At 61.4% G+C, this 113,762-nt stretch carries 102 protein-coding genes and 2 pseudogenes (1 of these 104 running past the window's edge); 54 read left to right on the forward strand and 50 right to left on the reverse strand.

The features are described from left to right. Positions 1–64: 64 nt before the first annotated feature. On the reverse strand, positions 65–1,198 hold the full coding sequence (locus AB4N47_RS00005) for a Fic family protein (RefSeq protein ID WP_460154382.1): 1,134 nt from the start codon (positions 1,196–1,198) through the stop codon (positions 65–67). 278 nt (positions 1,199–1,476) lie between these two features. Here AB4N47_RS00005 and AB4N47_RS00010 point away from each other — a divergent pair, with 278 nt between their 5' ends. The 6 genes from AB4N47_RS00010 to AB4N47_RS00035 are packed head-to-tail and all read left to right on the forward strand — an operon-like array spanning position 1,477 to position 11,659. After that, positions 1,477–2,268: a YfaP family protein gene (locus AB4N47_RS00010; RefSeq protein WP_262136416.1), complete on the forward strand. Its 792-nt coding sequence runs from the start codon at positions 1,477–1,479 to the stop codon at positions 2,266–2,268. Positions 2,269–2,303: 35 nt separating this feature from the next. Continuing rightward, positions 2,304–4,016 (forward strand): DUF2138 domain-containing protein, encoded by a 1,713-nt coding sequence (locus AB4N47_RS00015; protein WP_341639268.1) that lies wholly within the window; start codon positions 2,304–2,306, stop codon positions 4,014–4,016. After that, positions 4,001–4,651, forward strand: coding sequence for a DUF1175 domain-containing protein (locus AB4N47_RS00020; RefSeq protein ID WP_125918223.1), 651 nt, complete (start codon positions 4,001–4,003; stop codon positions 4,649–4,651). Before AB4N47_RS00015 ends, AB4N47_RS00020 begins: the two co-directional genes overlap by 16 nt. Then, positions 4,648–9,222 carry an alpha-2-macroglobulin family protein gene (locus AB4N47_RS00025; RefSeq protein ID WP_341639267.1) on the forward strand — a complete coding sequence of 1,525 codons (4,575 nt, stop codon included), beginning with the start codon at positions 4,648–4,650 and terminating at the stop codon, positions 9,220–9,222. The genes AB4N47_RS00020 and AB4N47_RS00025 overlap by 4 nt, the downstream gene beginning before the upstream one ends. Before the next feature lies 1 nt (position 9,223). Beyond that, positions 9,224–10,843, forward strand: a complete 1,620-nt coding sequence (locus tag AB4N47_RS00030; RefSeq protein ID WP_341639266.1) for a DUF2300 domain-containing protein — start codon at positions 9,224–9,226, stop codon at positions 10,841–10,843. A gap of 3 nt (positions 10,844–10,846) precedes the next feature. Next, positions 10,847–11,659, forward strand: coding sequence for a YfaP family protein (locus AB4N47_RS00035; RefSeq protein ID WP_110602926.1), 813 nt, complete (start codon positions 10,847–10,849; stop codon positions 11,657–11,659). Between the two features lie 62 nt (positions 11,660–11,721). Here AB4N47_RS00035 and AB4N47_RS00040 read toward each other — a convergent pair whose 3' ends face one another. The 10 genes from AB4N47_RS00040 to exaC form a co-directional block, all read right to left on the reverse strand. Then, positions 11,722–11,892: a hypothetical protein gene (locus tag AB4N47_RS00040; RefSeq protein WP_341639265.1), complete on the reverse strand. Its 171-nt coding sequence runs from the start codon at positions 11,890–11,892 to the stop codon at positions 11,722–11,724. A 419-nt stretch (positions 11,893–12,311) separates the two neighbouring features. Then, positions 12,312–13,058, reverse strand: a complete 747-nt coding sequence (locus AB4N47_RS00045) for a S24 family peptidase (RefSeq protein WP_073475694.1) — start codon at positions 13,056–13,058, stop codon at positions 12,312–12,314. Positions 13,059–13,275: 217 nt separating this feature from the next. Next, positions 13,276–13,803, reverse strand: coding sequence for an inorganic diphosphatase (gene ppa / locus AB4N47_RS00050; RefSeq protein WP_003205933.1), 528 nt, complete (start codon positions 13,801–13,803; stop codon positions 13,276–13,278). A gap of 112 nt (positions 13,804–13,915) precedes the next feature. Continuing rightward, a complete protein-coding gene (locus tag AB4N47_RS00055; protein WP_341639264.1) occupies positions 13,916–14,728 on the reverse strand; it encodes a M90 family metallopeptidase in 813 nt (270 codons plus the stop codon). Positions 14,729–14,732: 4 nt separating this feature from the next. Further along, positions 14,733–15,383 (reverse strand): DedA family protein, encoded by a 651-nt coding sequence (locus tag AB4N47_RS00060; protein WP_016773001.1) that lies wholly within the window; start codon positions 15,381–15,383, stop codon positions 14,733–14,735. Positions 15,384–15,611: 228 nt separating this feature from the next. Beyond that, positions 15,612–16,073 carry a GNAT family N-acetyltransferase gene (locus tag AB4N47_RS00065; protein WP_341639263.1) on the reverse strand — a complete coding sequence of 154 codons (462 nt, stop codon included), beginning with the start codon at positions 16,071–16,073 and terminating at the stop codon, positions 15,612–15,614. Between the two features lie 115 nt (positions 16,074–16,188). Beyond that, a complete protein-coding gene (gene eutC / locus AB4N47_RS00070; protein ID WP_341639262.1) occupies positions 16,189–17,013 on the reverse strand; it encodes an ethanolamine ammonia-lyase subunit EutC in 825 nt (274 codons plus the stop codon). Positions 17,014–17,018: 5 nt separating this feature from the next. Further along, positions 17,019–18,413, reverse strand: coding sequence for an ethanolamine ammonia-lyase subunit EutB (locus AB4N47_RS00075; RefSeq protein WP_039761855.1), 1,395 nt, complete (start codon positions 18,411–18,413; stop codon positions 17,019–17,021). Between the two features lie 52 nt (positions 18,414–18,465). Next, on the reverse strand, positions 18,466–19,917 hold the full coding sequence (gene eat / locus AB4N47_RS00080) for an ethanolamine permease (RefSeq protein WP_016773005.1): 1,452 nt from the start codon (positions 19,915–19,917) through the stop codon (positions 18,466–18,468). Positions 19,918–20,010: 93 nt separating this feature from the next. After that, the gene (gene exaC / locus AB4N47_RS00085) at positions 20,011–21,531 is read right to left on the reverse strand and encodes an acetaldehyde dehydrogenase ExaC (RefSeq protein WP_123448265.1); all 1,521 of its coding nucleotides are present in this window, start codon (positions 21,529–21,531) and stop codon (positions 20,011–20,013) included. Between the two features lie 302 nt (positions 21,532–21,833). Here exaC and AB4N47_RS00090 point away from each other — a divergent pair, with 302 nt between their 5' ends. The 4 genes from AB4N47_RS00090 to AB4N47_RS00105 all read left to right on the forward strand — a co-directional run bounded on the left by AB4N47_RS00090 (position 21,834) and on the right by AB4N47_RS00105 (position 26,213). Next, positions 21,834–23,744, forward strand: coding sequence for a sigma-54-dependent Fis family transcriptional regulator (locus AB4N47_RS00090; protein ID WP_341639261.1), 1,911 nt, complete (start codon positions 21,834–21,836; stop codon positions 23,742–23,744). A gap of 198 nt (positions 23,745–23,942) precedes the next feature. Continuing rightward, entirely contained in the window at positions 23,943–25,292 is a 1,350-nt protein-coding gene (gene mpl, locus AB4N47_RS00095) for a UDP-N-acetylmuramate:L-alanyl-gamma-D-glutamyl-meso-diaminopimelate ligase (protein WP_016773007.1), read from the forward strand. Continuing rightward, a complete protein-coding gene (ubiX, locus tag AB4N47_RS00100) occupies positions 25,289–25,936 on the forward strand; it encodes a flavin prenyltransferase UbiX (RefSeq protein ID WP_071173708.1) in 648 nt (215 codons plus the stop codon). The genes mpl and ubiX overlap by 4 nt, the downstream gene beginning before the upstream one ends. Then, complete coding sequence (locus AB4N47_RS00105; protein WP_024014461.1) at positions 25,929–26,213, forward strand: YceK/YidQ family lipoprotein; 285 nt, start codon at positions 25,929–25,931, stop codon at positions 26,211–26,213. The genes ubiX and AB4N47_RS00105 overlap by 8 nt, the downstream gene beginning before the upstream one ends. A gap of 133 nt (positions 26,214–26,346) precedes the next feature. On the opposite strand, the gene AB4N47_RS00110 is transcribed toward AB4N47_RS00105, so the two are convergent. The 3 genes from AB4N47_RS00110 to AB4N47_RS00120 all read right to left on the reverse strand — a co-directional run bounded on the left by AB4N47_RS00110 (position 26,347) and on the right by AB4N47_RS00120 (position 29,301). Further along, positions 26,347–26,988, reverse strand: coding sequence for an oxidoreductase (locus AB4N47_RS00110; protein WP_341639260.1), 642 nt, complete (start codon positions 26,986–26,988; stop codon positions 26,347–26,349). Positions 26,989–27,015: 27 nt separating this feature from the next. Beyond that, on the reverse strand, positions 27,016–28,743 hold the full coding sequence (locus tag AB4N47_RS00115; RefSeq protein ID WP_071173707.1) for a C13 family peptidase: 1,728 nt from the start codon (positions 28,741–28,743) through the stop codon (positions 27,016–27,018). Positions 28,744–28,845: 102 nt separating this feature from the next. Next, positions 28,846–29,301 (reverse strand): MaoC family dehydratase, encoded by a 456-nt coding sequence (locus tag AB4N47_RS00120; protein ID WP_016773011.1) that lies wholly within the window; start codon positions 29,299–29,301, stop codon positions 28,846–28,848. A 194-nt stretch (positions 29,302–29,495) separates the two neighbouring features. Between AB4N47_RS00120 and AB4N47_RS00125 the strand changes: the two genes are divergently transcribed. The 3 genes from AB4N47_RS00125 to AB4N47_RS00135 are packed head-to-tail and all read left to right on the forward strand — an operon-like array spanning position 29,496 to position 31,175. After that, positions 29,496–29,858, forward strand: a complete 363-nt coding sequence (locus AB4N47_RS00125; RefSeq protein WP_341639259.1) for a CidA/LrgA family protein — start codon at positions 29,496–29,498, stop codon at positions 29,856–29,858. Then, on the forward strand, positions 29,858–30,574 hold the full coding sequence (locus tag AB4N47_RS00130; RefSeq protein WP_016773013.1) for an LrgB family protein: 717 nt from the start codon (positions 29,858–29,860) through the stop codon (positions 30,572–30,574). The genes AB4N47_RS00125 and AB4N47_RS00130 overlap by 1 nt, the downstream gene beginning before the upstream one ends. 10 nt (positions 30,575–30,584) lie before the next feature. Next, entirely contained in the window at positions 30,585–31,175 is a 591-nt protein-coding gene (locus AB4N47_RS00135; protein WP_016773014.1) for an LON peptidase substrate-binding domain-containing protein, read from the forward strand. An 87-nt stretch (positions 31,176–31,262) separates the two neighbouring features. Here the strand turns inward: AB4N47_RS00135 and AB4N47_RS00140 are convergent, their stop codons facing one another. The 4 genes from AB4N47_RS00140 to AB4N47_RS00155 form a co-directional block, all read right to left on the reverse strand. Continuing rightward, positions 31,263–34,613, reverse strand: a complete 3,351-nt coding sequence (locus AB4N47_RS00140; protein ID WP_460154383.1) for a calcium-binding protein — start codon at positions 34,611–34,613, stop codon at positions 31,263–31,265. A 181-nt stretch (positions 34,614–34,794) separates the two neighbouring features. Next, complete coding sequence (locus AB4N47_RS00145) at positions 34,795–36,687, reverse strand: hypothetical protein (RefSeq protein WP_341639257.1); 1,893 nt, start codon at positions 36,685–36,687, stop codon at positions 34,795–34,797. Positions 36,688–37,089: 402 nt separating this feature from the next. Beyond that, positions 37,090–38,406, reverse strand: coding sequence for a bifunctional DedA family/phosphatase PAP2 family protein (locus tag AB4N47_RS00150; RefSeq protein ID WP_336342521.1), 1,317 nt, complete (start codon positions 38,404–38,406; stop codon positions 37,090–37,092). Positions 38,407–38,532: 126 nt separating this feature from the next. Continuing rightward, complete coding sequence (locus AB4N47_RS00155; protein ID WP_341639296.1) at positions 38,533–39,228, reverse strand: DNA-3-methyladenine glycosylase; 696 nt, start codon at positions 39,226–39,228, stop codon at positions 38,533–38,535. A gap of 177 nt (positions 39,229–39,405) precedes the next feature. On the opposite strand from AB4N47_RS00155, the gene AB4N47_RS00160 reads away from it, so the two are divergent. From AB4N47_RS00160 to AB4N47_RS00220, 13 genes and pseudogenes are all read left to right on the forward strand, one after another. Beyond that, complete coding sequence (locus AB4N47_RS00160) at positions 39,406–40,677, forward strand: glutamate-5-semialdehyde dehydrogenase (RefSeq protein ID WP_341639256.1); 1,272 nt, start codon at positions 39,406–39,408, stop codon at positions 40,675–40,677. Beyond that, on the forward strand, positions 40,646–41,368 hold the full coding sequence (gene nadD / locus AB4N47_RS00165) for a nicotinate-nucleotide adenylyltransferase (protein WP_122506627.1): 723 nt from the start codon (positions 40,646–40,648) through the stop codon (positions 41,366–41,368). Before AB4N47_RS00160 ends, nadD begins: the two co-directional genes overlap by 32 nt. 72 nt (positions 41,369–41,440) lie before the next feature. Then, on the forward strand, positions 41,441–41,935 hold the full coding sequence (rsfS, locus tag AB4N47_RS00170; RefSeq protein WP_016773024.1) for a ribosome silencing factor: 495 nt from the start codon (positions 41,441–41,443) through the stop codon (positions 41,933–41,935). A gap of 9 nt (positions 41,936–41,944) precedes the next feature. Further along, on the forward strand, positions 41,945–42,412 hold the full coding sequence (gene rlmH / locus AB4N47_RS00175) for a 23S rRNA (pseudouridine(1915)-N(3))-methyltransferase RlmH (RefSeq protein WP_011063671.1): 468 nt from the start codon (positions 41,945–41,947) through the stop codon (positions 42,410–42,412). 10 nt (positions 42,413–42,422) lie between these two features. Beyond that, on the forward strand, positions 42,423–44,318 hold the full coding sequence (mrdA, locus tag AB4N47_RS00180) for a penicillin-binding protein 2 (RefSeq protein WP_071173699.1): 1,896 nt from the start codon (positions 42,423–42,425) through the stop codon (positions 44,316–44,318). Between the two features lie 31 nt (positions 44,319–44,349). After that, positions 44,350–45,453 carry a rod shape-determining protein RodA gene (gene rodA, locus AB4N47_RS00185; RefSeq protein ID WP_051600793.1) on the forward strand — a complete coding sequence of 368 codons (1,104 nt, stop codon included), beginning with the start codon at positions 44,350–44,352 and terminating at the stop codon, positions 45,451–45,453. 17 nt (positions 45,454–45,470) lie between these two features. Beyond that, positions 45,471–46,481, forward strand: coding sequence for a lytic murein transglycosylase B (gene mltB / locus AB4N47_RS00190; RefSeq protein ID WP_110602899.1), 1,011 nt, complete (start codon positions 45,471–45,473; stop codon positions 46,479–46,481). After that, a pseudogene (locus AB4N47_RS00195) lies at positions 46,481–47,489 on the forward strand (septal ring lytic transglycosylase RlpA family protein). The gene mltB and the pseudogene AB4N47_RS00195 overlap by 1 nt, the downstream one beginning before the upstream one ends. 187 nt (positions 47,490–47,676) lie before the next feature. Beyond that, entirely contained in the window at positions 47,677–48,834 is a 1,158-nt protein-coding gene (locus AB4N47_RS00200) for a D-alanyl-D-alanine carboxypeptidase family protein (protein WP_016773028.1), read from the forward strand. A gap of 86 nt (positions 48,835–48,920) precedes the next feature. Then, on the forward strand, positions 48,921–49,196 hold the full coding sequence (locus AB4N47_RS00205; RefSeq protein WP_076564274.1) for a DUF493 domain-containing protein: 276 nt from the start codon (positions 48,921–48,923) through the stop codon (positions 49,194–49,196). Beyond that, positions 49,196–49,843, forward strand: coding sequence for a lipoyl(octanoyl) transferase LipB (lipB, locus tag AB4N47_RS00210; protein ID WP_024014445.1), 648 nt, complete (start codon positions 49,196–49,198; stop codon positions 49,841–49,843). Before AB4N47_RS00205 ends, lipB begins: the two co-directional genes overlap by 1 nt. Positions 49,844–49,868: 25 nt before the next feature. After that, positions 49,869–50,867 (forward strand): lipoyl synthase, encoded by a 999-nt coding sequence (lipA, locus tag AB4N47_RS00215; RefSeq protein WP_160768663.1) that lies wholly within the window; start codon positions 49,869–49,871, stop codon positions 50,865–50,867. A gap of 132 nt (positions 50,868–50,999) precedes the next feature. Beyond that, a complete protein-coding gene (locus AB4N47_RS00220; protein ID WP_341639255.1) occupies positions 51,000–51,950 on the forward strand; it encodes a S66 peptidase family protein in 951 nt (316 codons plus the stop codon). 118 nt (positions 51,951–52,068) lie between these two features. Here AB4N47_RS00220 and AB4N47_RS00225 read toward each other — a convergent pair whose 3' ends face one another. The 5 genes from AB4N47_RS00225 to leuS form a co-directional block, all read right to left on the reverse strand. After that, positions 52,069–53,391, reverse strand: coding sequence for a lytic murein transglycosylase (locus AB4N47_RS00225; RefSeq protein WP_016773034.1), 1,323 nt, complete (start codon positions 53,389–53,391; stop codon positions 52,069–52,071). 60 nt (positions 53,392–53,451) lie between these two features. Continuing rightward, positions 53,452–53,616, reverse strand: coding sequence for an alternative ribosome rescue factor ArfA (gene arfA, locus AB4N47_RS00230; RefSeq protein ID WP_341639254.1), 165 nt, complete (start codon positions 53,614–53,616; stop codon positions 53,452–53,454). 181 nt (positions 53,617–53,797) lie between these two features. Beyond that, on the reverse strand, positions 53,798–54,835 hold the full coding sequence (gene holA / locus AB4N47_RS00235; RefSeq protein WP_041477726.1) for a DNA polymerase III subunit delta: 1,038 nt from the start codon (positions 54,833–54,835) through the stop codon (positions 53,798–53,800). 39 nt (positions 54,836–54,874) lie between these two features. Further along, positions 54,875–55,480 (reverse strand): LPS-assembly lipoprotein LptE, encoded by a 606-nt coding sequence (locus AB4N47_RS00240; RefSeq protein WP_341639253.1) that lies wholly within the window; start codon positions 55,478–55,480, stop codon positions 54,875–54,877. 88 nt (positions 55,481–55,568) lie between these two features. Continuing rightward, a complete protein-coding gene (gene leuS, locus AB4N47_RS00245; protein ID WP_341639252.1) occupies positions 55,569–58,175 on the reverse strand; it encodes a leucine--tRNA ligase in 2,607 nt (868 codons plus the stop codon). A 255-nt stretch (positions 58,176–58,430) separates the two neighbouring features. Here leuS and AB4N47_RS00250 point away from each other — a divergent pair, with 255 nt between their 5' ends. Both AB4N47_RS00250 and AB4N47_RS00255 read left to right on the forward strand, forming a co-directional pair. Beyond that, complete coding sequence (locus tag AB4N47_RS00250) at positions 58,431–58,754, forward strand: hypothetical protein (protein ID WP_024014441.1); 324 nt, start codon at positions 58,431–58,433, stop codon at positions 58,752–58,754. A 104-nt stretch (positions 58,755–58,858) separates the two neighbouring features. Then, on the forward strand, positions 58,859–59,620 hold the full coding sequence (locus AB4N47_RS00255) for a YdcF family protein (protein ID WP_122610972.1): 762 nt from the start codon (positions 58,859–58,861) through the stop codon (positions 59,618–59,620). A 116-nt stretch (positions 59,621–59,736) separates the two neighbouring features. Here AB4N47_RS00255 and lnt read toward each other — a convergent pair whose 3' ends face one another. The 5 genes from lnt to miaB all read right to left on the reverse strand — a co-directional run bounded on the left by lnt (position 59,737) and on the right by miaB (position 65,109). Next, entirely contained in the window at positions 59,737–61,260 is a 1,524-nt protein-coding gene (gene lnt / locus AB4N47_RS00260) for an apolipoprotein N-acyltransferase (RefSeq protein ID WP_341639251.1), read from the reverse strand. Positions 61,261–61,274: 14 nt separating this feature from the next. Then, positions 61,275–62,114 (reverse strand): HlyC/CorC family transporter, encoded by an 840-nt coding sequence (locus AB4N47_RS00265; protein ID WP_007909641.1) that lies wholly within the window; start codon positions 62,112–62,114, stop codon positions 61,275–61,277. A gap of 5 nt (positions 62,115–62,119) precedes the next feature. Next, complete coding sequence (gene ybeY / locus AB4N47_RS00270) at positions 62,120–62,614, reverse strand: rRNA maturation RNase YbeY (RefSeq protein ID WP_016773042.1); 495 nt, start codon at positions 62,612–62,614, stop codon at positions 62,120–62,122. Beyond that, complete coding sequence (locus AB4N47_RS00275; RefSeq protein WP_341639250.1) at positions 62,607–63,599, reverse strand: PhoH family protein; 993 nt, start codon at positions 63,597–63,599, stop codon at positions 62,607–62,609. Before AB4N47_RS00275 ends, ybeY begins: the two co-directional genes overlap by 8 nt. A gap of 181 nt (positions 63,600–63,780) precedes the next feature. Further along, the gene (gene miaB / locus AB4N47_RS00280; protein ID WP_041477732.1) at positions 63,781–65,109 is read right to left on the reverse strand and encodes a tRNA (N6-isopentenyl adenosine(37)-C2)-methylthiotransferase MiaB; all 1,329 of its coding nucleotides are present in this window, start codon (positions 65,107–65,109) and stop codon (positions 63,781–63,783) included. A 132-nt stretch (positions 65,110–65,241) separates the two neighbouring features. Between miaB and AB4N47_RS00285 the strand changes: the two genes are divergently transcribed. Continuing rightward, a complete protein-coding gene (locus tag AB4N47_RS00285; RefSeq protein WP_016773045.1) occupies positions 65,242–65,571 on the forward strand; it encodes a DUF1820 family protein in 330 nt (109 codons plus the stop codon). Between the two features lie 190 nt (positions 65,572–65,761). On the opposite strand, the gene AB4N47_RS00290 is transcribed toward AB4N47_RS00285, so the two are convergent. From AB4N47_RS00290 to AB4N47_RS00305, 4 genes are all read right to left on the reverse strand, one after another. Continuing rightward, positions 65,762–66,316, reverse strand: coding sequence for a tetratricopeptide repeat protein (locus tag AB4N47_RS00290; RefSeq protein ID WP_016773046.1), 555 nt, complete (start codon positions 66,314–66,316; stop codon positions 65,762–65,764). A gap of 224 nt (positions 66,317–66,540) precedes the next feature. Continuing rightward, the gene (gene hemL, locus AB4N47_RS00295) at positions 66,541–67,824 is read right to left on the reverse strand and encodes a glutamate-1-semialdehyde 2,1-aminomutase (protein WP_341639249.1); all 1,284 of its coding nucleotides are present in this window, start codon (positions 67,822–67,824) and stop codon (positions 66,541–66,543) included. Positions 67,825–67,839: 15 nt separating this feature from the next. Then, entirely contained in the window at positions 67,840–68,463 is a 624-nt protein-coding gene (thiE, locus tag AB4N47_RS00300; protein WP_024014437.1) for a thiamine phosphate synthase, read from the reverse strand. 18 nt (positions 68,464–68,481) lie between these two features. Then, entirely contained in the window at positions 68,482–69,279 is a 798-nt protein-coding gene (locus AB4N47_RS00305) for a hydroxymethylpyrimidine/phosphomethylpyrimidine kinase (protein WP_007909650.1), read from the reverse strand. A 301-nt stretch (positions 69,280–69,580) separates the two neighbouring features. Between AB4N47_RS00305 and AB4N47_RS00310 the strand changes: the two genes are divergently transcribed. The 4 genes from AB4N47_RS00310 to AB4N47_RS00325 all read left to right on the forward strand — a co-directional run bounded on the left by AB4N47_RS00310 (position 69,581) and on the right by AB4N47_RS00325 (position 76,067). Then, the gene (locus AB4N47_RS00310) at positions 69,581–71,932 is read left to right on the forward strand and encodes a 7TM diverse intracellular signaling domain-containing protein (protein ID WP_341639248.1); all 2,352 of its coding nucleotides are present in this window, start codon (positions 69,581–69,583) and stop codon (positions 71,930–71,932) included. Between the two features lie 95 nt (positions 71,933–72,027). Then, complete coding sequence (locus AB4N47_RS00315) at positions 72,028–73,677, forward strand: acyl-CoA dehydrogenase family protein (protein ID WP_341639247.1); 1,650 nt, start codon at positions 72,028–72,030, stop codon at positions 73,675–73,677. A 182-nt stretch (positions 73,678–73,859) separates the two neighbouring features. After that, complete coding sequence (gene amn, locus AB4N47_RS00320) at positions 73,860–75,359, forward strand: AMP nucleosidase (RefSeq protein ID WP_016773051.1); 1,500 nt, start codon at positions 73,860–73,862, stop codon at positions 75,357–75,359. 111 nt (positions 75,360–75,470) lie between these two features. Next, positions 75,471–76,067 carry a pseudouridine synthase gene (locus tag AB4N47_RS00325; RefSeq protein WP_177180910.1) on the forward strand — a complete coding sequence of 199 codons (597 nt, stop codon included), beginning with the start codon at positions 75,471–75,473 and terminating at the stop codon, positions 76,065–76,067. Here AB4N47_RS00325 and AB4N47_RS00330 read toward each other — a convergent pair. Together AB4N47_RS00330 and AB4N47_RS00335 are read right to left on the reverse strand one after the other, a co-directional pair. Beyond that, positions 76,062–76,271, reverse strand: coding sequence for a DUF2788 domain-containing protein (locus tag AB4N47_RS00330; protein ID WP_341639246.1), 210 nt, complete (start codon positions 76,269–76,271; stop codon positions 76,062–76,064). The genes AB4N47_RS00325 and AB4N47_RS00330 overlap by 6 nt on opposite strands. A 170-nt stretch (positions 76,272–76,441) precedes the next feature. Then, positions 76,442–76,921 (reverse strand): Lrp/AsnC family transcriptional regulator, encoded by a 480-nt coding sequence (locus tag AB4N47_RS00335; protein ID WP_007909658.1) that lies wholly within the window; start codon positions 76,919–76,921, stop codon positions 76,442–76,444. 450 nt (positions 76,922–77,371) lie between these two features. Between AB4N47_RS00335 and AB4N47_RS00340 the strand changes: the two genes are divergently transcribed. Next, complete coding sequence (locus AB4N47_RS00340) at positions 77,372–78,307, forward strand: DUF6515 family protein (RefSeq protein WP_341639245.1); 936 nt, start codon at positions 77,372–77,374, stop codon at positions 78,305–78,307. 41 nt (positions 78,308–78,348) lie between these two features. Here AB4N47_RS00340 and AB4N47_RS00345 read toward each other — a convergent pair whose 3' ends face one another. Both AB4N47_RS00345 and AB4N47_RS00350 read right to left on the reverse strand, forming a co-directional pair. After that, positions 78,349–79,257 carry a cation diffusion facilitator family transporter gene (locus tag AB4N47_RS00345; RefSeq protein WP_341639244.1) on the reverse strand — a complete coding sequence of 303 codons (909 nt, stop codon included), beginning with the start codon at positions 79,255–79,257 and terminating at the stop codon, positions 78,349–78,351. Between the two features lie 13 nt (positions 79,258–79,270). Beyond that, positions 79,271–79,690, reverse strand: a complete 420-nt coding sequence (locus AB4N47_RS00350; protein WP_016773056.1) for a hypothetical protein — start codon at positions 79,688–79,690, stop codon at positions 79,271–79,273. Between the two features lie 110 nt (positions 79,691–79,800). Here AB4N47_RS00350 and hrpB point away from each other — a divergent pair, with 110 nt between their 5' ends. From hrpB to AB4N47_RS00365, 3 genes are all read left to right on the forward strand, one after another. Next, a complete protein-coding gene (gene hrpB / locus AB4N47_RS00355; RefSeq protein ID WP_341639243.1) occupies positions 79,801–82,320 on the forward strand; it encodes an ATP-dependent helicase HrpB in 2,520 nt (839 codons plus the stop codon). A gap of 130 nt (positions 82,321–82,450) precedes the next feature. Continuing rightward, positions 82,451–83,023: a hypothetical protein gene (locus tag AB4N47_RS00360; RefSeq protein WP_130911847.1), complete on the forward strand. Its 573-nt coding sequence runs from the start codon at positions 82,451–82,453 to the stop codon at positions 83,021–83,023. Between the two features lie 13 nt (positions 83,024–83,036). Then, positions 83,037–83,462 carry a hypothetical protein gene (locus tag AB4N47_RS00365; RefSeq protein ID WP_217865156.1) on the forward strand — a complete coding sequence of 142 codons (426 nt, stop codon included), beginning with the start codon at positions 83,037–83,039 and terminating at the stop codon, positions 83,460–83,462. An 11-nt stretch (positions 83,463–83,473) separates the two neighbouring features. Here AB4N47_RS00365 and AB4N47_RS00370 read toward each other — a convergent pair whose 3' ends face one another. Both AB4N47_RS00370 and AB4N47_RS00375 read right to left on the reverse strand, forming a co-directional pair. Then, positions 83,474–84,553: an endonuclease/exonuclease/phosphatase family protein gene (locus tag AB4N47_RS00370; RefSeq protein ID WP_341639242.1), complete on the reverse strand. Its 1,080-nt coding sequence runs from the start codon at positions 84,551–84,553 to the stop codon at positions 83,474–83,476. A gap of 75 nt (positions 84,554–84,628) precedes the next feature. Next, positions 84,629–85,303 carry a YciC family protein gene (locus tag AB4N47_RS00375; protein WP_016773061.1) on the reverse strand — a complete coding sequence of 225 codons (675 nt, stop codon included), beginning with the start codon at positions 85,301–85,303 and terminating at the stop codon, positions 84,629–84,631. Between the two features lie 177 nt (positions 85,304–85,480). Between AB4N47_RS00375 and AB4N47_RS00380 the strand changes: the two genes are divergently transcribed. The 5 genes from AB4N47_RS00380 (at position 85,481) to AB4N47_RS00400 (ending at position 90,312) form a co-directional block, all read left to right on the forward strand. Continuing rightward, the gene (locus AB4N47_RS00380) at positions 85,481–86,242 is read left to right on the forward strand and encodes a DUF2076 domain-containing protein (RefSeq protein ID WP_130911843.1); all 762 of its coding nucleotides are present in this window, start codon (positions 85,481–85,483) and stop codon (positions 86,240–86,242) included. 310 nt (positions 86,243–86,552) lie between these two features. Then, positions 86,553–87,032: a LabA-like NYN domain-containing protein gene (locus AB4N47_RS00385; protein ID WP_056790604.1), complete on the forward strand. Its 480-nt coding sequence runs from the start codon at positions 86,553–86,555 to the stop codon at positions 87,030–87,032. 35 nt (positions 87,033–87,067) lie between these two features. After that, positions 87,068–87,673 (forward strand): 3'-5' exonuclease, encoded by a 606-nt coding sequence (locus tag AB4N47_RS00390; protein ID WP_460154384.1) that lies wholly within the window; start codon positions 87,068–87,070, stop codon positions 87,671–87,673. Between the two features lie 310 nt (positions 87,674–87,983). After that, a complete protein-coding gene (gene yedA, locus AB4N47_RS00395; protein ID WP_341639241.1) occupies positions 87,984–88,919 on the forward strand; it encodes a drug/metabolite exporter YedA in 936 nt (311 codons plus the stop codon). 52 nt (positions 88,920–88,971) lie between these two features. Then, positions 88,972–90,312, forward strand: a complete 1,341-nt coding sequence (locus AB4N47_RS00400) for a DEAD/DEAH box helicase (RefSeq protein ID WP_039761769.1) — start codon at positions 88,972–88,974, stop codon at positions 90,310–90,312. 149 nt (positions 90,313–90,461) lie between these two features. Here AB4N47_RS00400 and AB4N47_RS00405 read toward each other — a convergent pair whose 3' ends face one another. Then, a complete protein-coding gene (locus AB4N47_RS00405; protein ID WP_341639240.1) occupies positions 90,462–91,706 on the reverse strand; it encodes a TIGR03862 family flavoprotein in 1,245 nt (414 codons plus the stop codon). A 293-nt stretch (positions 91,707–91,999) separates the two neighbouring features. Further along, a complete protein-coding gene (locus AB4N47_RS00410) occupies positions 92,000–92,920 on the reverse strand; it encodes a histone deacetylase family protein (RefSeq protein WP_264365807.1) in 921 nt (306 codons plus the stop codon). An 83-nt stretch (positions 92,921–93,003) separates the two neighbouring features. On the opposite strand from AB4N47_RS00410, the gene AB4N47_RS00415 reads away from it, so the two are divergent. The 3 genes from AB4N47_RS00415 (at position 93,004) to AB4N47_RS00425 (ending at position 95,144) form a co-directional block, all read left to right on the forward strand. Then, positions 93,004–93,573, forward strand: a complete 570-nt coding sequence (locus AB4N47_RS00415; protein WP_341639239.1) for a GNAT family N-acetyltransferase — start codon at positions 93,004–93,006, stop codon at positions 93,571–93,573. Between the two features lie 111 nt (positions 93,574–93,684). After that, complete coding sequence (tesB, locus tag AB4N47_RS00420; RefSeq protein ID WP_016773073.1) at positions 93,685–94,554, forward strand: acyl-CoA thioesterase II; 870 nt, start codon at positions 93,685–93,687, stop codon at positions 94,552–94,554. Next, the gene (locus AB4N47_RS00425) at positions 94,551–95,144 is read left to right on the forward strand and encodes an HAD family hydrolase (protein ID WP_056790576.1); all 594 of its coding nucleotides are present in this window, start codon (positions 94,551–94,553) and stop codon (positions 95,142–95,144) included. The genes tesB and AB4N47_RS00425 overlap by 4 nt, the downstream gene beginning before the upstream one ends. 133 nt (positions 95,145–95,277) lie before the next feature. Here the strand turns inward: AB4N47_RS00425 and AB4N47_RS00430 are convergent, their stop codons facing one another. Together AB4N47_RS00430 and ypfJ are read right to left on the reverse strand one after the other, a co-directional pair. Further along, entirely contained in the window at positions 95,278–96,231 is a 954-nt protein-coding gene (locus tag AB4N47_RS00430; RefSeq protein ID WP_125925955.1) for an alpha/beta fold hydrolase, read from the reverse strand. After that, positions 96,232–97,116, reverse strand: a complete 885-nt coding sequence (ypfJ, locus tag AB4N47_RS00435; protein WP_341639238.1) for a KPN_02809 family neutral zinc metallopeptidase — start codon at positions 97,114–97,116, stop codon at positions 96,232–96,234. Between the two features lie 390 nt (positions 97,117–97,506). On the opposite strand from ypfJ, the gene AB4N47_RS00440 reads away from it, so the two are divergent. Next, positions 97,507–98,385, forward strand: coding sequence for a DMT family transporter (locus AB4N47_RS00440; protein WP_016773077.1), 879 nt, complete (start codon positions 97,507–97,509; stop codon positions 98,383–98,385). A gap of 121 nt (positions 98,386–98,506) precedes the next feature. Here AB4N47_RS00440 and AB4N47_RS00445 read toward each other — a convergent pair whose 3' ends face one another. Then, complete coding sequence (locus AB4N47_RS00445; RefSeq protein WP_041477757.1) at positions 98,507–99,841, reverse strand: MFS transporter; 1,335 nt, start codon at positions 99,839–99,841, stop codon at positions 98,507–98,509. Positions 99,842–100,115: 274 nt separating this feature from the next. Between AB4N47_RS00445 and quiC the strand changes: the two genes are divergently transcribed. Together quiC and AB4N47_RS00455 are read left to right on the forward strand one after the other, a co-directional pair. Then, positions 100,116–102,017, forward strand: coding sequence for a 3-dehydroshikimate dehydratase QuiC (gene quiC, locus AB4N47_RS00450; RefSeq protein ID WP_024014416.1), 1,902 nt, complete (start codon positions 100,116–100,118; stop codon positions 102,015–102,017). A 102-nt stretch (positions 102,018–102,119) separates the two neighbouring features. Continuing rightward, a complete protein-coding gene (locus tag AB4N47_RS00455) occupies positions 102,120–102,797 on the forward strand; it encodes a TetR/AcrR family transcriptional regulator (protein ID WP_024014415.1) in 678 nt (225 codons plus the stop codon). Positions 102,798–102,914: 117 nt separating this feature from the next. Here AB4N47_RS00455 and AB4N47_RS00460 read toward each other — a convergent pair whose 3' ends face one another. Both AB4N47_RS00460 and aroQ read right to left on the reverse strand, forming a co-directional pair. Then, positions 102,915–103,769 carry a shikimate dehydrogenase gene (locus tag AB4N47_RS00460; RefSeq protein ID WP_460154385.1) on the reverse strand — a complete coding sequence of 285 codons (855 nt, stop codon included), beginning with the start codon at positions 103,767–103,769 and terminating at the stop codon, positions 102,915–102,917. A gap of 5 nt (positions 103,770–103,774) precedes the next feature. Then, positions 103,775–104,215 (reverse strand): type II 3-dehydroquinate dehydratase, encoded by a 441-nt coding sequence (gene aroQ, locus AB4N47_RS00465; RefSeq protein WP_341639236.1) that lies wholly within the window; start codon positions 104,213–104,215, stop codon positions 103,775–103,777. Between the two features lie 293 nt (positions 104,216–104,508). Here aroQ and AB4N47_RS00470 point away from each other — a divergent pair. Then, positions 104,509–104,954, forward strand: a pseudogene (locus AB4N47_RS00470) (DUF2442 domain-containing protein). A gap of 54 nt (positions 104,955–105,008) precedes the next feature. On the opposite strand, the gene trmA reads toward AB4N47_RS00470, so the two are convergent. Together trmA and AB4N47_RS00480 are read right to left on the reverse strand one after the other, a co-directional pair. After that, entirely contained in the window at positions 105,009–106,088 is a 1,080-nt protein-coding gene (gene trmA / locus AB4N47_RS00475) for a tRNA (uridine(54)-C5)-methyltransferase TrmA (protein ID WP_263217720.1), read from the reverse strand. After that, entirely contained in the window at positions 106,085–107,380 is a 1,296-nt protein-coding gene (locus tag AB4N47_RS00480; protein WP_071173664.1) for an NCS2 family permease, read from the reverse strand. The genes trmA and AB4N47_RS00480 overlap by 4 nt, the downstream gene beginning before the upstream one ends. 220 nt (positions 107,381–107,600) lie before the next feature. Here AB4N47_RS00480 and AB4N47_RS00485 point away from each other — a divergent pair, with 220 nt between their 5' ends. Together AB4N47_RS00485 and AB4N47_RS00490 are read left to right on the forward strand one after the other, a co-directional pair. Next, a complete protein-coding gene (locus AB4N47_RS00485; protein WP_341639295.1) occupies positions 107,601–108,047 on the forward strand; it encodes a DUF4879 domain-containing protein in 447 nt (148 codons plus the stop codon). Between the two features lie 67 nt (positions 108,048–108,114). Further along, positions 108,115–108,666, forward strand: coding sequence for a DJ-1 family glyoxalase III (locus AB4N47_RS00490; RefSeq protein WP_341639235.1), 552 nt, complete (start codon positions 108,115–108,117; stop codon positions 108,664–108,666). Between the two features lie 4 nt (positions 108,667–108,670). Here AB4N47_RS00490 and AB4N47_RS00495 read toward each other — a convergent pair whose 3' ends face one another. From AB4N47_RS00495 to AB4N47_RS00505, 3 genes are all read right to left on the reverse strand, one after another. Then, entirely contained in the window at positions 108,671–108,958 is a 288-nt protein-coding gene (locus AB4N47_RS00495) for a HigA family addiction module antitoxin (RefSeq protein WP_016773085.1), read from the reverse strand. Between the two features lie 14 nt (positions 108,959–108,972). After that, positions 108,973–109,251: a type II toxin-antitoxin system RelE/ParE family toxin gene (locus tag AB4N47_RS00500; protein WP_038861219.1), complete on the reverse strand. Its 279-nt coding sequence runs from the start codon at positions 109,249–109,251 to the stop codon at positions 108,973–108,975. Between the two features lie 100 nt (positions 109,252–109,351). Next, positions 109,352–110,587, reverse strand: a complete 1,236-nt coding sequence (locus tag AB4N47_RS00505) for an MFS transporter (protein ID WP_206421530.1) — start codon at positions 110,585–110,587, stop codon at positions 109,352–109,354. Between the two features lie 470 nt (positions 110,588–111,057). On the opposite strand from AB4N47_RS00505, the gene AB4N47_RS00510 reads away from it, so the two are divergent. The 3 genes from AB4N47_RS00510 to AB4N47_RS00520 all read left to right on the forward strand — a co-directional run. Further along, positions 111,058–112,503: a cytochrome ubiquinol oxidase subunit I gene (locus tag AB4N47_RS00510; protein WP_024014409.1), complete on the forward strand. Its 1,446-nt coding sequence runs from the start codon at positions 111,058–111,060 to the stop codon at positions 112,501–112,503. Positions 112,504–112,506: 3 nt separating this feature from the next. After that, entirely contained in the window at positions 112,507–113,514 is a 1,008-nt protein-coding gene (cydB, locus tag AB4N47_RS00515) for a cytochrome d ubiquinol oxidase subunit II (RefSeq protein ID WP_016773089.1), read from the forward strand. A gap of 85 nt (positions 113,515–113,599) precedes the next feature. After that, positions 113,600–113,762, forward strand: partial view of a DUF2474 domain-containing protein gene (locus tag AB4N47_RS00520; protein ID WP_341639234.1) — the 5' portion only. 5 nt of this gene lie beyond the right edge of the window; 163 of the gene's 168 nt are visible here — the first part of the coding sequence; its start codon is at positions 113,600–113,602; its stop codon lies beyond the right edge, outside the window.

The raw sequence follows: 113,762 nt of genomic DNA on the forward strand, positions 1-113,762 counted from the left end.
AGCAGATAGGGGGTATGGGCAAATGAGCGGGCCGTCGCCAAGCCTCTCCATAACGGTCGGCGAGTCAATCCGGATAGTTGATTTTGTAACGCGTACTGCGTCCGCCGCCCGGCAGGCGTTGCAGGCAGCCCTTGTCCAGCAACTCCGCCAGATGCCGCGTCGCGGTGGCTTTGGAAACTTTCGCAACCGCTTGATATTGCCCTGCGCTGAGGCCCTGTTCGAAACCGCGCTCACCGCCATCGAGCAAGCGATTGAGTACTTTGATCTGCTCCGCTGAAAGGTCGGATTCGCGGTGCGCCTGCCAGAAGCGAGTCTTGCCCAACACCGAATCTATCCGGGTGATGGCTTGCTGCAGGCTGCGCAGCAGTGTCTGCAAAAACCAGGTCAGCCATTCGGTGATATCGAGCGTGGCCTTTTGGCTCGACTCTAGAATCCGGTAATAACCGGCGCGATCCTCAAGAATGCTTGCGGACATTGCGTAGAAGCGGATCGCCTGCGCTTCGCCTTGAGCCAGCGCCAGATCGGTGATGGTGCGGGTCAGACGACCGTTGCCGTCGTCGAAAGGGTGCAGAGTGACAAACCAGAAATGCGCGATGCCAGCGCGTAACAGCGGATCCAGCGAAACCTGATCGCGGCTGGCTTCGAACCAGCTCAAAAAACGCTCAATTTGCTGTTCCAGCCCTGGGCGCGGTGGCGCCTCAAAGTGAACCGTTTGCCGGTCGAGTCGTCCGGACACCACCTGCATCGGTTCTTCGCCGCGCAAGGTACCGACGAGTATTGGCCGCGCGCTGAACATCGCTTCCTCGGCGGGGAATAGCCAGGTGTACCATTCCAGCAGTCGGGCCAGGGTCAGCGGCTCGTCGAAGCCATGGGTGGCATCGAGCATCAATTGCGCCAAGCCCTCGCTACGCTGGCTGACGCTATCGCGATCAATCCATTCCAGACCCAGGCGCCGGGCCAGAGAAGAACGCACGGAGCCGACATTCAGTTGCTCACCTTCGATGGCGGAGGAGGTGACGATGTTCTGAAGCAACGCATCGAGCTCGCTCTGTGCGCTCATCGAATCGCCCACTGAGCCGGCCATTCCCAAGAGTCGGCCCTGCATCTGCACGCACTCGCGCAGCAGCGGGGCGAGGCGCTCTGCTTGCCAGTTGAAGTCGGGCCAATCCGGTTGTTGCCAGATCCAATGTGCGGTCATTGATCACCTGTCGTAGAAGCGTGAGCCGAATGAAAACGTTATTCGGCTCATTTAGTGAGCCGAATATGCCGGCTATTCGGCTCATCGTCTACCCGGATGGCGAGATTCCTACAGCAATCACACATGTATCCGATTGTTAAAAAACTGCCGAATCGCTAATCTTCGCCGCTTCTACGGCCCCGACAATTGCGGGGCATTCAGACGAAACGCAGTTCACCGCTGTGAAGTACCGAGGATCGGGTGCAAGGTTTCGTTCAAGGCATGGCAGGAGGCGTCACATGCGTTCATTTCTTTTGCTGCTGATCGGCCTCGCCTGCGCGCCTGCGCTGTGGGCCGCGCCGACTGCGCAATTGTCCGAGCCAGTCGGCGGCTGGCGTTATCACGGCTTGCTCGATCGTTCGGAAAATCCGCAGGTCGCCTACCCGACGCCGCCGATCGATCGCGGCATTCAGCGCAATCGCACGATGATCCAGGGCCAGCTCAAAGCCCTCGGGCACATGCGTCCGCCGCACAGCCTCGCCGTCAACGGCAATCCATTGAATCTGTACACCGATGATCAGGGGCGTTTTGCCCGGCCTTACGCCTTCGGCGCCGGCTCCAACAGCGTTGAAGTGATCAGCGCCGAGGGCCAGTCGCTCAAGCGCGTGCAATTTTATGAAGCAAATAATCTGCGCACGCCGGCGAAGATTCGTCTTGTCTTGGGATGGGACGACCCGAAAGCCGAGCTGGATCTGCATATTGTCACCCCCGACGGTCAGCATGCCTTTTGGGCACGGCCGGCGCTGAGCAATGGCGGCGGCCTCGACCCGGATGGTGTCGACGGCCCCGGCCCGGAAATGTTCACCATGACCGCGCCGCTGCACGGCACGTATCTGGTCTACGTCAACTATTGGGGCAACTACGGCGATGGTGGCTATAACTTCGAGGAGGCCAGCAATCAGAACGAGGTGATCACCTCGCAGATCACCCTGGTGCTCAACGAAAACACCGTCGACGAAAAACGCGAAACTTTCATCGTGCCCCTGCGGGCGATCGGTGATCTGCTGCTGGTCAAGACTTTCAACTATTAAGCATCCCGCCACGGATGAACTCGGATGTTGTGAACATGAGCGATAACACTGTGACTCCAGCTGCCGCGACACCGGCGGCCAAACCTTCGCGGCGCTGGCCGCTGGTCGTGCTCGGCCTGTGCCTGGTGGCCGGTGTGGCGGGCGGTTTCGGCTGGCTGCTGCTCAAGCCCAAAGCGCCGCCGGCGACACTTGCCAGTGACAAGCTCGGCCTCGGCCGTCCAGACGCCTTGCTCGAAACCCGTTCACTGAGCCAATTGCCCAAGGACCTGCTGACAGTGCCGTTTCTCAAGGCCACGCTCACCGAGGATTTCGTCTTCTATTACGAAACTCACGCCGACCGCCTCGGCCTGATCGGCAGCCTGCGGCGGATCATCTACGAGCATGACCTCAAATTGCAGGACAGCCTGATCGAGCAGCTTTTTGATCAACCGGCCGATGTCGCGCTGTGGCGTGGCGCCGATGGTCGTTTGAAGGATTTTCTCTTGGTGATGGATCGCGGCGGCTTGGCCAAGCTGCTCGAGCCGTTGGCGAAAGTGGCGCTGGATGACACCCAGCTCAGCGTGTTCGGCACTCTCAAAGTCGGCGGCGATGACGTGCCGCTGTATCAACTCAGCTACAACGCCAGCAAATCACTGCTGTTCGCGTCGCGCGGCGACAAACTGGTGGTGCTGTCCAATCCGGCCAAGTACTACGATCCCGAGAGCGGCGTCTCGGAAGAGTCGGGCCGCGTTTCCGCGCAAGCGCTGGCGGCGTTGCTCAACGGTGAAAAACTCTTCCCCGAAGCGTTCGGCTTGCCAGCGAAAAACCCGGAAACCAAGCAGCGTCTGTCGGTCAATTCCAGCGTGCTCGCGATGGGCTATCAGCGCTTCATCCCGAATTTCGCCGGGCTGCGTTTCGACATGGACGACAAGGGCTGGCACAGCTATCTGGCCATGGATGAACTGGAAAACCAGCCGGACTTCGATTTCAAACCGGTCTGGCAGGCGATGCCGTTGGGGGCGAGCGCTTGCGTGACCCTGCCGGTGGCGGCCGAGCCGCAGAAACCGATATTGATGAAACTCGGTGCCGATGAAACTGTTGCGCAAACGCTGACCGAACACGTCGCTGGCGCGGCCGGCCTGTGCTGGTACGCCGATTCGCGGTTGTACACACCGCTGCTGGTCGCCAGCCTAAAAGACGAGGACAGCAGCAAGCTTGACGGTGATCTGGGCAAATTGTTCGGCTCAATGGTCGGCGCGTTCGAAGCGAATGTCGCCGAAAGCGTATTCCCGGTGATCGACAAGCAGGAAGGCCAGAGCCACGTCTGGCAGCGTCAGGTCAGTTCCAGTTTCGGTCCGTACGCGGCGAAGACCGCTGAAAACCCGGAGGCGATTTCCGGCAAGGCGTTCATGAAAGTCAGCCTCGCCCGTCACGGCTCGACGCTGCTGTTCTCCCTCGACGACAAACTCGTCGACAAAGCCCTCGGCACCCTCGACAAGCGCTTCCCGCCGATGGCCGACGTTTTGCCAAAAGACGTACTGATGCCGATCTACTTCGGCCCGGACGCGATGGCGCAACTGATGCAGCGCGAAACCCTCGACAGCCTGCCCCAGGACATGGAGCCGGTGTTCTACAACGCTGCGCAAACCTACCTGATGCCGAAACTGCGCACCCTTGGCGGTTACGGCAAATATGCCCTGACCCTGCCTGAAGGCAGCGAGCCTGACGGCCACTGGCAATGGCTGCCGCTGGAATGGAAAGCGCTGTGAGCGCACTGATCCGCAGCCTCGGCTTGCTCGCGTTGTTGCTGAGCGCAGGCGCCCGAGCAGTTGAAGCGCCAGCGCTCGATCCGGCGCAATCCCAGGTATTCCGCGCCTGGTTTGTGCGTATTGCTCAAGAGCAATTGAGCCAAGGCCCGAGCCCGCGCTGGTATCAGCAGGACTGCGCCGGGCTGGTGCGCTTTGCCGCCAACGAAGCGCTGAAAGTCCATGACGACAAATGGCTGCGCAGCAATGGTCTGTCCAATCGTTATCTGCCGCCGGAACTGTCGCTGAGCGACGAGCAACGCAAGCTCGCGCAACAGTGGCAGCAGGGCGGCGGCAAGGTCGGGCCGTACGTCAACGCGATCAAACTGATTCAGTTCAACAGCCATCTGATCGGCCGCGATGTGTCGCAGGCGCGGCCCGGTGACCTGATGTTTTTCGATCAGGGCGACGACCAGCACCTGATGATCTGGATGGGTCGCTACATCGCCTATCACACCGGCACCACCACCCCCACTGACAACGGCATGCGTTCGGCAAGCCTGCAGCAACTCATGACATGGAAGGACACCCGATGGATACCCGACGCAGCCAACCCCAACTTCATCGGCGTCTATCGACTGAACTTTCTCTCCCAATGACCGGTGCCCGCATGCTGCGTATCTGTTCGCGAATTTCCTTGCTGTTGGCGTTGTTGCTGCCGTTTACCTGCGTCAATGCCGAAGACTCGGTGGAGCCGAGCAATTACACGCCAGTGGCCGGTGAGAGTTTCTTCCTGCTCGCCGACAGCAGTTTTGCCAGCGACGAGCCGGCGATGGTCCGTCTCGAAGCCCCGGGTCGTGACTACCGGCGTTTCCGTATGGAACCGTACGGCGGCGCCGACATTCGCGTATATCGCATCGACAAGCCGCTGGATTTCCTCAAGCGCCAGAAGAACCTGCATCGCGTCGTCAGCGACGGCCAGTTCAAGGGCGAAGGTCTGTCCAACACCCTCGCGTATCTGTGGGACAACTGGTATCGCAAATCCCGGCGGGTGATGCAGCGTGCGTTCTCCTACGAGTCGCGCAAGCAGGTCACCGAAGAAGTGCCGGAGCTGAAAATGGGTGAGGCCATGGCCGCGCCGACGCCGTACGACGCGCAGCCGCAATTCGCGCTGATCCCGGGTCTGCCGGTGGTCAGCCAGTTCCGTTATCCGCTGTGGCAGGCCAAGCCGATTCAGCCGCCGGCCGGGGTCAATCTGGCCGGCTCGTCCAGCGACTTTGTCAGCGTCGCACCGGGCAACGTGTACATCCCGTTGGGTAACCTGAAGCCGGGGTTGTATCTGGTTGAAGCGCTGATCGGCAAGTACCGCGCGACCACCATGGTTTTCGTCTCCAATACGGTCGCGGTGAGCAAGATTGCCGGCGATGAACTGCTGGTCTGGGCCGCGCGCAAACACGAGGGCAGCTCGGTGCCGAAGGTCAATGTGCTGTGGACCGATGGCCTCGGCGTGATGAGCAGCGGTGCTACCGATGCCGATGGTTTGCTGCGCCTGAAACACGTCAGCCCGGAGCGCTCGTTCGTCATCGGCGAGGACGAAGAGGGCGGCGTGTTCGTCTCGGAAAACTTCTATTACGACAGCGAAATCTACGACACCAAACTCTATGCCTTCACCGACCGGCCGCTGTATCGCCCGGGCGATTGGGTGTCGTTGAAAATCGTCGGTCGCGAGTTCAAGAATGCCCGGGATTCGGTTCTGCCGGGCGCGGCGGATGTCAGTGTCAGCGTGCTTGATGCCACGGGGACCGAACTGCAAACCCTCGATCTGAAGCTTGATTCGAAAGCAGGTACTCAGGGCCGTTTCCAGTTGCCGGATAACGCCGTGGCCGGTGGTTACGAGATCCGTTTCAACTACAAGGAGCAGGCCTACAGCAGTGCTTTCCGCGTTGCCGAATACATCAAGCCGCACTTCGAGATCTCGCTGAATCTGGCCAAGCAGGATTACCGCACCGGTGAGCCGGTGAAAGGCAGTCTGGTGCTGCTCTACCCCGACGGCAAACCGGTGGCCAACGCGAAATTGAGCCTGAGCCTGCGCGCCCAGCAACTGTCGATGGTCGACAACGAGCTGCAATACCTCGGGCAATTTCCGGTGGAACTGACCAGCACCGAACTGACTACCGACAGTAAAGGCAACGCGACACTGGATCTGCCAGCGGCGGAAAAACCGAGCCGCTACATGCTCACCGTGTTCGCCAGCGACGGCGCGGCGTATCGGGTCAAGACCACCAAGGAAATCCTCATCGACCGTGGCGCGGCGAGCTTCCGCTTGAGCGCGCCGCAGCGTTTCAGCGCGGTCGGTGACAAGGTTGCCTTCAGCTACGCGAATGAGGCTGGCACCGAACAGAGCAAAGCCGTAACGCCGAGCAGCTACGCCTGGGTGCGCCTGGAAGATCAGAGCACCGGCGAAGGCAAACTCGCCGCAACGGACAAAGGCTTCAGCCTCGCCTTCGAACGTCCGGGCACCTACAACCTGACGCTGAAGGATCAACACGGTCGCGTCCTCGGCGCCACCGGCCATTCGGTCACCGGCGACGGCGTGAAAGCGGTGCCGGGTACCGTGGAAATCGTCCTCGACAAGCCCGAGTACAAGGCGGGCGAAGAAGCGCTGGCGCTGATCACCTTCCCTGAGCCGGTCAGCGATGCATTGCTGTCGCTGGAGCGCGACAAGGTCGAGGCCACTGCGCTGCTGGCCAAGGGCGCTGACTGGTTGAAGCTGGAAAAACTCAGCGACACCCAATACCGCGCGCGCATTGCGGTGAAGGATAACTTCGCGCCGAACCTGACCTTCTCCGTGCTCTATACCAAGGGCGGTCAGTACAGTTTCCAGAACGCCGGGATCAAAGTGGTCGCGCCGCAAATCGACGTGGCGATCAGCACCGACAAAGCGGTGTACCTGCCGGGCGATACGGTCACGGTCGACCTGACCACGCAGTTCGCCGGCAAAGCGGTTCCGGCGCATCTGACGGTCAGCGTGGTCGACGAAATGGTCTACGCGCTGCAACCGGAAGTCGCGCCTAGCATCGACCAGTTCTTCTATCACCCACGGCGCAACAACGTGCGCACCAGTGCCAGCCTGTCATTCATCAGCTACGACGTGGCATTGCCGGGCAGCCCCGGCGCACCGGGAAAGGCCAATCGCAGCGAGCGCGGCGTGAAAGTGCTTGAGCGTCCGCGCCGTGAAGACGTCGACACCGCTGCGTGGCAGCCGGAGTTGTTGACCGGCGCCGACGGCAAAACCCGCTTCACCTTCAAGATGCCGGACTCGCTGACCCGCTGGCGCATCACCGCGCGGGCGATTGCCGATGACGGTCAGGTCGGGCAGAAGAAGCAGTTTGTCCGTTCGGAAAAACCGCTGTACCTGAAGTGGAGCGGGCCGAGCAAATTCCGCAAGGGCGATCAGCCGCAACTGGGCGTGTTCGCTTTCAGTCAGGCAGAGAAACCGGTCAAGGCTGAACTGGTGACTCACTATGCCGGTAACGAACAACGTATGCCGGTGACTCTGAACAGCGGCATCAATTACCTGCCACTGCCGGCGTTCGCTTTGGCCTCTGGCGAGTGGACGGCGGAGCTGGTGCAGGATGGCAAAGTCGCCGATGCCCTGGCTGTGCGCTTGAGTGCCACCGGTGAAGGCTGGCAGGTCACCCAGACACAAAGCCTCGACGTGGTCAGCGGCGATACGCCATTGAGTTTGCCGGCGGATGCCACGGATATCCGCCTGCGTCTGGATGACAGTCCGCAAGCGCTGTTCCGTTCCGCCCTCGATGATCTGCTCGGCTACCCGTACGGCGGCGTCGAGCAGACCGCCAGTCGCTTGCTGCCGTTGAGCATCGCCTATCCATCGCTGGCTTCGAACCCGCAGATTCGCGATCGCTTGCGCCTGATCATGCAGAACAGCCGGCTGCGTCTGGTGCAAATGGCCGGGCCGTCGGCGAGCTTCACCTGGTGGGGCTACGACGGCGAGCCGGATGCATTTCTCACCGCCTATGCCTATTACGCCGACTGGAACGCCAGCCGCGTACTCGAGCTGACCCTGCCGCCGGAGCACTGGCAGCGAGTGCTGGAGGTCTATGCCAAGCAAGCGCCGAATACACCATTGCTGCAACGGGCGCTGATTCTGTCGTTCGCCAAACAGATGCATCTGCCAGTGAACACGCTGCTCAGCGGTTTGATCGACGATCTGGCCAAGGCCGGTGAAGGCGCTGCCGAAACCTTGCTCGACGACGGCCAGGACAGTCTGGTGATGAACGACCCGGATTCGGCGCTCGGTCTGGCGGCGGCGCGGGTACTCACCGCATCGTTGGCGACGCAGGCGAAAGTTGCTTTGCCGGAGGCATTCAATCGTCAACTGGGCGCAGCGCAACAACGTCTGGCGGTCAGCTCGCAGCCCTTCGTAGAAGCGCTGAACCTGTCGCTGCAACCGTTTGATCAGGCCCGTGCGACGGCGTTGTTGCAACGCCTGTTGCCGCAGCAATCGACGCTGGAACGTGCACTGGCGCTGACCTGGCTGCAACGCATCATCGCTCAGGCCTCGCCGACCATCGCGCTGATGCCGGGTGAAGGCTGGAAGAAAAACTACGGGGCCAGCGGCGAGATGTACTGGACATGGCAGGGCGCGGCGCCGCTGCCGAGCGTGCTGAGCGTGTCCGGCACGCAAGAGCGACCGCTGCGTGCAGCGCTGAGCTTCCAGACGCAACAGCCGCAGGTCGATCCGATGGCCGTGACCATCACCCGGCGCCTGTCGCGTCTGGTGCCGGGCGACGAAGCGTTCACCTTCAAACTCGAGCCGGTCGGCACTAAACCGTTGTCCAGCGACAGCCTGTACCTGGACGAGGTGATCCTCACCAGCAAGGCACCGAAACCGCTGCGCTACGGCATGCTTGAAGTGCCGCTGCCACCGGGCGCGGATGTCGAGCGCACGACGTGGGGCATCAAGTTGCAGGGCAAGGACGGCACCGAACCGACCGCGCTGGAGAAGGCGCGTTTCGAGCCGGGTCAGTTGGCATACGCGGTGCCGGTCGACGCGCTGAGTGGCGAGTTGCGCCTGCGTCATCTGGTGCGCTTCTCGCAGAAGGGCCAGTTCAATCTGCCACCGGTACGCTTCAAGCAAGTGTATGCACCGCAGCATCAGGCCCAGGAGGCGAAAGCCGCCCTCGGTCAGGTCACGGTCAACTGACATGCGCCGGCCGCTGTTGTGGCTGCTGATGTGTGTGATGCCTGCGCTGGCGACAGCGCAGGACGAGCCATTGCGCGTGGCCTATCAGGGCGAGTTGTTGTCGTTGAGTCAGACGCAACTGATCAAGCGCGAACCGTTGCCAGCGTCGCTGGATGCGCCGCTGGGCAGTCTGTGGAAGTTGTTCGTCTACGCGTGGCTGGTGGATACCGGTGCACGGGAACCGGCGTATGAATGTCGCGGGCAGTCCAAAGAAGAAGTTTATTGCTGCGCGGCGGGCGGCAGGATCGAGCGGGATCAGGCACTGGTGAAGTCCTGCGGTCTGTATTTCGAACCGGCGCGGTTGGGCATCGCAGCGACGGATTGGCGAGCGTATTGGCAGGCGCGGCAGGCGCCGTCGTGGTTGCTGGATTTGCCAGCCGTGCAACCGGCAACAAGGGTTTCGGTTGCCGAGTTATTGAGCGTTCTGGCGTTGCTGCCAGCGCAGGATCAGATGCGTCGCGTGTTGCTCGATGTCGTGCTGAACGCGGCGGACGGCAATGTCGTCGGCGAGTTGGGCGGGCGTTTGCGGGTGAAAACCTGGAGCTGGCTCGGCGACCAGGATGCGCAATCGCGACAAGGCGGATTCGCTGGCTGGACCACCGATGGCGCGCCGATCTGGGCGGGCGGGCGCGGCACCAGTCAGATGGTCCTGCGTCATTACGGCCAAGCGCTGGCCAGCGTGTTGCCGACGACGTGGCCAGCGGACGCGGGGCGTTGTGTGGAAGTCGGACTGTTCTCGAAATACCCGGTTTCGAAAGTTCTGGGCGGGGATCGTGTTGCCAAGTCCGGGCCATTGCGCGGCGACTACCGCGTCGAATTCGCCAACGGCAACGCGCTGGACATCCACAGCGATGGCGAGCTTTTTCTGCTCAACGACAAACTCGTCGCAAGACTTGATCGCGAAGAATATGTCGCTCGCGTTCTCGAACGCGAAGCCAAACCGCAACCCGCCGAAGCCGCCAAGGCGCTGGCCGTAGCGATCCGCACTTATCTGCTGCAAAACGCCACGCGCAACGGCGATTGCCTGAGCATCGACGACAGCAGCAATCGCCAGCGCGTCGCCCCGCGTCCAGCCTCGGCCGAATCACGCAACATCGCGGCGTGGACTGCGGATCTGGTACTGGCCGGCAGCACCGTCACCTATCACTCCGACCAGCCCGGCCCGGACAAACTCGCCTGGCAGCAAGCCGTCGAGCAAGCGAACGCTGGGCAGCGCTACGACGCGATTCTGCTGCACGCCTATCCACGCGCCAGCCTCAGCCGTTGGGACAACCCGGTCGCCTCCTGCGAAGCATTGCCCGCCGCGCAAGACTGGCTGCAGAAGCAGCGGCGCGGCTGGCGTCCGAGGCTTGAAAGCGAAACCGGCTACAACGAAGTCAGCACTTTCGCCGTATGCAAACTCGCCTTCGGCCGGCCCTTCGTCGACCGTGAGCGTCAGCGCATTTATGTGCGCGGCGTGCTGACCCTGCAGGATCGCCTCGATCTGACCCACGAATATCTGCACCTGGCCTTCGAAGCACACCCCAACGGCCAGGATGAAACCTACATCGAAGGGCTCGCCCGTCACCTTTTGCTGGAATAGACCATGACACTCCGTTATCCACAGGTCTTGCTGCTGCTCTGTGCCCTCAACGTACTGCCGCAAGCGTTCGCTGCCGATGGCGTCAAACTCGACACCCCGGTCGGCGGCTGGCGCAGCGGCGCACCGCAAGGCGAGGGCGAGAGCTTTCGCCAGACCGTCAACTACCCGGCCTCGTCGGTCAACACACCGCTTGGCCAGGCCAATACCGCCAGAATCAGCGGCCAGATCAAAGCCGTGCCGAAGAACAACGAACCCGGCCGCCTGATCGTCAACGGCGTCAGCATGCCGCTGAAAATCGACCCCGCCGGCGGCTTCGATCGCCCGTTCTCCTTCCCCAACGGCAGCAACAGCGTCGAAGTGCGTAGCGCCGACGGCCAGCAACGCCACCGCACGCAATTCCTCAACGCCCGCGGCGGCGCCACCCCGGCCAAACTGCGCGTCCTGCTGGCCTGGGACAGTGACGGCACCGACCTCGACCTGCACCTCGTCACCCCCGACGGCGCCCACATCTGGTACGGCAACCGCAGCGCCGCCAACGGCGCCGCCCTCGACGTCGACGTCACCACTGGCTACGGTCCGGAAATCGCCGCCATGCCCGCGCCGATCAAAGGGCAGTATCTGGTGTACGTGAATTATTACGGCGGCGGATATCGCGGGGATGACGAAGGTGGGGATGAAGCGGTGCAGGCGCTGACCACGGCGCAGGTGACGGTGATTACTGAAGAAGGCACGCCGAGCGAGAAGATGGAAACGTTTGTAGTGCCGATGCGGACGGCGGGGGAGCTGACGTTGGTGAAGTCGTTCAGTTATCCGTGAGGGGCATTTGTCCAACAGGTTGTTGGACAAATTCAGCAACTGTAGCTGGGCGCTCGAACAGCTTACAGATCAGCCAGACTAACCTGCATTCGCTGAGGAGCGGCGAGGCGCTCGTGAACGATGGCGGCAAGTTCGTCATCTTCTTCACCGGCCAACTTATCTTCGGCAGGCGGCTCGCCTCGTTCGGCGGCGCGCTTCAGCGCGTCCTCAATGGGGAATGAGGTTTTGGGCATTTGGTGTTTCCTGCGATATTTGGCGGGACGGTAACCAGTGCATTGGGCGCTATACAAGCGGGAAATGCGGTTTCAGCAATGGATATGGTTTGTTGCAGGCATTAAAAAGCCGGCTTGTGGCCGGCTTCTCGGGGACTGGCTTGGTTTATTTTTGGTAAACCGCGCCAGCCTTCAAAACGTACATCCGGATCTGCGTCCGGCTGTGGGACTTGGTCAGACGTTGGTCTGCCGCGTCGGGCGTCATCCGAGCCGCTGGGCGGGTCGATGCGCGAATGTGGGGCGCAGGATACTGAGTTTTGCTCTGGATTCCCAGCCTCAAGTGCGGTTTAGAGCGACTGAAGCAGTACAAATCCTGGATTTGTACCGGTTATCAGGGCCTCTTCGCGGGCAAGCTCGCTCCCACAGATTCGAGTGAAATGTCATAGAAACGGCACCACCGGCCGGCGCTTGCCCAGTGTCGACCACCAGAATACCCAGCCAAGAATGTGAATCCGCTGCTCTTCGATCTGCGCCGGCCGGAAAACCTCGTCGGGGTATTCGGCGCTGTTGTGGCTGCGCATGCGCAAGCCGTTGCCGGGCATGCGGTGCAGGTATTTGATGCGCAGCATGCCGTCGTGCTCTACGGCGTAGATTTCTCCGTCGACGACCTGGGTCAGGCCGCGGTCGATGGCGACGATGGAACCGTCTTCGATGCGATCGGCCATGCTGTTGCCGATCATGTGCGCGCAGATGGCGTTGGCGTGCTGGATGTCGAGTTGATCGAGGTGGGCGCGGGGCAGGCGCAGGGACTGGTCGGGGTCGAGGATGACGTGGGTTTTACCGTCGCCGTTGGCGATCGGGGTTTCCTTGAAAAATGCCAGGTCGATGTCGCTGGGGTTGATGACGGTGTAGACGCCGCAGATGGACTGGGCATCGAACGTGTCGCCATTGCTGGCGGGTGGGTGCAGGCGCGCGACCTCCTTGACGCCTTCCCCGGTTTTCAGCCATTCACTATTGACCGACAACAGGCGTGAGACTTCTTCCATGCGATACGCCGGGACGCCCCGGGTGTACCAGTTATGAACGTTTTGGGCTTCCGTGCCCCAGAACCTTGCGAAATCCGTGGTGCTGATGTTCGCTGCTTCCAGGAGTGCCTTGAATCGTGGACCGCTAGTGTTCTTTCTCATAAACACGGAGTCTACGGCCGGACTAGAGCGGTTTGAATAAACCGGGCGTTCAAAAAAAGCCTGTATTTTGCGACGGGATGTAAGACGTACTTGTGGGAAATTAAACAGATTAAAACTGCATGTAGGAATTTAAACGCTTTGTTTAGCTGAAGCGTGCAGACACAAAAAACCCCGGATGTCCGGGGTTTTTTTCAAGCGTCACGCAAAGCGCAATGGCTTAGCCCTTGTAGGCGGCAACCGACTTGGTGATCGCTTCGCGGGCGGCGTCTGCGCCGGCCCAGCCTTCGATCTTGACCCACTTGCCCTTCTCGAGATCCTTGTAGTTCGCGAAGAAGTGCTCGATCTGCTGGATCAGCAGGGGTGGCAGATCGGTGTATTCCTTCACGTCGACGTACAGCTGCGACAGCTTGTCATGTGGCACGGCGATGACTTTGGCATCGCCGCCGCCGTCGTCGGTCATGTTCAGGATGCCGACTGGACGCGCGCGGATTACCGAGCCTGGAGCAACCGGGTAAGGGGTCACGACCAGCACGTCGAGGGGATCACCGTCGTCAGCCAGGGTGTTCGGGATGTAACCGTAGTTGGCCGGGTAGAACATTGGGGTGGCCATGAAACGGTCAACGAACAGGCAATCGCTGTCTTTGTCGATTTCGTATTTGATCGGCGCGTGGTTGGCCGGGATCTCGATCGCGACGTAGATGTCGTTCGGCAGGTCTTTGCCAGCCGGAATCTTGCTGTAGCTCATTGGGCGTTGCCCCCGTAGTTGACCAAAAACACTTGGCCGGATTGACCAAAAAGTGGCGGCGATTATAGGCACATTCCTACGCCGACGCCACGTACCAGAAGTCGTGCAGAGCTTAGTCGTGCGCCTGATAGACCGGGTCTGTGGCCTGAAGTTGCCGCAGTCTGCCCAACGGATCCTGCCGGTAGAAAAGCTGCAGATGCAAGTAGACCTGTGGATAAGCCTCGTGGAGCAGATCCGGGGCGCTGAAGAAGTATTCGCTGGTGACTGCGAAGAACTCCGCCGGGTTCTCGGCGGCGTAGGGATCAATGGCGGTTTCGGCGTCGGGATCGTGGTCGAGCTGGCGGTTGAGGTCGTCGTAGGCGGCCTGCATCACTTCGGCCCAGTCGCTGACGCGCATGTCGGCGTGCAGTGGCGGCAGGCCGTTGGCGTCGCCGTTGAGCATATCGAGCTTGTGCGCCAGTTCGTGGATCACCAGGTTGTAGCCTTCCCAGCCACCGCTGGCCTGTACGCCGGGCCAAGCGAGAATCACCGGCCCCTGCTGCCAGGCCTCACCGCTGTGTTCGCCGTCCCACTCATGCTCGACGCCGCTGGCATCGCGATGACGTTGCGGGCTGAGGAAGTCATCCGGGTACAGCACGATCTCGTGGAAACCCTGGTACCAATTCAGATCACCGAGATGCAGCAACGGCAACTGCGCTTGGGCGGCGAGCAGCAGGCGCTGTTCCTGATGCAGTTCGACGCCGGGCAGGGCGGTCAGGTGTTTGTCGTCGAGAAACAGCACGCAGGCTTCGCGCAGCCACTGGTCTTCAGTCGCGCTGATGCCATCGAGGAAGGAGAGTTGATGGCGCACCCGTTGCCACAGGTCGTCGGCAATCGGGTGCCTGGCCAGGAGGCGCCGGCGTCGCCAGGCGCTCAGTGACCACATCGGATCAGTGGGATTGCACTTTGGTGCCGCCGAACCGGCTGCGCACCACGCCGATGATCATCGGCACCAGCGACAGCAGGATGATTGCCACCACCAGCAGCGAGAGGTTTTTCTTGATGAACGGCACGTTGCCGAAGAAGTAACCCAGAGTGACCAGACCGCCGACCCAGAGGATGGTGCCGAGCACGCTGAAGCCGAAGAAACGCGGGTACGGCATCCGCGCCACGCCCGCGACGAACGGCGCGAAGGTGCGGATGATCGGCAGGAAACGCGCCATGGTCACGGTCTTGCCGCCGTGCTTGTCGTAGAAGTCGTGGGTTTTCTGCAGGTAGTCGCGACGGAAGATTTTCGAGTTCGGGTTGCTGAACAGCTTCTCCCCGGCCGTGCGTCCGATCACGTAGTTGGTACTGTCGCCCATGATCGCCGCCAGCATCAGCAGGCCTCCGAGCAGCACCGGATCCATGCCGCCGCCGGCCGCCACTGCGCCAGCGATGAACAGCAGCGAGTCACCCGGCAGGAATGGCATCACCACGAGCCCGGTTTCACAGAAGATCACCAGAAACAGGATGGCGTAGATCCATGGCCCATAGTTGTTCACCAGCAAATCGAGATACACATCGAGATGCAGGATAAGGTCGAGCGGGTTGAAATCCATGGGGGCACCTGTATGACGGCCCGACTCGGCAGGCCTGTGCGGATGACTTCGTGTAAGCCTACAGCGGGGTGTAGTTTTTCTTACAAGCCGGAAAGATCGGGATTATACGGTCTGACCGCTGAAAAGCGCGTCGGTTTTGTAGCGGGGAGTGTCGCGAAGTGAGCAATTGTCAGGGAAGGGGCGGCCGTGGCGAGGGAGCGAACTCCCTCATCACCGAAGCCGCTGGAGTCAGAGCTCGTCGCTGATTGGCAGTACGTAGTTCTTGAACTCGGTGTCTTCCTTGAAGCCGATTGATTCGTAGGTTTTCTGCGCCACTTCGTTGTTTGCGCTGGTCGATACGCGCATGCGCACGGCCTGGGTTTCCTTGGCCATTTTCTTCGCAGTGCGGATCAGGTTGTCGGCGACCAGTTGCCGGCGCGCATCTTCGGCAACGTAGATATCGTTGAGAATCCACACGCGTTTGAGCGACAGCGACGAAAAGCTCGGATAGAGCTGGCAGAAGCCCATGAGTTTCTTGTCGTCATCTTCGGCCAGGGCCAGATAGATCACCGACTCTTTGCGGCGCAGGCGTTTTTCGAGGAACGCGCGGGAGGAATCCGGGTAAGGCAGGGAGCCGTAGAACTCGCGATATTTGACGAACAAAGGAGTCAGCAAATCCAGATGTTCGAGGGTCGCTTGAATAATCCGCATGATAGGTCTCGTCTTCAAGTGGCTGTCTTCAACTGCTCTGACGGCGATGGGAAACCCGGGCGGCCGTGCGTCGATCCTGCCTGAAAGCAGCGCAGAAAGGCAATGCGGAAACGGTTCAGGCTGGCGGTGGATCGAGCAGGAAGTTGCCTTTCATGTCGACAGCGTCGTCCGTCTCCAATGTGTGCAGCTGAGCTTCATCCTTCAGATTGACCCCCGACAGCTGCCGCCGACAGGCCTCGCGCATCAGATACAGCAAGCGATGCGCCGCCATGCCGTAGCTCAGGCCTTCAAGCCGAACATTGGAAATGCAGTTGCGATACGCGTCGGTCAGGCCGACCTTTGGCGCGTAGGTGAAATACAGCCCGAGGCTGTCCGGCGAACTCAGGCCCGGGCGCTCGCCGATCAGCATTACCACCATTTTCGCCCCGAGCAACTGGCCGATCTCGTCACCGATGGCGACGCGACCCTGCTCGACCAGCACCACCGGCGCCACGGACCAGCCGTCGCCGCTCATCTGTTCTTCCAGGCGCGTCAGGAACGGCAGGGTGTGGCGATGCACCGCCAGTGCCGACAGGCCATCAGCGACGACCATCACCAGATCGACCCCGCCCGGATGTTGGCTGGCGTAGTCGCGCAAGGTCTGCGCCGATTCATCGCTGAGCTTGCGCCCCAGGTCCGGGCGTTGCAGATAGGTGTGTCGGTCCGGCGCGGCGCTTTGCAGTGCCAGGGTTTCCCGCCCGCGCTCGCTCAGTTGTGCGCTGATTTCGCTGTGATCGAAGGCCAGGTGCACGGCATCGCGGGCCTGGGCGTGGGCAAACTGAAAATCCAGCTGCGCCCGCGTCGGCAGACTGGTGCCGGTGCGGCCCAGGGCAATGCGTGCCGGGGTCAGGCGGCGCAGTTCCAGCCATGGGTTTTGCGGATCGACCGGTGGTTTTTCCATAAGACTCATCCCAAGTGCGCCAAGGCCTGGCGGAAGGCCGGCGGCAGGTTGTTGCCGAAGCGAACCTTGCCGTCCGCCTGGGTGAAGATGCCCATGTTGGCCAGCCACTGCTCGAACTCTGGCGCCGGTTTCAGGCCCAGGGTCTGGCGGGCGTACAAGGCGTCGTGAAACGAAGTGGTCTGGTAATTGAGCATGATGTCGTCCGAGCCGGGGATGCCCATGATGAAGTTGATCCCGGCGACGCCGAGCAACGTCAGCAGGGTGTCCATATCGTCCTGATCGGCTTCGGCGTGGTTGGTGTAGCAGATGTCGCAGCCCATCGGCACACCGAGCAGCTTGCCGCAGAAGTGGTCTTCGAGGCCGGCGCGGATGATCTGCTTGCCGTTGTAGAGGTACTCCGGGCCGATAAATCCTACGACGGTGTTCACCAGGAACGGCTTGAAATGTCGCGCCACGGCGTAGGCCCTTGTCTCGCAAGTCTGTTGATCGACGCCGTGGTGGGCGTTGGCCGACAGCGCGCTGCCCTGACCGGTTTCGAAATACATCAGGTTCTGCCCGAGGGTGCCGCGCTTGAGGCTGAGCCCGGCGTCGTAACCTTCCTGCAGCACGTTGAGGTTGATGCCGAAACTGGCATTGGCAGCCTCAGTGCCGGCAATCGACTGGAACACCAGATCCAGCGGCACGCCACGGTTGATCGCCTCGATCGAAGTGGTGACGTGGGTCAGCACGCAGGCCTGGGTAGGGATGTCATAGCGCTGGATGATCGCGTCGAGCATTTCCAGCATCGCGCAGATCGAAGCGATGCTGTCGGTGGCCGGGTTGACCCCGATCATTGCGTCGCCGTTGCCGTAGAGCAGGCCGTCGAGAATGCTCGCGGCAATGCCGGACGGCTCGTCGGTCGGGTGGTTGGGTTGCAGGCGGGTCGACAGGCGGCCGCGTAGACCGAGGGTGCCGCGAAATTGGGTGACCACGCGGATTTTCTGCGCGACCAGCACCAGATCCTGCACGCGCATGATCTTCGACACAGCAGCGACCATTTCCGGGGTCAAACCCGGGGCGAGGGCGCGCAGGCTGGTTTCGTCCGCCGCATCACTGAGCAGCCAGTCGCGAAAGCCGCCAACGGTGAGGTGGCTGACCACGGCGAAGGCTTGCTTGTCGTGGGTGTCGATGATCAGTCGAGTGACTTCATCGGCTTCGTAGGGAATCAGCGCTTCTTGCAGGAAGTGGGTGAGCGGGATGTCCGCCAGGGCCATTTGCGCGGCCACCCGTTCGCCGTCGTTGAGCGCGGCGATCTCGGCGAGAAAGTCCCCCGAGCGGGCGGGGCTGGCCTTGGCCATGACGTCTTTGAGGCTGTCGAAGCGGTAAGTCTGCGCGCCGACCGTGTGAGCAAAACTGGCCATTCAGCGTTCTCCGTGACGGCGCAGAATGCGTCTGCGCCGTGGTTTTCGACAATCAGTGCAAGGCTTGTTCAGCTTTTTGAATCGCCGCGAATTCTTCTTCCGGCGTGCCCGCTACCAAGTGATGCCGACTGTAGAAAGCGAAGTAAGCAATTAACACTCCATAGATGATCGCCGCGCCGATCACCACCCGTGGATCGACGAGGAAGCCCGCCACCACGGCGATGCACGCCAATACCAGCGCCACACCCGAGGTGAAAATGCCACCCGGCGTGCGGTACGGCCGGTCCATTTTGGGGCGACGGATGCGCAGGGTGATGTGCGCGGCCATCATCAGCACATAGGAAATGGTAGCGCCGAACACCGCGACCAGAATCAGCAGGTCGCCCTGGCCGGTCAGCGACAGACCAAAGCCGATGATGCCGGGAATCACCAGGGCCAGCACCGGCGCCTTGCTTTTGTTGGTCTGCGACAGTTTGCGCGGCAGGTAACCGGCCCGCGACAGCGCGAAGATCTGCCGCGAGTAGGCGTAGATGATCGAGAAGAAGCTGGCGATCAGCCCGGCCAGACCGACGAGGTTGACGAAGCTGCCCATCCACGTCGAGCCACCGTAGGCCTTGCTCAGCGCTTCGACCAGTGGATTACCGGAGGTCAGCAGCGAATTCGCACCGGCGCCGCCGGGGCCGACGATCAGAATCAGCAGGGCGAACATCAGCAGCACCAGCATCGCCCCGATCAGGCCACGCGGCAGATCGCGCTTGGGGTTTTTGGTTTCTTCTGCGGCCAATGGCACGCCTTCAACGGCAAGGAAAAACCAGATCGCATAGGGAATTGCCGCCCATACGCCGACATAGCCGAACGGCAGAAACGCACTGGCGCCGACCGCAGTGGTCACCGGGATATCGAGCAGGTTGGCGACGTCGAAGTGCGGCACCATCGCCACCAGAAACACCCCCAGCGCCAGCGCGGCGACGGCGGTGATGATGAACATCAGCTTGAGCGCTTCGCCGACCCCGAAAATATGGATGGCGATGAAGATGATGTAGAACGCCAGATAAATCATCCAGCCGCCAATACCGAACAGCGACTCGCAGTAGGCGCCGATGAACACCGCGATGGCAGCGGGGGCGATGGCGTATTCGATGAGGATCGCGGTGCCGGTGAGAAAACCGCCCCACGGTCCGAAAGCACTGCGGGCGAAACCGTAGCCGCCGCCAGCGGTGGGAATCATCGACGACAGTTCGGCCAGGGAAAAGCACATGCACAGGTACATGGTCGCCATCAGCAGCGTGGCCAGAAACATGCCGCCCCAGCCACCTTGGGCGAGGCCGAAGTTCCAGCCGGCGTAATCTCCGGAAATCACATAAGCGACGCCGAGGCCGACCAGCAGGACCCAGCCGGCGGCGCCTTTTTTCAGTTCGCGTTGTTGGAAATAATCGGTGCCGACTTTTTCGAAGTCGACGGAGGAGCCGGTCGCCGGAGCGCCGGCCGGGGATTCGCTTGGCATAGGGTTCACCATTTTTATTGTTTTATTGGCCCGGCTACAGCCAGGAACCTGATCGTTCCCACGCGGAGCGTGGGAACGATCAGCATCGCAGGATCAGAAGAATCCCAACGGATTGATGTCGTAGCTCACCAGCAGGTTCTTGGTCTGCTGATAATGGTCGAGCATCATTTTGTGGGTTTCACGCCCGACGCCGGACTTCTTGTAACCGCCGAATGCGGCATGCGCCGGGTACAGGTGATAACAGTTGGTCCACACGCGACCGGCCTTGATCGCCCGGCCCATGCGGTAGGCGCGGTTGATGTCGCGGGTCCACAGGCCGGCGCCGAGGCCGAACTCGGTGTCGTTGGCAATCGCCAGGGCTTCGGCTTCGTCCTTGAATGTGGTGATGCTCACCACCGGGCCGAAGATTTCTTCCTGGAACACGCGCATCTTGTTGGTGCCCTTGAGCAGGGTCGGCTGGATGTAATAACCGGTGGCCAGGCTGCCCTCGAGTTTTTCCACCTTGCCGCCGGTCAGCAGTTCAGCGCCTTCGCCCTTGGCGATTTCCAGGTACGAGAGGATCTTGTCGAATTGCTGCTCGGATGCCTGGGCGCCGACCATGGTGTCGGTGTCCAGCGGGTCGCCACGTTTGATCTGGCTGACTTTCTTCATCACTGCCTGCATGAATTCGTCATAGATCGATTCCTGCACCAGTGCGCGGGAAGGGCAGGTGCACACTTCGCCCTGGTTGAAGAACGCCAGCACCAGACCTTCAGCGGCTTTCTCGATGAAGCTCGGCTCAGCCTGCATGATGTCTTCGAAGAAGATGTTCGGCGACTTGCCGCCCAGTTCCACGGTGGATGGGATGATGTTTTCCGCCGCGCATTTCATGATGTGCGAGCCGACCGGGGTCGAGCCGGTGAAGGCAATCTTGGCGATGCGCTTGCTGGTCGCCAGCGCTTCGCCGGCTTCTTTGCCGAAGCCTTGCACGACGTTGAGCACGCCCGGCGGCAGCAGGTCGCCGATCAGCTCCATCAGCACGCAGATGCCCAGCGGGGTTTGCTCGGCAGGCTTGAGCACCACGCAGTTACCGGCGGCCAGCGCTGGCGCGAGTTTCCACGCGGCCATCAGCAGCGGGAAGTTCCACGGGATGATTTGGCCGACCACGCCCAGCGGTTCATGAATGTGATAGGCCACGGTGTTGCCGTCGATTTCCGCAGCGCTGCCTTCCTGGGCGCGCAGGCAACCGGCGAAATAACGGAAATGGTCGGCGGCCAGCGGGATGTCGGCGTTGAGGGTTTCACGGATGGCTTTGCCGTTGTCCCAGGTTTCGGTGATCGCCAGCAGTTCGAGGTTTTCTTCGATGCGGTCGGCGATTTTCAGCAGGATCAGTGAGCGCGCCTGCACCGAAGTGGCGCCCCACGCATCGGCGGCGGCGTGGGCAGCATCCAGCGCCTTGTCGATGTCTTCGGCGGTGGAGCGGGGGAATTCGGCAATTGGCTGGCCATTGACTGGCGAGGTATTGGTGAAGTACTGACCTTTGACCGGCGCGACGAACTCGCCGCCGATGTAATTGCCGTACTTGCTCTTGAACGAGACTTTGGCGCCTTCAGTACCGGGGTGGGCGTAACGCATGATGATGTTCTCCTTGGCTTTGTACTTATTAGAGAAACGCGCAAGTGCGCTTGCTATAAGCGTAGAGCAAGGCTCGGGCCACTGCCGTGCAGGTCAGGCAAATCAAGGGCTTGGCCGGTTTGTCTCGGACGAATGGAGTGGCGCTGTGACGGTTTCGGTACAGCGCGAGTGACAGTTTGTACCGCTTGCGGCACAGCCCGTGACCGGACGGTCTTGCCGGCATTGCAATGCCGGAGCCGCTGGAGGATGCTGGGCGTCACCTCATGCTTTGGGCCATCGCGCCCCGGGGAGAACAATAAGAAATGCACGACAACCATTTGAGTCGCCATGCCCGCCAGGTTCTCACCGTCACCCAGGGCAAACCGCACCTGCACGGCCCCGGCGCCGATCCATCGATCGCCCGTTCGTGGCTGCGTTGCCTTGAGGACTATCACCTCGATCCTTCTGTGACCATGGCGCCGACCGTGCTTGAGCATGGCCGAGTACTGGAAAGTCGCGAACGTCTGCAACAAGTGCTGCAAATCGCCGGCACCGAGATGAGCAGCCTGCATCAGCAACTCTCCGGTACCGGCCATGCGGTGCTGCTGACTGACGCGCGCGGTGTGATCCTCAATTGCGTCACCGCGCCGGCCGAACGGAAGATTTTCGAGCGCGCCGGGCTCTGGCTCGGCGCCGACTGGAGCGAAGCCTGCGAAGGCACCAACGGCATCGGCACCTGTCTGGTCGAGCGTCAGGCGCTGACCATTCACCAGGACGAACACTTTCGCGGCCGCCACACCGGGCTGACCTGCTCGGCGAGCCCGGTGTTCGATCCGCACGGTGAATTGCTGGCGGTACTCGATGTGTCTTCGGCGCGGCCGGACGTCTCGCGGCAGAGCCAGTTCCACACCATGGCGCTGGTCAATCTGTCGGCGAAGATGATCGAGAGCTGCTACTTCCTGCGCTGTTTCGACAACCAATGGTTGCTGCGTTTTCATCTGCAAGCCGAGTCTGTAGGCCTGTTCAGCGAAGGGCTGCTGGCGTTTGACGGCGAGGGGCGGATCAGCGCAGTCAACCAGAGCGCGCTGAACCTGCTCGGGCATATTCGCGGCGGTTTGCTCGGTAAACCGGTGGAGGCGTTTTTCGATTGTTCGCTGGATGACCTGCTCGGGCGGGCTAGCGCCAACGCCAGTGCCAGTTGGCCGCTGCGCACCCGCGATGGTCGACATCTGTTCGCGGTATTGCGCGGCGAATCGCGCAAGCCGACGCCGATCATGCCAGCGCCAATCGCCGCGCCCGCACCACGCCTGTCCGGCATCTGTCTCGGCGACGAAGCCTTGCAGGTCGAATTCCGCAAAGCCCTGCGCGTGTTCGAGCGCGACGTGCCGCTCTTGATCAACGGCGAAACCGGCTCGGGCAAGGAGGCGTTCGCCAAGGCTGTGCACCAGGCCAGCCAGCGCTGCGGCAATGCCTTCGTCGCTCTCAATTGCGCGGCCATTCCGGAAAGCCTGATCGAGAGCGAACTGTTCGGCTATCGCGGCGGCAGCTTCACCGGCGCGCGCAAGGACGGCATGCGCGGCAAGCTGCAACAGGCCGATGGCGGCACCTTGTTCCTCGACGAAATCGGCGATATGCCACTGGCGTTGCAGACGCGCTTGCTGCGTGTGCTGGAAGATCGGCAAGTGGTGCCGATTGGCGGCGAGCCGCAAGCGGTAGACGTGCGCATCATCAGTGCGACGCACCGCAATTTGCTCGAACGAGTCGAGGACGGCAGTTTCCGTGAAGACCTGTATTACCGCTTGAACGGGCTGGACGTGGCGTTGCCGGCGTTGCGTGAGCGCAGTGATAAATCGCAGTTGCTGGACTTTCTCCTGGCCGAGGAGGCAGGGGACGAAACAATTCTGATCGACGAACCGGCGAGGGACGCATTGCTGGCGTTCGATTGGCCGGGCAATGTGCGGCAGTTGCGCAATGTCCTGCGCACCCTGGCGGCGTTGTGTGATGGCGGGCGGGTCGGCGTTGAGGATTTGCCGGTGATGATTCGGCAGGCGCGGCCGGCGGTGGTGGCGGCGCAGATTGTCGCGCAGCCATTGGACGACGCCGAGCGTGTCGCATTGCTCAATGCGCTTGAGCAGACGCGCTGGCATATGACCCATACCGCTGAACAGTTGGGCGTCAGCCGCAATACGCTGTACAGAAAGCTTCGCAAGCACGGCATCGCCCGCTCTGCCTGACCGACCTGATCGTTCCCACGCTCCGCGTGGTAACGCCTGCCCGGACGCTCCGCGTCCGCTTTGGGACGCAGAACGTCCCGTGCTGCATTCCCATGCAGAGCGTGGGAACGATCAGGTCGAACAGGCCCGCCCCTCAGCTAAAGAGTGCCATTTCCCCCTCCCTACGCTAACCTGCGGCCATGTTTTACGAGGTCGACTATGCACATTCATATTCTGGGTATCTGCGGGACTTTCATGGGCTCGATGGCGGTGTTGGCCAAAGAGCTGGGCCATCACGTCACGGGCTCCGACGCCAACGTCTATCCGCCGATGAGCACGCAGCTCGAGGCCCAGGGCATTCAGCTGACGCAGGGTTATGACCCGGCACAGCTCGATCCGGCGCCGGATCTGGTGGTGATCGGTAATGCCATGTCCCGTGGCAACCCGGCGGTGGAATATGTGCTGAACAAAGGCCTGCCGTATGTCTCCGGCCCGCAGTGGCTGGCCGATCACGTGCTGCAAGGGCGCTGGGTATTGGCCGTGGCCGGTACCCACGGCAAGACCACCACCAGCAGCATGCTCGCCTGGGTGCTGGAGCATGCCGGCATGAGCCCGGGTTTCCTCATCGGCGGCGTGCCGCAGAATTTCTCGGTGTCGGCGCGTCTGGGCGGTACGCCGTTCTTTGTCATTGAGGCTGACGAATACGACAGCGCCTTCTTCGACAAGCGCTCGAAGTTCGTCCACTACCGTCCACGCACCGCAATTCTGAACAACCTTGAATTCGATCACGCCGACATCTTCCCCGATCTGCCAGCGATCGAACGTCAGTTTCACCACTTGGTGCGCACCATCCCGAGCGAAGGGCTGGTCATCCACCCGACCACCGAGCCAGCGTTGCAGCGCGTGATCGAGATGGGTTGCTGGACCCCGGTGCAAACCACCGGCGCCGGCGGTCAGTGGCAGGTCAAGCTGCTCAGCGAAGACGGTTCGGCGTTCGAAGTGATGTTCGAAGGCGTGTCCCAAGGCACCGTCGAGTGGGAATTGACCGGTCAACACAACGTCGCCAACGCCCTGGCTGCTCTGGCCGCCGCGCGTCATGTTGGCGTGGTGCCGTCGATGGGCATCGCCGGGTTGAGCGCGTTCAAGAACGTCAAACGACGCATGGAGAAAGTCGCCGAGGTGCGCGGCATCACCATTTATGACGACTTCGCCCATCACCCGACCGCCATCGCTACCACCCTCGACGGCCTGCGCAAACGCATCGGCGACGCGCCATTGATTGCGATCATCGAGCCGCGCTCCAATTCGATGAAGCTCGGCGCCCACCGTGACGGTCTGCCGGACAGCGTGGTCGATGCCGATCAGGTGATCTGGTATGCCCCGGCCAACCTCGGTTGGGACCTCGGCGCCACCGCAGCGTTATGCACCGTGCCGTCCATCGTCAGCGATTCTCTGGAAGGCATCATCGAACGCGTGAAGAGCCAGGCGCAGCCCGGCACTCACGTGGTGATCATGAGCAACGGCGGCTTCGGCGGCCTGCACGGCAAGCTTGCCGAGGCACTGCAATGAACAGTTTTTCCCAGGCCGGCGGCCCGGAACGCATTACCCTGGCGATGACCGGTGCTTCGGGCGCGCAGTACGGCTTGCGCCTGCTCGATTGCCTGGTGCGCGAGGATCGCGAAGTGCACTTCCTGATCTCCAAGGCCGCGCAACTGGTAATGGCCACCGAGACCGACGTGTCCCTGCCGAACAAACCGCAGATGATGCAGGCCTTTCTGACCGAATACACCGGCGCGGCTGCCGGGCAGATTCGCGTGTACGGCAAGGAAGACTGGATGTCGCCGGTAGCCTCCGGCTCCGGCGCGCCGGCAGCCATGGTGGTGGTGCCGTGTTCGACCGGCACGCTGTCGGCGATTGCCACCGGCGCCTGCAACAACCTGATCGAGCGCGCGGCGGACGTTACGCTGAAAGAGCGCCGCCAGTTGATTCTGGTGCCGCGCGAGGCGCCGTACTCGAGCATTCATCTGGAGCACATGCTCAAGCTGTCGAATCTGGGCGTGACGATTCTGCCGGCCTCGCCGGGCTTCTATCACCAGCCGCAGACCATCGATGACCTGATCGACTTCGTTGTGGCGCGGATCCTCAATCTGCTCGGCATCCCGCAGGACATGCTGCCGCGTTGGGGCGAGCATCACCTGAGCAGCGATGAATAAGCTGCTGGTGCTTGTGCTGGCGCTGCAATTGGCTGGATGCGCTACCGTGCGCACGCTGGATGCAGCCAAACCCGGCGCACCGGTGGTGTATGCCGGTACGCGCCTGGATTTGTATGCGTTGAACGGCGGCTGCTGTGCGATGGACCGGTTCGGTGCCGAAGCGCCGAGCTATCCGGGCGTGGACCTGCCGGCCAGTGCGCTGCTCGATACGCTGTTGTTGCCGTTGTCGTTGCTCACCGTGATTGGCGTGGGCTTTCAGGCGACTGGTGGATTGTAGGGGGTCGCACAACCTCTGTGGCGAGGGGATTTATCCCCGCTGGGGTGCGAAGCGCCCCCCCCAAAAAATTGTAAAAGCGACGACTGCTGCGCAGCCGAACGGGGATAAATCCCCTCACCACAAAGTCCCGGAGTTATTTGCCTAACTTGCGCAGCTCATCCGATTCGATCACCCGCACCCCATCCTGTTCTTCCAGCGCCAGGCGCCACATCGCTCGCGCCAACTGGCACGCTTCGATGCCGTGGTATTTGCCCGGAATCAGCTTCGACAACGGCCCGGCCAGTTGCTCGACCAGACGCGGTTCGGTGCGTTCGCCAAGCAGCAGCGAAGGTCGGCAAATGGTCAGTTGCGGCCAGTTCTGCGCGCGCAGGGCCTGTTCCATCTCGCCTTTGACCCGGTTGTAGAACACCGAGGAATCCGGATCGGCGCCAATCGCACTGATCACGATCAGATGCCGCGCGCCCATCTCCCGGGCGCGCTTGGCAAACGCCACGACCATGTCCAGATCCACCGCGCGAAAGGCTTCTTCGGAGCCGGCCTGTTTGATCGTCGTGCCGAGGCAGCAGTAGGCGATATCGACCCGGCCACTGAGCTGCGGCAGAAACGCCTGCGGGTCGCCGACCGGGTTTTCCAGATGCGGATGCTCGGCCAGCGGCCGGCGTGAAGGGGCGAGGACACGGGTAATGGTTGGCTCGTTGAGCAAACGGTCGAGCAGATGTTCACCGGTCAGTCCGGTGGCTCCGGCAAGCAATACGTGCTGAGGCGTCAAGTACATAGTGTCTCTCCCTTGATACTGTTCAGCTTAGTTGCCTTTTTTCGCCGCGTCGTTCAATGCGCTGCTTTGCAAAGCTTTGCGCGCCTGCTGTTTTCGCAGCAGCTGCCAGTGCGACAGCACGGTTTTCGGCGCCCAGATCTGCGGCTCCGAGGCTTCGAAGCCGTCGGCCAGTTCGCGTTCGGCAACAGTGGCCTTGGCCAGTTTGAATGCCTGTTCCAGATCATCGGTCTGGTTCAGCGCCTGGGCGAACAGCGCGTCGCCAAAATAAGTGAAGTTGGCTTCTTCCGAGCAACCGAACGACACCCGATCGGCGCGCGAGGCGGTCATGATCAGCGTGCGTTCGTCTTTCAGCGCCGGGATGAACCCACCGGAATAGCACGAGGAAATCACGATGACCTTGTCGCGATGCTTCAGCGGCGCGAGCACCGCGGCGAGTTCATCGGCGGGCAGGTCAGCCAGTTCCATGCGCGGCTGATCGAGCACCAGTTCGTGCTCGGCGGTGCCGTGGCTGGTCAGATAAATGAACAGCAGATCTTCCGGCCCGCTGCGTTCGGCAAGGGCTTGCGCGGCGCGGCGCAGGTTTTCCCGGGTGGCCATCGGCCGGTCACCGAGATGATCGCGATGATTGACCAGACGAATCTGGCCGAAGGCGCCGAAGCGCGTGTTGAGCATGTTGGCGACGTAGTCTGATTCACGCAGGAACACGCTTTGCTTGCCGTCGCCGCCGAGTGTCAGGGTGTACAACTCGACTGCCGGAGTTGAAGCGGGGATCGCCGCCAGTGCGTCGTCCAGCAACCGGCCCTGGGCGAGCAAACCGAGTTCGAGGGTGTCGGGGAGCAATTTGCCGTCGGCGTCGCGCACGCGTTGGCCGTTGATCCAGGTGCCACTGAGCACGCTGCCATCGGTAAGCACCAGAGTGCCGCGTCCTGAATAGCTGTCGTTGTCGAAGCCGCCGATGTAGAAGCTGCCATCGGCCAGGTTCAAACGGCCCTGGCCGGTGAAGCGCCAGTCATTGAACACACCGATGTAATGGCTGCCATCCGCGCCGATCAATTCGCCCTTGCCGGTCAGCGCGCCCTCCTTGAACTGGCCGAGCCAGACGTCGCCGTCGGCGTTCTCGTAGCGGCCCTTGCCGTGCAGTTGATTGTTCTTGAAACCGCCGACGTAGATATCGCCGTCGGCGCTGTTGTAGGTGCCGTTGCCTTCCAGTTGGCCGTTGACGAAATGCCCGCTGAACGAATTGCCGCTGGCATCGCCGCGCTGGCCTTCGCCGTTGGGTTTGCCGTGGGCGAACTGGCCTTGATAGGAGCTGCCGTCGTCCATTTCCAGACGGCCGAGGCCGGAATACTGGTCAGCCTTGAACTCGCCGCGATAGGTCATGCCGTTTTCTTTCAGCGTGCCTTCGCCATCGCGCCGGCCCTGCTTGAAGCCACCGGTGTAACTGCTGGCATTGGTGCTCAGGCTGCCCTGACCATCGAACAGCCCTTGCTGGAACTGGCCGCGATAGACCTCACCGTTGCTGCCATGCCATTCGCCTTGCCCGTGCCACTGACCCTTGTCGAACTCCCCGGCGTACCAGCTGCCGTTGGGGTAGTCGACGCGGCCCTGACCTTGCAGCAAGCCGTCGACCAGTTCACCGCGATAGCGACCGCCATCGGGCAGGCGCGCATCCGGCGGCAACAGCGATTCGCCGTCGCCGCAAGCGGTGAGCATCAGGGTCAGGGCAAGGGGTGCAAGTCGAGCGATTGAGCGCATAGCGGGATCCGGGCAATTAGGCGACCGAGTATGCCGCAGCTATGCGTCGCATATATACAGACGTGACGCGAAACAGCGTGCGCTGCTTCGCATCCGGGATGATCAGACGAAGCAGAGTGACAGCGGCTCGGCGATGTAGGCCGGTTTGTCCGAGCCTTCTATCTCCAGTGTCGCGGTAGCCTTGAGCAACCACTGGCCGGGTTTTTTCTCGGTGACTTCGACCATGTCGACCTTCAGTCGGACTTTCGAGTTGACCTTGACCGGCTGGATGAAACGCACGCTGTCCAGGCCATAGTTGACGACCATCTTCACGCCTTCGGGCAGCACGAGGATGTCTTCCATCAGTTTCGGCATCAGCGACAGCGACAGGAAACCATGGGCAATCGTGCTGCCAAACGGCGTTTGCGCAGCCTTGACCGGATCGACGTGAATGAACTGAAAATCACCGGTGGCTTCGGCGAACAGGTTGATGCGCTCCTGATCGATGGTGAGCCATTCGGAACGTCCAAGTTCCTTGCCGACATAATCTTTGAGCTCTGCAACGGGAACATAGGGCATTGAGACTCTCCTTGGGTTCATCGGTTTTATAGTTTTTCAGGGGGCGGATTTGACCGGCCTGCGAACCACTGTAGATCATCATGGCGATTTGCTCAGGTCAACCGACCATGTTGTTGGCGAATGCCGGTCCATAGCGCTGGCATGCTTATAATGCCGAGCCCCTGCTGGCTGAAAATGTAAGACGGAGATGTCGGATGTTGTTACGTGGCCTGACCCTGCTGGTGCTGTTCCAATTGCTCGGCACCGCGCTCAATCATTTGCTGTTGCCGATATTGCCGGGGCCGATCATCGGGCTGCTGCTGTTGCTGGTGTTCCTGATCACTCGTGGTGAAGTCGGCGAGCCGCTGAATCAGGCGGCGGGCAGCCTGCTGCGTTATCTGCCGTTGCTGCTGGTGCCGCCGGCGGTGGGCGTGATGGTGTATGCCACGGCGATTGCTGCGGATTTCTGGGCGATTGTCGGCGCGCTGGTGGTCTCGCTGATCCTGTCGATGGCGTTTGCCGGCGTGCTCATGCAGCGGCTGGTCAAACGTCACGCGCCGCCGGCGGAGGAGTCCTGATGCTGTTTGACTGGCAAGGCGCGTGGGCGTCGGTGATTCATCATCCGCTGTTCGGCATTGGCATCACCCTCGGCGCCTATCAACTGGTGCTGGCGGCGTTCGAGAAAACCCGCTGGATCTTTCTGCAACCGGTGCTGGTCTCCATGTTGTTGGTGATCGGGGTGCTGGTCGGCTGCGGCCTGACTTACGCGGAGTACCGCAAGAGCACCGAGATCCTCAGCATCCTGCTGGGGCCGGCCACGGTGGCGCTGGCGGTGCCGCTGTATTTGAATCTGCGGCGCATCCGCCAATTGTTCTGGCCGATTTTTACTACGCTGGTGATAGGCGGGGTGGTCGCAACGGGCATGGGCGTGGCGCTGGGCTGGTGGTTCGGTGCCGATCACATGATCCTGATGACCATGGCGCCGAAATCGGTGACCTCGCCGATCGCCATGCTGGTCGCCGAGCAGATCGGTGGCGTGGCGGCGCTGGCCGCGGTGTTCGTGCTGATCACCGGGGTGATTGGCGCGATCTTCGGCCCGGCGCTGCTGACCCGCCTCGGCGTGCACAGCCCCGAAGCGCGCGGCATGGCGCTGGGCATGACCGCGCATGCGGTCGGCACGGCGGTGGCGATGCAGGAAAACGATGAGTGCGGCGCGTTCGCCGCGCTGGCAATGAGTCTGATGGGCGTGGCCACGGCGGTGTTCCTGCCGTTGGCGGTGTCGATGGTGGTGTAAGGATATGTCTATGAGTCTGCCGCTTTTTCCGCTGAACACGGTGCTGTTCCCCGGCTGCAACCTCGACTTGCAGATCTTCGAGGCGCGCTATCTTGACATGATCGGCCGCTGCATGAAGCAGGGCGTCGGTTTCGGTGTGGTGTGCATCCTTGAGGGCAGCGAAGTCGGTGTGGCACCAGAAGGTTTCGCAATGGTCGGCTGCGAGGCGCGGATCACCGATTTCGAGCAACAGGACAACGGCCTGCTCGGCATTCGCGTGCAAGGCGGACGGCGCTTCACTGTGCTGCGCACCGAAGTGCAGCGCGATCAACTGATTCTGGCCGACGTCGAGTGGCTGGACGATGAGCCCGAGCAACCGTTGCAGGACGAGGACGCCGACCTGGTCGCGCTGCTCAAGGCGCTGGCCGAACACCCGATGGTCGAGGCGTTGAACATGGGCACCGAAGCCGCCGGGCAACAGGCGCTGGCCAATCAGCTTGCCTATCTGTTGCCTTTTGCCGAAGAGGACAAGATCGATCTGCTGCAACTCGACGACCCACAGCAACGGCTGGATGCGATCCAGGCATTACTCGACGAGTTGCAGGGCGAACTGTTCGCCTAGTTTCACTTGGGAAACGCATGACTCAACGCGCAAACGAAGATCAGCGCAGGCCCACCCTGGCACGATGTTGAAACCGGCAGCGCACGGTCAGCTCATATTGACCGGGATGAACAGGCCTTCGCGGTCGACGCGCTCCAGCGGATCATTGAGCAGACTCCATTGATTGCTCACCGAGTTGTAAACCAGCGTGCCCGCTGTGTCGGCTTTGTAACCGATGTGGATGACGTAGACCCGTGCGGCCAGTTCGTGGCGTTGTTTGTGCTTGTCGATATCTGCCAGCAATGCCTCGACACTGGCGTAGCCACGAGCATCGATCACATACAGCTGCAACACCTCAAACAGCAGCGAGACTTCATAAATGTTGCCGGCTGACGTCACCACACAAATGGACTCCACCGGAGTGTCATCCAAGATGTCCGGCAACTCCACAGTGACGCTGGCAATGCGCAGGCGGTTGCCCTGGAACTGGATATCGGCGCGTGTGGCAGTTTCTGTCAGGGTACGGGTAAACAGATTCCATCTCGATGCATTGGCCGTTTTTGCCGCAGCGCCCGGTGTGGCCAGACGCAGGATACTGTTGCTGGCGAGATAAACGTCGTAAGTCGCGCTTTTGCCTTCGAGCAGATAAATCCCTGTGTGCGGCCGCGATTCGATGACCACTTTGCTGTTCTGGGTGCCCAGTGATGGTTTCTCGCTGACCAACGGACGGATGAATGGATATTTCCCGTTGCGCCGCTTCAACCAGCTCCGCGAGCTGAGCACACGGATGCCGGGATTTCTGGCGTCGTCCCGGTAATCGAGCGCGGGCACCTGCACGCGGTACGAAACGTCATCCTGCATGACCAGCACGATGTCCCGGGCCAGAAGCGGTGTCGTGACCTTCAGGCTGTTTTGGCCGCTGTAGCCCGTCGCAGCGGCAATCGTCTGGATCACGCCTTTGAAGGCCAGCACTCTGGAGGGCAGCAGGATCGACAGGCTGATGTTGTTGTAGGTCAGGTGCGTATTGCCCGAAACACCTTGGCGCAATTCCACGCCATAGCTGACCACCACGTCGACAATCTCGCTGTCCTGGTAATCCAGGTAAATGGTACGGGCGCCGGTAGCGTTGTCTGCGGCGACGAATTCGACCCTGTGCTCGGTACGTGCGACGAAGTGGCGCTGCACGCCCTGACCGTCCAGCGCCACCGTGCCACTGTTGACGATTGCCGGGGCGGGTGCCGGTCGTCCGCTGACGGTGACGGCAACCTCGATGTCCTGGCTCAAGGCTTCACCTGGTCGAGTGGGCAACTGCGCGCGCAGTTCATAGCCGTCGAGGGTGCGGAACGCCCACCGAGCGTTATTCAATTGACGCTGACCGTTGACCGTTCGATAGACGTTTTCGAGGGTCAGCACATGGTCAGGGTCGCTGCCGTCCCTGCCGCGCAAGGAGTTGACCACCAGTGACGTGCCGATGATTTGCCAGCGTTGAATGACCGCCATCGCCCAGCCGAATTCGATCAGGCTCGAATGTTCGCCACGTTCGATGATCGTTGTCCGTGCATTGGTGTCGGCAATGTAATAGCGGTCTTCGCCGCCGCCGCCCTCCACCGTGCACTCGGTACCGAAAATTGCGATCGTGTCGTTGCCGTCGCCGGCGCTGATGCGGTCGTAACCGTTGGCGGAAATCTGGTTGGGCTGGTCATTGCCCGTGATAGTGCTCGTGCCTTTGCGCAAGGTCGCAACGTTTTCAATGGAGGTCAGATGGGCGACTTCGAGAGTGTCGTTCGCAGAGTCGGGGCCGCGAAGTGAGACCTTGCCGGTCTGCAGATTGACGTCGTGACCGACGTAACGCGTGTCGGTAATCGGACGGACGCCTTCGAACGCAACCAGATCGTTGCCCGAGCCGCCATCCAGCACATTGATGTGCGGCGGTCTGGTCGATCGATCCAGTTCCTGATCAGAGACTTCCTGGTAGAACGCATCATTTGTGTCGCCGCCGGTCAGTGCCTTGTGACCTTCGCGGTAGGTGAAGAGGTTGGGTCGCGCCTTGACGCCCACCACGCGGTCGTTGCCATCACCCAAGCGCCAGAACACGCCTTTGCCTTCGCCTGCACTGCCGTTGACTACGCCCTTGAGGTTGTCGGGTAATCCCTGGCTTGCGTCGATGACATCGTCGCCGCCGACGATCACCGCCTGGCTGTCGAGTCTGAACGGCAACTGCCCGGCGCTTGCGTCCCACTGGTAACGCCACAGTTCGACAGGGCGCAATTCGGCGCGAAACGCGCCATTGACCACTTGGGCGATGGAGTCCTTGTAAGCGCCGGCAAGCATGTCTTTGGCGGACATTTCGAGCTGTTTCTCGTAGTCACTGGAAAGCCTGGACAGCTTGAAGCGATCCATCACCTCGGTGTCCAGTTCCTTGCTGGTGAAGGCGAACCATCCCGAGCGCAGACGCTCGAGTGTCGTCAGTTCGATGTAGTCGTCGATATCGTCGACGACCCTGGCGGCCTGATAAATCATCGACCCGCCGATGAGCAGCGCAGCGGCCGCGAGGCCGAGCGGGCCGGCAACGCTGCCGAAACCGGCCAGCGCGGCGACGCCCAGCACCAGGCTGATACCCGCGCCCGCGACACTCAGGGCACCGCTGAAATAATGATCCTGAGCCTCTTTGCCTGATGTCGCGGCGGCGGCGTTGAAGGATTTGATCGCGTCGACGATGTCGAACGGCAAGGTAATCGCGCTGGCGAACAGTCCCGCACCACGGCTCATGTATTTGCCGATCGAGGTCAGCGCAAAACCCTTCAGTACATTGCTGCCCTGAGTCAGCATCGCCTGGCCCGTTCTCGTCAGACCCTGCTCGATGATCAGCGAACCGAGTTCAGCAGCGATCGATCCGCCGTAAAACAGTATTTCCAGCGGCTCGCCTTTTTTGATTGCATCGGTCAGCGCCATGTAGCTGCTGTAGATGCCGAAGGCTTGCATGCCTACGCCTGCGCCGCTCATCAGATAGCTTTTGCTCTTGTTGATCCAGCCCGGCGTGTTTTCAAACGCGTCCGCACGGTGGATCTCCAGCTTTTGCGCAGCCTTGCCCAGCTTGTTGAGGCGATCCATGGCGCTGCCCGAAACCAGCGGCGTATCACTGACGAACAATGGGCCGGCATCGACCGAGCGCTTGCAGGCAATCTCATAGAACAGCAGTGCCGCCATGTCATTGTCGGGAAAGTCCACGGCTTGCAAGCGGGACTGCACCTTCGCGGACTCGAAATGGAGTCCGTCCAGAAAAGCCTGATCCACGCGCTTCATGTTGGCATTCGCCGGACTGACAGGTTGACCGTCTACGGTCGCCCCCAGCGCTTGCAACTCGACCCGACTGATCACGACCTCGCCGATACGCAGTGGGCCCAGGTGTTTGTCGATTGCCTTCAAAGTCTGGCGAAGGGATGGGGCGCTGTCAGGCACCTCGCCTGGCACCTCCGCTCGATCGGGCATGGGTGTGGACGGCGTATGGGGATTGGCCGAGGCGTCTATGGGGGTAACTTGAAGCGCGCGCACGTGGGCGACATGAGCCGCGGGGACGATGAGTTTCGACACGTATTAATCCTTTAATGGTGTGCATGAGGAGCCGGTTTCTCTGGCGGCTTTACTTGAGCATTTGAAGTTCGGGCCAGGCGATGTCATGGGCAAACTCTTCCTTGTTGCCTGAGAGCCTGAGTATCGGCAGGCCCGCCGTCTCCACCTGGTCGATCAACTGGTCGTATTCGAACCGGTTAAAGTGCCCGGCATGGGTGGCCGCTTCGATGCGATCAGCGTTTGCGCCAGCCTGCTCTTTGATGTCTTCGACCCTGGCGCCCTTGGTCAGGTCTGTGTTCAGTAACCAGACACGCTCGGCTGAAACTCCGCTGCGCGTGACCGAGATCAGCCCTTCGAAATCGTCGGAGGGGAACCAGGTCGGCGGGGTGTCACGCGCAGCGGAATTGAACATCATGTTTTCTTCGTGGGGGACGACCTCCAGACCGCGCGTGTCGAGCGCGTAGAGAAACATTTCCGTCTGCCGTGTGCGCGTGGACCGGTAGCCGCGCTCGTGATCCCATGCCACAGGGCTGTCAGCATCCGACCAGTCTGACGAGGAGTCACTCGGTGTATCACTGGCGTCGCTTGCGCCGCTTTCTGAACTGCTGTCGTCCGTGTCGCGTCCCGGGTATTTATTGGTCTGGCTGTTGAAGCGCAGGTATTCGGGATCAGGGGCGCTGGCATATTCCTGTCCTAGCTTGAGACTGAACGTCGCGCTGATCGGCTTGTGCGTGGTGGCGCCGGGTTCATGGTGATAGCGCGGCAGCATGGTGCCGTCGTTCGCCAGCTCGAACGGCGTGCGCTCGTCGCCGCGAAACAGCGCCGGAATGTCCGTGCGGTACAGGCAGTTGTTCTTGTTGCGCAGATAACCGAGCTGTTTCAACAGAGCCTCACGAACCTCAGGTGTGAGGCTGCTTTCCGGGTGATACCAGTCATGGCGGGCATTGCGCTTGAGATTGAGCTGCTCGACCGCATCGGCGAAAAATTGGTCGAGGCGTCGTGGGTTGGCGAGGTCATCGAGTTGACGCTTGTGCGCCAGCGCCCATGCCGGAATCGCCAGACGGCTGCGCAACTCCTGGTGCAAGCGCGTCAATTGATCCGGCAGCAGATTGAACGATTGCAGAAAGATTTCGCGCTCTGTCTGGCTCATGTGCGGGTGCAGCCAGCGCAACGAGTCGCGCAGCAGATCGGTGAACGGATTTTCCGTGGTTACCGGATCTGCCCAGTGAGGGGGCGTTCCGCTGGCCTGGGCTTCGGCACGAAAACGCGCGATGTCCCGGCCTTGCAAGCCATATAGCTTCCAGATTTCATGATCGGTCCATTGTTTGAGGTGGCTCGGCGTCGCCGCGAATCCACCCTCCGGAGGATCAACCGCTATGTAATTGCCATATGAATCCCGGAAGGCGAACAGCATGTTGTCTTTGCGTGAGCCAAACAGCGGATTCATTTCGTAATAGCCCTGAGCATCCGGCGAACGCCAGGATGGGCTGTAACGACTTTGATTGATGGGTATTGTCACGGGGGCGAGGCGCGGTCGCTTTGGCGCGGGTTGTTCGGTCAGGCGCCAGGTGGGGCTGTCTGCGTTTTTGTACAGGCGCGGTCCGGAGGGAACGCGCTCGGTGAGTAACTTGCTGCGCAACGCGCCGGTTTCATCCTCACCCACATGCGTGGTTTGCAGAGCTCCCTGATATTCGACGTCTGCGAACTTTCTGCCAACGATCCAGCGAAATCCATCATTGTCGGCAGGCTGCATTCCACGCACAAAGGTCTCTGATAACCAGTAATCGTTTATTGAAGTGGAATGCTCCGAGCGATAGGCGCTGTGTGCCGGTAACTGAAAGATTTCAACCGCTGGCAACCGCGGATTCGCATCGGCAAGGGCGCTGTCGAAGTTGGTACTGTGCTGCGCAAGATCGGGGATGCCGGCTCTTGGCGATATTTCAATGCTGCTGACATCAAACATGGGTCGATGGGGCGTTGGCACGTTTGCATCAGTTTGATGCGTGGTTGTGACTGACGTCTTGCGGGGTATTTTTGGACTCATGAAAGACTCGATAAGAAATGGATTGTTGTATGACTCGGCAGAACTTCAATGCAGGGTTTGAATAAATATGGATGGCCAGCAAATGTCCGAGTCGGGCCCATCAATCTAACGGTTTTTCAAAAGCGCGAAACACTGAGCAGGCATGTTTCAACTTGAATATGTAACGCTAGTTTTGCGTCGGCCGGGAATGCGGAAATGTCGGTTTTATAACCAGGAAAGTTAACCGGGAGGGAGGAAGTTTGCGTAGGTTGCAAGCGCCGCTCTTGTCGGAATGTTCCGAAAGAGCGGCGTGTAAGAAATGTCGCTTGTAAATTGCCTGTTTCAGTAGGCGTAACGCAACAATGTATGTGGCAAGTGGCGCATAACGAAGAATCCGAACAGCGCGACCATGGACGGCAGGATCAGCCACCAGATCTTGAAAGGCATGGCGTTGAGCGGCGCCTGCCGCTGGTTTGACCACAGCATCGCGGCGCAGACGCAGCTGGCAAGCATTGCACCGGCCAATATGTCGGTTGGCCAGTGCGCGCCGAGATAGACCCGCGACAAAGCAATGGAGAATGCCGGGATGCAGGCAATCAGCAGCCACGTCAGGCGCATGCGTGGCGGCTGCCCGCGTCCGGCCAGGACACCCAGCGTCAGGAACAGGGCGAATGCGCCAGAAGCATGGCCGCTGGGCATGCTGTAGGTGGTCAATGGATCGCTGAGCACTTCCGGGCGTACCCTGGCGAAAAAATACTTGGTGCCGGTGTTGGCCATGGCGGTGATCAGCATGGTGGCGCCCGCGAACACTGCCTGGCGCCATTGCTTGCACAGCAACAGCAATATGACGAGCAGGGCGCTGAACAGCAGCATGTTGCGGAATTCGCCGATCAGGGTCAGCGTCACGGCGATTTCGTCCAGCGCTGGCTGGCGATGTTCCTGCACCAGAGTCATCACACCGTTGTCGAGCGCGCTGAGGTATGGATAGCCGATAAACAGCCCGATCAGGATCAACAGGCTCATGCCGCCGATCCAGATCGTCGCGCGACGATGGCGGCGCACGCTGCTGTTGACGCTCAGGCCGACCATCACCGCAATGCTGGCCGCGACAATTCCGGCTTCGAGCCAGAAACCTTCAGGCAATGGCAGGCGGAACGCCGCGCCCGTGGCCCAGCCCGGCAACAGATAAGCCAGGCTCCAGCCAGCAGCGGCCAGCAGGCTGACGGCGAAGAACCGCGGGAAGGGCATGTCGCACATCCCGGCGACCATCGGCAGCATCGGCCGCAGCGGGCCGATGAAACGCCCGACCAGCAGGCTGGCGATGCCATAGCGCTGGAAGTACGACTCGGCGCCGGCCATCCATTCCGGGTGATGGCGTAGCCCGGGGAGGCGGCGGATGTTCTGGTGGAAATGGCGGCCGAGGAAGTAGGAAATCAGGTCGCCAAGAATGCCGCCAAGAAAGCCCAGCAGCAGCGTTTCGCTCAATGACAGCGCGCCGCTGCCGGCCAGCACCGCCACGGCAAACAGCAACACCGTGCCCGGCACGATCAGCCCGGCGATCGCCAGACATTCCACGCACGCCACGATGAACACCGCTGCGGCCAGCCACTGCGGATTGGCGCCAAGCCATCCAGTGATGCTATCGAGCCATGGGCCCATACAGAAAAACTCCAGACTATTGAAGATTCCGGTAGGAGCTGCCGCAGGCTGCGATCTTTTGATCTTGTTTCTTTAAAGCAGAATCAAAAGATCGCAGCCTGCGGCAGCTCCTACAGGGGTAAGCGTTTACAGAAGGCAATAATCCCGGCCTTCGACCTGACCCCGTCGCAGCGGGTTCCGCGTGCACCATTGCGCATACGCAGCATCAACGAAGCGATACATCAAGTGTTCATCACGGCCCAGCGGAATGCCCAACCGGGTGGTTTGAATGATCTGCGCGGGTGGCGGTCCCGGGTCCTCGACCAGCAACAGTTCATGATCGAAACGCTTGGCGTCCCACATCGGCACTTTCAAACCGAGTGCCTTGCACAGCAGCGTCTGCCCGGCGCAGAGCTTCTGTGTCGGACGCGGTCGGCCCTGGGCATCGGGATTGTTCAGCAGCATCTGCGCCAGACTCGCCGGACCGCTCACTTCATCGACCCACGGATAGGCGGATTTGATTAGCACGGCATTGCCCGGTCCCTGCGCACTGAAGTTCAGCGAATCACCACCGCGTGCGTAATACATATAGATGTGGCCGCCATCCAGAAACAAAGCCTTACGCTTTTCTGTATAGCCGAGCGAGGCGTGGCTGCCTTTTTCCGCGCAGTAATAGGCTTCGGTTTCGATGATTCGCGCACTCAGCCACAGGTCGCCGACGCGATGGCGGATGACTTTGCCGAGCAGCGCCTGCGCCAGCACCTGGGCGTCGCGGTCGAAAAAACTGTCCGGCAGGCCCACGGGCAGGCGCGCGGACTCGGGGCAAAGGGGCACGTTGGTCATGATGGGCAAGGTTTATCCAGGCTCAAGAGGTCGTGATGATAACAACGCTGAGCTTAATTACGTCTGAACGACGGCCAAACGCAGCTCATTTCGACCATCCGCCCGTCACCGCTGTTAGTCCCGGGACGCGACAGCTATAATCTGCCGCTTTCCTCTTTGCCAAGACCCCAGCAGACCATGACTGAGTCCGTTCTTGACTACATGACCCGATTGGGTCGCGCCGCCCGCGCTGCCTCCAAGGTCATCGGTCGCGCCAGCACCGCGCAGAAAAACCGCGCCTTGCAGGCTGCCGCCAATGCTCTGGATGCTGCACGCGCCGAGCTGGCCGCTGCCAATGAGCTGGATCTGGCTGCCGGTCGCGCCAGCGGTCTGGAGCCGGCGCTGCTGGAACGTCTGGAACTGACCCCGGCACGCATCGACGGCATGATCGTCGGCTTGCGTCAGGTCGCTGCACTGGCGGATCCGGTTGGCGCGATCCGCGACATGAGCTTCCGTCCGTCGGGCATTCAGGTCGGCAAGATGCGTGTACCGCTGGGCGTGATCGGGATCATCTACGAATCCCGTCCGAACGTGACCATCGATGCCGCCAGCCTGTGCCTGAAGTCCGGCAACGCGACCATCCTGCGCGGTGGCTCCGAGGCAATTCATTCCAATCGCGCGATTGCCGCGTGCATCCAGCGCGGTCTGGCCGAAGCCGAACTGCCCGCCGCCGTGGTGCAAGTGGTCGAAACCACCGACCGTGCCGCCGTCGGCGCGCTGATCAGCATGCCTGAATACGTCGACGTCATCGTGCCCCGTGGCGGTCGTGGCCTGATCGAACGCATCAGCCGCGATGCCCGCGTGCCGGTGATCAAGCACCTGGACGGCATCTGCCACGTTTATGTCAGCGAACATGCCGATCTGGCCAAAGCCCAGCGCATCGCTTTCAACGCCAAGACCTACCGTTATGGCATCTGCGGCGCGATGGAAACCCTGCTTGTCGATCAGGCTGTTGCCAAGGATTTCCTGCCGTCGATGGCCACGCAGTTCCGCGACACAGGCGTCGAGCTGCGCGGTTGCGAGCGCACCCGGGCGATCATCGAAGCGGTCGCGGCCAGCGAAGACGACTGGCACACCGAGTACCTGGCGCCGATTCTGTCGATCCGCGTGGTCGACGGTCTGGAGCAGGCAATCGAACACATCAATCATTACGGCTCCCATCACACCGACTCGATCGTCAGCGAAAACCTCGCCGACACCCGCCGGTTCGTGGCGGAAGTCGACTCGGCCTCGGTGATGATCAACACGCCGACCTGCTTTGCCGATGGATTTGAATACGGATTGGGTGCCGAGATCGGCATTTCTACTGATAAGCTGCACGCCCGCGGCCCGGTCGGGCTTGAAGGGCTGACCTGCGAGAAGTACATCGTGGTCGGCGATGGCCAGTTGCGCGGCCAGGCGACGGTCTGACTTGACCGACCTCGACCTGACAGCGCCGCACACCGGCAGCGAGTCGCGCCCGCAGCGCATTGGCGTGCTGGGCGGTACGTTCGACCCGGTGCATATCGGCCATTTGCGTGGCGCACTGGAAGTCGTCGAAGCGCTGGCGCTGGACGAGTTGCGCCTGATGCCGAACGCCCGACCGCCACATCGCGGGACGCCGCAGGTGTCGGCGCAGGAGCGGCTGGCGATGGTCGAGTGCGCGGTGGCCGGATTGCCGCCGCTGGTGGTGGACGCCCGCGAATTGCAGCGGGACAAACCGTCCTGGACCATCGATACCCTGGAGTCGCTGCGCGCAGAAATGCCCGCCGAGACCCAGGTTTTTCTGCTTTTGGGCTGGGACGCATTTTGCGGCCTGCCCACTTGGCACCGCTGGGAAGAGTTGCTCCAGCATTGCCACATCCTGGTGCTACAGCGCCCGGACGCCGACAGCGAACCGCCGGATGCCTTGCGCAACCTGCTGGCAGCGCGTTCGGTGAGCGACCCGCTGGCCCTGAAAGGGCCGAGCGGACAGATTGCATTCGTCTGGCAGACACCGCTCGCGGTTTCCGCCACCCAGATCCGTCAACTGCTGGCCAGCGGTAAGTCGGTACGTTTCCTGGTGCCCGACGCGGTCCTGGCCTACATCGATGCGCACGGTCTGTACCGTGCGTCGAACTGAACAAGGCGTGCTTCACCGATACGGATCACCGTATCCCCAAGCCGCCGAATACATGAGCAAAACGAGTTACATATGACTGATAAAGATCTACCGAAAGTAAAGCGCAAAGGCACGTTCAAGAGCGCACCACTGCCGGAAGCCGTCAACACCAACGAGCCGCTCAAGGGCGACGAACTGGTCAAGATTGCCGTCGCTGCGCTGGAAGACGTCAAGGCCCAGGACATCCAGATCATTGATGTGCGCGACAAGCAGAGCATCACTGACTACATGATCATCGCCACCGGTACCTCCAATCGCCAGATCAACGCGATGCTGGACAAGGTCCGTGAGGAAGTGAAAAAGCAGGGCGCCAAGCCGCTGGGCGAAGAAGGCAAGGGCGACAGCGACTGGGTTCTGCTCGACCTCGATCTGGTGATCGTGCACATGATGACTGCCTCGGCGCGTCAGTTCTACGACCTGGAGCGCCTGTGGGCCGGTGCCGAGCAAAGCCGTGCGGCCGATGCCAAGCACCACAGCCCGGAAAACACCCACGAGCATTTCACCAAGCTCAACAAAGACCAGTTCTAAGGGATCGCTGTGCGACTGCGCCTGATCGCCGTCGGTTCACGCATGCCCAAGTGGGTGGAAGAAGGCTGGCATGAATATGCCAAGCGTCTTCCGTCCGAGCTGGCGCTGGAACTGGTGGAAATTCCGCTCAACACCCGTGGCAAGAATGCCGACGTGGCCCGTTTCATCCGCCAGGAAGGCGAAGCCATGCTGGCCAAGGTCGGGCACAACGAGCGGATCGTCACGCTGGAGGTTCACGGCAAGCCGTGGAGTACCGAGCAACTGGCGGTCGAACTCGATCGCTGGCGCCTGGATTCGCGCACGGTCAACTTCATGGTCGGCGGCCCGGAAGGGCTGGCACCGGAAGTCTGTGCCCGCGCTGACCAGCGCTGGTCGTTGTCGCCGCTGACCTTGCCGCACCCGCTGGTGCGGATCCTGATCGGCGAACAGTTGTACCGTGCCTGGACCGTGTTGTCCGGCCACCCTTACCACAAGTAAGCCTGCCCTCATGTCTCAGCCGATCCGCATCAAGGACCACGAAAAGGACGCCCGTCTGGTGCGCAGCCGTGTCGTGTTCGGTGCGATCGTGATTGTGGCGCTGATCTGTGTGCTGATCGCGCGTCTGTATTATCTGCAGGTGATCCAGTACGAGTACCACTCGACCCTGTCGGAAAACAACCGCGTCCATGTGCAGCCGATTCCGCCGACGCGCGGGCTGATTTTCGACCGCAACGGCGTAGTCGTGGCCGACAACCGGCCGAGCTTCAGCCTGAGCATGACCCGCGAGCGCTCCGGCGACTGGCAGCAGGTGCTCGACGTCATCGTCGAGGTCCTGGAGCTGACGCCCGAGGACCGGGTGATCTTCGAGAAACGCATGCGGCAGGGGCGCCGGCCATTCGAGCCGGTGCCGATCCTGTTCGAGCTGACCGAAGAGCAGATCGCCCGGATCGCGGTGAATCAGTTCCGCCTGCCCGGGGTGGAAGTGGTCGCGCAACTGGTCCGGCATTACCCGCAGGGCGCGCATTTTGCGCACTCGGTGGGCTATATGGGGCGGATCAACGAGAAAGAGCTGAAAAGCCTCGATCCGGTCAACTACAGCGGCACCCACCACATCGGCAAGACCGGCATCGAGCGGTTCTACGAGCCGGAATTGCACGGTCAGGTCGGTTACGAGGAAGTCGAGACCAACGCCCGTGGCCGCGTGTTGCGGGTGCTCAAGCGCACCGATCCGATTCCCGGCAAGGACATCGTCCTGAGTCTCGACATCAAGTTGCAGGAAGCCGCCGAGGCCGCGCTGGGCGGGCGACGTGGCGCGGTGGTGGCGCTCGATCCGAAAACCGGCGAAGTGCTGGCGATGGTCAGTCAGCCGAGTTTCGACCCCAACCTGTTCGTCACCGGGATCAGCTTCAAGGCCTACGCCGAGTTGCGTGATTCCATCGACCGGCCGCTGTTCAATCGCGTGCTGCGCGGTCTGTATCCGCCGGGCTCGACGATCAAACCGGCGGTAGCGATTGCCGGTCTTGACGCCGGCGTGGTCACGGCTTCCAGCCGAGTGTTCGACCCGGGCTATTACATGCTGCCCAACTACGACCACAAGTATCGCAACTGGAACCGTACCGGTGACGGCTTCGTCGACCTCGACACGGCGATCATGCGGTCCAATGACACCTACTTCTATGACCTGGCGCACAAGCTCGGCATCGATCGGCTGTCGACCTATATGAACAAGTTCGGCATCGGCCAGAAGGTCTCGCTGGACATGTTCGAAGAGTCCCCGGGCCTGATGCCGTCGCGCGAATGGAAACGCGCGACGCGCAAACAGGCGTGGTTCCCGGGTGAGACCCTTATTCTCGGGATCGGCCAGGGCTACATGCAGTCGACGCCACTGCAACTGGCCCAGGCCACCGCGCTGGTGGCCAACAAAGGCATCTGGAATCGTCCGCACCTGGCCAAGTCCCTCGACGGGGTCAAGCCGGTGGATGAAAACCCGATGCCGAACATCGTCCTGCGCGACCCGTCCGACTGGAACAAGGTCAACCATGGCATGCAGCAGGTGATGCACGGTGCCCGTGGCACCGCGCGCAAAGCGGCGATCGGCGCGCAATACCGCATCGCCGGCAAGTCCGGTACCGCGCAGGTGGTGGCGATCAAGCAGGGCGAGAAATACGACCGCTCCAAGGTCCAGGAACGCCACCGCGACCACGCCCTGTTCGTCGGCTTCGCCCCGGCCGATGATCCGAAAATCGTCGTGTCGGTGATGGTCGAGAACGGTGAGTCCGGTTCCGGCGTTGCCGCGCCAGTGGTGCGCCAGGTCATGGACGCCTGGCTGCTCGACCAGGATGGCCACCTGAAAGCCGAGTACGCCAGCCCTATCACTGCGGAGGCCCCGGCCCGTGATGAATAATTTCGATCGCATGCTCTCCAGCGAGGATGTGATGCGTCGCCGCGCGACGTTGCTGCAAAGACTGCATATCGATGGCCCGCTGTTGATCCTGTTGCTGATCCTCGCCGCCGGCAGCCTGTTCGTGCTGTATTCGGCCAGCGGCAAGAGCTGGGATCTGCTCGGCAAGCAGGCCACGTCGTTCGGCATCGGTCTGGTGGCAATGATCGTCATCGCCCAGTTCGAGCCGCGTTTCATGGCGCGTTGGGTGCCGCTCGGTTACGTGATCGGCGTGGTCTTGCTGATCGTCGTCGACATCATGGGCCACAACGCCATGGGCGCCACGCGCTGGATCAACATCCCCGGGGTGATCCGCTTCCAGCCCTCGGAATTCATGAAGATCCTGATGCCGGCGACCATCGCCTGGTACCTGTCAAAACGCACCTTGCCGCCGCAGCTCAAGCACGTCGGCATCAGCCTGATGCTGATCGGCGTGCCGTTCATTCTGATCGTGCGCCAGCCGGATCTGGGGACTTCGCTGCTGATTCTCGCCGGTGGCGCCTTCGTGCTGTTCATGGGCGGTCTGCGCTGGCGCTGGATTCTCAGCGTGCTGGCGGCGGCGGTGCCGGTGTCGGTGGCGATGTGGTTCTTCGTCATGCACGACTATCAAAAGCAACGGGTCCTGACTTTCCTCGATCCGGAAAGCGATCCGCTCGGGACCGGCTGGAACATCATTCAGTCCAAAGCCGCGATCGGTTCCGGTGGCGTCTTCGGCAAAGGCTGGCTGCTCGGCACCCAGTCGCACCTGGACTTTCTCCCGGAAAGTCACACCGACTTCATCATTGCCGTGCTCGGTGAAGAGTTCGGTCTGGTGGGGATTTGCGCGCTGCTGCTGATCTATCTGTTGTTGATCGGTCGCGGGCTGGTGATCACCGCGCAAGCGCAAACGCTGTTCGGCAAATTGCTCGCCGGTGCGTTGACCATGACTTTTTTTGTTTACGTTTTCGTCAACATCGGTATGGTCAGTGGCCTGTTGCCGGTTGTGGGGGTGCCGTTGCCGTTCATTAGCTACGGAGGAACTTCGCTGGTGACGCTGCTGTCAGCGTTTGGGGTTTTGATGTCGATCCATACCCATCGCAAGTGGATCGCACAGGTTTGAATAAGGTGAAGAGTGCAATGCAAGTAATGCGTGGCTGGGCGACTCGATGCGCGCCGCTGGTTGGCCTGATGGGCCTGCTGGGGAGCGTGCAGGAAGCGCTGGCCGGCGACTATGAAGGCTCGCCGCAGGTGGCCGAATTCGTCGGCGAAATGACCCGCGACTACGGTTTCGCCGGTGAACAACTGATGGGTGTGTTCCGCGAGGCGCAACGCAAGCAGTCGATTCTCGACGCCATCTCCAAACCCGCCGAACGGGTCAAGCAGTGGAATGAATATCGCCCGATGTTCATCACTGACGCGCGCATCGCCCGGGGTGTCGACTTCTGGCGTCAGCACGAGGCGACCCTGGCCCGTGCCGAGCAGGAATACGGCGTGCCGGCACAAGTGATCGTTTCGATCATCGGCGTCGAGACCTTTTTCGGACGTAATACCGGTAATTTCCGCGTGATCGATGCTTTATCGACCCTCGGCTTCGACTATCCTCCCCGTGCCGAATTTTTCCGCAAGGAATTGCGTGAGTTCCTGCTGCTGGCCCGTGAAGAGCAGGTCGACCCGCTGACCCTGAAAGGCTCCTACGCCGGGGCCATGGGGCTGCCGCAGTTCATGCCGAGCAGCTTTCGCGCCTACGCGGTGGACTTCGACGGTGATGGCCACATCAATATCTGGAACAACCCGGACGATGCCATTGGCAGCGTCGCCAGCTACTTCAAGCGTCATGGCTGGGTTGCCGGTGAACCGGTGGTCAGCCGCGCCGATGTGCGCGGCGAGCAGGCCGACGAAGGCCTGACCACCGGTATCGAGCCGGTGAAGACGGTCGCAGAGTTGCGGGCGCTGGGCTGGTCAAGTCATGATGCGCTGCGCGATGATATGCCGGTTACCGCATTTCGCCTCGAAGGCGACAACGGCCCTGAATACTGGATGGGCCTGCAGAATTTCTACGCGATCACGCGTTATAACCGCAGCGTGATGTACGCCATGGCCGTACATCAACTGTCTGAACAGCTGGTACAAGCACGGGGCGTCAAGTAATGCAGGCATTGCCTAACAATAAACCCCTGAAGCTGGTGGCTTTCGCTGCGTTGGCAGTCCTGGTCGCCAGTTGCACGACCAGCCGCACGCCGACGCAGAAAACCCCGTCCACTGCTGTCCGCGCCCAACCGGGCCTGGACATCAACCGCGCGCACAAAGACGGCGCGCCTTGGTGGGATGTCGATGTTTCGCGCATCCCGGATGCAACACCGACCCTGCACACCGGCCCGTACAAGGCCAATCCGTACACCGTGCTGGGCAAGACCTATTTTCCGTTGCAGGAATCCAAGACCTACGTGGCTTCGGGCACGGCGTCCTGGTACGGCACCAAGTTCCATGGCCAGAACACCGCCAACGGCGAAGTGTATGACCTGTACGGCATGAGTGCCGCGCACAAGACCTTGCCGCTGCCAAGTTACGTCCGGGTGACCAACCTGGACAACAACAAGACCGTGATCCTGCGCGTCAACGACCGTGGGCCGTTCTACTCCGATCGCATCATCGACTTGTCCTACGCAGCGGCGAAGAAGCTCGGCTACGCCGAAACCGGCACCGCGCGGGTCAAGGTCGAAGGCATCGATCCGCAGCAGTGGTGGGCGGCCAAGGGCCGTCCGGCGCCGCTGATGCTCAACGAGCCGCAAGTGGCGCAGAATAGCGCGCCAGTGATTACGGCTTCGGCCGGCACCGTCGAGCAATGGACACCGCCGCCGCAGCAACACGCCGCGGCCGTGGTGCCCGTGCAGATCGATGCAAAAAAACGCTTCTGCACCAGCGTCTGGCCAGTATCTGCAGGTGGGCGCGTTCGCCAACCCGGACGCTGCCGAACTGCTGAGGTCGAAGCTCAGCGGGATGGTGAGCGCGCCGGTGTTCATCAGCTCGATCGTGCGCAATCAGCAGACCCTGCACCGGGTACGCCTGGGGCCGATCGGCTCGCCGGGTGAGATCGCCCAGGTGCAGAACAGTGTGCGTCTGGCCAATCTGGGTTCGCCCAGCGTGGTCACCGAGTAACACGTAGACCTTGATTGACGGTTCACTTGCGGTATTCGGGGGGTGAACCAGGTTGTTGGCTCGTCGAAGAACAAAAGCCCGGCAAGGGTGACTGGAGTGAGCAACTGAACACGCGATGGCCCGTTAGAAGGCTGTCTGAATAAGTTTTGCCTTCGGGCAAGTTTCCATTAGCGATTTCGAGAGACGGATGAACATCACCACCTTTGCCAAACGCCTGTGTCTGCTAGTCCCGCTGCTCCTCTCGCCAGCCGCCTTCGCGGCCGAGATGATGCCGTCGCCACCACAACTGGCCGCCAAGGCCTATGTTCTGATGGACGCCAGCAGCGGCAACGTGCTGGTCGAAAACAACGGCGACCAGCGTCTGCCACCGGCCAGCCTGACCAAGCTGATGACCGCGTACATCGCGACCCTGGAAATCCGTCGCGGCCAGATCGGTGAAAACGATCCGGTGACCGTCAGCGAAAACGCCTGGCGCACCGGCGGTTCGCGGATGTTCATCAAGGTCGGTTCGCAGGTCACTGTCAGCGACCTGCTGCACGGCATCATCATCCAGTCCGGTAACGACGCCAGCGTCGCCCTGGCCGAGCACATCGCCGGCAGCGAAGACGCCTTCGCCGACCTGATGAACAAGACCGTCACTGAACTGGGCATGACCAATACCCACTTCATGAACCCGACCGGTCTGCCAAACCCTGAGCACTACTCGTCGGCGCACGACATGGCGATTCTGGCCCGTGCGATCATCCACGAAGACCCGGCTCACTATGCGATCTACTCGCAGAAAGAGTTCTTCTGGAACGGCATCAAGCAACCTAACCGCAACCTGCTGCTGTGGCGCGACAAGACCGTTGACGGTCTGAAAACCGGCCACACCGATGAAGCCGGCTACTGCATGGTGTCTTCGGCTGTACGTGATGGCCAGCGTCTGATCGCTGTGGTGTTCGGCACCAACAGCGAAGTGGCCCGCGCGGCTGAAACCCAGAAGCTGCTTACCTACGGTTTCCGCTTCTTCGAAACCCAGACCTTCTACCAGAAGGGCACTGAACTGGCGCAGGCGCCGGTATGGAAAGGCACCACCAGCCAGGTCAAGGCCGGCCTGGCACAAGACCTGACCATGACCCTGCCGAAAGGCCAGCTGAAGAAGCTCGCTGCCAGCATGACCATGAACCCGCAACTGGTTGCGCCAATCGCCAAGGGCGACGTGATCGGTAAAGTCGAAGTCAAACTGGAAGACAAGGTGGTGCACAGCGCCGACCTGATCGCTCTGGATGGCGTCGAGGAGGGTGGTATCTTCCGCCGCATGTGGGATAGCATCCGTCTATTCTTCTACGGCTTGTTCAACTGATTTTGTGATGACCTGCATGGCCCCGCCCCGATCCGGTGCGGGGCCATGTGCGTTACCACGGCTTGCGCTATAGAGGCCGTTACGCCATGACCGATACCGAAGTACAGGCGCCAAAAATCGAATTTCCCCAGACTGATTATCCGATCAAGGTGATCAGCGATACGGGCGTCGGCCGCAAGGACGAAATCATCGAGATCGTCAAGAAACACGCGACCATCAATGACGAGCGCATCGACGAGCGTCAGAGCAGCACCGGCAAATACACCACCATCCAGCTTCACATCGTCGCTACCGACCAGGATCAGCTGTACAACATCAACAGCGAACTGCGGGCGACCGGCTTCGTGCACATGGTGTTGTGATGCACGGCACGCTGGGCTTTCGCGAGCTGGGCCAGATGGCTTACGAGCCGGTCTGGCATGCCATGCAGCGCTTTACCAACGAACGCGGCAATGCTGCCGCCGACGAAATCTGGCTCGTCGAACACCCGCCGGTGTTCACCCAGGGCCAGGCCGGCAAGGCTGAACACCTGTTGCTGCCGGGAGATATTCCGGTGGTGCAGGTCGATCGTGGCGGCCAAGTGACTTATCATGGCCCCGGGCAACTGGTGGCTTATCTGTTACTGGATGTACGCAAGCTGGGTTTCGGCGTGCGTGATCTGGTCAGCCGCATGGAAGCCTGCCTGATCGAACTGCTGGCCAGCTACGGCGTCACCGCCGCCGCCAAGCCAGATGCTCCCGGCGTATACGTCGATGGAGCGAAAATCGCTTCTCTGGGTTTGCGCATTCGCCACGGTTGTTCCTTTCATGGCCTGGCCCTGAACGTGGATATGAACCTGGAACCGTTTCGACGGATTAATCCCTGCGGTTACGCCGGGCTGGCCATGACCCAGCTGAGCGATCACGCAGGATCGATTGAATTTGCCGAGGTAAGTGCCCGGCTGCGCGCGCAGCTCGTCAAACACCTCGACTATGCTGAGCAGACGACCCTCACGGGCGGAATCGACTGATATGACTACTGATGCAGTGCAAACCATGATCCCGACGCTCGACGTGACCGAGCGCCCGGCCCCGCGTCCCAAGGTTGAAGCCGGCGTCAAGCTGCGCGGCGCCGAGAAGGTTGCACGCATCCCGGTCAAGATCATTCCGACCACCGAACTGCCGAAGAAACCCGACTGGATCCGCGTGCGCATCCCGGTTTCGCCGGAAGTCGACCGCATCAAGAGCCTGCTGCGCAAGCACAAGCTGCACAGTGTCTGCGAAGAAGCGTCCTGCCCGAACCTCGGCGAATGCTTTTCCGGCGGCACCGCAACCTTCATGATCATGGGCGACATCTGCACCCGTCGCTGCCCGTTCTGCGACGTTGGCCACGGTCGTCCGAAGCCACTGGACGTCAACGAGCCGGAAAGCCTGGCCATCGCCATCGCCGACCTCAAGCTCAAATACGTGGTGATCACCTCGGTTGACCGTGACGACCTGCGTGACGGCGGTGCACAGCACTTTGCTGACTGCATCCGCGAAATCCGAAAACTGTCGCCAAACGTGCAGCTCGAGACCCTGGTCCCGGACTACCGTGGGCGCATGGACATCGCCCTGGAAATCACCGCTGCCGAGCCGCCGGATGTGTTCAACCACAATCTGGAAACCGTGCCGCGCCTGTACAAGGCTGCGCGTCCAGGCTCGGACTACCAGTGGTCGCTGACCCTGCTGCAACGCTTCAAGCAGATGATGCCGCATATCCCGACCAAGTCCGGCCTGATGCTGGGTCTGGGCGAGACCGACGAGGAAGTCATCGAAGTCATGAAGCGCATGCGCGAACACGACATCGACATGCTGACCCTCGGGCAGTACCTGCAACCGTCGCGCAGTCACTTGCCGGTGCAGCGTTTCGTGCACCCGGACACCTTCGCCTGGTTCGCCGAAGAAGGTTACAAGATGGGCTTCAAGAACGTCGCTTCGGGCCCGCTGGTACGTTCCTCGTACCATGCCGACGAGCAGGCGAAGCTGGTCAAGGCCGAGCTGCTGGGTTCCTGATTCACTGCTGATGTAAAAATGCCCGCCGAGGACGGTTCCTCGGCGGGCATTTTTTTGCCTTAGACAAGGGGCTTTTGTTTGTCTCTTCAGCTGACTACTGTGTGTGCATGACTTTACCGCTGGAGCCCAAGGATGACCGTTCGACCGAGCCACACCCTGATTGCCCACCGACCCGTACCGGCACTGCCCTCCGAAGGGACGATTGGCGTCATCGCGCCTGCCGGCCCCGGCGCCCTCGATACTGAAAAAGCGCTGCAATGGATGCGCGCGCGCGGCTATGGGCTGAAGGTGTTTCCGGGTGTCTATGAGAAGGACGGCTATCTGGCTGGCAGTGACGACGTACGTTTGCGCGATCTGCACGCGGCGTTCGCTGACCCCGGAGTCGACGCGATAATTTGCCTGCGCGGCGGCTACGGCACGCCGCGTCTGCTCGACCGAATCGATTACGACCTGCTCAGTCGGCATGCCAAGCCGTTTGTCGGCTATAGCGACATCACCGCGCTGCACCTGGCCATCAGTCGCTACGCCGGGTTTGTGACCTTTCACGGCCCGCTGCTCAATGCCGATCTGCTCGGCGACAAGGAGCCGCCGACCGTCACGTCATTCTTCGCCATGCTGCGCGGGCAACTGAAGTCAGGGAGTGTACTGAGCCATCCGGCGGCTTATCCGTTATCCACCGTCGAACCGGGCATCGCTCACGGGCGTTTGCTCGGCGGCAACCTGGCGATGATTGCTGCAACCCTCGGCACGCCCTACGAGATTGATGTCGAAGGCGCAGTTCTGTTCATCGAGGACATCAACGAGCCGCTGTATCGGATTGATCGCCTGCTGACCCAGATGCGTCTGGCCGGCAAGTTGGCCCGACTGCGCGGTGTGCTGGTCGGAGATATCGCCGGGGTGGAGGTCGACGCGCTGAATCGGCTGCTCAAGCAAACCTTTGAGCCGTTGCGGATTCCGGTGTTGTCGGGTTGGCGCAGTGGCCATTGCGACCCGAACCTGACGCTGCCGTTGGGCGCGCTGGTGCGCCTGGATGCGGGGAAGCAGGAGTTGCTGCTGGAGCAGGATGTGGTGATCAAAGTCTAGAAATTGGTCGCCTGACAGTCATTCATCGCGGGCAAGCCCGCTCCCACAGGTTTTGAGTCGGATACACAATTGTGTTTCAACCAGAACCCCTGTGGGAGCGGGCTTGCCCGCGATGCTTTTATTGGGCGCGCAGGCTCTCAAGCAACTTGTGCGTCGGATACCCATCCGCCGGCCAGCCCAGCGCCTGCTGGGCACTGCGAATGGCCTTGCGCGTATTGGCGCCGATAATTCCGTCCGCCGTGCCGGCGTCATAATTACGCGCACTCAATAGCGTCTGCAGTTCGATGCGCTCGGTGCGGCTCAGCGGCAGATCATCTTTCGGCCAGTCGCCATTGATCAGGCCCGCGCCTTCAAAGCGCTCGGACAGCAGGCTCACCGCCAGCGCATACGACGACGAATTGTTGTACTTGAGAATCGCCCGGAAGTTGTCGAGGATCAGGAACGCCGGGCCGCGATAACCGGCCGGCAGCAGCAGGGCGGCCGACAGTTGTTCGGAACCGGCTGGCACCTGCGCGCCATTGGGCAGGTTCACGCCCAGTTGCCGCCATTCGGCGACGCTTTTGCGAATCGCGCCATCGGCCAGGGTGTAGTTGAAGCCGCTCGGCAATTGCACTTCGAAACCCCACGGCTGGCCACGCTGCCAGCCCGAGCTTTGCAGGTAATGCGCGGTCGAGGCCAGCGCATCGGCCGGGCTGCCCCAGATGTCGCGGCGACCGTCACCGTCAAAGTCCACGGCGTGGGTGTTGTAAGTGGTCGGAATGAACTGGGTCTGGCCCATCGCGCCGGCCCAGGAACCGAGCATTTTCTCCGGGGTGATATCGCCCTGTTGCAGAATCTGCAGGGCGGCAATCAATTGCGCGTGAGCAAAGCCAGGACGACGGCCTTCGTAGGCAAGGGTGGCCAGCGAGTTGATCACCGACTTGCTGCCCTGAAACTGACCGAAATTGCTTTCCATGCCCCACACCGACACCAGTGCCTGGCGATCAACGCCATAACGCTGCTCGATGCTTTGCAGAATGTCGGCGTACTGATTGATCAACGCCTGGCCCTTGCGGACGCGCAATGGCGACAGCGCACCATCGAGGTATTCCCACACCGGGCGGGAAAACTCCGGCTGACTGCGATCGGCACGGATCACGCTGGCATCGAAGCTGATATTGGCAAATGCCTGATCGAACAGCTCGGGGCGAATCCCGGCGGCGAGGGCGTCCTTGCGGAAGCCCGCCTGCCATTCGGCAAAGGTCTGGGTCGGTTGAATATCGAGCGGGTCGGCGGACGGCACTACCGGCGGAATAATCGCTGGGGCCGTGGTAACCGGGGCGGCTTGAAGCGGTTGTGCATCGGCGGCGGTGGGTTTTTCCGCGCAGGCGACAAGCAGAATGAAGCTGGAGGCAGCGATCAATTGGCGCACGGGCCAACGACGGGAAAGACTTGGGGGCATGCACAGTTCCAGGGAAACGAATCAGGTGCAGACCTTAACATGAGCGAGGGGTAGTGCGCTTCAGGCAGCCAGAAAGTAAAAAGCCTCCCGGTTGTCAGACCGGAAGGCTTCGCGGCGGTAGCTGCCTTTACCCTTGATTGGTCGTTCCTGGCGACTGCGGAACAGGGGCTGGGCGACGATGGATTTGGCCTTGTTTGGGCCATGCTTTGCTGGCTTTTTGCTCATGAGGGTTCTCTCGGTGTGGTGGTTTTGCGCCGGGAATAATCTGCCGATGTGGCGCGTCTGTCCAGTAGCTCATGCGTAGGAATATTCTGGCGCTTTCGCGAGCAGGCTCGCTCCCACATTGGTACGCGGTCACCTGTGGGAGTGAGCCTGCTCGCGAATGGACGCTGCGCGGTCGACTGCCTTATTCGGCAGGCAAAGACAGTCGCTGGCCAGCCATCAACAACGCCAGACGACTCAAGCTCATCCACGGCGAACCCGCCGCCTGGCCCTTGATCTGCGCGTCGATACGCTGCGCTTCGAGCAGCAATTGCGCCCAGCGTTGCGCCGAGTAGCGTTGCAAAGCCTTGCTCATCAGCGGCTTGCGCTTGTCCCAGACCGGCGGTTTCGACTGGCTGAAACACTTGTCCAGTGGCGTGCCCTGGCTGTATTGCAGGGAAATGTTGGCCAACAGGCGCAACTCCCGCGCCAGTGCCCAGAGGATCACCGGCGGTTCGACGCCTTCGCCGCGCAAACCTTCGAGCATGCGCAAGGCGTGGGCCGGTTCGCCGTTGAGCACCGCGTCAGTCAGGCCGAACACGTCGAACCGGGCACTGTCGGCCACGGCGGCCTGCACGGTTTCAACGGTGATCTGCCCACCTTCGGCCATCAGTTTGAGCTTTTCGATTTCCTGGGCGGCGGCGAGCAGGTTGCCTTCGACACGCGCGGCAATCAATTCGACGGCGTCCTGACTGGCCGACAAGCCTGCCTGGGACAGGCGCTGACGAATCCAGCTCGGCAGCTGATTGGCATCCACCGGCCAGATCTGCACGAACTGGGTTTGCTGGCCTTCGACCAGCGCCTTGCCCCACTTGGTTTTCTGCGCGCTGCCATCGAGCTTCGGCAAGCTGATCAGCAGGACAGTGTCTTCAGCAGGGCGTGAGCAGTATTCGATCAGCGCGGCGGCGCCTTTGTCGCCAGGCTTGCCCGACGGCAGGCGCAGCTCCAGCAGGCGTTTTTCAGCGAACAGCGACATGCTCGCGCCGGCCTGCAGCAACGTACCCCAATCGAAATTGGCGTCGGCGGCGAAGACTTGGCGTTCGTCGAAACCTTGCTGGCGGGCAGCGGTGCGGATGGCGTCGGCGGCTTCCTGACACAGCAGCGGGTCATCGCCGCTGATGATGTAGACCGGCGCGAGTGCGCCTTGCAGGTGTTTGCCGAGTTGCGCGGGAGCGAGCTTCATAAGAAAGGGCGAACGGGGCGCCTGGGCGCCCCGGCCGTCTTACTGCTGCGGGATTTCGAGCGGCGACTGACGCGGAGTTTCCGCCTCAGCCTTCTGTGCCGCTTCCAGCGCATCGGCTTCAGCCTTGGCGCGGTCATTGGCGGTTTGCTGCAGTTGCTGCAACTGGCCCGGGGTCAGCTGCGACAGGCGCAGCATCATGCGCTGCACCAGCTCGCGACGGATTTCATGACGGGCGTCGTTGGCTTCTTGATCGGAGCCGACGAGGTTGTTGCCGTCGTGAATGAACACCTTCTGCACTTCGAGCTTGTCGCTGATCAGCGACAGGTCTTTCTCGCCGCGGATGTCATAGCTCAGCACAGTGCTGACCTGATACTCGCCTGTGCGCCCGGCACCGGCATAGCTGAGGATGCGCTGGCTTTCCTGCTCGTCAGCCAGATACAGCTTGTACGGCGCGCCGCTGTAAACCTTGACGCCGCTGGACTCCAGCGTCTGACGCAGCTGTGTCACGGTTTCGCCGTAAGCGTTACGCGCGCTCAGGTCGATTTCCTTGATCGACAGTTCGTTGGTGCCGGTACCACGCAACTGGAAACCGCAGGCGCTCAGCAGAACGGCGAGGCCCATCACCAGCAGATTGCGTTTGATCATTGTGTTGCTCCCCTTGAAACCAGGTGAGCCGACTCTGCGGCCCGAAAGGTTTTACTGGCTGCCAGGCGAGCCTGGCAGCCGATCCAATTTAGCTGGCGACGATGTTGACCAGTTTGCCCGGCACCACGATCACTTTGCGAATGGTCAGGCCGTCGACGAAACGCAGCACGTTTTCGTTGATGCGCGCGGCGGCTTCGATCTCTTCGCGGGTGGCGCTGGCCGGCATTTCGATCTGCCCGCGCAGCTTGCCGTTGACCTGAATGACCAGGGTCAGGTTGTCCTGCACCAAGGCACTTTCGTCCACGGCCGGCCAGCCTGCATCGATCACCGCATCGGCGTGACCCAACTGCTTCCACAGTTCGTGGCTGATGTGCGGGGTGATTGGCGCCAGCAGCAGGGTCACCGCTTCCAGACCTTCATGCAGCAGCGCGCGGTCCTGTTCGGTGCCTTGCGCGGCTTTTTCCAGCACGTTCATCAGCGTCATCACCTGAGCGATGGCGGTGTTGAATTTGTGGTTCTGGCCGACGTCATGACTGGCCTGCTTGATCGCCAGGTGAATCGCACGACGCACGGTTTTCTGCTCGTCGTTCAGAGCGGCGATATCCAGTTTGCCCGGCAGGCCCTGGGTCACGTGGGCTTGCGCCAGACGCCAGACGCGCTTGAGGAAACGGTGCGAACCTTCAACGCCGGAGTCGGACCACTCCGCGCTCATGTCAGGCGGCGAGGCGAACATCATGAACAGGCGGCAGGTGTCGGCGCCGAACTGGTCGATCATCGACTGCGGGTCGACGCCGTTGTTCTTCGACTTGGCCATCTTCTCGGTACCGCCGATTTCCACCGGCAGGCCGTCGGATTTCAGCTTGGCGCTGATCACCTTGGCTTTGCTGTCACGCTCAAGTTCCACGTCTGCCGGGTTGAACCAGGTGTAGGCACCGTTGGCTTCGCGACGATAGTAAGTCTCGGCGATCACCATGCCCTGGGTCAGCAGGTTCTTGAACGGCTCGTTGGAGCTGACCAGACCTTCGTCGCGCATCAACTTGTGGAAGAAGCGTGCGTAGAGCAGGTGCAGAATGGCGTGTTCGATACCACCGATGTACTGATCCACCGGCAGCCAGTGATCGGCAGCGGATTTTTCTACCAGGCCACCTTCAAAGTGCGGCGAGGCGTAGCGGGCGTAGTACCACGACGACTCGACGAAGGTGTCCATGGTGTCGGTTTCACGCTTGGCCGGCGCGCCGCATTTCGGGCAGCTGCATTCGTAGAACTCGGGCATGCGCGCCAGCGGCGAACCGGCGCCGTCCGGCACCACGTCTTCCGGCAGAACGACAGGCAGTTGATCTTCCGGCACCGGCACGTCGCCGCAGGTGGCGCAGTGGATGATCGGGATCGGGCAGCCCCAGTAGCGCTGGCGGCTGATGCCCCAGTCGCGCAGGCGGAACTGGGTGCGCGAGGCGCCGAGTTCTTTCTTGATCAGCGCCACTTCCATGGCGTCGAACGCGCCGGCGAAGTCGAGGCCGTCGAACTCACCGGAGTTGATCAGCGTGCCGTGCTCGCCGTAAGCGTCCTGCCACGGCGCCGGGTTGCTGTCACCGGAGCTGGTGCGCACCACCGATTTCACCGGCAGGTTGTACTTGTGAGCGAATTCGAAATCGCGCTCGTCGTGCGCCGGAACCGCCATGACCGCGCCGTCGCCGTAATGCATCAGCACGTAGTTGGCGACCCACACCGGCAGCTTCTCGCCGGTCAGCGGGTGCTCGACGAACAGGCCGGTCGGCAGGCCTTTCTTTTCCTGGGTGGCGACATCGGCTTCAGCGACGCTGCCGCCCTTGCATTCAGCGATGAACGCTTGCAGCTCCGGATTGTTCTGCGCGGCCAGGGTGGCCAGCGGGTGCTCGGCAGCGACGGCGACGTAGGTCGCGCCCATCAGGGTGTCCGGACGGGTGGTGAAGACTTTCAGGGTGCCGGCTTCGCCGATCGAATCGACGTTGTACGGGAACTGCACTTCCATGCCACGGGACTTGCCGATCCAGTTGCGCTGCATGGTCTTGACCTGTTCCGGCCAGCCAGTCAGTTCGTCGAGGCTTTCCAGCAGCTCGTCGGCGTAAGCGGTGATCTTGAAGTAGTACATCGGGATTTCGCGCTTTTCGATCAGCGCGCCGGAGCGCCAGCCACGGCCGTCGATGACTTGCTCGTTGGCCAGAACGGTCTGGTCGACCGGGTCCCAGTTCACGGTGCCGTTTTTACGGTAGATCACGCCTTTTTCGAACAGGCGGGTGAACAGCCATTGTTCCCAGCGGTAGTAGTCCGGCTTGCAGGTGGTCACTTCACGGGACCAGTCCACCGCGAGGCCGAGGCTGCGCAGTTGCGACTTCATGTAGGCGATGTTCTCGTAGGTCCACTTGGCGGGCGCTACGTTGTTTTTCATTGCGGCGTTTTCAGCCGGCATGCCGAACGCATCCCAACCCATGGGCTGCAGAACATTCTTGCCCTGCATGCGCTGGTAGCGCGAGATCACGTCGCCGATGGTGTAGTTGCGCACGTGGCCCATGTGCAGCTTGCCGCTGGGGTAAGGGAACATCGACAGGCAGTAGTAGGTTTCCTTGCCTGGCTGTTCACTGACTTCAAAGGACTTTTGCTCATCCCAGAACGACTGGGCGGCGGCTTCGATCTCACGTGGCTGATATTGTTCGTGCATGGCTACTTTTGTACTGGATAGGGGTGGCCTAATCCTCTTCGACGGCGGCATCCGGGATGGCCCGGGTGCGCTGGAAGTGGAATGACAGGAAGCGCCGTAGCATACATGACCGCGCTTGGCCGAGGGAAACCCTGATTACAGCTGTTTGCCAGAGCTTTTGGACGACGAGGGCCGTTGGTCGCGGCGTGTAGCCGGTTCGTGCAGCGAAGCTAAGCTCTAATTGGGGAGTGAGTCTTATCTTCAATGAGGTGAGGGATGGTGGAGCAACGGAAAAAGAACGTAACGAAACCCGAGTTGTATGAAAGGTTGATCGATCGTCTGGGCATGGCGCTGGACGCCGTGAAAACCGCTGACCGGCTGCGCGACGAGCGCCCCCTGGAACTGGAATTGCGTGGCTTGAGTCCCGCCGAGTTCAAACTGGTCAAGGCCTATCTGGATCGCAGTGAACGTGAAACGCAGGGATGCCTGTCTCAAGCAGTGAAGCAGCTCGATGCAGCACATTCGGCCAAGGTCATCTGGCTCAAGGACAAGGCGCCGCGCAGAGACACCGGCAAGGTGCGTTCTGTGCAGGCCAAGTAAGCGCATGGCAGGTCATGAAACGGATCTTTTGCAACCGGATCCGGCCTACTGGTTGTAACGCGTAATCAACACTCTTAGGCTTCGGGCATCTTTGGAGATGCCCGATGCCCTTTCGCTATTTCATCAAACAACTTTTACTGCCGCCCGGCATTCTTTTGCTGCTGTTGCTGGCCGCCTGGTGGCTGCGCCGCTCGCGGCCGCGTCTGGCGGGTGTGTGTTTTGCCCTCGGCTTTGGCGGCCTGTGGCTGATGAGCCTGCCGGTGGTAGTGCAGTGGAGCGCCAAGGCGCTGGAACGAGAGCCGCCGCTGGCGCGGCAGGAATGGGCAACGCTGGCGCAACGCGCCGATGCGATCGTGGTGCTGGGCTCGGGGCGTGAGCGCGGTGATCTGGCCTGGGGCGAAGACCAGCCGACCGGCGTCGGCCTTGAGCGTCAGCGTTACGCCGCACGCCTGGCCAAGGCCTCGGGCCTGCCGATTCTGACCAGCGGCGGCCTGCATTACGGCACGCCCCCGACCGAGGCGAAGTTGATGGCGGATTCGTTGCGTGATGACTTCGACGTGAGCGTGCGCTGGCAGGAAGGCGAGAGCCGTACCACATGGGAGAACGCGAAGATGACGGCAGATATCCTCTTGCCCCAGGGGATCAAGCGGGTTGTCGTGGTGACGCAGGCGTGGCACATGCCGCGTGCGGTGTGGAGCTTTGAGCAGGCGGGATTCGAAGTGGTGCCGGCGCCGGTGGGTTTCCTAGGTACCGATAATGCCCGGCCGTTCGGAGGCTGGCTGCCGGAATTCAAGTCGATCTGGCAGAGCGGGCAATTGCTCAATGAGGCGGTGGGGCAGGTAGGGTATTCGTTGTTTTACCGCTGAAGATCATTGTGGCGAGGGGATTTATCCCCGAGGGGGCGCGTAGCGGCCCCTCTCTTACCTTCAGAAGAGGGGTCTGCTGCGCACTCCAGCGGGGATAAATCCCCTCGCCACATTTCTCAGAGGGTCTTCGACATGCGGCTGGCCATCAACGCCCAGCCAAACAGCAGCAGGCACAACACGATCAGCGGCCACGAGCGCCATTGCAGGTACGGCGTCAGGTCGTGCATCGGTACCACTTCGCCATACAACACGCCTTGTTCGAACTGCGGAATCTGCTCGGTGATCTGCCCGAACGGGTTGATCAGGCCGGTGACGCCGTTGTTGGTCGCGCGGATCATCCAGCGTCCGGCTTCCAGCGCGCGCATCTGCGCCATTTGCAGGTGTTGCAGCGGGCCGATGGACGTGCCGAACCAGGTGTCGTTGCTGATCGTCAGCAGCAGATCACTGCGTGCCGACAGGCCGGCGGCGAATTCCGGATAGACCACCTCGTAGCAGATAAACGGTGCGATCTGGTAACCCTTGGCTTGCAAGAGCGCTTGATCCGACGGGCCGCGCGCGAAGTCCGACATTGGCAGGTCGAAGAACGCGATCAAGCCGCGCAACACGTCCTGCAACGGCACGTACTCGCCGAACGGCACCAGTTTCTGCTTCAGATAAGTGCCGTCGCCTTCGCCGACCACGGTGATGCCGTTGAAGAAGCGCCGTTCGTGATGCACGGTCTGGCGGATCGGCACACCGGTGATCAACGCTGACTTACGCTCGGCGGCGAAGTTGCCCATCATCGTCAGGTAGCCCTCGGCGGACTCCTTCAACACCGGCACGGCGGTTTCCGGCCAGATCAGCAGATCGACCGGTTTGGAGCGGAAGCTCAGATCACGGTACAGCGCCAGTTGCGCGTTGAGCTCGGCCGGGTCCCATTTCATGCTTTGCGCGACATTGCCCTGAATTGCGGCCACGGTCAGCGGTGCGCCGGACGGGCTGGTCCACGCGTGGCCTTTGAGGGCGATACCTGCTACCCAAGGCCCCGCCAGAAGTACCACACCGGCCGCGATGAAAACCTTGCGACGAGCGTGCAACAAGCGCGGCGCGTTGTAGATCAGCGCTGCGGTCAGTGCCAGAACAAACGACACCAGCCACATGCCGCCCACCGGCGCGAGCCCGGCCAGCGGGCCATCGAGCTGGCTGTAACCGGAATAAAGCCATGGGAAACCGGTGAGGAACCAGCCGCGAAAGGCTTCCTGGCCGACCCACAACGCCGCAAACGCCAAGGCATCCGCCAGCGGTGCTTCGTTACGCCGCAACCAGCGCGCCCAAAGCCACGCGGGCAGGGCAAAGAACCAGGCAATCGCCGCGGTGAACAGCAGCATCAAGAACCCGGCCAGCAACACCGAAGCGCCGCCGAAATGATGAATGCTGTAATAGATCCAGCTGGTGCCGGCACCGAACAGGCCGAAGCCGAAGCACCAGCCACGGCCGAGCGCCTGACGCGGGCTCAGCTCACGCAAACCGGCGTAGAAAAAACCGACCGCGAGCAAAGCTAGCGGCCAGATGTTGAACGGGGCGAGAGCGAAGGTGGTAATTGCACCGGCCGCCACGGCCAGCAGGTTACCGGGCCAGCCGGGGCGGGTTGTCCAGCGCATTTCAGTCCTTAGAATTAACGAGCAATTGGCGTCAGACGCAGCAAATGAATCCGACGGCTGTCGGCGTTCAGGATGCGGAAGCGATAGGCGCCGATTTCAGTGATTTCGTTGCGTTTTGGCAAGTGGCCGAACGCGCTCATCACCAGACCGCCGACGGTGTCGAACTCGTCGTCGGAGAATTCGCTGTCGAAGAACTCGTTGAAGTTCTCGATCGGCGTCAGCGCCTTGATCAGGAAATCACCGCTGGGCAGGGGTTTGATGTAGCTGTCTTCTTCGACGTCGTGCTCGTCTTCGATGTCGCCGACGATCTGTTCCAGCACGTCTTCGATGGTCACCAGGCCGGCCACACCGCCGTACTCGTCGATCACGATGGCCATGTGGTTGTGGTTGGCGCGGAATTCACGCAGCAGCACGTTCAGACGCTTGGACTCCGGCACGAAGGTGGCCGGGCGCAGCAGATCTTTGATGTTGAAGCTGTCGCCGTTCTCCTTGAGGATCAGCGGCAGGAGATCCTTGGCCAGCAGCACGCCCATCACGTCGTCATGGCTTTCGCCGATGACCGGATAGCGCGAGTGGGCCGAGTCGACTACGGCAGGGAGGAATTCGCGGGGTGTCTGGGTCGCCTTGATGCTGATCATCTGCGAGCGCGGCACCATGATGTCGCGCACTTGCAGGTCAGCCACCTGAATGGCGCCTTCGACGATGGCCAGCGCTTCGCTGTCCAGCAGTTTGTTCTGATGTGCATCACGCAGCAGCTCGAGGAGCTCCTGACGGTTCTTCGGCTCGTGGGCAAAAGCCTGGGTCAGTTTACCCAGCCATGACTTCTGCCCGTTGCTCGATCGATCTTCGCTCATAGCGATTACTCTGAATCCTTTGTTGTAACGATGGGGGAGTGTTCGGTTTCGTCGTCCGCGTACGGATCGGGATAGCCCAGTTCAGCAAGCAACTCGCGTTCCAGTGCTTCCATTTCTTCGGCTTCGTCGTCATCTATATGGTCGTAACCCAGCAGATGCAAGCAGCCGTGAATGACCAGATGTGCCCAGTGGGCCTTTAGTTCCTTGCCCTGCTCGGCGGCTTCGCGTTCGACCACGGCCACGCAGATCACCAGATCGCCGAGCAGCGGGATATCGAGAAACTCGTCAGGCACTTCCGCCGGGAACGACAACACATTGGTCGCGTAGTCCTTGTGGCGCCAGGTGTGATTGAGCTCGCGGCCTTCTTCCTCGTCGACCAGACGAATGGTCATTTCCGAATCAGCGCTGCGCTGGCGCAGGGCCAGTTCGCACCACTGACGGAACTCGGCTTCACTCGGCGCGCTGGCCTCGGTGGCGATTTGCAGATCCAGCTCAAGCATCGCGCGAGGCTTCCTTCGCAGCTTCGGCACGGATCTCGAAGCGCTCGTAGGCCTCGACGATCCGCTGCACCAACGGGTGGCGCACGACGTCTTTGGGCTGGAAATGGGTGAAGCTGATGCCCGGCACGTCTTTGAGCACTTCTATCACATGGTGCAAGCCGGACTTGGTGCCGCGCGGCAGGTCGACCTGGGTGATGTCGCCGGTGATCACGGCGGTGGAGCCGAAGCCGATGCGCGTGAGGAACATCTTCATCTGCTCGACGGTGGTGTTCTGGCTCTCGTCGAGAATGATGAAGCTGTTGTTCAGCGTACGACCGCGCATGTAGGCCAGCGGTGCGACTTCGATCACCTGTTTCTCGATCAGCTTGGCGACGTATTCGAAACCGAGCATTTCGTACAGCGCGTCGTAGAGCGGGCGCAGGTACGGGTCGATCTTTTGTGACAGGTCGCCGGGCAGGAAGCCGAGTTTTTCCCCCGCTTCGACCGCCGGACGCACCAGCAGGATGCGGCGGATCTGCTCGCGCTCCAGTGCGTCAACCGCGCAGGCCACGGCCAGATAGGTCTTGCCGGTACCGGCCGGGCCGATGCCGAAGTTGATGTCGTTGCCGAGGATTTCCTTCACATAGCGCTGCTGATTCAAGCCGCGCGGGCGAATCATGCCTTTCTTGGTGCGCAGGGCGACGGTCGCTTCGGCAGGGGCCGGGTTGTCGATATCTGCTGATTCCTGAATGAACAGGTGCACCAGGTCTGGCGACAGCTCGGTACCCTTGGTTTCCCGGTACAGGCGGCGCAGCAGGTTTTCTGCGGACGTGGTGAGTTTTGGATCGCCAATCAACTCGAACTGGTTTCCGCGATTGCGGATCTCGATGGCCAGGCGCTGTTCGATCAAGCGCAAATGCTCGTCGAATTGCCCGCACAGATTGGCGAAGCGGCGAGCCTCAAAAGGCTCGAGGAGAAAACGATGTGGTTCGATGGGTGCGTTCAAGGTCGTATTTAGCCGCCCTGGGGCAATTAGGATGAAATCAAGGATAACGCCAGTGACGTGGGTGCGAAAGCTCTTAAATATCGAGGCTGCTTTGCAACCCATTCTCTGTGGCTGGCGGGGTCTTTTGTGGTGAGGGGATAAATCCCCTCATCACAGAAGCCCCATCCACAATGCGATGGTGTTATTGAACCAGCGAGCCACGCAGTGAGTGCGGTTGCGCGGCGTCGATGTGCACGTCGGCGAACTGACCGATCAGGGTGGGATTGTCGCAGCGGAAGTTGACGATACGGTTATTCTCGGTACGGCCCTGCAGCTCGCCCGGGTCTTTCTTCGAGTAATCGGTCACCAGAATGCGCTGGATCGAGCCGACCATTTGTCGGCTGATCTCGAAGCCCTGCTGATTCAAACGATGTTGCAGCGCGTTGAGGCGTTCTTTCTTCAGTTCTTCCGGGGTGTCGTCGGCCAGATCGGCAGCGGGCGTGCCCGGGCGCTGGCTGTAGACGAACGAGTAGGAGAAATCGAAGCCGACATCGGCAATCAGCTTCATGGTCTGTTCGAAGTCCTTCTCGGTTTCGCCGGGGAAACCGACGATGAAGTCCGAACTGATGCAGATCCCCGGTACGGCGGCGCGCAATTTGCGCAGCTTGGATTTGTACTCCAGCGCCGTGTGGTTGCGCTTCATCGCCGCGAGAATCCGGTCCGAGCCCGACTGCACCGGCAAGTGCAGGTGCTTGACCAGTTCCGGCACTTCGGCGTGGGCCTGGATCAGGCTGTCGGAGAACTCCAGCGGGTGCGAGGTGGTGTAGCGGATGCGGTCTATGCCATCGACAGCGGCGACCACGCGGATCAGTTCGGCCAGATCGGCCAGACGACCGTCGTGGGTCTGGCCGCGATAGCCGTTGACGTTCTGCCCGAGCAAGGTCACTTCACGCACGCCGTGTTCGGCCAGGTGAATGATTTCCGCGATCACGTCGTCGAACGGTCGGCTGACCTCTTCGCCACGAGTGTACGGCACCACGCAGAACGTGCAGTACTTGCTGCAACCTTCCATCACCGACACGTAGGCACTCGGGCCGTCGATACGCGGCTCCGGCAGGTGGTCGAATTTTTCGATTTCCGGGAACGACACGTCGACCTGCGGCAGCTTGCTGCTGCGCGCGGCGTCGATCATTTCCGGCAGACGGTGCAGGGTCTGCGGGCCGAACACCACATCGACGTACGGCGCGCGATCGCGGATCGCCGCGCCTTCCTGACTGGCCACACAACCGCCGACGGCGATGACCATGTCCGGGTTGGCCAGCTTCAGTTCGCGCCAGCGGCCGAGTTGCGAATACACGCGGTCTTGCGCGCGTTCGCGGATCGAGCAGGTGTTGAGCAGAATCACGTCGGCGTCTTCCGCGCGAGCGGTGACTTCCAGGGCCTGATGTTCGCCCAGCAGATCGACCATGCGCGAGCTGTCGTACTCGTTCATCTGGCAACCGTGGGTTTCGATGTAAAGCTTCTTGGCCATGGATTCGGGTCGTCACGTGATTCAAAGAACCGCGCATTATAGGGAACAAGCCGTCAGGTTCCTACCGCTGTGCGTCCGGTGGCTATGCTATAGTTCGCGCCCTCATTTTTACCCCGATGTTATCCGCCCGCCATGACCAAACGCGAAGCTCCAATCTACAAGGTGATTTTCCTCAACCAGGGCCAGGTGTTCGAAATGTACGCCAAGCAGATCTATCAGAGTGATCTGTGGGGTTTCCTGGAAGTTGAAGAATTCGTCTTTGGCGAGCGCACGCAAATGGTCGTCGATCCGAGCGAAGAAAAGCTCAAGGCGCAATTCGAAGGCGTGGTGCGCAGCTTTGTACCGATGCATTCGATCGTGCGCATCGACGAAGTGGAACGTCTGGGCACGCCGAAAATCAGCGAAGCCCGGGGCGCGGTCGGCAATGTCATGCCGTTTCCGATGCCGATGCCTGAGAAGTAAGCACAGCTTTGGATTTGGAATGATGTTGTGGCGAGGGGATTTAGCGAAACGTCGCACCGCCCCGCTCGGCTGCGAAGCAGTCGCAATCCATCCAGCAATATGTGTCAGACAGAACCGGGTTGCAGGGTTTGGGGCTGCTTCGCAGCCCAACGGGGATGAATCCCCTCGCCACAGGTCATCTCCACAGCCTTTAGGGCAGTGGGGAGAATGGCGTGCGCCCGTCGGCGTTCTGCAGTTCCATCAGGTATTTGCGGAAAATCTGCCCGAGCACCTGAGTGGCGGTTTCGAGATCTTCGCGGGACATCTTTTCCGAGACTTCGTCAGCCGTGTCCAATGCCTCTTCAGCACCGTTGACCGCTGCCATCTTCAGCACGATGTAGGCCTGGATATTGTTGGCCTGCACGCCTTCGCCGTGGAAGAACATGCTGCCGAGCTTGAATTGCGCCTGGGCGTGGCCTTGCAGCGAGGCCTTTTCGAAATAGCTCAGGGCTTGATTGAGGTCGCGCGGCGCGTTCTTGCCGTCGTAGTAGAACTCACCCAACTCGTATTGCGCTTGCGCGTCCCCTTCGTCCGCCGCTTTCTGGCAGGCGGCCAATGCCTGCGTGACGTCTTGCGGCTGAGTATTGAGGGTGCAACGACCCATCGCCGGGATCAACAACGAGTTGCCGCCTGCTTGTGCATGCGCGAGCAGGGGCTGAAGGAGCAACAGGCAGCCCAATGCAAGGGTGCGGCCGGTGCGGTTCATGGGAATCGACTTACCTCTGAAGGGCACGCGGACCCGTCGAGGGATCCAATAAGCGCGCATTATGAAATAAGCAGGGCCAACCTTACAAAGTCTTTACTCGTTTTTCTGCTGCGTGGGGAATATATCGCCCGATTCGGGCAGGATTTTCGCAGACGCGTCGGAAAAACCGAGCGGATGTAGGTGAAAGCTGACGCTGGCCATAGCCAACGTCAGCGGTACGGCGATTATGTCAATGCGGCGAAGGCGCGCTCGGCGGCGTCCAGCGTCAGTTGCAACTCGGCTTCGCCGTGGGCAATCGAGGTGAAACCGGCTTCGAAAGCGCTCGGCGCCAGGTACACGCCACCTTCGAGCATCAAGTGGAAGAAGCGACCGAACATTGCCGCGTCGCTGGCCATCACGTCGTCGAAGGTGACGATGTCGTCGGCGCCGCTGAAGTACAGACCGAACATGCCGCCGGCCTGAGTGGTCACGAACGGGATGCCGGCGGCATCGGCGCGCTGTTGCAGACCGTCGAGCATGCGCGCGGTGTAGTCGGTCAGTTCGGCGTGGAAGCCCGGGCGGCTGATCAGGCGCAGGGTCGTCAGGCCGGCAGCCATCGCCAGCGGATTACCCGACAACGTACCGGCCTGATACACCGGGCCCAGTGGGGCGATGCGCTGCATGATTTCGCGTTTGCCACCGAAGCAGCCCACCGGCATGCCGCCGCCGATGATCTTGCCGAACGTGGTCAGGTCCGGCGTCACACCGTAGTGCGCCTGGGCACCGCCGAGGGCGACGCGGAAGCCGGTCATCACTTCGTCAAAAATCAGCACCACACCATGTTTGTCGCACAGCGAACGCAGGCCTTCGAGGAAGCCCGGCGCTGGCGGCACGCAGTTCATGTTGCCGGCGACCGGTTCGACGATGATGCACGCCACGTCCTCACCTACTTCAGCGAGCATCGCTTCAACCGCGTCGATGTCGTTGAACGGCAGGGTCAGGGTGTGTTTGGCGAACGCTGCCGGCACGCCGGCCGAGCTCGGTACGCCCTGGGTCAGAGCGCCGGAACCGGCCTTGACCAGCAGGCTGTCGGAGTGGCCGTGGTAGCAGCCTTCGAACTTGATGATGCTGTCGCGACCGGTGTAACCACGGGCCAGACGGATCGCACTCATGGTCGCTTCGGTGCCGGAGCTGACCATGCGCACCATGTCCATCGACGGCACCAGCGAGCAGACCAGATCGGCCATCTCGGTTTCCATCGACGTCGGCGCGCCGTAGGACAGGCCGTGTTGCAGCTGATTGCGCACCGCGTCGAGCACGTCCGGATGGCTGTGGCCAAGGATCATCGGGCCCCACGAACCCACGTAATCGACATAGCGCTTGTCATCTTCGTCGGTGACGTAAGCGCCTTCGGCGTGTTTGAAGAACAGCGGGGTGCCGCCGACGCTCTTGAACGCGCGCACCGGCGAGTTGACGCCGCCGGGGATGTGTTTCTGAGCATTGGCAAACAGGGTTTCGGAACGAGACATGATCGGGCTCTCAAATCAGATTTTCAGAAGTTCGTTGAAGGCGCGGGCGCGGCGGGTCACTTCGGCGCTGCTCTCGGCGCCGAACAAACCGTGGATCACGGCGAGCAGATCGACACCGTGCTCGACCAGCGGCGCGGCGTTATCGAGGGTGATGCCGCCAATCGCGCAGACCGGCAAGTGCAGCGTGCGTTTGGCTTCGTCGAGCAAGTCGAGGCTGCAACTCGGCGCACCGGGTTTGGTGGTGGAATTGAAGAAGCGGCCGAAGGCAACGTAACTCGCGCCTTCTTTGGCAGCCTGTTCGGCCAGAGCGATTTGCCCATGGCAGGTCGAGCCGATGATGGCTTTCGAACCGAGCAGGGCGCGGGTCGGCGACAGCGGGCCGTCGGTCTGCCCGAGGTGCACGCCGACGTTGAGGCGTGCGGCCAGCTCGGCGTCATCGTTGATGATCAGTTGCGTCTTGTAGCGCTCGCACAGGTTGCGCAACGCTTCGGCCTCGCGCAGACGGCGGGCCTCGTCGCTGCTCTTGTCGCGGTATTGCAGCAGGGTGACGCCGCCGTCGAGCGCCGCCTCCACGTAAGACAGAAACTTGCCGGCCAGCAACTGGCTGTCGGTAATGGCATACAGGCCACGTAGTTTCATCGGGCAGACCTCACGACGTTACGAGCAGAAATCCAGCGGCAGGCGACGCGGCACGAACTGGCCTTTGCCCAGTTGTTCGGCATCGCGCAGCGTCCGCCAGGTGTAATCCAGCGCACTGCGCACGGCACTGGCCAGGTGCTCGCCCTGGGCCAGGCGACCGGCCAAAGCGCTGGCCAATGTGCAACCGGAGCCGTGATAGCTGCCCGGCAGGCGCTGGCAGATAAAGGTTTCGCGCAGGCCGTCGCGGCTGTACACGCGGTTGTGGATTTCAGTTTCGTCGCCATGTCCGCCGGTAATCAGCAGGTTTTTGACGAATGGCAGGAGTTTTTCCGCGCACTCGTCGGCCGTGCCTTCGGGCAGTTCGGCGAGGATGCGCGCTTCAGGAAGATTGGGCGTGGCAATGATCGACAGCGGCAGCAGACGCTCGCGCATCGCATAGCCGACCTCGTCCTTGCCCAGGCGTCCGCCGCCGCCGGCACGCAGCACCGGGTCGCAGACCACTGGCAGGTGCGGGTGCGCCGAGAGCAGTTCCACCACGGTGTCGACCATCTCCAGCGAACCGAGCATGCCCAGTTTCACTGCGGCGACTTCGGAGTCGTTGAGCACGGCGTTGGCCTGGGCCAGTACCCACTCACGGTCGAGGACGCGGAAGTCAGTGACGTTGACCGTGTCTTGCACGGTCAGGGCGGTGACGGCCGGAGCCGCATGGCAACCCTGCGCGAGCAGGGCTTCGATATCTGCCTGCAAGCCGGCGCCACCACTGGGGTCGTGGCCGGAGAGACAGAGGACAACGGGGCGGGAGCTGTAGATATTCATGGTGCGCGAGCTTACCACCAAAGCTGATTTTGGGGTGTGGGTGGCAGAGCAAGATAAATGCAGGAGCTGCCGGAGGCTGCGATCTTTGACGTTCCTGACCATTCCAACAGCTCTATCTCGGTGCTTTGCCCTGGAACGCCCGTTCTAGAGCCGTTGTAGGAAAAATTTCCATGGTGCTCAATGGCCATCAACGGCTATGCTAGGCTGGATCCAAACAATCACAGGTAATACCGGTTTTACGTCTACTCAAAGGGAATGGGGGGCTTCCTGACACAACCGGACGAGCCACGCTGGGGCTTCAATGCGCTATTTGCTGATGTTGCTGTTCTGCTTGCCCCTCATGGCGAGCGCCGTCGAATTCGACGAATTCACCCAGAGCCTGCCACTGGGCCGATCGCTGCAAGTGTTCGAAGACCCGAGCGGTCAGGCGACGATTGCCGACGTCCGCGCGCAAGATGCCGCCGGCCAGTTCAAAACCCACGACAAAGCCACGCTCAACGCCGGTTACTCGCGCTCGGCGTTCTGGCTGAAGATCGACCTGCATTACCGCCCGAGCAACCCGGCCGCCCAGCGCACCTGGCTACTGGAACTGGCGTATCCGCCACTCGATCACCTCGATCTTTACTTGCCTGATGCCACCGGTGCATACCGACTGGTGCGCCAGACCGGCGATGCCTTGCCCTTCGCCAGTCGCGAGATCCGCCAGAACAATTACCTGTTCGACTTGCCGTTCAAACCGGATCAACAGCAGACGCTGTACCTGCGACTGGCCAGCGAAGGCTCGATCCAGGCGCCGGTGACGTTGTGGTCGAGCACCGCGTACCTCGAAGACCAACCGGTGCGCCTGTATGTGCTCGGCATCATTTATGGCGTGCTGTTGGGGATGCTGGTCTACAACCTGTTCATTTACCTGAGCGTGCGCGACACTAGCTACCTCTATTACATCTTCTATATCGGCTCGTTCGGCCTCTATCAATTGTCGGTGAATGGCGCGGCGGTCGAGTATTTCTGGCCGGACAACCCATGGTGGGCCAACGCCGCGACGCCATTCTTCATCGGTTGCGCCGGGCTTTTCGGCAGCCAGTTCGCCCGCAGTTTCCTGCAGACCAAGACCCACAGCCCTTGGCTGGATCGCTTGCTGATCGGCCTGATAGCCTTCAGTGCACTGGTGATCGGTCTGTCGCTGATGACCAGTTACGCCCTGGCCCTGCGCCTGGCGACCACACTGGCGCTGACCTTCACCGTGGTGATCTTTGCCGCCGGGATCCTTGCCTGGTGGCGCGGCCTGCGGGTGGCGCGTTACTTCATCATCGCCTGGTCGGCATTCCTGCTCGGCGGCATCGTCAACACGCTGATGGTGCTGGGCCTGCTGCCCAACGTGTTCCTGACCATGTACGCCAGCCAGATCGGCTCGGCGATCGAGGTGGCGCTGCTGTCGCTGGCGCTGGCCGATCGCATCAACGCCATGCGCGAACAACAGGCGCAGACCTTGTTCGACGCCGGGCAGAAACTCGAAGTGCTCAACCAGCAACTGGCCCACAGCAACAAGCTCAAGGATGAATTCCTCGCGACGCTGACCCACGAACTGCGCACGCCGATGAACGGCGTGATCGGTTCGCTGGAGCTGATGCAGACCGTCGACCTCGATCCCGAGCTTGAGCAATATCAACAGACCGCCGCCGGTTCTGCTCGCGACATGATGCGCATGGTCAATGGCATCCTCACGCTCACTGAATTGCAGGCCGGCAAGCTCAAGGCGACGCCGGGCAGTTTCAGCCTGCGCGCAGTGGTCGAAGCCTTGCGCGTGCAGTTTGAAGGTAATGCAGCGAGCAAGTCGCTGGACTTCAAGGTCGAGGTGCTGCCGACCCTGCCGGATCGCTTGCTCGGCGACAGCGCGAAACTGGCGCAGTGCCTGGAGTGCCTGCTGGACAATGCGATCAAGTTCACCCGTGTCGGCGGCCTGGCGTTGCGCGTTACCGGTCGGCCGTCGGCAGATGAGCGCATGGCGCTGTCGTTCGCGGTGATCGACACCGGTATCGGTTTCACTGATCTGGGCGAGGCAACCCTGTATCAGCGTTTCTTCCAGCTCGACGGTTCGATGACTCGCGAATACGGCGGCCTCGGTGTTGGTCTGGCGATCTGTCGGCAACTGGTCGAATTGCTCGGCGGCAAACTCACCCATCGTTCCGAGCCGGGACGCGGCAGCCGCTTCCAGCTCGATGTCGAATTCGAACTGCCGGTGATCGAAGCGCCTGCGGATCAGCCGCCCCGCGATTGCATTCGTGCGCCGCAGGACTGCACGGTGCTGCTGGTGGATGACAACAGCGTCAATCAACTGGTGATGCGTGGCATGTTGCTCAAGCTCGGTTTCCGCGTGCGCAGCGCGGATAACGGCGCCGCCGCGCTGGACTGCCTGCAACGGGAAAACTTCGATGCAGTGCTGATCGATTGCCAGTTGCCCAACCACGAAGGTGCATCGCTGTGCTGCCAGATCCATGCATTGCCAGGCTGCGCGCATTTGCCAGTGTTCATGCTGGCGCTGGGTGCGGATCGCGAACAATGCGCGCCGGGCGCGCCTATCGACTATCTGCACAAACCGGTGAAATTCGAGGATCTGCAGGCTGCCTTGCAGCGCCGCGTACTCAGTTGCTGATGGGGTAAAAGCGCCGCAAAAACGGCGCCTATGACACTTTGTTCAAAAAAGCACCAGTGCTTAACTGGTGCCATTGCTGAACACGGAGCGCCGTCATGAACCTGCATCAGTTCGCTGAAACCCACGAAGTCACCAATCAGCCGCCGTCGCTGGACGGCACCAACCTGTACCGCATCGACCTGCCTTTACAGGAGTGGTCGCGGCGTTTTGGTGCCGGTTGGGCCGAGTCGCGCATCGATGCCTATGGCGCACTGGCGGGTGGGCCGCTGATGGAAGCGGGGTTTCTCGCCAACCAGAACAAACCGCTATTTGCCAGCCATGATCGCTACGGCCATCGCATCGATCTGGTCGAGTTTCACCCGGCTTACCACCAGCTGATGCGCACGGCGATCGAACATGGCCTGACCTCGCTGCCTTGGGCGCACCCGCAGGACGGCGCGCATGTCGCCCGCGCTTCGATGACCTATCTGCACAGCCAGGCCGAGGCCGGCAGTGGTTGCCCGCTGACCATGACCTTCGCCAGCGTGCCGGCCCTGCGCTTGCAGCCGGACCTGGCCGAACAGTGGCTGCCGAAAGTCCTCGCCACCGAATACGATCCGCGCAACGTCGGCATGGCGCACAAGGCCGGCGTGACCATCGGCATGGCGATGACCGAGAAGCAGGGCGGCACCGATGTGCGCGCCAACACCACCAAGGCTTACCCGGTCGGCGCCAGCGGCCCGGGTCAGGCCTATGAACTGGTCGGGCACAAGTGGTTTTGTTCGGCGCCGATGTGCGACGCCTTCCTGACATTAGCGCAAACCGACAAGGGCTTGAGTTGCTTCCTGCTGCCGCGCCATCGCCCGGACGACACGCGCAATCAGTTCTACATCCAGCGTCTGAAAAACAAACTCGGCAACCAGTCCAACGCCTCCAGCGAAGTGGAGTTTCGTGGCGCACTGGCATGGATGATCGGCGAAGAAGGGCGCGGCGTGCCGACCATTATCGAAATGGTGGCGATGACCCGTTTCGATTGCATGGTCGGCTCCAGCTCGCTGATGCGCCAGGCACTGACCCAGGCCAGCCATCACTGCGCGCATCGCAAGGTCGGCGGCAAATTGCTCAGCGAGCAGCCGCTGATGCAAAACGTACTCGCCGATCTGGCCCTGGAAAGCGAAGCCGCGCTGGCGCTGAGTCTGCGCATGGGCAAAGCGCTGGATCATCTGGATGATCGCCACGAAGCGCAGTTTGCGCGGCTGGTGACGGCAGTGGGCAAATACTGGATCTGCAAGCGTGCGCCAGGAATGATCAACGAAGCCGCCGAATGCATGGGCGGTGCTGGATACGTCGAGGACAGCATCCTGCCGCGCCTGTACCGCGAAGCGCCGGTGAACTCGACGTGGGAAGGTTCGGGGAATGTGCAATGTCTGGATGTGCTGCGCGCATTGTCAAAGGAGCCGGGCGTGCTGGATGTGCTGTTCAGCGAACTGGGCGATGGCCATGGCGACAAGCGTCTGGCCGCGCATATCCAGCAGTTGCAGGCGCAGTTCAAGGACACCAGTGACATTCAGTATCGGGCGCGGCAGTTGACCGAAGACATCGCCCTTGGATTGCAGGCCAGGCTTCTATTGGAGGCGGGGAATTCAGCCGTAAGCGATGCTTTCATTGCCAGCCGTCTGAGCGGTGGCGGTCGCGTCTACGGCGCGTTGCCGCGTGGGCTGAACGTCGAAGCGATCGTCGCCCGCTCGACTCCACAGCTTTTCTGACCCACCTCAAATCCCCCCTGTGGGAGCGAGCCTGCTCGCGAAAGCGGTGTGTCAGTCGACATCTTTATTGGATGATCCACCGCATTCGCGAGCAGGCTCGCTCCCACAGGGGACATCATTGATCTGCAGATTTAAGTATCGCCACAACGCCACTGTTCCCGTGCGTCCACGATGCAGGCAAGATGAAGCTCTGCAAGTCAGAACACAGGAAGCTGATCGTGACCGAAGCGTTTATTGTCGTTCAAACCGCCGAACAAGCCGTGGATCGTCTGGCCGAGCTGCATGAGCGGGCCACCACTGCGCTGAATTCTGCCCTCAAGCGTTACCTCAAGGACCGCGTCGAGCCCGACGCCGAACAGCGTGCCCTGTTTCGTTATCCCGAACTGCGTCTGACCTACCACTGCCAGGGCGAAGTGCCGCAGACCACCCGCGCTTACGCCAAGGTGCAGTTGCCGGGCACTTACAGCGTCACCGTCACCCACCCGGCGGCGTTTCGCAAATACCTGCTTGAACAACTGACGCCGTTGATGCACGACTTCACCGTGACCGTCGAAGTCGGCGTCAGCCAGCAGAACATTCCGTATCCGTATGTGGTCGAGCAGGGCGATGAACTGGCCGGTTCCGGCGTCACTGCAGCGGTGCTGGCGCGGGTGTTCCCGAGTACTGACCTGTCCGCCGCTACCGATGGCATTGCCGACGGCCTCTACGACTGGGAAAACACCGATCCGCTGCCACTGGCGCTGTTCGACGCCGCGCGCGTGGATTTCTCGCTGCGCCGTCTGGTGCATTACACCGGCAGTGACTGGCGCCATGTGCAGCCGTGGATTCTGCTGACCAACTATCATCGCTACGTCGATCAGTTCATCGTTCATGGTCTGGAGCAGTTGCGCCGCGACCCGCGTTTCGTGCGCATGGTCCTGCCCGGCAACGTGATCATCGAGAAGAGCATGGACCACGGTGAAGCCTCGGCGATTGCCGCCGGTGTGGTCTGGCACCGTTACCAGATGCCGGCCTATCACCTGATCGCCAGCGATGGCCACGGCGTGACGCTGGTGAATATCGGTGTCGGCCCGTCCAACGCCAAGAACATCACCGATCACCTGGCCGTGCTGCGCCCGCATTGCTGGCTGATGATCGGCCACTGCGGCGGCCTGCGTCAGTCGCAGACCATCGGCGATTACGTGCTGGCCCACGCCTACATGCGTCGCGACGGCATTCTTGATCGTGTGGTGCCGCCGAATATTCCGATCCCGGCACTGGCCGAAGTGCAGCTTGCGCTTCAACAGGCAGCGGCGAATGTCACCGGCGAGAAAGGCGACGACCTGAAGAAACGCCTGCGCACCGGCACGGTTCTGACCTACGACGACCGCAACTGGGAACTGCGCTGGGCGCAGGAACGGCCGCTGATCAACCTGTCCCGCGCAGTGGCGGTGGACATGGAAAGCGGCACGATCGCAGCGCAGGGTTATCGCCTGCGGGTGCCGTACGGCACGTTGCTCTGTGTTTCGGACAAACCGCTGCACAGCGAAATCAAACTGCCGGGCTCGGCCAACGCCTTCTACGAGCGTGCGGTCAGCCAGCATTTGAAAATCGGCATCGAAGCAGTGGATCTGCTGCGCACCGAGCTCAACTCGCTGCACTCGCGCAAACTGCGCAGCTTCGACGAGCCGCCGTTCCGTTAACGGTTAGTCGTGGTCATTTGGCGGTCGGGGCACTAGCATTGTCAGCCCTGACCGCTAAATGTTCTGTCTCTTATGTCCCGTCCCCCGCGTCCACCTTCCCGCCGTCCCGGCATGAAGCCTCAGTCTTCTGCCCCGCGCCGTGTTGCCAAGGCACCACCGGCCGAGCCGAAACTGATCCTGTTCAACAAACCCTTCGATGTGCTGACGCAATTCAGCGACGGTGAAGGGCGGGCGACACTCAAGGATTACATCGATGTGCCGGGGATTTACCCGGCCGGACGTCTGGATCGCGACAGCGAAGGTTTGTTGCTGCTGACCAACGACGGCCAGTTGCAGGCGCGCATCGCCGATCCGAAACACAAACTGGCGAAGACCTATTGGGTGCAGGTGGAGGGCGAGCCGACGGCCGAGCAGTTGCAGCGCCTGCGTGATGGCGTCGAGCTGAATGACGGCATGACTCTGCCCGCCGAAGCGCGGCAACTGGCTGAGCCGCAATTGTGGCCGCGCAATCCGCCGGTACGCTTTCGCGCAACCATACCGACTTCATGGCTGGAACTGGTGATTCGCGAAGGGCGCAACCGTCAGGTGCGGCGCATGACGGCAGCGGTCGGATTGCCGACGTTGCGGCTGGTGCGAGTCAGGATTGGCGACTGGACGATTGAAGGGCTGGATCAGGGCCAGTGGCGGGAAGTGCCGGCGCGCTTATAAGGCGCCGGATTCGATCAGGCCGATCACCACACTCTTGATGATGAACGCGGCCACGCCCAGACCCAGCACGAAAAACAGAATGAACGAGCCGAACCGTCCGGCCTTGGACTTCTTCGCCAGATCCCAGACGATGAAACCCATGAAAACGATCAGGATGCTGACCAGACCGGTCATCATCCACTCTTCGAACAGTGCTGGATCCATTGGCGATCTCCGGCGCGGACAGGGCTGAAAGGGCGGCGGCGAGTATACGCCATGGTCGGATGGCGGGGCATTGATCTGCGTCGCCTGTGCCGGCCCCTTCGCGAGCAGGCTCGCTCCCACAGGTTGAAATGCATTCCCCTGTGGGAGCGAGCCTGCTCGCGAAAGCGATTTCAGCTACGCAAATGAGTCAGCGGCAGTTCGGTGCTGTTGAGCACCTGATTCAGCACAAAACTCGACCGCACGCTGGTGACCCCTTCAATCCGGGTCAGGTGCCCCAGCAGTAATTTCTGGTAGTGATCCATATCCGGCACCACCACTTTCAACTGGTAGTCGGCATCCACTCCGGTCACCAGACTGCACTCCAGCACTTGCGGCAATGTGCGGATTGCCGCTTCGAAATTCTCGAAGCGTTCCGGCGTGTGCCGGTCCATGCCGATCAGCACATACGCGGTCAGGCTCAAGCCGAGCATCTTGCGATCGAGCAGCGCCACCTGGCGCGAGATATAGCCATCGTCTTCCAGCTGCTTGACCCGGCGCGAGCAAGGCGAGGGCGACAGACCGATGCGTTCGGCCAGTTCCTGGTTGGAGATACGGGCGTCGCGCTGCAATTCCGCCAAAATACTCAGGTCATACCGGTCGAGTTTGCTCATCAATCTGTCCTAGGTCGTAACTATTGCGGCGGATTATCTATCCAGGGTTAAAAATTGCGCAAGCGGTGTTTAATTGAGCAATTTTCGCAATCCTCTGTCGCGGCTTCAGGCCTATTCTTATCACCAGAATCACTGCTCGGTAACACAGTCCACGCGGCCCGCCCAATCAGGCCCGCCGCGGCCGCCACCCCCACCGGGGATATGCCGGCCCCCGAGCTGCACACTGTCCAGAAGACGGCGTGAGGTGAGCCGACGTCAAAAGCGTCGAGCCAGGACGAAGTTCTCCAGAAGGGAGGCCGACGGGTCTCCCTTTTTTCTTGCCTGCGATTTCATGTAGGCGCCTCAATAAATATGTCCCGCGACTGATAACCTGTTGCAGAACCCGGTGGGGCTGTTTCGAGTCTCAGCAACAAGCCCTGCCAACGACAGGCTCCCGCAGTGAGGAAAAGCATGAATTCGCGCATCTGGCGTCTGGCCGGTGTTGGTTTGCTGTGTGTGGGTGTCAGTGCGCAAGCGCTGGCCGATGAGCCGCAGAATCGTGGGCCTGGCAACGGGCCGCAGAACGACGGGATTATCCGTGGCGACAACAGCCGTCAGTTCGAGCACAACGGCCAGCCGCACAACAATGACGAACAATGGCAGAACCGCAACCGTGCCGATGAGCGTCCGCAACCGCCTCGCCAGCCCGGTAATAACCTGCCGATCCAGCCGCGTCCCGACGCCGTGCACCAGACTCAGGAGCCGCGTCAGGGTTACTACCGCGACGAGCGCCCGCAGAACGGTTATCACAATCAGCAATGGCAGACGCGGCCGCGTCCCGATGACAATCGCTGGCCGGGACGGCCGAACGGTCATGGCAATGGCTGGGGCCCCGGCCCGCAATATCGCCCGGGGCATGTGATCGACCGCTTCCCGGATCGTGATTACCGCGTGCCTTATCGCGGTCAGGATTACTTCTATTCCGGCGGCTATTGGTATCGACCGCAAGGCCCGCGCTACATCGTCGTGCAGCCACCGCGCGGGATCCGCATCCAGTATTTGCCGGATTACGCCCGTGAAGTGTGGGTCGGTGGTTCGCTGCTGTTCCTCGCCGCCGGCTCGTATTACGCCTATCAGGAGGCGACGCAGGATTACGTGGTGGTCGAGCCGCCGGTACAGCAACAGCCGCAACCGCAATCCCAAGGCTATGACGTCGAAGCCTACCCGGCCAACGGCCAGTCGCCGCAGCAAGTGCAGCAGGACGGTTACCAGTGCTCTCAGTACGCCGTGCAGCAAAGCGGTTTCGACCCGCGTACCGCGACTTATCAACCCGCGCCCGAGGTGGTTCAGGCTTATCGCCAGGCGCAGGGCAACTGCCTGAGCAGTCGCGGTTATCAGGTCAGATAGGGGCAGCTGCAAGCTGCAAGCTACAAGCTACAAGCTACAAGCTACAAGCTTGAAGCTAGAGGCTTTTCGCTTGTGGCTGCTTTTACAGGATCGGCGTGGACCAGTACCTCGGCTCTGGGATAAGCCTTGTGTATTGCCGCCGCCGCTTGATCGCTGATGCCATGGGCGACTGACAGGGTCAGTTCGCCCGGCAATTCCAGGTGCAATTGCACGAACCAGTGGTTGCCGGAGATCCGCGTGCGCAGGTCATGCGCGCCGAGCACCCCCGGCACGCTGCAGGCCAGTTCGAGCATGTGCTGGCTGACATCGGTCGGCAGTTCCTCGTCCATCAGCACCGAAAAACTTTCCCGGGCAATCTGGATTGCGCTCCAGAAGATGTACGCGGCGATCCCCAGGCCGAACCACGCATCCAGTTGCGCAAAACCCATTCCCGCCAATACCAGCGCGATGAGGATGCTGCCGTTGAGCAGCAGGTCCGAACGGTAATGCAGGGAGTCGGCACGCACGGCGTTGGAGCCGGTCTGCTTGATCACCCGGTGCTGCAACATCAGCAGCGCCGCCGTCAGCAGCAGGGAAAACACGATCACGCCAATGCTCAGCCACGGCGCGCCAAGTGGTTCCGGCGTCTGCAAGCGTTGGTAGGCCTGAAACGCGATCAACACCGCGCTGCCACCGATGAACAACGCCTGGGCCATGCCCGCCAACGATTCGGCTTTGCCGTGGCCATAACGGTGATCGTCATCCGCCGGGCGCAAGGCGTAATGCACCGCCAGCAGATTGAGCATCGAGGTGACGCCATCCAGCGCCGAGTCTGTAAGGCCGGCGAGCATGCTCACCGATCCGCTGAGCCACCAGGCAATCGCTTTGGCGATGATCAGCGTGCACGCGACCGCCACCGAGGCGCGGGTCGCCAGCCGCAGCAGGCGGGCGTGTTCGGGGCTGGAGGTCATTGAACGTCCTTATTCAAGCGGCCGGTTGCAGGCCGAACATCGCCAGTTGCTGAGTGCTGCCCTTGTGCTGGATCAGGCGCGGATCATCCAGAGGAAAATCTCGGCCCAGCTCGCTCTCAAGAATCGCCTGCAACTTGTGATTGTCGACCTGTCCATCCGGGCCGATGGCTTGCTTGAGCTTGGCCGGATCGATCTGCGCGGTGTGGCCTGGTTCGAAATAGATCGCCCCGGTGGCGAAGTCGACGGCAAACGCGATCAGCCCGGGAATGATGTAGAACAGCAGGCCGACGGCATCGAGCACGGCAATCGCCGGGTCGATCTTGCCGTCGATCTGGCCACGGCGGTCCGGGTAGAAAATCGAACCGCACGCCGACAGTTGCGTGAGCAGAGTGGCAACCAGAACACCGCCGATCAGGCGAGAGGGTAAGCGCATGGAAATGTCTCCTGAGTCATCAAATAACGAAGCTTCGTCTTGTGAAGTTAAGACCCTGACGAACGCCCGGCAGTTCGCCGTTATACTCGGCCCTCTGTTTTGGAGCCAGCATGATTTCTTTGCCGATCGACGATGTTTTACCCGCCGTGCGTGAAGCCCTCGCGTCACGCCACGAAGCCGTGCTCGAAGCACCGCCCGGCGCCGGTAAAACCACCCGCGTGCCTTTGGCCTTGCTCAACGAAGCCTGGCTGGCCGGGCAGACCATCGTCATGCTCGAACCTCGGCGTCTGGCTGCGCGGGCGGCGGCGGAGCGTTTGGCCAGCGAGCTCGGCGAGCAGGTCGGTGAAACCGTCGGCTATCGCATCCGCCTCGACAGCAAGGTCGGCCCGAAGACGCGTATCGAAGTGGTCACCGAAGGTATCCTCACCCGGCGCTTGCAGGACGACCCGGCGCTGGAAGGCGTGGGTCTGCTGATCTTCGACGAATTTCATGAACGCAGTCTCGACGCCGATCTGGCGCTGGCCCTCAGTCTGAACGGTCGCGAGCTGTTTCGCGCTGAACAGCCGCTGAAGATTCTGCTGATGTCGGCGACCCTCGAAGGCGAGCGGTTGGCGGGGTTGCTCGATGACGCGCCGATCCTGCGCAGCGAAGGGCGCATGTATCCGGTGACGATGCGCTGGGGCCGGCCGTTCCAACCGGGGGAATACATCGATCAGCGGGTTACCCAAATCGTGCTCGAAGCGCTGCACGACGAGACTGGCAGCCTGCTGGTGTTCCTGCCGGGACAGGCGGAGATCCGTCGCGTGCATCAGCAATTGACCGACGCCATCGGTGAGCGCAAAGACGTTCTGCTGTGCCCGTTGCACGGCGAACTCGACCTCAATGCGCAACGCGCGGCGATCGATCCGGCGCCGCCCGGCCAACGCAAAGTGGTGCTGGCAACCAACATCGCCGAGACCAGCCTGACCATCAACGGCGTGCGCGTGGTCATCGATGCCGGGCTGGCGCGGGTGCCGCGTTTCGATCCGGGCAGCGGCATGACCCGCCTCGACACCCAACGCATCTCCAAGGCCAGCGCCACCCAGCGTGCCGGCCGCGCCGGGCGACTGGAGCCGGGCGTGTGCTATCGCCTGTGGTCGCAGGATCAGCACGAACAACTGGCAGCGTATGGCAGCGCAGAAATTCTCTCGGCGGATCTGGCCAGCCTCGCTTTGCAACTCGGGCGCTGGGGCGTGACGCCGGGCGAACTGGTCTGGCTCGACATACCGCCAGCCGCCGCGTATGCCCAAGCGCAGGATCTGCTGCAACGGCTCGGCGCCTTGCACGGCGACACGCTGACGGCCCACGGCCAGGCCATGGCCGAACTGCCGGCGCATCCGCGCATCGCGCATTTGCTGTTGCGCGGTCAGGCATTGGGGCTGGCGGCGATGGCTTGCGATGTGGCGGCTCTGCTCGGCGAGCGCGATATCCTGCGCGGCGCTGGCGCGGATCTGCACAGCCGATTGGTCCTGCTTTCCGGCGAAGAACGTGCCGGTCGTGGCGCGCAGGGCGGGGTGCAACGTGCCCGGCAATTGGCTCGGCAGTATCGCGGCTACTTGCGCGGCAAGCCGAGCGAACCGGTAAACGATCCCGAGCATCCGCGCTGGCTCGGCGCCCTGCTGGCGCTGGCCTACCCGGATCGCGTCGCCCAGCAACGGCGTGCCGGTGGCGCCGAATACCGGTTGGCCAACGGTCGCGCCGCGCTGTTCGCTGAGGCCGACAGCCTGATGAAGCATGAGTGGATCGTCATCGCCGACCTTGGCAGCCGTCAGGGCCAGCGCGAAGAACGCATCTATCTGGCGGCGGATTTCGATCCGGCGCTGTTCGATTCGGTGCTCGCCGAGCAAGTGCGCAGCGTCGATCAACTCGATTGGGATGAACGCGAAGGCGTGCTGCGTGCCGAGCGCCAGCGCAAGGTCGGCGAGCTGATTCTCAGCCGCGAACCGTTGACCGGTCTGGATGAAAACGCGCGCAGTCAGGCGCTGGTCAATCTGGTGCGGCGCAAGGGTCTGGAGTTGTTGCCGTGGACCCCGGAACTGCGCCAGTGGCAGGCGCGGGTGGCGCTGTTGCGTCAGCTCGATCTGAACACTCAGGACGACAGCCAATGGCCGGATGTCAGCGATGCGGCATTGTTGAATACCCTGGAAGACTGGCTGATGCCGTATCTGGGCAAGGTCTCGCGGCTGAGCCATTTCGCCAACCTCGACCTGTCGAGCATCGTGCGCAATCTGCTGCCGTGGCCGCTGCCGCAGAAGCTCGACGAACTGGCGCCGCATCATTTGAGCGTGCCGTCGGGTTCATCGATTCGTCTGGATTACAGCGAACATCCACCGATTCTCGCGGTGCGTTTGCAAGAGCTGTTTGGTCTGGCCGATACGCCACGGATCGCCGGCGGCCGGCAAGTGGTCAAGCTGCATCTGCTGTCGCCAGCGCGGCGGCCGGTGCAGGTCACGCAGGACCTGGCCAACTTCTGGCGCAGCACCTATGCCGAGGTGAAGAAGGATCTCAAGGGGCGTTATCCCAAGCATTATTGGCCGGACGATCCCTTGGTCGCCGAAGCCACGGCGCGGGCGAAACCACGCGGCACCTGACCCGCAATGGCTGCGCGCCATTAGCCCATCCGTGCTAATTGCCCTTGGTTGTTCCGGCTCGCAAAATCGCCGCCTGAACAATAACCAGCCTTGTTGCCTGGCAACTTGCGCCCAAGGAACGGAACTGCCCATGACCTCTTTCTTCAAGCTCAGGAAGTTGATCTTCTTGTCGGCTGCGCTATTGGCCGCCTCCAGTTCGGCCTTGGCCGAAGAGCCCAATCCGATTGGCGACTGGTGGATTATCTACGGCAACGGCGTGCCCCAGAAAAACATCATGTACGTTGCCGATGCGACGTCGGTGGTGCCTTCGCAGAAAACCAAAGGCGCGACCATGGTCGCGGTGACCCTGGTGTATGAAGAGCCCGGCAAACCGATGATCGACGTCTACAACCTCGAAGCCCAATGCTCTACAGGTAAGGTGCGTTTTATCAATGGCCAGTCCATCGAGCGTCTCGCCTACACCATGCGTCATCTTAAAGTTGCCAACCAATGGCAGACCCCGAAAGAGTTCTGGGTCCAGCAAGCGCTGAAGTTTGCGTGCGCGCCGGGCAGTCGCGCGAAAAACGACATGGCCGCCGTGGGCAAGATGGAATACCTGCAGATGATCGAAATGCTGCAGCAGATGTTTTTCAAGCTCGCGCCGATCCAGCAAAAGAGCCAGATGATGGACAACATCGACAGCCTGCTCGAACTCAAGAAATAAGCCGAGGCATCCAATGACTTACACACGTTTATGGCTGGCAACCCTGCTGGCAGGATTGCTCTTGAGCGGCTGTTCCACCATCGCGCAGAGCCGCTGGGAAGGCCGTGATATGCAGGAAGCACTGGACCTGTTCGGCACGCCCGACTCGATGGCAAAGGAAACCGGCCCGAACGGCGAACCCTTGGCCGTACTGACCTGGCACAAGTCCGCGAGCTGGACCTCTACCGAAGCAGCCGGCACTTCGATGACCCATACCGGCAATGGCATGGTCTACACCGAGCACTACCAACAGGTCGGCAATAGTTCTACCTGCAAGTTGCAGGCGAAGATCAATCAACAGAAGAAGATCGCCCAGTTCCTGATCGAAGACGGGCGAATACTGCACGGCAAGTGCGCTAACGTTCGCTATGTTCCGGGCTACGTTCCGCCCGGCTTATAAGGGCAGAGCGCTCAGGGTGCAGCGGGCAGGAGGAACCGCGCAATCACCGGCAAGTGATCGGAAATGCGCAAGGTATCGTCCTGCCGCACCTGCGCTTGCAGGCGTTTGAGCTTCGGGCTGTAGAACAGATAATCCACCGTGCGATCCGGGCCGTTGAGGCCGGGGTCGTTGGGGTAATGGGTCAGCCATTTGGCTCGATCGATACCGCCGGCCTCGTTGTTGGTCGGGATCATCGGGTACTTGTCCCACAGCAGATGCAGTTCGCTGTCGGCAGAGTAGGGCGTGCGGCGCTCGACCGGCAGGCGTCGATACTGGCCCAGCGGCAGCAGATTGAAATCGCCACCGATCAGCCACGGCAGGCCTTGGCTTTCATATTTGTCGAGGATTTTGGCCACGGCAGCCACTTGCGCCTGCACGTTGCCGTCCGCCTGGCTGGCGCGCTGCAAGTGGGTGTTGAACAGGGTCAGTTGTCCGCCATCGCTGAGCGGCAGTTTGACTGCGAGCAAAGCGTCTTTGGGCTGGAACTGGCGGCTGATGAAGTTGCTCGGGGCGACGGGCAGTTGCAGGCGTTCGGCGTGTTCGATGCGATAGCGGCTCAGCGTGGCCAACTGGCGGCCGACGCTGCCGTAGATGTGGGGCTCGGGGACGAAATCGGCTTTCCAGTCGAACGCGCTGGTGCTGCATGGATACAGATCGGCGACGCGTTCCTGCAACAGTTTGAGCTGGTTCTGGTAATCGCTGGCCTTGGCGCCGTCATCAAGCTCCTGCAACAGCACCACATCGGGTTGTTCGTCACGGATCACCCGCGCTACTTCGTCGAGGCTAAACGCCATGTCTTCAGCGGTCGGCGCTTCATCGTCGCCCTCGGCCTGATCATTCCAGAACACGTAGCGCTTGCCGGCGAGAAACTGCACGTTCCAGGTCATGACTTTCAGCGCTTGCCCGGGCACCAGTGTCGGCGCCGTGGTGCCGCAACTGACCGGCAGGGTTTCGCGGGCATCGGGGCGCCAGGTCAGGCTGAACAGCAGCACGCCGAACAGGACGACGGCGAGGACAACGAGCAACAGGGTGTAGCGCAGCAGACGGGTCATGGCTCGGCTTATAGCGTTACAGAAAGTGGCCCCGAGCATACCTGACGGCAGCGGCGAAGCCCAAGCACGGCGCGGTCAGACCGCTCCGTTACGTTTGTCAGGCAATTCGCTGATCAGCATGAACAGGCGGAACAGCACCACGCTGGTGAACAGTTGCAGGAAGCTGTGAGCGCTGTCGATCAGCCCGGCAATCAGCGGATTCTGCGGTTCGGGGTACACCGCCAGCGTCGCGCCCTTGAGCAGCCACAACGGTGTCATCACGCAGAGAATGCACAGCAGGATGCGCCAGAAGTGCCCACGGGTCAGGCGCAGACTTTCCTTCATCGCCTGCAACGGTCCGAGGCCGCGCAGCACCAGCAGGTATTCGGCGAAGGCGAGCATGACCATCAGCATCAGGCCGGGCAGGAAGTACAGCGACAGGCCGAGCAGAATCAGCAAGGTATTGAGCGCGGTCAGCACCGCGAAGCGCGGCCACAGGGTGGCGGCCATCGCCAGCAGGTCACGGTTGCGCGGCGACTCGCCACGGCTGCGCGCATCGAGAAACAGGATCAGCGCGGCGGTGTACAGCGGATACACCAGCAGGCCGACGATGATGCTGACGCCGGCGAAGGTGTCCGGCCCGGTGGCGTGATCGACTGCCTGCTGCAAGAAGGCTTCGACAATCACCAGCGGCAGGCACAACTGCACGATGCTGCCCAGATGGCGTTTGAAAAAATACAAAGAGTCGCGCAGTACTTCGAGGGCATTCATCAGTCGGTATCGCAGGTCGAAAACAGTGGCTCACTTTAACCGATGCAACGCGGGCCGACACAAACGTAAACATTCGGTAAAGGCCATTGAAACGTTTTGTCACTGTCTCCATTACAGGAGAGCACCGCGCTCAGAGTGGGCGCGGGCACGTTATTACCGGCAATCTACGAGGTCGCCATGAACAGCGAAGAGCAAACCCTGATCGATGGACTGTTTTCCCGGCTGCAACAGGCCGAAACGGAGGCAGCCCCGCGCGACGCCCAGGCTGAGGCGCGGATCAAGGAACACCTGACGCGCCAACCGGCGGCAGGCTATTTCATGACCCAGGCGATTCTGGTGCAAGAGGCCGCGCTGAAAAGCCTCGACGAGCAGAACAAGCAACTGACCCAGCAAGTCCAGCGCCTGCAGGCCGAACTGCAATCGGCCAAGGCCCAGAGCGGCGCGCCAGCGGCGAGCGGCGGCGGTGGCTTCCTGTCGAGTATCTTTGGCGGCGGCAATTCACGTCCGGCGCCGAGCCAGAGCGCAGCGCCATCGTCCACCGGCGGCTGGCGTGAACCGGCGCCGCAGCAGAGCTACCAGGCTCCGGCACCGCAACAGAACTTCGCCGCCGCGCCGCCCAACTATGCGCAGCAGGCAGCCCCGGCGGCGGGTAACAGCTTTCTCGGCGGCGCGCTGAAAACCGCTGCGGGCGTGGCCGGTGGTGTGATGTTGGCGCAGGGCATCAGCAGCCTGTTCCACCACAATCAGCAACCGGAAGAAATCGTCGAGGTCATCAAGGAAGAACCGACGCAGGTCGCCGACCAGAGCAACAACGGCTGGGGCGATGATCAGCGCGTGGCGGACAACGGCTTCTCTGGCAATGACCAGGGCGGTTTAAGCGACGCCGATTACAGCAGCGACAATTCGTCGTTCTTCGATGACGACGATTCCTTTGTCTGACATCGCTTTAGAAGACTGACATCGTCTTTGAAGGCTGACATAGCCTCTGAAGGCTGACATGTACACTATGGCGAGGGGATTTATCCCCGTTGGGCTGCGCAGCAGCCCCGCTTTTCCTGATTGGAGCGAGGACTGCTGCGCAGCCCATCGGGGATGAATCCCCTCGCCACACTCACCACTCGTCAGCAGCACCTTTGCGCCTGTGGCCGATTATTCGCGGAACCCTCCTTCGGGCTGGCATACTGAGCGCCTTTTTCGGGCCTGATCGCCCGACCCCGCTTCGTGCGCTTGCGCGCTCACAGGAACTCCGGTGAAAAAAATCGCAGTGTTCGCCGATGTGCAGAACCTCTACTACACCGTGCGTCAGGCCTATGGTTGCCACTTCAACTACGCCGCATTGTGGGCCGACATCAGCAAGAACGGGCAGATCGTCGAGGCTTACGCCTACGCGATCGACCGTGGCGACAGCAAGCAGCAGCAGTTTCAGCAGATCCTGCGCAACCTCGGTTTCACCGTGAAGCTCAAGCCCTACATCCAGCGCAGCGACGGCTCGGCCAAGGGCGACTGGGACGTGGGCATTACCCTGGACATCATGGACGCCGCCGACCATGTCGACGAAGTGGTGCTGGCCTCCGGTGACGGCGATTTCGACATGTTGCTCGAACGCATCATCAACAAGCACGGCGTGCAAGCAGTCGCCTACGGCGTGCCCGGCCTGACCGCCAACTCGCTGATCCGCGCCGCCAGCCGCTACGTGCCGATCGAAGGCGCGCTGTTGCTCAAGAGCTGAGCTGAACAATAGATTTGAACGGAGTACACCCCGGTTTGGAACGCATTGCAGTCATCGACTTTGAAACCACCGGCCTGTCGCCGAACAGCAGTTGCCGCGCCACGGAAATCGCCGTGGTCATGCTGGAAAACGGCCGCATCGTCGAGCGTTACCAGAGCCTGATGAACGCTGGGGTGCGCGTCCCCGCGTTCATCGAGCAACTGACCGGCATCAGCAACGCCATGCTGCGCACCGCGCCGCCGGCCGAGCGGGTGATGGAAGAGGTCAACGAATTCGTCGGTTGTACGCCGCTGTTGGCGCACAACGCCTCGTTCGACCAGAAGTTCTGGGATTTCGAACTGGGGCGGATCAAACGCACATGCCTGCAGAATTTTGCCTGTTCACTGCTGCTGGCGCGGCGCCTGATGCCGGCGGCGCCGAATCACAAGCTCGGCACGCTCACCACTTTCGCGCGGCTACCGCATACCGGTCAGGCTCACCGGGCCATGGCCGACGCCGAGATGGCGGCCAATCTGATGGCGCATCTGGCGCAAGAGTTGCGGGGCAAGCACGGGGTGCGCGAGTTGAATCACGACCTGTTGTGCAAGTTGCAGAAAGTCCCTGCGGCGAAAGTCGGCGAGCATTTGCAGCGTTATCGCTGATTCCAGGCACTCCGACTGATCGTTCCCACGCTCTGCGTGGGAATGAAGTCCAGGACGCTCGGCGTCCCTTTCAAAGCCGAACGCAGAGCGTCCGTTGAGGCATTCCCACGCGGAGCGTGGGAACGATCCAAGATGGATGTCTGCTGATACACCGCCTTCGCGAGCAAGCTCGCTCCCACAAGGACCTTGTCGGTCTCAGCTGCTTTCCTGCAAAAGTGTACCGGCGCGAAAAACAGGTTTTGTAACTTATTTTTGCGCGGCGGTCTTTCTAGAATGACCGGTCCACAGAAATCTGACTGTCGAGCTGCCCATGCCTGCCTTGCGCCGTTTTTCCCTGCCATTGATCGCTGCGTTTTTTGCGTTGTACGTGATTTGGGGATCGACCTATCTGGTGATCCGCATCGGTGTCGAATACTGGCCGCCGCTGTTGCTGGCCGGGGTGCGCTTCGTCATTGCCGGCAGCTTGATGTACGCCTGGCTGCGCTGGCGCGGGGCTCCGGCGCCGACCTGGGCGCAGTGGAAAGCGGCGGGGCTGGTCGGCATTCTGCTGCTCAGTTTTGGTAACGGCGCGGTCAGCGTGGCCGAGCACACTGGTGTGGCTTCCGGCGTTGCCGCGCTGGCGGTGGCGACAGTGCCACTGTTCACCTTGTTGTTCGGCTACTTCTGGGGCGCGCGCAATACGCGGCTGGAGTGGGCCGGTGTGGCGTTGGGGATTATTGGCATCGCCATGCTCAACATGGGGTCCAACCTGCAATCGAGCCCGCTCGGCGCGATGTTGCTGATCTTCGCGGCGGCGAGCTGGGCGTTCGGTTCGGTGTGGAGCAAATACCTGCCATTGCCGGCGGGGGCCATGGCCAGCGCGGTGGAAATGCTGGTTGGCGGCGTGGTCTTGCTGATCGGCAGTGCGCTGAGTGGCGAGCACCTGCAAGCCATGCCGCCGCTCGAGGGTTGGCTGGCGCTGGTCTATCTGATCTTCTTTGGCTCGATCATCGCCTTCAATTCCTACATGTATCTGCTCAAACACGTGCGCCCGGCGGCAGCGACCAGTTATGCCTACGTCAACCCGGCGGTGGCGGTGTTGCTCGGTGTGGTGTTTGTCGGCGAGACCATCGACATCGAAGAAGCGCTGGCGATGCTGGTGATCATCAGCGCCGTGCTGCTGATCAGCCTGCCGCAGTGGCGTCGACCGGCGCAGCCACCCGTGGAAGAGGCGAAAGCCGTTCCGACGGAAGCGCGTACGAATTAGGGTAAACTGCGCGGCATTGCATCCCCGCGTCATTTTTTCCTACGGTACTCCCATGACTTTCGCCTCCCTTGGCCTGATCGAACCCTTGCTGCGCTCCCTCGAGACGCTCGGCTACCAGACCCCGACGCCGGTGCAGGCGCAAGCCATTCCGGCGGTGCTGGCCGGTCGCGACCTGATGGCAGCGGCCCAGACCGGCACCGGTAAAACTGCCGGTTTCGCCTTGCCGCTGTTGCAGTTGCTGGCCATGGAAGGGCCGAAAGTCACCGCCAACTCGGCGCGTGCGCTGATTCTGGTGCCGACCCGCGAACTGGCCGAGCAGGTCCACGAAGCCGTGCGCCAGTACGCGGAAAACCTGCCGCTGCGTACTTACGCCGTGTATGGCGGCGTCAGCATCAACCCGCAGATGATGAAGCTGCGCGGCGGCGTCGATGTGCTGGTCGCCACACCCGGTCGCTTGATCGACCTGTTCCGCCAGAACGCGCTGAAACTCAATCAGCTGCAAACGCTGGTGCTGGATGAAGCCGATCGTATGCTCGACCTGGGCTTCTCCGAAGAACTGGCGAACATTTACCGCATGCTGCCAAAAAAGCGCCAGACGCTGCTGTTTTCCGCGACCTTCTCCGATGACATCCGCCTGCTTGCCGGGCAGATGCTCAATGATCCGCTGAGCGTCGAAGTCAGCCCGCGCAACGTCGCTGCCAACACGGTCAAGCAGTGGATCGTCACCGTCGACAAGAAGCGCAAGGCTGAACTGTTCGTGCACCTGATGCGCAAGAACAAGTGGAAGCAGGTGCTGGTGTTCGCCAAGACCCGCAACGGCGTCGATGCGCTGGTGGAAAAACTTCAGGGCCTCGGTGTGAATGCTGACGGTATCCATGGCGACAAACCGCAGGCTACGCGCCAGCGCGCGCTGGACCGGTTCAAGCTCAGCGAAGTGCAGATTCTCGTGGCGACCGACGTCGCCGCCCGTGGTCTGGACATCGAAGACCTGCCGCTGGTGGTCAACTTCGATCTGCCGATCGTCGCCGAGGATTACATTCATCGCATCGGCCGCACTGGTCGCGCGGGTGCCACCGGTGAGGCGATTTCGCTGGTGTGTGCCGATGAAGTGAACATGCTCTCGGCCATCGAAATGCTGACTCGGCAGACGTTGAAGCGCCAGAACGAGCCGGATTTCGAACCCGAGCACCGCGTCCCGGACACCGACGCCAGCGGTCAGGTGATCAAGAAGCCGAAAAAACCGAAGAAGCCGAAAGCATCGGGCGGTGGCGGTGGTAAACGCAATCTGGGCAAGTGGGTCGACAGCGGTGAGACCTCGGCACCGGAGCCATCGATCAAACCGGTGCGCAAGGTGCCGGTGTTTAACACTGGACCGCGTAAGCGTAAGCCGTGATTTGATGAGGCGGTTGTAGGGACGTCTTCGCGAGCAGGCTCGCTCCCACATTGGGAATGCGTTTCCCTGTAGGAGCTGCGGAACGCTGCGATCTTTTGATGTTGGTTTTAAAGATCAAAAGATCGCAGCCTCGTTTCACTCGTCAGCTCCTACAGGATTCTGTGCTTAAGCCACTGCACGATTCCCAGCCCTGCCGCGCGCCCACTGGCAAAACACCCGGTCAGCAAATACCCTCCGGTCGGCGCTTCCCAATCAAGCATCTCGCCAGCGCAAAACACCCCCGGCAACGTCTTGAGCATTAAGCGCTCATCCATCGCTTCGAATCTCACGCCACCAGCACTGCTGATCGCTTCATCCAGCGGACGGGTTTTCACCAGTGTCAGCGGCAACGCTTTGATCGCTCGCGCCAGGAGCGCCGGATCGGCGAAGGTTTCGGCGTCGGTCAGCTCGCGCAACAACGCGGCTTTAACCCCATCAATCCCCACCTGACTGTGCAGATGCTTGGCCATTGAGCGCGAACCACGTGGTTTGCTCAGCGCCGCCTGCAATTTATCCACAGGCCGGCCGGGCAGCAGGTCGATGTGGATAACCGCTGCGCCGTAGCGATTGATTTCCTCGCGTATCGGCGCCGACAGCGCATAGATCAGGCTGCCTTCAATGCCGGTGGCGGTGATCACGCATTCGCCCAGACGCGGGATATCGTCGTTTAACCCGATGGCGATGTTTTTCAGCGGTGCGCCGGCGAATTTGCTCACCATCAGCTCGCTCCAGGCTTGCACCTCGAAGCCGCAATTGCTTGGCTGCAACGGCGCCAGATCCACGCCGCGCTGCTCCAGCGGCAACATCCACGCGCCATCCGAGCCCAGGCGCGACCAACTGCCGCCGCCGAGGGCGAGCAGGGTGGCGTCGGGGTTTACGCTGATTTCGCCTTCCGGGCTGGCGATGCGCAGTGCACCGCTTGCGTCCCAGCCGAGCCAGCGATGGCGGGTGTGGATAACCACGCCGCTGTCGCGCAGGCGCTTGAGCCAGGCGCGCAACAGCGGGGCTGCTTTCATGTCGGTGGGGAACACGCGGCCGGAGCTGCCGATGAAGGTTTCGATGCCCAGATCGTGAATCCACTGGCACAAGGCATCGGCATCGAATGCGCGCAGCAGCGGGGCGATCTGCGGTGCGCGTTCAGCGTAGCGGGAGAGGAACGCCGGGTACGCTTCGGAATGGGTGATGTTCATGCCGCCGACCCCGGCCAGCAGGAACTTGCGCCCGACCGAGGGCATGCCGTCGTACACGTCGACGCGGATTCCGGCCTGGCTCAGCACTTCGGCGGCCATCAGGCCGGCGGGGCCACCGCCGATGATGGCGACGTGGGTGTTGGCGGGGGCGGAATTCTGGGTCATGGGCGTGCGCTGCGGTATGGCGGGACAAGGCGCGCATTCTAACAGCGCTGAACCCTGTGGGAGACACCATGTGGGAGCGAGCCTGCTCGCGAACGCGGTCTGTCAGTCAATTAGATGTTGTGGGTGCTAAAGCTTTCGCGAGCAGGCTCGCTCCCACCGGGGCTGCGGTGTATTTCGAGGCTGGTTAAAAAATAAACAGTGCGCTGGGCGCCTTGGGCAGCATGGCCTGCAGTCCCTTTCGCTCAGGTTATCCACAGGCAGTTCCACAGCGATTGTGGGTAACGCAGCACGTTTCAATGACAGCCGTGTGAATCCCACACTCGTTGCGCGCTGTGATGGAGGATGCCGTGGCGGCGGGCGAGGGCGTGGCGGTCCTTGCTGTAGCCGCCGCCGATCACCCCGACCACCGGAATGTCGCGGCCCAGGCAATGGCGCATCACCCGTTCATCGCGCTCGGCTACGCCCTCGTCGGTCAGTTGCAGATAACCAAGGGCATCGTCCTTGTGCACATCGACGCCGGCGTCGTAGAGCACCAGATCCGGTTGATACAGCGGCAGCAGGTAATTGAGCGTGTCATCGACCACCTGCAGATATTCGGCATCGCCCATGCCTTTGGGCAGCGGAATATCCCAGTCACTTTCGGCTTTGCGTGCGGGAAAATTCTTTTCGCAGTGCAGGGAAACGGTAATCGCCTCCGGCGTGTCATGCAGAATCCGCGCGGTGCCGTCGCCTTGATGCACGTCGCAATCGAAGATAAGCACGCGATTGACCCGGCCGCTCTGCAACAGGTACTGGCTGATGATCGCCAGGTCATTGAAGATGCAGAAGCCGGCAGGGTAATCGTAGTGAGCGTGATGGGTGCCGCCGGCCAGATGACAGGCGAGGCCATGCTCAAGGGCTTGCTCTGCCGCCAGGATCGAGCCGCCCACCGCGCGCACCGTGCGTCGCGCCAGCGCTTCGTTCCACGGCAGGCCGAGGCGCCGTTGGTCTTCGCGGGACAACTCGCCGCTCATGTAGCGTTCGATATAGCTGCGGTCATGGGCGAGGGCGAGGATGTCGTTGGGACAGATCTGCGGGCGCAGCAGGTCGGCGTCGCGGGTCAGGCCGCTGTCGACCAGGTGATCGCGCAGCAGCCGGAACTTGTCCATGGGAAAGCGGTGATCCGCGGGAAACTCGGGGCTGTAGTCTTCGTGATAGATCAACGGCAAGGGCATGGCTTGTTTCGCGCAGAACCAGGGAAAGAATGAACGATCCTACCAGCGATGTAGACTCAACGGCATGGGAAATGGAGGGGACGATGGAGCCGATACTGGAGCTGCAAAGCGCGCGTTTGTTGATGCGTCAGTGGCAGGACGAGGATTTGCCGGCATTCGCCGCGATGTGCGCCGATCCACAGGTGATGCGCTACTTTCCAGCGCCGTTGACCCGGCTCGAAAGTGCCGCGCTGATCGGTCGCGTGCGCGGGCATTTTGCCGAGCATGGCTTTGGCCTGTGGGCGCTGGAGCGCAAGGACACGGGCGAGTTCATCGGTTTCACCGGGTTGGGCTTGGTCGGCTTCGATGCGCCGTTTACCCCGGCGGTGGAGATCGGCTGGCGGCTGGCCAAGGAACACTGGGGCCTGGGTTACGCCAGCGAAGCGGCGTGGACCGCACTGCGCGCGGGTTTCGACCAGTTGAAACTGGAGGAAATCGTCTCGTTTACCGCCGGGCAGAATGCGCAGTCGGAGAAGGTCATGCAGGCGATCGGCATGCATCACGATCCGCAGGATGATTTCGATCACCCCAGGCTTGCGCTCGATCACCCGTTGCGCCGCCATGTCCTGTATCGCATCAGCCGCGAACAATGGCTGCAAACCTTGCATGAATAAGCCGACACGGACGTTTACAATGGCCGCCATCGTATTTGGCCCGTGCCAGAACCTGAATCGTCCGCCGCAGCCAAGACTGCGCGGCCATTGCTTTGTGTGAGGAGAGTCTGAATGAGCCAAGTGCTGGAAGATCTGGTCGATCTGCTGACCCTGGAACCGATCGAAGAAAACCTGTTCCGTGGTCGTAGTCAGGATCTGGGGTTCCGCCAGTTGTTCGGCGGTCAGGTGCTCGGCCAGTCGCTGTCGGCGGCCAGTCAGACGGTGGAAGAGGCGCGCCATGTGCACTCGTTGCACGGTTATTTCCTGCGCCCGGGCGATGCCAAGTTGCCGGTGGTCTATTCGGTTGATCGCGTGCGTGATGGCGGCAGCTTCAGCACCCGCCGCGTGACGGCGATCCAGAAGGGCCACCCGATCTTCACGTGCAGCGCTTCGTTTCAGTACGACGAAAAAGGCTTCGAGCATCAGGGCCAGATGCCAGCGGTGGTCGGCCCGGAAAACCTGCCCTCGGAGCTGGAACTGATCCAGCAGCGTGCGCACCTGATTCCCGAGCACATGCGTGAAAAACTGCTGTGCCCGAAACCGATCGAAGTACGCCCGGTCACCGAAAAGGATCCGTACAACCCGCAACCGGCCGATCCGATCAAATATGTGTGGTTCCGTGCCGACGGCGCCCTGGCCGACATTCCTGCGCTGCACAAATACCTGCTGGCGTACGCCTCGGACTTCGGCCTGCTGACCACTTCGATGCTGCCCCACGGCAAGTCGGTCTGGCAGAAAGACATGCAGGTCGCCAGCCTCGATCACGCGCTGTGGTTCCACAATGATCTGCGCGCCGATGACTGGTTGCTCTACGCGATGGACAGCCCGTGGGCCGGCAACTCCCGTGGTTTTTCCCGTGGCAGCGTGTTCAACCGCGCCGGGCAACTGGTCGCTTCGGTGACTCAGGAAGGCCTGATCCGCCATCGCAAGGACTGGGCATGAGCCTGACCGAGGTTCGTCATTGGGTGTTCGACATGGACGGCACGCTGACTGTCGCCGTGCATGATTTCGCGGCGATTCGTGTGGCGCTGGCGATTCCGCCCGAGGACGACATCCTCACTCATCTCGCTGCATTGCCAGCGGATGAAGCAGCGGCCAAGCATGCCTGGTTGCTTGAGCATGAACGCGATCTGGCGCTGGGCTCGACCCCGGCCACCGGCGCGGTGGAGCTGGTGCGCGACCTGCATGCGCGCGGTTATCGCCTCGGCATTCTCACGCGCAATGCGCGGGAGCTGGCACATGTCACGCTGGAGGCAATCGGCCTGGCCGACTGCTTCGCGGTCGAGGATGTGCTGGGTCGCGACGAAGCACCGCCAAAGCCGCATCCGGGCGGTTTGCTGAAACTGGCCGAGGCCTGGCAAGTGCCGGCCAGTGACATGGTGATGGTCGGTGATTACCGTTTTGATCTGGATTGCGGTCGAGCAGCGGGGGCGCGGACGGTATTGGTGAACCTGCCGGATAACCCGTGGCCGGAGTTGACCGATTGGCATGCGAAGGATTGTGTTGAGTTGCGGCGGATGCTGCAGGCCTGAGATGGTTGTTGTCTGATCGGACGCCTTCGCGAGCAGGCTCGCTCCCACAGGGGAATGCATGCCAAATGTGGCATTTATTCCAAATGTGGGAGCGAGCCTGCTCGCGAAGGGGCCGGTGGATTCAGCAAAAAACTCACTGATCAAACAACGCCTTCTGCCCCTCCGCCGACGTCAGCATGCCATCCCCGTCATGCCCGACCCCAGGCACTTCAATCAGCCGCTGATTGACCCCCTCAGGATGCCGGCGCAGCAAATAACCGAAATACAGCTTCCCGCGCATCAAGCGGTAAGCCCCTTGCGCCTCGGCCGCGCAGCTCTTGTCCAGCGCCGGATGTTCCGGGTCGACGTCCTGCTGCCCCAGCAGATAAATCACCTCGCGTTTGACGTAAGCGCTCTCGACCTGCAACGGCGTTTGCCCGCCGGCATACACCGGCATGTCCGCCAGGCCGTACTTCCAGCGATTGAAACCAGGACATTGCGCGTGATCGAACGCCACTGGCCGCTGCTCGTTGAAGTACGCATAAGAAGAAGGATTGGCCACCACATAGCGCAAGCGAATGCCGTTGGCCTTGAGCGCTGGCTGATCCTTGGCCAGCAGGGCGTAACGCTGCACCACCTGACCACCGCCGGAGTGGCCGAAAATCACGATCTGCTTTACGTCCGGAAACTGTTTGCGATCGCTGACCCGCGCGACGATTTCATCCAGCGCCGCGTAGGAGCTCAGCGGATTTGGCCCGGTGGACAAGCCGCCGCCCATCCACTCGTTGCCCTGCCAGCGCAGCACCGTCGGCGGCAAGGAATACAGGGTGACGTCGCTTTCATTGAGAAACTGCGGAGCGATCACCAGCGTGTGCGCGGTCTGCCCGGCGAGCTCGGCGGCGCTTTCCGCGCTTTTGCGGTAGGTCTCGGCGTTGCGCAGGCGACCGTGAATGACGATCAGCACCCGCTCGATCTTCTCCGGTGCCGGGCCGATGCCCACTGCCATTTCCCCGGCCTTGAGTTGCAGGCGACCGGGGCTGATCGCATCGACGCCGGCCGCTTGCGCGGTGCCGACGATGAACAGTAACGCCACAAGCCATTTATGCATTTACAGGGTTTTCGCCGCGAAGGTGTCGCACTGGCTTACCTGGCCTTGCGCGAATCCGGTTTTGAACCAGCGCACCCTTTGCGCTGACGTACCGTGGGTAAACGAGTCAGGCACCACGCGGCCCTGACCCTGTTGCTGCAAGCGATCATCGCCGATGGCGTTGGCGGCGTTCAAGGCTTCTTCGATGTCGCCCGGTTCCAGCCAGTTCAGGCGTTTCTGCGCGTTATACGCCCAGACACCGGCGAGACAGTCCGCCTGCAATTCCTGGCGAACCAGCAAGCCGCCGTCGCCCTCCATCTGCCGGCCTTGCTGACGCGCCGCCTGCATCTTCGCCGAGACGCCCAGCAGCGTCTGCACATGGTGGCCGACTTCGTGCGCAATCACGTAAGCCTGAGCGAAATCGCCGGCGGCTTTGAAGCGCTGCGACATTTCCTGAAAGAAGGCCATGTCCAGATAGACCTTCTGGTCGGCCGGGCAGTAGAACGGGCCGGTGGCAGAAGTGGCCATGCCGCACGCGGAGTTCACCCGGCTGCTGAACAGCACCAGTGTCGGGTCTTTGTATTGGCGTCCGGCCTGCTGGAAGATCGGACCCCAAGTGTCTTCGGTGTCGCCGAGAATCGAGCGGACGAATTCGGCCTGTTCATCATTGGCCGGTGGCGCCTGACGGGTTTGCGAAGTAGCCGCCGGTTGCTCCATCTGCCCGGTCAACTGGCCGAGGATCTGCATCGGGTCCTGGCCGGTGAGCCAGCCGATGCCGACAATCAGCACGATGGCCGTCAGGCTCAGGCCCTTGCCGCCACCGAAGCGCATGCCGCCGCCACCGCCGGCATCATCACCCCGGGCGTCGACGACGTTGTCACTGCGTCGGCCTTTTTTCCATAGCATGTGGGAATCCTCTTTTATTGCCGGTGATGAATCTGCTGGTGATGAGTGTTGCCGCTGTGTGAGTGTGGCGCCAGTCCGGTCGTCCGTCCATGCACACGCGCCCACATGGTGCGGGCCTGGTATTGACGGTCGAGCGAGCCGTGAATTCAATCCCGAGTGGAATTTCTTCCGTCGAATTCATGAACCCGCTGTTTCGACGGCAGTCTGTGATGTTGCACACTGGCCGGGCGCCGAAGTGGCGGGAATCTTGCCTCAAGGTTTTGCCTGGCGGCGGTTTCCCGGCGAAGAAGAGTGCAACCTGTGCGGTTGCTGAAAGCTCGGCCGACTATGATTGCCACAACGATTGCCGCCACCGCGAACGCTCGCCCGGATTTTTTTCAGAGATTGCCAATGACCGTCAGCACCCCGCTCTCCGGTGTCAACCAGCCCTTCAAGGGGATCTTGCTGATTGTCGTGGCGACGTTCCTGTTTTCCAGCCACGACGCGTTGTCGAAATACCTCTCCGGTTTTTATCCGATCGTGATGGTGGTGTGGGCGCGCTATGTGGTGCACACCTTGCTGATGGCGGGGATTTTCCTGCCGCAGTCCGGCTTGCGTGTGCTGCGCACCAAGAAACCGTTATGGCAGCTCGCCCGTGCCCTGTGCCTGCTCGGCACCAGCCTGTTTTTCACCACGGCGCTCCTGTACATCCCGCTGGCGGAAGCCACGGCGGTCAACTTTCTCGCGCCGGTACTGGTGACGGCGTTATCGGTGCCGTTGCTCAAGGAACGCGTGACGCGCGGGCAGTGGATTGCGGTGATCTGCGGCTTCATCGGCGTGCTGATCATCGTCCACCCGGGCGGCGAACTGTTTACCCCGGCGATCCTGCTGCCGTTCTGCTCGGCGCTGTTCTTCTGCTTCTACCAATTGCTGACGCGCAAGCTCGCCGAAGTGGACAGCCCGACCACCAGCAACTTCTTTGCCGGGCTGTGCAATACCCTGGTGATGAGCGCGCTGGTGCCGTTCTTCTGGCAGGTGCCGACGTGGACTCACGCCGCGCTGATGCTCGCGCTGGGCAGTTGCGGGATGACGGCGCATCTGTTCCTGACCCAGGCCTTCCGTCACGCCGCACCGGCATTGCTCGCGCCATTCGGCTATTGCCAGATCGTCTTTGCCGGGTTGTTGGGCTGGCTGCTGTTCAATCACACCCCGAGCGGGTTGACGGTGATTGGTATCGCAGTGATCTGTTGCAGCGGATTGGCGGCAGCGTGGCAGCAGAGCCGGCGCTGAAGAGGAGCAAAGATCCCTTTTAGGAGCTGACGAGTGAAATGAGGCTGCGATCTTTTGATCTTAAACAGCAAGATCAAAAGATCGCAGCGTTCCGCAGCTCCTACAGGGGCAATTTAGCGGGTTATTCGACGGTCGGAATCTTGCGCGGTGCCATGAAGTACATCCACGTCAGTGCGAGGAAGTACATCGCCGGAATCAGCGTGAATAGCACCGTGTAGTTGTTGTTGGTGACGGTGAGGATGTGGCCGACGATCTGGGTCATGAACATCCCGCCGATCGCTGCGCACATGCCGCCGAAGCCGAACACCGTGCTCATCATGTGCTTGGGCGTGTAGTCCATCACCAGGCTCCAGATGTTCGCAGTCCAGGCCTGATGCGCGCCGATCGCCAGCGAGATCGCCGCCACCGCCACCCACAGATTCGCCGAGCCGGCAGCCATGACCACGCCGATGATGCAGCAGGCAAACAGCAACATCGACAGCAGCCGCGCCTTGATCGAGTTCATGCCGCGACCGATCAGGAACGAGGACAGAATCCCGCCGCCGACACTGCCGAAGTCAGCCGTGACGTAAATGATGATCAGCGGAATACCCATCTGCGTGACGTTGATGCCGAGGTTGTATTGCTGATTGAGAAACGGCGGCAGCCAGTACAGATAGAACCAGAACACCGGCGCGGTCAGCGAGTAGGCGAGGGCGAAGGCCCAGGTGCCGCGCATGCGCAGGATCTTGCTGAACGGCACGCGGGCCTGTTCCGGTTCGACTTGCTGCTGGATGTAATCGAGCTCCGACTGTTTCACCGTCGGGTGATCTTCCGGATTGAAATACTTCAAGCCCCAGAACAACAGCCAGATGCCGCCGAGTGCCGCCATGCACAGAAACGCCGCTTGCCAGCCCCACACATGCAGGACCAGTGGCAGCAGCATCGGCGTGAACATCGCGCCGACGTTGGTGCCGGCGTTGAAAATGCCGGTAGCGACTGCACGCTCACCGGCTGGGAACCACAGGCGCGTGGTCTTCACGCAGGCCGGGTAGTTGGCCGCTTCCGTCAGACCGAGGATGAAGCGGCAGACCATGAAGCCGACCGCCGAGGTCGCCAGGCCATGGGCGCCGGTCGCCAGGCTCCAGAGCAGCACGGCGCAGAAGAACACGCGCTTGACGCCGACCCGGTCGATCAAACGTCCCTGCAGGACAAAACCGATCGCGTAGCCGACCTGAAACCAGAAGTTGATGTTGGCGTAATCCATCGCCGTCCAGCTCATTTCCTTGGCGAGGATCGGCTGCATGACGCCAAGGGCGGCGCGGTCGATGTAGTTGAGGGTGGTGGCGAAAAACACCAGCGCCAGCATGCCCCAGCGGGTCTTGCCGACAGCCATGGCGCCGCGGATCTTGTCGCCAATGCCACCCGTGGCAGTGCTCATGGCCGGAGCCATGCGGGAAGTCTGTGAAGGAATCATGTGTTCCACCCGTTTTTGGATTTGTTATTTGGTGTTCTTTTCTGTCGAACACCTTGCCCGGTGGTTAGTGGCCGGACTCGATGTGCAACCGATGTTGGGCAGTGAACAAAAAATCGTCAATTCGCCAAATCGCCTTAGTGTTCGATAATCGCACGCAAAACTAACCGGGTAGTACACTTTAAATTGCTGCGCGCAGGGATGCAGCCAATAATTTGCTCATCCTATAAAAGCGGCGCGGCTCACGCAGCCGCCGTCTCCAAACGGGAGTTGAAACATGCAGCGTTCCATTGCCACCGTTTCCTTGAGCGGCACCCTGCCGGAAAAACTCGAAGCCATTGCCGCCGCCGGGTTCGACGGCGTGGAGATTTTCGAAAACGACCTCCTGTACTACGACGGCAGCCCACGGGAAATTAAACAGATGTGCGCCGATCTGGGGATCGCCATCACCCTGTTTCAGCCGTTCCGTGACTTCGAAGGCTGCCGCCGCGATCGCCTGGCGCGCAACCTCGAGCGTGCCGAGCGCAAATTCGATCTGATGCAGGAACTTGGCACCGACCTGGTGCTGGTCTGCAGCAACGCCTCGCCGGACAGTGTCGGCGATCAGCAAATCCTCGTCGATGATTTGCGCCTGCTGGCCGAACGCGCCGGCGCCCGTGGCTTGCGCATCGGTTACGAAGCGCTGGCGTGGGGCCGTCACGTCAATACTTATCAACAGGTCTGGGACATCGTCCGTCAGGCTGATCACCCCAACCTCGGCGTGCTGCTCGACAGCTTTCACACTCTGTCGCTGAAGGGCGATCCCAGCGCGATCGCCGACATTCCCGGCGACAAGATCTTCTTCGTGCAAATGGCCGACGCGCCGATCCTGGCCATGGACGTGCTGGAGTGGAGCCGGCATTTCCGCTGTTTCCCGGGGCAGGGCGAATTCGATCTGCCGGGTTTCCTCGCACCGATCATCAAGAGTGGCTATACCGGGCCGTTGTCACTGGAAATCTTCAACGACGGCTTCCGCGCCGCGCCCCCGCGAGCCAACGCCGCCGACGGATTGCGCTCGCTGCTGTATCTGGAAGAGAAGACCCGTCAGCGTCTCGAGCAGGAAGCGCCGCCGGTGGCCAACCGTGACATTCTTTTCGAAACGCCGCCGGCCAGCGAATACAACGGCGTTGAATTTCTCGAGTTTGCCGTCGACGAAGCGCTGGGCGCGAAGCTCAGTCACTGGCTGCAACGCCTCGGTTTTGCCAAGGCCGGGCAGCATCGCTCCAAGAGCGTCAGCCTGCTGCGTCAGGGCGATATCAACCTGATCCTAAACTCCGAGCCGTATTCGTTCGCCCACAGCTTTTTCGAAGCTCACGGCCCGTCGCTGTGCGCCACGGCCGTGCGGGTCAAGGACAGCGCCAGTGCGCTCGCCCGCGCCGTCGCTTACAAGGGGCAGCCCTATCGCGGCCTGGTCGGGCCGAATGAACTGGAACTGGCGGCGGTGCGCGCACCGGACGGCAGCCTGATTTATCTGGTCGATGCGGACGCCGACGTGTACGGCACCGATTTCAATCTGTTGCCCGACGCGCAGACCGGCGGCGGCCTCAAGCGTATCGATCACATGGCCATGGCACTGCCGGCGGACAGCCTCGACAGTTGGGTGCTGTTTTACAAAAGCCTGCTGGATTTCGAAGCCGACGATGAAGTGGTGCTGCCCGATCCGTACGGTCTGGTGAAGAGCCGCGCACTGCGCAGTCGCGACAGCTCGATCCGGCTGCCGCTGAACATCTCCGAGAACCGCAACACTGCCATTTCGCATGCGCTATCGAGTTATCGCGGCTCCGGTGTGCACCACATCGCCTTCGATTGTGACGACATCTTCGCCCAGGTCAGTCGCGCCAAGGAGGCTGGTGTGCCGCTGCTGGACATCCCGCTGAATTACTACGACGACCTTGCGGCGCGTTTCGATTTCGACGATGAATTCCTCAGCGAACTGGCCTATTACAACGTGCTCTACGACCGTGATGCCCAGGGCGGCGAGTTGTTTCATGTCTACACCGAGCCGTTCGAGGGGCGGTTCTTCTTCGAGATCATCCAGCGCAAGAATGGCTATGCCGGCTACGGCGCGGCCAACGTCGCGGTGCGGCTGGCGGCGATGGCCAAATCGCGCAGTGGTGCGGTGCGTCAGGCGAAGTTGTAGGGAATTCGTAAACGCGGGATTAAACACCGGCTGCGCGGCTTCCTTCACTGTCCCGCGCGGCCCATAATCGCCAGCTTGTGCAGTGATGGCCGTGAGCCCGCGATGACCATGAATTCAGAACTTTCCGCCGCTGCTGTCGAGTCCGAGGCAGTGCCGCGCAAGAGTCGCAAGAACAATCCGGAAAAGACCCGCGAGAACATTCTCCAGGAGGCGATCGTCGAGTTCGTCCAGCAGGGCTTGTCCGGCGCTCGCGTCGACGCGATCGCCGAGCGCATCCACACCTCCAAGCGCATGATCTATTACTACTTCGGCAGCAAGGAGCAGTTGTACGTCGAGGTGTTGGAGAAGCTTTACGGCGATATCCGCAGCACGGAAAACCGCCTGCACCTGGACGAACTGCCGCCTGAGCTGGCGATCCGTCGGTTGGTGGAATTCACCTTCGACCACCACGATCACAACGTCGATTTCGTGCGCATTGTCAGCATCGAAAACATCCACAACGCCGAGTACGTAAAGCGTTCCGATGCGATCAAGGCGCTGAACAACACGATCCTCGATACCTTGGGCGGGATTCTGCAACGAGGCGCGGACGAAGGTCTGTTCCGGCGTGGCATCGATGCGCTGGACGTGCATCTGCTGATCAGTTCGTTCTGCTTCTATCGCGTGTCGAACCGCCACACGCTGGGGGAAATCTTCCAGATCGACCTGCCGGACGAAACCATCAAGCAGCGCCACCGCGAGATGATCTGCGAATCGGTGTTGCGCTACCTGAAGGCCTGAATCGATCTTCCCTGTGGGAGCGAGCCTGCTCGCGAAAGCGGTGCGTCAGTCGCCCTGTTCGTTGACTGAATCGACGCCTTCGCGAGCAGGCTCGCTCCCACAGAGTTACCCTGTTGTTCAGCCACTCATGCTCTGAAAATGCTCGAGCATGCGCTGCGCATCCGGCACCACGCCGCTGAACAGTTCAAACGCCTTCACCGCCTGAAACACCGCCATGTTGCCGCCATCCAGCGTGCGGCAACCCAAGGCGCGGGCGTCGCGCAGCAGTTCGGTTTCCAGGGGGAAATACACAATCTCCGCGACCCACATTTCCTTGCGCAGCAACCCGGCCGGCACCGGTGAGCCCGGCAGCTTGGCCATGCCCATCGGCGTGGTATTGACCAGACCATCGGCCTGCGCCAGCGCCCTGGGCAAATCCGCTCCGGCCTGTGCGCGACTGGGGCCGAAATGTTGATTCAGATTGTTTGCCAGGCTCTCGGCACGCTCGCGGTCGACATCAAAAATCGTCAATTGCCGTACGCCTTCGCTGAGCAGCGCGTGGGCCACCGCCGCGCCAGCGCCACCGGCGCCCATCTGGACTACACGTTCACGGGCAGCGTCCGTCAGACCCCGGCGAAAACCCTCGGCGAAACCGAGGCAATCGGTGTTATGGCCGACACGCTTGCCGTCCTTCAGCACCACCGTGTTCACCGCGCCAATGCCACGGGCTTCCGGCGACAACTCATCGAGCAGCGGGATGACCGCCTGTTTGCACGGGAAAGTGATGTTCAGCCCGGTGTAATTCATCCGCTCCGCCGCTTGCAGCAAGTCGGGCAGAGCCGTGCTGTCGAGGCGCAATTGATCGAGGTCGATGAGCTGGTACAGATAACGCAGGCCCTGCGCATCACCTTCGTGCTCATGCAGTGCCGGCGTGCGTGAAGCCTGAATCCCGGCGCCGATCAGCCCGGCGAGTATCACCCTGGAACGCGACATGGTTCTTACCTCTGCAACCGCTGACCGAAATGCTCCAGCGCCAGGCGGTAGCCATGGCTGCCGAACCCGCACATCACCGCCGTGGCAATGCCGGAAACAAATGAATGATGACGAAACGGCTCACGGGCGTGGACATTGGACAGGTGCACCTCGATCACCGGCAATTCACTGGCGACCAGTGCATCGCGAATCGCCACGGACGTATGCGTCCACGCCGCCGGATTGATCACGATCCCGGCACAACGACCGCGCGCGGCGTGAATCCAGTCGAGCAGCTCGCCTTCATGATTGGTCTGGCGAAATTCCACGGTCAGACCGAACTCGTCAGCCGCGCGACCACACAGCGCGGAAATATCCGCCAGGGTTTCATGACCATAAGTCGCCGGCTCGCGGGTGCCGAGCAGGTTCAGGTTCGGGCCGTTAAGCACCAGAACGGTAGGGGACATGGGGTAACTCCACTTCTTGTTTTTGGCATCGGCCGAGAGGTTCCGGCCTGTGGAGATAAAATGTACTAGATGGTTACATCGGTCAATTGCCGAGAAATGACCAAGGCGTTTTGTGTTCGGTGATCGCACAGGCGCGCAATCAGGCGAGCCGTGAGAACTTTGCTTACTCTTTTTCTGCTCCTGCCGCTGTTCCGGAACGGATGACCACGCTAGCCTTCGGCGCGCTATGACCCCGATGAAGACAAGGTGCTGCTGTCCTTGATCGGCAAGTTGGAAGGAGTTGAGATCGAATTATGAAAGTCATCAAGGCAAAACCGTCGGAGCATCGCCCCCTGACGGAAGAATGCTCGATGCCGCCATCACACTTGGCGAAGTACGACAGGCCAATAGTTTGCAGGCCGTGTCAGTGAGCTTCGAAGAATCCTCTTTGGTCATTCGTTTCGAGGACGGCAGCGGTGTGTTGCTTCCGGTGAAGCTGTATCCCGAATTCGCGGGGTTTGAAGCGGCCGATTATGCAAGCCTGACGATCGGCTTCGGCGGCACTGCGCTGTGCCATGAGGGCAAGGATCTGGATATTTCCATTGCCGGCATGATTTCAGCAAGGCCGCCGCTTATGCGCATGGCCGCGTCGGTCGTCGCATCGCGCAACGGGCGTCAAAGCAGCGCTGCGAAATCTGCGGCAGCGCGAGCCAATGGCAAAAAAGGCGGGCGTCCACGCAAAACTGATATCGCGCCATAGCACCCACAAAAAAGCCGTCAATCACGACGGCTTTTCCGTATCAGCTACCCGCAATCAACGCCGGGTCAGCAGCACACCGGATTCCATGTGATGGGTCCACGGGAACTGATCAAACATCGCGCACTTGGTAATGCGGTGGGTGTCATGCAACTGGGCGATGTTGGCCGCCAGGGTGTCCGGGTTGCAGGAGATGTAGAGGATATTGTCGAAGCGCCGGGTCAGTTCGCAGGTGTCCGGGTCCATGCCGGCGCGTGGTGGGTCGACGAAGACGCTGCCGAATTCGTAGCTCTTCAGATCGATGCCGTGCAGGCGACGGAACGGGCGCACTTCGTTGAGCGCTTCGGTCAGCTCCTCGGCGGACAAACGCACCAGCGTGACGTTATCCACAGCGTTTTCGCTGAGATTGCTCAGGGCCGCGTTGACCGAAGTCTTGCTGATCTCAGTGGCGAGCACTTTGCGCACGCGAGTCGCCAGCGGCAGGGTGAAGTTGCCGTTGCCGCAGTACAACTCGAGCAGATCGTCGCTGCGATCGCCCAAGGCTTCGTATGCCCAATTGAGCATCTTCTGGTTCACCGTGCCGTTGGGCTGGGTGAACGCGCCTTCGGGCTGGCGATAGCTGAAGGTGCGACCGCCGACTTCGAGTTTCTCGACGACATAGTCCTGACCGAGCACTTCGCGCTTGCCTTTGGAGCGGCCGATGATGCTCACGCCGAGATCGGCCGACAACTTCGTTGCTGCCGCATGCCAGTGCTCGTCCAGCGGACGGTGATAGCACAGGGTGATCATCGCGTCGCCGGCCAGCGTGGTCAGAAATTCGACCTGGAACAACTTGTGGCTCAGTGCCGAACTGGCTTGCCACGCGGCCTTCAACTGCGGCATCAACTGGTTGATGCGCAGGCTGGCAATCGGAAATTCCTCAATGAGGATCGGCGTGCGTTTGTCGTCCTGAGAGAACATCGCGTAATGCCGTTCGCCGCCCTCGCGCCACAGGCGGAATTCGGCGCGCAGGCGGAAGTTCTGCAACGGCGAATCAAACACCGTCGGCGCAGGTGCATCGAACGGTGCCAGCAGATCACGCAAGCGCGTGACCTTGGCTTCGAGTTGTTCGGCGTAGGCTTGGGAATCGAAACTCATGCGTTGAACCAACCCAACTTGATCACAAACAGAATCGACAGAATCACCAGAGCCGGGTTCAGCTCACGGGCACGGCCGGACAGCAGCTTGATGGCAGTCCAGGCGATGAAGCCGAAGGCGATGCCGTTGGCGATCGAATAGGTGAACGGCATGGCCAGCGCGGTGACCACAACCGGCGCCGCCACGGTGATGTCGTCCCAGTCTATTTCCGCGAGGCCGGAAGTCATCAGCACGGCGACGAACAGCAGCGCTGGCGCGGTGGCGAATGCCGGAACGCTGGCCGCCAGTGGCGAGAAGAACAGCGCCAGCAGGAACAGGATTGCCACGACGATGGCGGTCAGGCCCGTGCGGCCACCGGCACTGACGCCGGCAGCGGATTCGATGTAACTGGTCGTGGTCGAAGTACCCAGCAGCGAGCCGGCCATGGCCGCCGTACTGTCGGCGATCAGTGCACGGCCCATTTTCGGCATGTGGCCGTCCTTGCCCATCAGGCCGGCGCGCTTGGCGACGCCGATCAGGGTCCCGGAGTTGTCGAACAGGTCGACGAACAGGAAGGCGAAAATCACGCTGACCAGACCGATGTCCAGTGCCCCTTTGATGTCCAGTTGCAGGAAGGTCGGCGCCAGCGACGGCGGCATCGACAGGATGCCGCCGAACTCGGTGACGTTCAGCACGATCGAGGCGATGGTCACTGCCAGAATGCCGATCAGCACTGCGCCGCGCACTTTCAGCGCTTCGAGAGCTACGATCACGGCGAAGCCGACGGTGGCCAGAATCGGCGCCGGTTTGGTCAGATCGCCAAGGCCGACCATGGTCGCCGGGTTGCTGACCACGATACCGGCGTTGTGCAGGGCGATCAGCGCCAGGAACAGGCCGATACCGGCGGCGATCGCCGAGCGCAGCGGCAGTGGAATGGCGTTGATGATCCATTCACGGATGCGGAAGATCGACAGCAGGAAAAACAGCACGGCGGAAATGAACACCGCACCCAGCGCCACCTGCCAGGTGTGGCCCATGTGCAGCACCACGGTGTAGGTAAAGAAGGCGTTCAGGCCCATGCCCGGAGCGAGGGCGATCGGGTAGTTGGCGATCAGGCCCATCACGGTCGAGCCGATGGCGGCCGCCAGACAGGTGGCGACAAAGATCGCGCCTTTGTCCATGCCGGTCTCGCCGAGGATGCTCGGGTTGACGAACAGAATGTAAGCCATGGCCAGGAAAGTCGTGACGCCCGCAAGAATTTCGGTGCGCACGTTGGTGTTGTGTGCCTTGAGTTGAAACAGCCTTTCCAGCATGTCTGCTCCCCGTGGCGCGCGTGGCGCCGTGAATGTATCGACCTCAACAGCAAAGCACAGACCGTCGCAAGCGCCTGGGAAATTGTCGTGGGCCGGAAAAAGCCGCGCATCATACCAGCCGCGTGAGGAATTTGGCGGATGTTGGTGTCGATCGTCGGCGAAGTTTTGCGCAGCCGACAACTGCGCCATACTGCGCGCTGATTTTTTGGAGTGGGCAGGCATGCGCAACGGCGGGATCAGGATTTTCGGATGGATTGCAGCACTGCTGCTGACAGCTCCGGCGTTCGCGGCATCGGCGCCGCCACTCTCCGAGGTGAAGGTGATCAAAGTGCAGTCACCGTCCTGCGGCCTGGAAGATATTGCCGATAACCAGCCGCAAACCCAATGCAATCACAGCGGGCCGAATATCAAAGTCTATGTGCTGGAAGTCGGCTATGGCCAGAACCAGCCACACGTGACTTTGGATGGCTTCGAGGTCAACGGCACCCGAGGTCCGGTGTGCGCCTTCGATAATGGCAATCTCACTGAATGCACCCCTGGCAGCAAAACCGTCGGTTCTCTTTATACCTTCGATCTGGCCGGCAAACAGCAAGGCACCTTCAACTTCAGCAACACCTCGATCAACGCTCCGCGCAACACGCTTTCGACTCAGCTTTACATCAAGTAACGGCTGTCTGCGAACAAGGTGGGACAAAGCTGACTACGCTTGACTGACTACCCAGCGGAAAGCGCCCATGACTTCCAGAGCCCTGATTGCCCTCGCCGAAGGCATCGACGATTTGCAAAGCGTGACCTTGATCGACGTGCTGCGCCGCGCCGGCATCGAAGTGGTCGCCGCCAGCATCGAAGGCCGGCGCATGCTGACCTGCGCACGCGGCACCCGGCTGACCGCCGACGGCATGCTCGTCGATGTACTGGCACAGACTTTTGACCTGATTGTCCTGCCGGGCGGTGTCGTCGGTTCCCTTCATCTGGCGGCGCATCAGCCCTTGCAGCAGTTGCTCAAGGACCAAGCCAGCGCCGGCCGCCTGTTCGCCGCCATCGGCGAAGCCCCAGCCACCGCCCTCCAGGTATCAGGCGTGCTGCGCCAGCGACGCATGACCTGCCTGCCCGGCGCCAGCCATCAGTTGTCCGGCTGTACGTTTGTTGATCAACCGGTGGTGGTCGACGGCAACTGCATCACCGCGCAAGGCTCGGGCGCGGCACTGGAATTTGCCCTGACCCTGGTCGAGCAGCTTGGTGGCAAGGCATTGCGGGCGAGGGTGGCGGGAGAGTTGATGGCCTGACGGGTCAGCCATGGGCTGCGAGGGGTTCTATCATGGGTTGCTCACGGTGCTCCGCTTGCCAAAGATCGTAGTCGGTTTGGACGCCTAGCCAAACGCGCGCCTTGCCGATCCCTGCACGCTCAAGTCGTACTGCCAGATCCGGGCTGATTGGCGCATGTCCGTGCAGTACGCGTGAAAGATGCGGGCGTGCAAAGCCAAGGTGCCGGGCCAATTCGCTCACGCTGATACCAAGCTCGGGCAAGACATCCAGCAGCAGGGTTTCACCGGGGTGTGGCGGGTTGTGCATGGGCATGAGCCTGCCTCCTGTCAGTGGTAGTCCAGATAATCGACCAATTCGATATCCGAACCGACAAAACGAAAGATCACTCGCCAGTTGCCTGAAACGCTGAGCGACCAGTATTCACTCAGCTCGCCTTTCAACGGATGCAGGCGCCAGCCCGGCAAGTCCAGATCGCCGGGAAGTGTTGCTCGATCCATGAACTGCAACATGCGCGACAGCCGTTTTGCATGGTCGGCACGAATTCCACGAGTCGTACCTGTTTCATAGAAGCCACGAAGGCCTTTGTGCTGAAAGGATTTGATCATGGCGGCGAGTGTAAGGCGATACATTACACTCAGTGCGGTAACTATGTACCGCACGTTGTCGCTTGATATGTGCTGAGCAGGTGAGTTTTTTCCAAAAACCTCAGACCTTCTCTTCCACCGGCACATGCATCCGGTCCCGATTCGCCAACGTCGGAAACAGTTTGATCCACGTCCCCGTCACCACCAGGGTGCCGATCCCGCCCATCACCACCGCCGGCACGGTGCCGAACCAGTGGGCAGTGAGGCCGGATTCGAATTCGCCCAACTGGTTCGATGCGCCGATGAACAGCCCGTTCACCGCGCTGACCCGGCCGCGCATTTCGTCGGGAGTTTCCAGCTGTACGAACGAGGCACGGATGACCATGCTGATCATGTCCGCTGCGCCGAGCACCACCAGCACCGCCAGCGAGAACCAGAACGAGGTCGACAGACCGAAAGCGATGGTCGCGACGCCAAAGATGCCGACGGCGGTGAACATCACTCGGCCCACGTTGCGTTCGACGGCATATCGCGCGAGAAACAGCGACATCAGCAGGGCACCCACCGCTGGTGCCGAACGCAGCAAGCCCAGACCCCACGGGCCGGTCAGCAGAATGTCCTTGGCGAACACCGGCAGCAACGCCGTGGCGCCGCCGAGCAACACGGCGAACAAGTCCAGGGATATCGCGCCGAGGATGTCCGGGCGGCTGCGGATGAAGCGAATCCCCGCCAGCAGCGAGTCCAGCGTGGCTTTACCTTTATTCAATGGCGTCTGGCGTGCCGGCAGGTTGAGCATCAGCGAACAGGCGATCACATACAGCAGCACGGTCGGGCCGTAGACCCAGACGCTGCCGAATGCATAGAGCAAACCGCCGAGGGCCGGGGCGACGATAGTGGCCGACTGCTGCGCCGATTGCGCGGCGGCAACTGCGCGGGGGAAAAGCGCACTGGGGACGATGCTGGGCAGCAGCGCCTGAGTCGTCGGCATCTCGAACGAACGGGCGGCGCCGAGCAGGAAGGCGAGGATGAAAATCATCTCGCGGGTGACATGGTCGGTGGCGCTGCCGATGGCCAGCGCCAAGGCAATCAATGCCTGCAATGACTGGCAGAGTGCGGCGACCTTGCGCCGATCATAGCGATCGGCAACGTGCCCGGTGTGCAGCATGAACAGCACGCGCGGGGCGAATTCGACCAGCCCGACCAGGCCCAGATCCAGCACGTTGCCGGTCAGTTGATACAGGTTCCAGCCGATCGCCACTGTAAGCATCTGAAAACCGCTGGCGGTGAAAATCCGCGCCAGCCAGAAAGCCATGAACGGACGATGGTGACGTAACAGCAGGGGCTCTTGTGTGGGCATCTGAAGGCAGGTCTTGGACGAGTGAACAGCGAGATTATCACCAGTCTGTAACAGGAAGTTGCTACGAGAAACAATTCACTTAGCCAGACATCGATCTTTCATGCTGACAATCAACCCTGTGGTGAGGGGATTTATCCCCGTTCGGCTGCGCAGCAGTCGTCGCTTCGAGATTTTGGCGCCGCTGCGCGACCCAACGGGGATAAATCCCCTGGCCACAGGAGAGTGAGGCAAGTTGTCACGCGGCAAACCACCACGCAGTTCATTGGCAGAAATGGGACTACTCTTTCAACGTTGCTTGATCCAGATCAAGACCCCGACCGGAACTGATCTGGCGGCCATTTGGCCAGACTCCCTGCGTTGCGATGGTTGCAAAAAAAGAACGAATCCGAATTCGCCGCACTCCATATCCGTGGGGGCAGTGGTGCAGGCCTCCGGGCCAGCTACCCGTATTACCTGACAGAGGAAGCCATATGTTCGGTTTAGAGGCTCTCGATCTCGCCCGAATTCAGTTCGCGTTCACCATCTCGTTCCACATTCTGTTCCCGGCCATCACCATTGGCCTGGCGAGTTACCTGGCAGTGCTCGAAGGTTTGTGGCTGAAGACCCGCAACGACACCTACCGCGATCTCTACCATTTCTGGTCGAAGATTTTTGCCGTCAACTTCGGCATGGGCGTGGTTTCCGGGCTGGTCATGGCCTATCAGTTCGGCACCAACTGGAGTCGCTTCTCCGACTTCGCCGGTGCCGTCACCGGGCCGTTGCTGACTTATGAAGTGCTCACAGCGTTCTTCCTCGAGGCCGGTTTCCTTGGCGTGATGCTGTTTGGCTGGAACAAGGTCGGGCGCGGCCTGCACTTCTTCTCGACGGTGATGGTGGCGATCGGCACGCTGATTTCGACCTTCTGGATTCTCGCCTCCAACAGCTGGATGCAGACCCCGCAAGGCTTTGAAATCGTCAACGGTCAGGTGATCCCCACCGACTGGCTGGCAATCATCTTCAACCCGTCATTCCCTTACCGGCTGATGCACATGGCCACGGCCGCGTTCGTCGCTACGGCGTTCTTCGTCGGCTCGTCGGCGGCCTGGCACCTGCTGCGCGGCAGGGACAACCCGGCGATCCGCACCATGCTGTCGATGGCGATGTGGATGGCGTTGATCGTCGCGCCGATTCAAGCGGTGATCGGCGACTTCCACGGCCTCAACACGCTCAAGCATCAGCCAGCGAAAATCGCTGCGATCGAAGGCCACTGGGAAAACCATGGCGACGAAGCGACGCCGCTGATCCTGTTCGGCTGGCCGGACATGAAAGAGGAACGCACCAAGTTCGCCGTAGAGATTCCATACCTCGGCAGCCTGATCCTCACCCACTCGCTGGATAAACAAGTGCCGGCGCTGAAGGAGTTCCCACCGGAAGACCGGCCGAATTCGACCATCGTGTTCTGGTCGTTCCGGATCATGGTCGGCCTCGGTTTCCTGATGATCTTCACCGGTTTGTGGAGTCTGTGGCTGCGCAAACGCGACTCGCTGTATACCTCGCGGCCGTTCCTGCATCTGGCCTTGTGGATGGGGCCGTCCGGTCTGATCGCGATTCTCGCCGGCTGGTTCACCACGGAAATCGGCCGTCAGCCATGGGTGGTCTACGGTTTGATGCGCACTGCCGATGCTTCGTCGAACCACAGCTTCATGCAGATGAGCATCACCCTGATCATGTTCGTCGTGGTCTATTTCGCCCTGTTCGGCGCCGGTCTCGGCTACATGATGCGCCTGGTGCGCAAAGGGCCGAAGATCAGCGAAGGCAGCGAAACACCGGACGGTGGTCCAGGCAAGAAACGCACCCCGGCGCGTCCGTTGTCCGCAGCCGACGACCCGGCCGAGGGCGAGCACGAAGACAACACTCGCTTGACCAAGGAGATTTGACTCATGGGTATCGATCTTCCGCTGATCTGGGCCGTGATCATCATCTTCGGCATCATGATGTACGTGGTCATGGACGGCTTCGACCTGGGCATCGGCATTCTCTTCCCGTTCGTGCCCGGCAAGACCGATCGCGACGTGATGATGAACACTGTCGCCCCGGTCTGGGACGGCAACGAAACCTGGCTGGTACTGGGTGGCGCGGCGTTGTTCGGCGCCTTCCCGCTGGCCTATTCGGTGGTGTTGTCGGCGCTGTACCTGCCGCTGATCTTCATGCTCATGGGCCTGATCTTTCGCGGCGTGGCTTTCGAGTTCCGCTTCAAGGCCAAGGATGAAAAACGTCACCTGTGGGATAAGGCATTTATCGGTGGTTCGATCGCGGCGACGTTCTTTCAGGGCGTGGCGCTGGGAGCGTTCATCGATGGTCTGCCGGTGGTCAATCGCCAGTTCGCCGGTGGTTCACTGGACTGGCTGACGCCGTTCACGCTGTTCTGCGGCGCGGCGCTGGTGGTGGCCTATGCCTTGCTCGGCTGCACCTGGCTGATCATGAAAACCGAAGGCAAATTGCAGGAACAGATGCATGATCTGGCGCGACCGCTGGCATTCGTCCTGCTGGCAGTGATTGGTATCGTCAGCCTGTGGACGCCTCTGTCGCATCCGGAAATCGCCTCGCGCTGGTTCAGCATGCCGAATCTGTTCTGGTTCATGCCGGTGCCGATTCTGGTGCTGGTCACCTTGTACGGCCTGATCCGCGCGGTGGCACGTAACGCCAACTACACGCCGTTCCTGCTGACCCTGGTGCTGATTTTCCTCGGCTACAGCGGTCTGGGCATCAGCCTGTGGCCGAACATCGTGCCGCCGTCGATCTCGATCTGGGACGCCGCCGCGCCGCCGCAAAGTCAGGGCTTCATGCTGGTCGGCACGCTGTTCATCATTCCGTTCATCCTCGGTTACACCTTCTGGAGCTACTACGTGTTCCGCGGCAAGGTCACCCACGAAGACGGTTATCACTAATCCCATGCTGGGGCTTGCCCTGTGGGAGCGAGCCTGCTCGCGAAGGCGTCCGCAGTGACGCCTTGGCTTAACGGAGATCGATGCAATGACCGGCAAAAATTCCATGCACGACATTGAAGAAGCCGAAAAAAAGCCGCTGTGGCAGCGGCTCGGCTGGTTGGCTCTGATCTGGGTTGGCAGTGTCGGCGTGTTGTTCATCGCCGCCAGCCTGATGCGCATGTTCATGAATGCCGCAGGTTTGACCACCC

This window comes from Pseudomonas sp. S3_G06 (assembly GCF_054667565.1).

Coding starts and splice junctions, on each gene's coding strand:
- AB4N47_RS00005 (WP_460154382.1), bottom strand. CDS start 1,198: ATGACCGCACATTGGATCTGGCAACAACCGGATTGGCCCGACTTCAAC.
- AB4N47_RS00010 (WP_262136416.1), top strand. CDS start 1,477: ATGCGTTCATTTCTTTTGCTGCTGATCGGCCTCGCCTGCGCGCCTGCG.
- AB4N47_RS00015 (WP_341639268.1), top strand. CDS start 2,304: ATGAGCGATAACACTGTGACTCCAGCTGCCGCGACACCGGCGGCCAAA.
- AB4N47_RS00020 (WP_125918223.1), top strand. CDS start 4,001: ATGGAAAGCGCTGTGAGCGCACTGATCCGCAGCCTCGGCTTGCTCGCG.
- AB4N47_RS00025 (WP_341639267.1), top strand. CDS start 4,648: ATGACCGGTGCCCGCATGCTGCGTATCTGTTCGCGAATTTCCTTGCTG.
- AB4N47_RS00030 (WP_341639266.1), top strand. CDS start 9,224: ATGCGCCGGCCGCTGTTGTGGCTGCTGATGTGTGTGATGCCTGCGCTG.
- AB4N47_RS00035 (WP_110602926.1), top strand. CDS start 10,847: ATGACACTCCGTTATCCACAGGTCTTGCTGCTGCTCTGTGCCCTCAAC.
- AB4N47_RS00040 (WP_341639265.1), bottom strand. CDS start 11,892: ATGCCCAAAACCTCATTCCCCATTGAGGACGCGCTGAAGCGCGCCGCC.
- AB4N47_RS00045 (WP_073475694.1), bottom strand. CDS start 13,058: ATGAGAAAGAACACTAGCGGTCCACGATTCAAGGCACTCCTGGAAGCA.
- ppa (WP_003205933.1), bottom strand. CDS start 13,803: ATGAGCTACAGCAAGATTCCGGCTGGCAAAGACCTGCCGAACGACATC.
- AB4N47_RS00055 (WP_341639264.1), bottom strand. CDS start 14,728: ATGTGGTCACTGAGCGCCTGGCGACGCCGGCGCCTCCTGGCCAGGCAC.
- AB4N47_RS00060 (WP_016773001.1), bottom strand. CDS start 15,383: ATGGATTTCAACCCGCTCGACCTTATCCTGCATCTCGATGTGTATCTC.
- AB4N47_RS00065 (WP_341639263.1), bottom strand. CDS start 16,073: ATGCGGATTATTCAAGCGACCCTCGAACATCTGGATTTGCTGACTCCT.
- eutC (WP_341639262.1), bottom strand. CDS start 17,013: ATGGAAAAACCACCGGTCGATCCGCAAAACCCATGGCTGGAACTGCGC.
- AB4N47_RS00075 (WP_039761855.1), bottom strand. CDS start 18,413: ATGGCCAGTTTTGCTCACACGGTCGGCGCGCAGACTTACCGCTTCGAC.
- eat (WP_016773005.1), bottom strand. CDS start 19,917: ATGCCAAGCGAATCCCCGGCCGGCGCTCCGGCGACCGGCTCCTCCGTC.
- exaC (WP_123448265.1), bottom strand. CDS start 21,531: ATGCGTTACGCCCACCCCGGTACTGAAGGCGCCAAAGTCTCGTTCAAG.
- AB4N47_RS00090 (WP_341639261.1), top strand. CDS start 21,834: ATGCACGACAACCATTTGAGTCGCCATGCCCGCCAGGTTCTCACCGTC.
- mpl (WP_016773007.1), top strand. CDS start 23,943: ATGCACATTCATATTCTGGGTATCTGCGGGACTTTCATGGGCTCGATG.
- ubiX (WP_071173708.1), top strand. CDS start 25,289: ATGAACAGTTTTTCCCAGGCCGGCGGCCCGGAACGCATTACCCTGGCG.
- AB4N47_RS00105 (WP_024014461.1), top strand. CDS start 25,929: ATGAATAAGCTGCTGGTGCTTGTGCTGGCGCTGCAATTGGCTGGATGC.
- AB4N47_RS00110 (WP_341639260.1), bottom strand. CDS start 26,988: ATGTACTTGACGCCTCAGCACGTATTGCTTGCCGGAGCCACCGGACTG.
- AB4N47_RS00115 (WP_071173707.1), bottom strand. CDS start 28,743: ATGCGCTCAATCGCTCGACTTGCACCCCTTGCCCTGACCCTGATGCTC.
- AB4N47_RS00120 (WP_016773011.1), bottom strand. CDS start 29,301: ATGCCCTATGTTCCCGTTGCAGAGCTCAAAGATTATGTCGGCAAGGAA.
- AB4N47_RS00125 (WP_341639259.1), top strand. CDS start 29,496: ATGTTGTTACGTGGCCTGACCCTGCTGGTGCTGTTCCAATTGCTCGGC.
- AB4N47_RS00130 (WP_016773013.1), top strand. CDS start 29,858: ATGCTGTTTGACTGGCAAGGCGCGTGGGCGTCGGTGATTCATCATCCG.
- AB4N47_RS00135 (WP_016773014.1), top strand. CDS start 30,585: ATGAGTCTGCCGCTTTTTCCGCTGAACACGGTGCTGTTCCCCGGCTGC.
- AB4N47_RS00145 (WP_341639257.1), bottom strand. CDS start 36,687: ATGTTTGATGTCAGCAGCATTGAAATATCGCCAAGAGCCGGCATCCCC.
- AB4N47_RS00150 (WP_336342521.1), bottom strand. CDS start 38,406: ATGGGCCCATGGCTCGATAGCATCACTGGATGGCTTGGCGCCAATCCG.
- AB4N47_RS00155 (WP_341639296.1), bottom strand. CDS start 39,228: ATGACCAACGTGCCCCTTTGCCCCGAGTCCGCGCGCCTGCCCGTGGGC.
- AB4N47_RS00160 (WP_341639256.1), top strand. CDS start 39,406: ATGACTGAGTCCGTTCTTGACTACATGACCCGATTGGGTCGCGCCGCC.
- nadD (WP_122506627.1), top strand. CDS start 40,646: ATGGCCAGTTGCGCGGCCAGGCGACGGTCTGACTTGACCGACCTCGAC.
- rsfS (WP_016773024.1), top strand. CDS start 41,441: ATGACTGATAAAGATCTACCGAAAGTAAAGCGCAAAGGCACGTTCAAG.
- mrdA (WP_071173699.1), top strand. CDS start 42,423: ATGTCTCAGCCGATCCGCATCAAGGACCACGAAAAGGACGCCCGTCTG.
- rodA (WP_051600793.1), top strand. CDS start 44,350: ATGCGTCGCCGCGCGACGTTGCTGCAAAGACTGCATATCGATGGCCCG.
- mltB (WP_110602899.1), top strand. CDS start 45,471: ATGCAAGTAATGCGTGGCTGGGCGACTCGATGCGCGCCGCTGGTTGGC.
- AB4N47_RS00200 (WP_016773028.1), top strand. CDS start 47,677: ATGAACATCACCACCTTTGCCAAACGCCTGTGTCTGCTAGTCCCGCTG.
- AB4N47_RS00205 (WP_076564274.1), top strand. CDS start 48,921: ATGACCGATACCGAAGTACAGGCGCCAAAAATCGAATTTCCCCAGACT.
- lipB (WP_024014445.1), top strand. CDS start 49,196: ATGCACGGCACGCTGGGCTTTCGCGAGCTGGGCCAGATGGCTTACGAG.
- lipA (WP_160768663.1), top strand. CDS start 49,869: ATGATCCCGACGCTCGACGTGACCGAGCGCCCGGCCCCGCGTCCCAAG.
- AB4N47_RS00220 (WP_341639255.1), top strand. CDS start 51,000: ATGACCGTTCGACCGAGCCACACCCTGATTGCCCACCGACCCGTACCG.
- AB4N47_RS00225 (WP_016773034.1), bottom strand. CDS start 53,391: ATGCCCCCAAGTCTTTCCCGTCGTTGGCCCGTGCGCCAATTGATCGCT.
- arfA (WP_341639254.1), bottom strand. CDS start 53,616: ATGAGCAAAAAGCCAGCAAAGCATGGCCCAAACAAGGCCAAATCCATC.
- holA (WP_041477726.1), bottom strand. CDS start 54,835: ATGAAGCTCGCTCCCGCGCAACTCGGCAAACACCTGCAAGGCGCACTC.
- AB4N47_RS00240 (WP_341639253.1), bottom strand. CDS start 55,480: ATGATCAAACGCAATCTGCTGGTGATGGGCCTCGCCGTTCTGCTGAGC.
- leuS (WP_341639252.1), bottom strand. CDS start 58,175: ATGCACGAACAATATCAGCCACGTGAGATCGAAGCCGCCGCCCAGTCG.
- AB4N47_RS00250 (WP_024014441.1), top strand. CDS start 58,431: ATGGTGGAGCAACGGAAAAAGAACGTAACGAAACCCGAGTTGTATGAA.
- AB4N47_RS00255 (WP_122610972.1), top strand. CDS start 58,859: ATGCCCTTTCGCTATTTCATCAAACAACTTTTACTGCCGCCCGGCATT.
- lnt (WP_341639251.1), bottom strand. CDS start 61,260: ATGCGCTGGACAACCCGCCCCGGCTGGCCCGGTAACCTGCTGGCCGTG.
- AB4N47_RS00265 (WP_007909641.1), bottom strand. CDS start 62,114: ATGAGCGAAGATCGATCGAGCAACGGGCAGAAGTCATGGCTGGGTAAA.
- ybeY (WP_016773042.1), bottom strand. CDS start 62,614: ATGCTTGAGCTGGATCTGCAAATCGCCACCGAGGCCAGCGCGCCGAGT.
- miaB (WP_041477732.1), bottom strand. CDS start 65,109: ATGGCCAAGAAGCTTTACATCGAAACCCACGGTTGCCAGATGAACGAG.
- AB4N47_RS00285 (WP_016773045.1), top strand. CDS start 65,242: ATGACCAAACGCGAAGCTCCAATCTACAAGGTGATTTTCCTCAACCAG.
- AB4N47_RS00290 (WP_016773046.1), bottom strand. CDS start 66,316: ATGAACCGCACCGGCCGCACCCTTGCATTGGGCTGCCTGTTGCTCCTT.
- hemL (WP_341639249.1), bottom strand. CDS start 67,824: ATGTCTCGTTCCGAAACCCTGTTTGCCAATGCTCAGAAACACATCCCC.
- thiE (WP_024014437.1), bottom strand. CDS start 68,463: ATGAAACTACGTGGCCTGTATGCCATTACCGACAGCCAGTTGCTGGCC.
- AB4N47_RS00305 (WP_007909650.1), bottom strand. CDS start 69,279: ATGAATATCTACAGCTCCCGCCCCGTTGTCCTCTGTCTCTCCGGCCAC.
- AB4N47_RS00310 (WP_341639248.1), top strand. CDS start 69,581: ATGCGCTATTTGCTGATGTTGCTGTTCTGCTTGCCCCTCATGGCGAGC.
- AB4N47_RS00315 (WP_341639247.1), top strand. CDS start 72,028: ATGAACCTGCATCAGTTCGCTGAAACCCACGAAGTCACCAATCAGCCG.
- amn (WP_016773051.1), top strand. CDS start 73,860: ATGAAGCTCTGCAAGTCAGAACACAGGAAGCTGATCGTGACCGAAGCG.
- AB4N47_RS00325 (WP_177180910.1), top strand. CDS start 75,471: ATGAAGCCTCAGTCTTCTGCCCCGCGCCGTGTTGCCAAGGCACCACCG.
- AB4N47_RS00330 (WP_341639246.1), bottom strand. CDS start 76,271: ATGGATCCAGCACTGTTCGAAGAGTGGATGATGACCGGTCTGGTCAGC.
- AB4N47_RS00335 (WP_007909658.1), bottom strand. CDS start 76,921: ATGAGCAAACTCGACCGGTATGACCTGAGTATTTTGGCGGAATTGCAG.
- AB4N47_RS00340 (WP_341639245.1), top strand. CDS start 77,372: ATGAATTCGCGCATCTGGCGTCTGGCCGGTGTTGGTTTGCTGTGTGTG.
- AB4N47_RS00345 (WP_341639244.1), bottom strand. CDS start 79,257: ATGACCTCCAGCCCCGAACACGCCCGCCTGCTGCGGCTGGCGACCCGC.
- AB4N47_RS00350 (WP_016773056.1), bottom strand. CDS start 79,690: ATGCGCTTACCCTCTCGCCTGATCGGCGGTGTTCTGGTTGCCACTCTG.
- hrpB (WP_341639243.1), top strand. CDS start 79,801: ATGATTTCTTTGCCGATCGACGATGTTTTACCCGCCGTGCGTGAAGCC.
- AB4N47_RS00360 (WP_130911847.1), top strand. CDS start 82,451: ATGACCTCTTTCTTCAAGCTCAGGAAGTTGATCTTCTTGTCGGCTGCG.
- AB4N47_RS00365 (WP_217865156.1), top strand. CDS start 83,037: ATGACTTACACACGTTTATGGCTGGCAACCCTGCTGGCAGGATTGCTC.
- AB4N47_RS00370 (WP_341639242.1), bottom strand. CDS start 84,553: ATGACCCGTCTGCTGCGCTACACCCTGTTGCTCGTTGTCCTCGCCGTC.
- AB4N47_RS00375 (WP_016773061.1), bottom strand. CDS start 85,303: ATGAATGCCCTCGAAGTACTGCGCGACTCTTTGTATTTTTTCAAACGC.
- AB4N47_RS00380 (WP_130911843.1), top strand. CDS start 85,481: ATGAACAGCGAAGAGCAAACCCTGATCGATGGACTGTTTTCCCGGCTG.
- yedA (WP_341639241.1), top strand. CDS start 87,984: ATGCCTGCCTTGCGCCGTTTTTCCCTGCCATTGATCGCTGCGTTTTTT.
- AB4N47_RS00400 (WP_039761769.1), top strand. CDS start 88,972: ATGACTTTCGCCTCCCTTGGCCTGATCGAACCCTTGCTGCGCTCCCTC.
- AB4N47_RS00405 (WP_341639240.1), bottom strand. CDS start 91,706: ATGACCCAGAATTCCGCCCCCGCCAACACCCACGTCGCCATCATCGGC.
- AB4N47_RS00410 (WP_264365807.1), bottom strand. CDS start 92,920: ATGCCCTTGCCGTTGATCTATCACGAAGACTACAGCCCCGAGTTTCCC.
- AB4N47_RS00415 (WP_341639239.1), top strand. CDS start 93,004: ATGGAGCCGATACTGGAGCTGCAAAGCGCGCGTTTGTTGATGCGTCAG.
- tesB (WP_016773073.1), top strand. CDS start 93,685: ATGAGCCAAGTGCTGGAAGATCTGGTCGATCTGCTGACCCTGGAACCG.
- AB4N47_RS00425 (WP_056790576.1), top strand. CDS start 94,551: ATGAGCCTGACCGAGGTTCGTCATTGGGTGTTCGACATGGACGGCACG.
- AB4N47_RS00430 (WP_125925955.1), bottom strand. CDS start 96,231: ATGCATAAATGGCTTGTGGCGTTACTGTTCATCGTCGGCACCGCGCAA.
- ypfJ (WP_341639238.1), bottom strand. CDS start 97,116: ATGCTATGGAAAAAAGGCCGACGCAGTGACAACGTCGTCGACGCCCGG.
- AB4N47_RS00440 (WP_016773077.1), top strand. CDS start 97,507: ATGACCGTCAGCACCCCGCTCTCCGGTGTCAACCAGCCCTTCAAGGGG.
- AB4N47_RS00445 (WP_041477757.1), bottom strand. CDS start 99,841: ATGATTCCTTCACAGACTTCCCGCATGGCTCCGGCCATGAGCACTGCC.
- quiC (WP_024014416.1), top strand. CDS start 100,116: ATGCAGCGTTCCATTGCCACCGTTTCCTTGAGCGGCACCCTGCCGGAA.
- AB4N47_RS00455 (WP_024014415.1), top strand. CDS start 102,120: ATGACCATGAATTCAGAACTTTCCGCCGCTGCTGTCGAGTCCGAGGCA.
- AB4N47_RS00460 (WP_460154385.1), bottom strand. CDS start 103,769: ATGTCGCGTTCCAGGGTGATACTCGCCGGGCTGATCGGCGCCGGGATT.
- aroQ (WP_341639236.1), bottom strand. CDS start 104,215: ATGTCCCCTACCGTTCTGGTGCTTAACGGCCCGAACCTGAACCTGCTC.
- trmA (WP_263217720.1), bottom strand. CDS start 106,088: ATGAGTTTCGATTCCCAAGCCTACGCCGAACAACTCGAAGCCAAGGTC.
- AB4N47_RS00480 (WP_071173664.1), bottom strand. CDS start 107,380: ATGCTGGAAAGGCTGTTTCAACTCAAGGCACACAACACCAACGTGCGC.
- AB4N47_RS00485 (WP_341639295.1), top strand. CDS start 107,601: ATGCGCAACGGCGGGATCAGGATTTTCGGATGGATTGCAGCACTGCTG.
- AB4N47_RS00490 (WP_341639235.1), top strand. CDS start 108,115: ATGACTTCCAGAGCCCTGATTGCCCTCGCCGAAGGCATCGACGATTTG.
- AB4N47_RS00495 (WP_016773085.1), bottom strand. CDS start 108,958: ATGCCCATGCACAACCCGCCACACCCCGGTGAAACCCTGCTGCTGGAT.
- AB4N47_RS00500 (WP_038861219.1), bottom strand. CDS start 109,251: ATGATCAAATCCTTTCAGCACAAAGGCCTTCGTGGCTTCTATGAAACA.
- AB4N47_RS00505 (WP_206421530.1), bottom strand. CDS start 110,587: ATGCCCACACAAGAGCCCCTGCTGTTACGTCACCATCGTCCGTTCATG.
- AB4N47_RS00510 (WP_024014409.1), top strand. CDS start 111,058: ATGTTCGGTTTAGAGGCTCTCGATCTCGCCCGAATTCAGTTCGCGTTC.
- cydB (WP_016773089.1), top strand. CDS start 112,507: ATGGGTATCGATCTTCCGCTGATCTGGGCCGTGATCATCATCTTCGGC.